A 115,343-nucleotide genomic window follows, 5' to 3' on the forward strand; every position below is an offset into this window, starting at 1 on the left:
GCCCTTGTCAAGCCTTGTAAGGGTGGTCTCGTGGTGCCCCGTCTCACGCGCACGATCGCCGCGTCCCGAGGGCTGGTTCCCCGCCTTCGCGGGGAAGACAATCCTGTATATGTGTGAATACAAGAGCCAATCCCGTCTTCCTCGCCTCGCGGGAAGACAGCGGGAGCGCAAGTGGTTTCGGTCACGTGGCATCGCCGTCCCGGCGATGCTCCATGTGCCCTCCGGCGAGGACGCCGGAGCCACACTGAGGCCTCCGGCGAGGACGCCGGAGCCACACTGAGCCCTCCGGCGAGGACGCCGGAGCCACACTGAGGCCTCCGAAGGGGAGCGGTGTCCCGTGGCGAATGGAGTGCCGTTCAGTCTCCCACGCGACGCACTGGAGGAACTCCCGAAGTGAAGTGCTGCTCGATGCTTCTACTGCTCGTTCTCATCGCACCTCTGAGCGCCCAGCCTCTACAGACCGCTGGCACCGCCGACCTCGATCTGGCCAGGTTGAAGGACTACAAGGCCCAGCGGTCATCGTCCAACGACCCCGACTTCGCCAGCAACTACGACAACCGCCCGTTGCAGCCGGGCGAGACGCGCGTGCTCTTGGACGTGGACGGCCCCGGCGCCATCACCCACGTCTGGATGACGCTGGACGGCAGCGAGTACGCCTGGCCACGATTGCTCCGACTGCGCATCTATTGGGACGGCGCCGAGCAGCCATCCGTGGACGTGCCGTTGGGAGACTTCTTCGCGGTGGGACACGGATTCGAGCGTAACGTGAAGTCGGCCATGGTCACGAACGTGTCGGAGGGTCGCGCGAAGAACTGCTATTGGCCGATGCCGTTCAAGCAGCACGCCAAGGTGACCGTTACGAACGAAGGTGCAGAGCGAATTGGGCTGTTCTACTTCCAGGTGGACTGGCGGAGCCTGAGTAACCTGCCAGATGACGTCGGCTACTTCCACGCCCGCTACACCCAGTACCAGCCCGGGCCGAAAGGGAAGAACCTAACCGTCTTGGAGACCACCGGACACGGTCATTACGTCGGCACGGTCATGTCGGTCGTCACCAATCACTTGGGATGGTTCGGCGAAGGCGACGACTACTGGTACGTAGACGGCGAGGAGAAGCCCAGTCTGGAAGGCACCGGCACCGAGGACTACTTCTCGGACGCATGGGGCTTCCGCGAGGACAACGCGCTGTATGCCGGAGTGCCCATCTACGAAGGGCACGGTATGGGCTCGCGCATCACGGCGTACCGCTGGCACATCGCCGACCCGGTGCCGTTCCAGAAATCGCTTCGTTTCGAGCTGGAGCACCGAGGGTGGGTGCACCGTGACGACTGGTCGGTGGTGGGCAGCTTCGAGGAGCGTGACGACTACTTCGCTCTGGTCGCCTTCTGGTACCAGCTACCGCCCGTGCCCGCGGGTGACATTCCGGTCGGGGCCGCCCGGCTTCCGTTCGGCAACGCGACGATCATTCAGCCCGAGGTCGCGCTGGACGCCGGCAACGTGGAGCTGAGCGGCGGCGAGGCAGTGGTGCAGACCCTCGGCTGGACGCGCAAGATCCTGTTCTTCCGCGGCAGAGAGGTGGGAGCGAAGGTGATCGTTCCGTTCGAGGTGGCTGAGGACGGCACCTACGAGATCACCCTCTCCATGGTGCACTCGTACGACTACGGGGACTATCGCGTGACGCTGGACGACGAGAAGGAGGGCTCGGGCCTGCCGCTTTACTCCGCCGACACGGTCACGGGCAAAGAACACCGCTTACCCAGAGTACAGCTTCGCAAAGGGGCGCACTGGCTCACTTTCACGGCCGCCGGCAAGAACGACCGGTCCTCGGGCTACTTTCTAGGCCTGGACGCGATCGTGCTCTCCCGTACCCCGGATCTACCCGTTTATCCGCCGAAGTAGGTCGGGACCGCGTCGGGCGCCGAGGTTGAATGGGATATAATGATCTTGTGGGTTACATAAGTCTCAACGGCGAGGCTTCCTGATGAGTTGCCCTGACGAACTGAACCCCTCAGCGCTGATGGAGATGCACGAGGCCGTGATCTCCTATCGGGAGGAGCACGGTGCCCCTCCGGACACCCCCAGCGTTCTCACGTCCGAGGACGTGTCGGATCAGGACTCCGCGGAACCTTTCTTTAGGGCTTCGCGCGCTGCGGCCATTCTCGATGCCTGTCCAGACGAATTCCACGCCCAGCTCGCACTGAGGGAGATCGGCATCCAGTTCCCTCGCTCGCTGGTTGTGTCGGTGCAGGAGTTGGAGACCGAGGCCGCGTTCCAGCAGGCGCAGGCCGCCATGCCCCCAGGGCCGGTGGTGGTCAAGCTTGCGCTGCCAAGGGTTCCTCATAAGTCCGACTTCGGCGGCGTTCGTTTCCTGGATGCGCCAGACCGCATCTCACTACTGGTTTTCGTAGACGAGGTGTCTAAGAAACTCGGCACTCCAGTCGAAGCGGTAGAGGTGAGCGAGCGTGTCAAGGTGCCCTATGCGGGCGAGGGGTTGCTGGCGGCAACGTGGGACGACGAGTTCGGCACGGTCGTCACTTTCGGTGAAGGTGGCACGCTGACGGAGCTTCGTCGAACTACGGTATCGTGGATTCCCTCGCAGGACTTCAAAGCGCGAGACATCGAGAGACTCCTGCTCAGTCTGCCGCTAGCCACTCACTGGTTCCGCGGCTTCCGTGGGAACCCACCCCTGGTGTCGCCTGGTCCGGCCAGCACGCGAATGTTCAACTTCGGGATCATGGTGTGGCTTTTCAATATGAGCGGTAAGGGCCGGGTGATCCGCGACCTGGAGATCAATCCGCTGGTGCCATCGCCTACCGGTCCCTACGCGCTGGACTTGCTACTCAACGTCGGAGAGTACCAAGAACCGGCCAAGCAACGTCCCGACCTTCTTCGCCTTAGCCGAACCATGCACGGTTCCAAGCGCATCGTGGTGGCAGGGGTCTCGACCTCCGACACCTCCAACCTCGGGCGGACGCTGTTCGAGCGGTTGACGCGCGAGTTCAAGGGCGAAGCGGTGGCAGTGAACCCGAAAGGCGGCGAGGTTGCGGGCAGGCCCGTGTACAAAACGTTCGCCGAAGCCCACGAGAAGACTGGCCCGGCGGACCTCGCGGTGTTCGCGGTGCCGGCGCGCTTCACCAGCGCTTCTTTGGAGGAGGCCTACGAGGCATACGGGCAGGATATCGGCTGCGCGCTCATCGTCACGGGCGGCTTCGATGAGACGGAAGCCGGCGCGGAGGGGGGCGCAGAGCTTCGCAGGGTAATCGCGCGCTACGGCAGCATTCCCGTCATCGGCCCGAATACCATGGCACTCTACTCCAACACGGGCTCGGACGGCGACGTGAAGGTGGACTTCCTACCACCCGATCGGATGACCATTCCCTCCTTTGCAGACCCGTCGAAAAATAACCTAGCACTGGTAGCGCAAAGCGGTGCTAGATTCGTTTCGTTCTTAGACAAGACACCCCATCTCGGTTTTCGCTGGGCGCTACTGCTGGGGAACTCGTATCAGGTGGATGCCGCAGACGGCCTCGAGTTGGCAGCGGCCGACCCGCACGTGAAGGTTGTCAGCGCCTATGTGGAGGGCTTCGGCCCCGGTGCCGGGCGCAGATTCTTCACGGCAGTAGAGCGTTGCGTACACCGTGGCAAGACCGTGATCGTACAGAAGGTGGGCAAGACGGAGAAGGGTGCTGAGGCGGCGCGCTCTCACACGGCCTCCATGGGTGGTTCCTACACCGTCTTTCGCTCTGCCATGCAGCAGGTAGGTGCGATCGTGGCTGACAGCGACGATCGCTTCATAGACTTGTCCGAGATGGCCTCGCTGTTGGCCGATCGAACACCGATGGGTAACAAGCTGTTCGTCGTGAACAGCGCAGGATACGAAGGGGTGCTGGTGGCCGATGCTGCTGCAGAGTGTGGGCTCGAGTTGCCATCGCCTACCAGAATGGCGCATCCGGAGACGATAGTCGAGAAGCTGTCCGTGTACCTGAAGGGAACGATAGACCCGCACAACAACCCGGCGGATGTTGGGCCGATGACACCGGATAAGGGGTACGTCGAGGCAGTCGAGGCAGCGCTCGCCGATCCGCTCTACGATATGGCACTCGTGGCGATCACACCTCACGGAAATGCGATGATCGGGACGCTGCCACCCTACGAGGGAGAAGGGAAGATCGGTCCTCTGCTGGTGGGCCTTTGGCAGCGAACGACCAAGCCGATCGTCGTGTCCATCAACGGAGGGTCGCTGTACGATGGACTGGATAGGTACCTGGGAGAACACGGCATACCCGTGTTTCGTGGTGCAGAAAGGGCCGTGTATGCGCTAGCAGAATGGGTGAAGCAGCGGCTGGCTTTCAGAAAGTGATAAGGGGGTAGTAATGACGCACTCCGCACGACAACCGATCGTTCCTGGCAGGCATCTCATGCTGGGTGACGAAGCCATCGCGAAGGCCGCATGGACGCGGGGTCTGAACGTCTTCGCCGCCTACGCAGGCACCCCTAGCACGGAGATCGGGGAGACTATCGGCACGCTACCAGACCTGTATGGCGAGTGGAGCACCAACGAGGCCGTGTCGGCAGGGGTTGCGCAGGGGGCGGCTTATGTCGGCGGTGCCTCGATGATCGCTTTCAAGCACGTGGGTGCGAACGTAGCCGCAGACTACATCAATAACTTCGCCAGAACACGTCTGCTAGAAGGCGGAGCGCTAGTGGTAGTGGTGGCGGACGACCCAGGGATGCACAGCTCGCAGAACGCTCAAGACACTCGCTTCTTGTTCGCATATATGGCCGACATGCCCATCCTATCACCTGCCGATAGTCAGGACTGCTGGGAGATGACTCGCGCCGCCCTAGCGATGAGCCGCGAGCTCTGTTACCCCTTCGCGCTATGGATCACTACGCGCATCGCACACTCGACTACTCTCGTGGAGGTTTCTGAAGACGAGGCAGTTCGCGAGCAGCACCCCGTTATGCAGTTCGTGCCAGAGCCTCACCACAAGTCGGTCCCGGCCAACGCCATGCCATCCAACCGACGCGTGGTTACCGAGTTCCTACCGCGTCTGGCAGCGATGTCCGACGCATCGCCGCTAAATAGGCAGAGCATGCGCAGCCGTCGGCTGGGAGTCGTCTCGACGGGCGTCGCGACTCGCTACGCACAGGAGATGTTCCCCGAAGCCTCCCATCTGCAAATCGGCTTTCTGTACCCGGTGCCGAAAGAGACGATCCTTCGCTTCGCGAGCCAGGTCGAGGAGGTCATCGTCCTGGAAGAAGGTGCGAGGTTTCTCGAAAGGGAGGTTCGATTGCTCGGCGTGAAATGCCGTGGCAAGCAGGACCCATGGTGCGGCGAGGAGCTGGAGCCCGCCGCGGTGCGGCGCTACTTTACGGGCCTGGACTTACATCCGCGAGAGCCCCTGAGCATCCCGCGACGTCCGCCCGTGATGTGCCCCGGCTGCCCACACAACGCTACTTACGAGGTACTTGCGCTGCTGGACAAGGAGCGCAAACGCAAGCGTCTACCGAAGGTGAACCGGGCGGGCGATATAGGATGTTACTCGCTCGGTGAGATGGGAACTCTGACATGCATGGGCGCCAGCATCACCCATATGCACGGCATGGTGTGTGGCTTGGAGCAGAAGTGGTATTCGGCTTCGACGGCGGATGTTAGCTCTCACATCACGGGCCCCCTCGCCGAGCAGGACCTCGTTCGCTGGGAGGACGGCGAACTGCGTTTGAAGGGCGTGGTGACCAGACCGAAGTACCGCACTGCCTGGCGCGAGTTGCTCAAGTCGTTTCCACCCGAGGTTAAGAAGCTTGCGCGCGAGCTCTACGAGAAAGCCAACGACGAGATTGGCGCCAACTGGGCGCTCATCGGTGACTCCACGCTGTTTCACTCCGGCTCGCCTGGCATTCTGAACATCACACACAACGGCGGCCGCGGCAACATCCTAGTTTTCAACAACAGCTACACCGCCATGACCGGCGGCCAGGATCACCCAGGCACCGCGAAGACGATGCGCGGAGAGAACGTGTCTGCCCTGAACATTGCTAATTACGTGGTCGGATTGGGGGTAAAGAAGGCCAACGTAAAGGTGGTGGACCCCTTCGACCTGAAAGGCACGCTCGAGACATTCAAGAAGGAGATGGCGAAGCCCGAGCTGTCTGTGCTGATCACCAACCGCGTGTGCAATCGAGAAAGAGACCTATTCCGCCCCGGCGAGGCATATACCATCGATCGCGAACGCTGCATGGCGTGTGGTATCTGTTTGGATCTGAACTGTCCAGCAATAGCTATGGCGGACGGGAAGCCCGCGATCCGCCCCGACCTCTGCACGGGGTGCTCGGTGTGTGCGCAAGTGTGTCCGGAGAAGTTCAGCGCTATCCATCATGGCAAGGACTACACGTCGCACGTGTCGGACAGTCTGGCACCGATGACGAAGTTGGTCGCACCGCTTACCCATGAACGCCGAGCTGTTACGAATATCCTTGTCGCAGGTGTTGGTGGGCAGGGAGTGCTTACCGCGAGTGCCATCATCGCTGAACTCGGGCTCAATCACCTGGGGTACGCAGCAAAGGCAGACGTACACGGCATGTCTCAGCTCGGTGGCGAGGTGAACAGCCATGTTCGTATCGGTCGCACACCCATCCTTTCGCCGGTGATCCCCGCGGGCGAAGTTGATATCATCCTGGGACTGGAGCCGATGGAGGCCGCTCGCTACGCGCACATGTTGCGGCCGGATGGAGTGGTGCTCGCTTGTACACACAAGGTGCCCTCTGCGGTGATGGCCCGCGGCAAGGCTCCCTATCCCGACGATGTGTTGGATCGCCTCGTCGAGATGGGCATCAGCGTAATTGCCCTAGATGCCTGGGCCGTGAGCCTAACGCTAGGCGATCCCCGGGTCGTCAACTCCTACATGCTGGGGGCGCTTTCCCAGTTCCTGCCGCTAGCGCCCGACATCTGGCGTCACGTGATTGCCGAACGCCTGCGAAAGGGCGCCGACACGAACCTCACGGCCTTCGATATGGGACGCAACGCCGTTCAGTTGCCGCCCGAGTTCGAGCCCTTCGGCCCGGAGCCTGCCACGGTCAGGGGATAGGCCTCTCGACTTTGCCCGGCTAGGACCGATCGGAACAGCCTATCTGCATCCCGAGTCTGGTACCCTTGATTCCGACTCCGAGAGGGGTAACCGTGGTAGAAACCGATACGCACAAGCTGCTTCATAAGCTGGATGATCACCGCTGGCTGATCCCCAAGAGCGCACGGCCCTGGATGCGCACGGACGGCATCATCTACGCCAGCGAGACGCTGCTGCAACACATCCTGGCGGACAAGGCGCCCGAGCAGGTGGCGAACGTTGCCGCGTTGCCGGGCATCGTGGGCCGCTCGATGGCCATGCCGGACATCCACTGGGGCTACGGCTTCGCGATCGGTGGAGTGGCTGCAACCGATGCAGAGACGGGAGTTATCTCACCCGGCGGTGTGGGCTTCGACATCAACTGCGGAGTGCGGTTGCTACGCACTGACCTGAGCGAGACCGAGGTGAAGCCGAAGATCAAGGAGCTGGTGGACCAAATCTTCCGCGATGTGCCGACGGGCTTCGGCGGCCACGGGCAGATCACCCTCGACGCATCGGACCTGAAGAAGGTGCTCACCGAGGGTGCCCGCTGGATGATCGAGAACGAATACGGTTGGGAAGAGGACCTCGACCGCAGCGAGCAGCAGGGTCACGTGGAAGGCGCCGACCCGGACGCAGTGACCAAGCGGGCGATGGAGCGCGGAAAGCCACAGATCGGATCGCTTGGCAGCGGCAACCACTTTTTGGAGATTCAGGTAGTGGATCACATATACGACGAGGTCGCCGCACACGCCTTCGAGATCGACCGCGTCGGTCAGATCTGCGTGATGATCCACACCGGGTCCCGGGGCTTCGGTCACCAGACGTGTCAGGACAACCTGGACGAGATGCAGAGCGCCATCAAGCGATATGACATCGAGCTTCCCGATAGGCAGCTCGCGTGTGCGCCGGTCAAGTCGCCGGAGGGGCAGCGATACCTGACAGCGATGGCGTGCGCGGCCAACTTCGCCCTCGCGAACCGTCAGGCCATTGCCCACTGGGTGCGCGAAGCGTTCAAGAAGGTGTTCAAGAGCCAGGCCAAGAAGCTCGGCATCCGGCAAGTGTACGACGTTGCACATAACATCGCCAAGTACGAGACGCACGTGGTGGATGGTAAGGAGCGACGTGTGTGGGTGCATCGGAAGGGCGCGACGCGCGCCTTCGGGCCCGGCAACCCCGCCGTCGCAGCGAGGTATCGGCACGTCGGCCAGCCGGTGTTGATCCCGGGTGACATGGGTCGCTACTCCTACCTGTTAGTGGGCACGGAGCAGGCGATGCGCGAGACCTTCGGCTCTACGTGCCACGGGGCGGGGCGGCTGATGAGTCGCAACAAGGCGAAGCAGACGATGGCCTCGTCGGACGTGAGCAAGTGGATGCAAGAGCAAGGTATCTACATGCGAGCGAAGGACAAGGGTCTGATTGCCGAGGAGGCCAGCTACGCGTACAAGGACGTGGCGGACGTGGTCGAGGTTTGCGAGGCCGTCGGTATCTCCCGCCGCGTCGCCCGCCTCCGCCCGATTGGAGTGGTGAAGGGCTAAGCGAGCTCGACCGTCACCTCGTCTGGGCTAACTCCTATGACTGTGAGCAGCCGGATCGTCCAGCGAACAAGTCTCAGCGCCTTGGCGTGGACGTTGACGTAGAACGATTCTTGACCGCCGGTGCCTGTGAGTTCCCTGCTCGCCCGGAACCGCACTCCGGTCCCGTGCAGTGGCGACCGGGCAGCAATGTACTGGCGTGAGGCATTGGTCTGAGTTATGGGCAATCGCTCAGTGATTTGCTGAAAATAGGTCTCTGCCACGGCGCACAGCAAGCCCGCATAGGACGTGACAGCAAGAGGGTCTGCGCGTGACGGCACCGCGACTGCCCGCACCTTGGGAGCGTGCAGATCAGGGGCCAGCTCGCTCAGTTGCCGCTCCAACTGCGTTAGCCCAATAGCCTGCAGCTGCTCGGGGGGCTTGCTGGAAGTCAAGGAGTCCGGCGGGGTGCGATGCCCCTGCGGCGGCGGAGGGAGCTTGCTGGAGGCTTGGGTGTCCAACTGCTCTAGGAAGAGCAGCGCACAGGTTCGATGGTCCTCGCGTCGAGACAGGTGAAGTCTCGCCTTCTGTGGCTGCGAGACGTTGTTGGGGTCCAGGAATACCCACTCGTCACCGTTGGTCATGACGCCGAGCACTGCTCCCGTCTTAGCGGCATAGACGGCGAGCTGCCAAAAGTCGTCCTTGAGCTTGGCACCTAGACTCTTTGCCTCGATCAAGATCAGGGGCTTACCATCTCGCATCAGGGCGTAGTCCGCAGACTTGCCCTCCACCTTGTACTCCACGCACACCTGCTCCGGGTCGGACACGTCCCAACCGAGGAGGCGCAGTACGGGGTCCACCAGGCAGGCTCGCGTCGCAGCCTCGTTGTTGGCCAGATAGTCCCTGTGCTTCTCTGCACGCTCGCGCAAGCGCTCGATGAGGCAGATGAACTCGGACAGATAACCCATCGCAAGCCCTTCGTATTCAAGATGTTGATTGAAGCGGTTCTCCGCCTCTCTCAGGTTTCCTGCCGCCGGACGGCGGGCCCCCGATTTGGGCCTGCGCGAGCCTTGCCCTCTCGCACGCCGTGTCCTCTTGCGATCACCCACCACGGTCGCGGCATCCGGCTGCATGCTTCGACGAGCTCAGCATGACGGTAGTGTATGGTAGGATGTCCGCAATAGGTCAATGACGGACAGCGACGACGTGGCAGACAACAGCTATCCGCGACGGGCTGAGTATGACGAAAGGAGGCCGGTCCTGTCACGGATCCCCGTGCGTGCCGAAGCCGACGAGGACGATGTTTAGGTCGCTGATACCTACCACGCCATCCTCGTCCAGATCGGCCAGCGCATCCTGCCGTCCGAAGAGATTGAGGATGCGGTTGAGATCCAGCAGATCCACGCCGTTGTCAGGGTTTGCGTCACCATTCGGCAGGACCATTTCCACGTTTTGCACGTTACCGATCGAGGTGTCGACCGGCACTGTTCTGCGAAGCCAGTGGGTGTGCTTTACAGATAAGGTGCAGGTTTGCGTCCCTGCCGGCACGGTGAGCGCGAAAGTTCCCGTAGGTCCCAGACTTATCAGTTGGTAGTAAGGGCTTCCACCGTCCAGCGCAACTCGTATCTCCACTGAGGGTGGAATCGGTGCCTGACCGGACAGGTGCATGAAGCGCACGGTGCCCGAGATCGTGATCTCCGGCGCACCATCGGCGCGCGTGATAAAGACGTCCCATTGTCCGTTCGTATCGTCCTCCACCAGGTTGGAAGCGAGGCTCTCGAAGACCACGGACCTTCCGTCACCACTCAAAGCAGGTGCTTTGCTGTCATGGTTACCAGGCAATCCATCTGGCGACGTCGTCAACATCTGAGTGGTGCCGTTCGAGCGATCGTATAGGAACACATCCTGATGCGCGTTGTCGTCCCCGGGTACCAGGTTGGATGCGGCACTGTGGAATGCCACAAAGCGCCCGTCACCACTCACCGATGCGCCCAGGCTGCCGCCGTTCCCTTGTGCGCCGAGTGACGACACGGATACCAGGTGGGTCGTTCCAGATAGCCGATCCCTAACGAACACGTCCTGCACAGCGTTAGTATCACCGTTCGTCAGCGTCCATGCATCGCTCTGGAATGCTACTGTGCTGCCGTCCGCGCTGATCGCAGCGTTCATGCTATCACCATTACCTTGCACCCCGCCGGATGAGACACTCACTCGCTCCGTGGTACCGTTCAACCTGTCCCGCACGAACACGTCTATCGCGCCGTTGGTGTCATCGGGCACCAGGTTGGTGGCGTAGCTGTGGAACGCGACGAAACGCCCGTCCGCGCTGATCGAAGCGCGCATACTGCCTCGATTGCCCTGTGAGCCGGCGGACGTCAGGCTGACCCTCTCGGTGGCTCCGGTAAGGCGGTCGTGAACGAACACGTCCAGTCTGTCATTCGTGTCGTTGGTGACGAGGTTGGTTGCAGCGCTTTCGAACGCCACATACCGCCCATCCGAGCTGATAGCAGGGAAGTCGCTGTCCCCGTTGGCCTGTGCCCCGGCGCTCGAGAGGCTGACACGCTCGGTCGTCCCCAGCAACCGGTCCCGTACGAAGATGTCGCGGATGCCGTTGGTATCGCCCGAGACGAGATTGGAGGCAGAGCTGCGGAAGGCTACGTAGCGCCCATCGGCACTGATCGCCGGGTAGTTGCAGAGGCCGTTCGCCTGGGTGCCCGTGGACGAAACGCTAATCCGTTCCGTAGTTCCTGCTACCGTGTTCCGCACGAAGACGTCGGTAGTGCCGTTGGTGTCGTCCGGCACGAGATTCCATGCACTGCTGTGGAAGGCGACGAATCGCCCGTCACCGCTCACCGATGCGTACGTACTGGCTCCGTTGCCCTCCGTGCCTGCATAGGAGATGGACACCCGCTCGGTTACCCACGCCTGTGATTGAGCCGCAGAGGCGGCCAGTGCGACGAGAAGAAACGCGCGCTTCACCGTCGCTTGTTCCTTTTCACGGAACTGTATGCCGACATGATGGCTCCCATTCTATCACGGCTCTGGTTCAGGCCAGAGGGGAACACGCCACAGGTTCACGAAGTCGCATCAGGGGTAAGATCAGTCCCTGTGACGGGGCGTAGCGCAGTTTGGTTAGCGCGTCGGCTTTGGGAGCCGAAGGTCGTGAGTTCGAGTCTCACCGCCCCGACCAGTCTTCAGGTTACTTCCCGCTTTTCCAGGCCTTCTGCAGAGTAACGGCGTCCCCCACCTTGGGAGCATCTCCAGAAGACACGATGCAGATCGAGTAGCGTGGTCGAAGCTCTTTCACCCGCAGCGTGCCGGCCTCGGCTCTCTCCATGCCCAGCACTTCGCCGGTTTCCGGATCGCGCACCACCTTCGTCGTCCGCACCACCGCCAGCGTGTCGCCCACGGCAAGCCCGTCGGACTCGCCCGCGTTCACGAAAACCTGCCCCTCGTCCACGTCAATCACTCGTGCAGACCACGGCAGGTCCGCGATCTCGCCCGTCAGGTTCTTGACGGCGCCTTCGATGGCCTTGGTGGTGGCCCGGCCCAGTGGGCTCGCGTTGAACACCTCGACATTCGACAGGATCGCGCTCACGCTCGCGTCGAAGCCGACCGAGCCGGCGGTGGCCCGGCCATCCCCATCCTTCGAAGCGACGACTTCGCTCGTGAATGGGTCAATGGCCCGAAGGTTTACGCGGCAGAAGCCTTCGGTCACGCGCCCGCGGACCTTCCCGACGCCGCTCACATCGAACCCGACCCCGGCGCCCCGCTCGCTGAACGTGAACTCGGTGATCACGGCCTTGATCAAGAGCTGAGCAGGCTGGATTGGGAGCCGGTCGCGCTCCTTGCCGGCTTCCGCAGCGATGCCGCGCTCCTGGCGGATCTCGTCCAGAATCTGCCGCTCCAACACGATGAAGCGCCCCGTCTTATTCAGCTCGTCGCTGATCTTCTCGATGAGTCCGGCACGGAACTCGGCGGGCATCTGATAGGAGCCGAAATTGTAGGTGTTGGGCCGAAACTCGATGTCTATGACGGCGACGCGTATCTTGGGCCCGGGCGACGCCTTGTCCTGTCCCTGCGCCCAGGCGCCGAGCAGCAGCGCCACTGCAGCGATGACCACGGCTACACGCATAGCGAACCTCCCGCCACCGCAGACCGGCTTGCGGCGGCTCTCCCAGTATTAGACGTCGTTTCCCGTCCGTTGTGTCAGCCCGGCGATCCTCTAAGGCACGAGTTCGACGACGATATAGTCTAGGCCCATCATGTAGCGCTTGATCGTCTTTTCGTTGGCGCCAACGATCTCGGCTTCCAGGATGTTCTCACCGCGTTTCAGGTCCACCACCCCGATCACGCGCTTTTCGTACACTATGCCGTCGTTGTAGAAGTCAACGGGTCCGCCGACCTTCTGGCCGTTGACGTAGAACTGGATGATCCCGTAGTCGGCAGCCTTGCAGAAGTTACCTACGATGGAGAACGGTGCACTTCCCGGTGCCTCGAAAGCGAGCTTCAGCCTGTCGCCGGGCTTGCCGTCGCGCCACCACAGGTGCGCGTCGTTCGATGCCACGTCCGCCATCCCTTGGCGCTCGTGAATGCCGCCGGTGCACTCCACAACGCGCAAGTTCTCGCCCTCGATGGCGCCGGGCACGCGGATGCGCTCCGGCACCGGCTGAATCACGAGGTCGTGGACAGACGCGGGCTGAAAGCCGTCCGTACTCTCCTTCGTGGCATACCAGTACACCGTCACTGCGTAGTCGACCTGCGTCTGCTGTGAGTGCCAAACCTCCATATCGAAGCGGAACGACGTGTTGAACGGGTAGTCGTCCAAGATGTGGAAACGGTTGACCAGGGTATGTCCCTTATTGCCTGGCCCGTCACACCTCGGCTGGTTGTGGTACAGGTGGAAGAAGGGAGTCGGATTGCACCAGGCATAGCCGTAGTAGTCTTCGGTCCCCGTGCCGAAGGTGCTCGGGAACGTCTCGCCGTCAATGTATATCTTCTCGTCCCCTTCGCCCCACCATGGCGACACAGGGTTGGTGACGTGCAGGGAGTTGCCCACGAAGATGCCCCTGCCGGTCGCCGTCAGGTAGTTCCAATCGCGCATAGGGCGTGTGGGCATTTTTTCGGTGCGCCACTTCGCGTGGAACAGAAGGCGGCTCGGGTCGGCCTTCCTCGGCTGCACCGCGGCACGTCCCTGGAAGCGGACGGGCTTTTCGGTGTTGTTGCTGATGCGCAGGCGGGCACCCTGCTGGAACGGCATGATCCATCTACAGATCATTTCTCCGTTCTCATTGACCTGCAAAGGAACGGCGTCAAACGGATTGATACCGGGTGCCGTCCCGAAGAAGTCTCCGACCGGCGCCCAGATGGTCTCCTTGCCGTCGAAGACCCCGGTCAGCACACACCCTCTCAGCGCCTTGGCCACATCCTCCGCCTCGCACCTCAGGACGAAGCCCGTGATGTCGGCAGGTCCTTTCGCTTCGAAGATGGTGGCCGATCTGCCCGGCTCGATGGTGACGGCGATCGGACTCGGAGATCCCAATGCCGACACTGCCTGCCTGGGTTCCATCAGCTCCTTGGCCAGGTCGTGCTTCGCCACGGCCTCTTCCGCCTGTGCCATCGTGAAGCTGCGCACCAGCGTGCCGGATGGGTAGGTCCGATAGTTGATGTGATAGTAGACATGCCTCACCGCGGGGTCTTCGGAGAGCGTGACCTTGCAGTGCCGAGAGTAGGGGATAGGGAAGTAAAGATTCCAACCCGAGGACCTTACGTGAGCAATCGGGTCGAGGAACGGCTCGGTCTTGCCGCTTAGCAGGTCCGCCAGTTTCATCTCGATGGTCGGCTTGTCCGAATTGTCCAAGTAGAACCTAACTGTGCCGGCAGGGTTCGCGGACCAGATGCGCACGATGACGCCTGGGCCGGCCGCGTCCATCATAACCCACTCCTCGCGGTCGCCCACCTTTTCGCTTCGGATGTATTGCCCGGCGTCACCGTTGGCAAACCAATTCTCGGTGGGCGACTTCGCGGCCCGGTCATAGCTGCTCGCCTGCCTGGTGATGTATGGGGGATGGGGGAAGCGTGTCAACCGGTCCAGGGACGTCATGTCCGAGATCAGCCTATCTACGGTGATCGGCACCGATGCCTGGGCAATTGCCACGAGGGATGTTGCGATGAGATGGTACACGGTGCTTGGCTCCTTCTAGACTGCACTCATGCTGGGTTCCCGCCTTCGCGGGAACGACAAATGATTTGCTGGGATGACAGGTACCAGGGTGAACACGAAGCTTACTCTGTCATTCCCGCGAAGGCGGGAACCCAGGGTGTGCAAACCTTCTTCTCCTCCCGCTTCGCGTCCCCTACCACGGGCTCCTGCCGCAGGGACGGGTCAGAGGACGTGGAACCGGGGAACATGCGTGACCTTGTCGCCCTGGAGCGCACGATCGTAGCATGCGCCCGCTGTCCGCGGCTTGTCGAACACTGCCGCCACGTTGCGGCGGTCAAGCGAGCGGCGTACCGCGACCATGTCTATTGGGGCCGTCCGGTTCCCAACTTCGGCGATCCGGAAGCGCGCATACTGCTGGTAGGCCTCGCTCCAGGCGCACACGGAGGCAATCGGACGGGTCGCATCTTCACCGGCGACCGGAGTGGCGACTTCCTGTTTCAGGCGCTGTTCGATGCGGGTTTTGCGTCTCAGTCGGCCTCGGTGAGCCGGGACGACGGCATGAGACTGTGGGACGTGTACATCACTGCCGTTACACACTGCGCCCCACCAGCCAACAAGCCGACTCCCGAGGAGGTACGCAACTGCAAACCCTTCCTCACTCGCACGCTATCGCTCCTTCCTCGCCTGTGTGTGATCGTGGCACTCGGAAGAACGGCCTACGAGGCCTGCGTGCGGGAGTTGGCTTCCCCTGGCGAGAGGGCGCTACCTTTCTCTCACGGCGCGGAGGCGGTGCTGAGCGGCAAGTCTCTCCTGGCCTCCTACCACCCGAGCCAGCAGAATACTTTTACAGGCAAGCTCACGCCCCAGATGCTGCTTGCCGTGCTACTCCGCGCTCGAGAACTGGCCGACGCTACTGGCTCTCCGCAGGTTGGCTCGGTCCTGTCCCGTTGATCAGGTGGGCACGCTCCAGTTCGAAGCGCATCAGGTTGCCCTCGCGGCTGATACGGATGGACACTTTGCTGCCCGGAGGGCCGTTCAGCAAGTCTTCGAACTGCTTGTGCGTGGCTACGCGGAGGTCCTTGCCGGCAACGTCTAGAATGACGTCGCCTTCCTTGATCCCTGCTTTGGCCGCAGGCGAGTCGGACTTGGTAGTAAAAACTACCCACCTGCCGCGATCGGAATCGAAGTAGGCCCGCAACCCTGGCTCACCGGGCGGCGGAACGAAGCCTCCGTCCGAGATGCGCTCGAACCACAGGTGCCTGCGCCGGTAATCCACCGTCACGTTGAAGTCCCGGATGAAGCGAATGCCGATCGTCCCGCCGGAAGTTACGTCCGCAGAAGGCAGATCGTGGATGCTCCACACTGCGTGTTGAACGGGAATTCCGCCGATGGTGAAGTCGTGAGCCCACCAGTCGAAGCTGTCCGTGGCGCCAGAAGCAACCATCGTCTTGTGCATGTACCGCGGGTCCTCGTGCTCCGAGAACCGCCCGGCCTTGATAAGGTCTTCCTTGTATCCCGCGACGTAAAAGGCGTTGCCCGTGTCGAAGGCCATCGCCTTCTTCAACGTGCCAAAGCCGACCTCCAAGTTGATCACGTCCCTGCCGCTCGGGAGCATCTTCACCAAAAAGGTCGAGGCACCGTCCGGCGTCCGTTTGGTGATGTCAACCTTGTCACGAGGATGGAAGACCAACTTCTTGTCTTTGAAGTTGAACTCGACGACATAGGGGCTGAGGGCCTGCAAGCCCAGAATGCCGTCACAGTGGCGGCCGTAGGCTCGTCCGATATCTGCGACGTGCCACTGCGGCACCTCGATCTCCTTGGCCACCAGATTCATCTCCCCCACGAGCAGGCTCTTCACTTCTACTGTCGGCACCTCGAAGGAGCCCACGAAGTCAATCATCCTTTGTGTGCCCGCCTTGGGGCCCACGTTGATCCGATCCGACAGCAGCAACGCGCCCGAGAACCCGGTGTCGAGAAAGAACGTCGCAGGCTTGCCATTCACGGAGCCCTTCACGAAGATGGCCTCGCCGTCGAAGTCCATCGGCACTTCGACGGCCTTGTCCAGCGCGGGCAGCAGTGACTGCGTCGCCTGCAGGAGCGTCAACGAGAGCAACTTGACCAGGATCAAAGGCCTTCCTCCGGGCAATCGGCGTCGGGAGCGACGCACGAGTCTATGACGCGAGTGTATCCGATGTGAGTGCTGGTTGTGAGACTCACGCCTCTGCTACTCCGCGCCTTGGGGCGTCAATGGCAGGTTAGAGGCGACCGAGGCGATGATGACGATGAAGAACAGGCAGCTCAACAAGATGGCCGCACCAACGACGATCCATGCCCAGACCATCCACAGCCGCTGCACCACGAAAAAGTGGTCTACGTCTCGGAACGCACGAGCCCGCCAAGCCCAGCGGTTGCCCGACGCCCCGAACCAAATGGCCGCTACCAACGCTGCCAAGCCGAGGAGTTGGGCGATGTTGGCTGGAACTGCATAGGGGGCCATTAGCCGTTCTACGTCCTCGGGAGCCATCTCCGTGCCGACAGTCACCTGGTGCTTGACGATCGGCGGGATGACTTGCACCGTGATAACGCCGTAGACCACCAACGACACGATGTGTGCGAGGAAGATGGCGATGCCGGCGACGTACAGCCGGTGGCTGATTGCCCACAGCCCGGTCAGCCAGAATGCGCCCCAGTTCCACTTCCGGATCGCCAGGGGCTCCCCGTCGGCCAACTCGGCGCTCGCAGCGGACTCCATGATCGGCGGAGGCGGTGGCTCCGCCTCGTTGCCGGCCGACGATGGTACGTCCTCTACTGCGCTCCCACGGTACGTCGCGTCTTCGGAAGGCGGTGACTCCATGCGCAAGTCCCCTAGCAGTTCCCGAAGTTGCGGCAGTTCCGGGTTCAGCGCCGACGCCTGCTCGGCGGCTTCCAACGCTTCACTCATGAGACCCATGCCGCGGAGTTGCGAAGCCAGGTTGAAGTGGTGACGGGCCTCGTTCGGCTCGAGGAGCACGGCACGCTCGAACGCAGCGCGGCTCTCCTCGGCCCTCCCCAGCCGACTCAGGGCCGCGCCTCGGATGGCATGACACGCTGCGCTCTCAGGATGTTCCTGGATGACCTGGTCAATGATCGCGAGCGCCTCTCCATGGGCGCCGCTGTCGATCAACCTCTTAGCACGAGTCTGTAGCTCTCGGAGTCGGGTCGAGTCCTCCATTCTAACAAACTCATTTCGCTTTCCGGCGGTGACTCCCTGCGTCGCAAGTGCTTGCAGGAATCTCTGCGCTCGACGCGAACCAGGAGCAGGCTCGGCCGCGACGGTCAGCCGACTACCGGAGGGTTGAAAGAATGAAGAACGCATGGGGAGTTTGGATGGTTGCCCTGGCACTTGGTGTCTTCGCTGCGGGCTGTGGGGGCCCTGAGGAAAAGTCAAGCGACGGGGATACCATCAAGGTGGGTCTGTTCACCAGCTTGACGGGCGACAGCGCCAACTGGGGGCAGGCAACCAAGGAGGCGGTGACGCTAGCGATCGACGAAGCGAACGCGGCAGGCGGCGTCTTGGGGAAGAAGCTGGAGCTGCTCATCGAGGACGACATGAGCACACCGGAGCGCTCGAAGACCGTCTCGGAGAAGCTGGTCAACGAGTTCGGTGTGGTGGCGCTCTTGGGTGAGGTCGCTTCCGGCAATACCAAGATGGGCGCCGAAGTGGCGCAGAAGGCCGGGATCCCGCTCATCAGCTCGGCGTCTACGCGCGTGGACTTGGCCGAAATCGGCCCATCTTTCAACCGTGTGTGTTACACCGACGATTTCCAAGGCGCAGCGTGCGCGCGCTTCGCTCTGGATCGCGGATGGAAAAACATCGCGCTGCTGATCGATCGCAAGAACCCCTATGCCGAAGGGCTGGCCGACAGCTTCCGCGCGTATGCCAAGCGAAAAGGCGCGAACATCGTGATCGAGCAGTACTACCAGCGGGGCGACGCCGAGTTCCAGTCGCAGCTCGTGAAGATCAAGACCGCCAATCCGCAGGTGGTGTTTCTCCCCGGATACCACACCGAGGTGGTGGCTATCATTCGCCAGGCAAGGTCCATCGGGCTGGACGTGCCCTTCCTGGGAGGGGACGGCTGGGACAATCCGGAGCTGTTCCAGAATGCGGGAAAGGCCATCGTGGGTTGCTTCTTCTCCGACCACTTCACGCCGGACGATCCGAGACCCGAGGCGCAGGCTTTCGTGAAGGCGTACCAGGCAAAATACGGTAGGCGTCCCGAGGCTATCGCGGCACTAGGATACGACTCTGCACTCGTGCTGATTGATGCCATCAAGCGCGCGGGCACGACGGAGCCAGAGGCGTTGAAGAAGGCGATCCGCGACACGGAGGGCTTCCGGGGCGCGACGGGCGTGATCTCGATTGACGACAAAGGCAACGCGCGCAAGCCCATCGTGATGATTGAAATCCAACCGGACGGCGCGTTCAAGGCGATCCAGAGCGTGGAGTGGTTCGATCCTACCGAATAGTCCGCACGGCGTGGCGCTCCTAGGCAGGTGGACGTCGGATAGGGTGTGGACGGGACATGCCTCCCCCGCTTGCGAGGGAGGCTCATCTCGGATAGCCCGGGCACCACTACCGCAAGCGGCGGAGGCATCGATTGCAAGTCGCTTGGCACGGGAAAGGTATGCTGAGCGAACGGCTTCATGGATGAACTGATCCAACAGATCATCGTCGGATTGCAGGCGGGGGCGGTCTATGCACTGATCGCCCTCGGCTACACAATGGTTTATGGAGTGCTCCGGCTCATCAACTTCGCGCACGGCGAGGTGTACATGGTCGGGGCGTTCACCGCACTCTTCATCTCTCGCTGGCTACAAGCTCCTGCCGAGCCGGCCGTATGGAAGTTGGTGGTGATGCTGCTGGGAGCGATGGCCGTGTGCATGCTGCTCGGCATGTCGATCGAGTACTTCGCCTATCGCCCGCTCCGAAAGCAGCCGCGCATCGCCTCTCTCATTACTGCCATCGGCGTCTCGCTCTTTTTGCAGAACGTCGCCATTCTCGTCTTCCCGATCAACCCACCACCTGCCATCTCACCCGACGTGATGCCCTTCCCGCCCTCCTTTTCCGTCGGCGCCGTGCGTGTGGACATCGGCAAGATGACCATCCTAGCCATGTCGGTGCTGCTCATGTTCATCCTGCGTTGGCTGGTGATGGGCACCAAGATGGGGCGTGGCATGCGCGCTGCGTCGCACGACTTCGACGCAGCGGCTCTGATGGGCGTGAATGTTAACAAGGTGGTGACGTTCACCTTCGCCGTGGGCTCTGCGCTAGCTGGTGCTGCGGCCATGCTTAACGCCACCTTCCTGGGCACGACCCTCAACAACGTGTACGGCCTGATGCCCGGCGTCAAAGCGTTCGTGGCGGCGGTGCTGGGCGGCATCGGCAACATCCCCGGCGCCGCCCTCGGAGGCATGCTCATGGGGCTCGCCGAGACCGGCGTCTCGGCGATCGGTTTCTCCAACTACCGTGACGCCGTGGCGTTTGTCATCCTCATCGTGGTGCTGCTACTGCGTCCTGGTGGACTGCTCGGCAGCGCGAAGGCGGAGAAGGTCTGATGGGGCGCTACTGGACCGCCCGCATCTTGAGCATCATCGCGGTGCTGGTGCTGGTGTGGATTATCGGTAACTACGTAGACAACTACATGCTGAAGGGGGCTGCGGCAAGTTGGCGCCGTGTCATCTACCTCTGCAGCTTCTACAGCATCCTTGCGGTCAGCCTGAACCTCATCAACGGCATCACGGGGCAGTTTTCCATCGGTCACGCCGCCTTCTACCAAGTGGGCGCTTACTCTGCTGCCTACATGTCCTCACGCGTTCTCACGGAATCGGGGTTGCCGGGACCGCTCTTGCTGCTGCTCGTCACGTGCATCGGTGCGGTGTTCGCCGGGCTCGCTGGCTGGGCGGTAGGGTTGCCATCGCTGCGGCTCAAGGGCGACTACTTGGCCATAGCCACACTCGGATTCGGCGAGATCGTGCGCATCATCGTGCTGAACCAGAAGTGGCTGGGCGGGTCCTATGGCATGACGGGCATTCCTGGGTTGACGCAGCTCTCTTATGTCCTCTTGCTCGTCGTCATCACGGTTGCGGTATCACGGAACCTGTGCAAGACCGGGCATGGTTTGGCCTTCCTAGCCATCCGCGAGGACGAGGTGGCGGCCGACGCAATGGGCGTAAACACCACCCGCTTCAAAGTGTGGGCATTCGTGATCGGAGCTGCGCTGGCGGGCGCTGCCGGATCGGTCTACGGACACTACGAGGAGTTCTTGTCGCCAGACTCGTTCAAGATGGACGTATCCTTTATTGTGCTTACCATGGTAGTCGTCGGGGGCTCCGGGAGCATCACGGGTTCGCTCATCGCAGCAGTCACGCTCATCGCCCTGCAGGAACGGCTCGCTTATATCTCGCCGATTCCTGCCGGCCAGCTGTACGGGGTGGCGGTGTTTATGCTGGTTGGGGCGCTCATCACCAGCGGGGGGTGCCGTCGACTACGGCCTGGACGAGCGGCTACATTCGCCGCGTGGGGCGGGACCGTGGTGGCAGCTGTGATCCTAGGAGTGGTAGCCGGGAAGCTCCTAAGCGACGTGTCGATCCTGGCCCCAGCGCTGACCAAAATGTATCGGCCGTCCGACCTACGAATGGTGCTCTTCGCGCTCAGCCTCATCATTATCATGCTGGCACGGCCACAGGGCTTGCTGGGGCGCTCCGAGTTCTCGCTCGCAGCTCTGGGCAGGATGCTGGGCCTGGGCAAATCCACCTCGGAGGCGCGCAGTTGACCAACGGCCCGCTGTTGAGGCTTGACCAGGCTACCATCCGCTTTGGCGGCCTGGTGGCTGTGGATAGGCTGGACTTGCACGTTCACGACGGGCAACTCTTCGGCATGATCGGGCCCAACGGCGCCGGCAAGACGACCGCCTTCAACATGATTACGGGCGTGTACGAACCGACCGCAGGCTCCATTAGCTTCCAGGGCAAGTCGCTCGTGGGACTACGACCGTTTCAGGTTGCCGCGCGTGGCATCGCCCGCACGTTCCAGAATATCCGACTCTTTGGCTCGATGACCGCCCTCGAGAATGTCGTAGTGGGCTGCTTCCTGCGACATCGCTCCTCGTTGGCCTCTGCAATCGGACTACTCCCCTCGGCGTTGCTCGAAACTCAGCGTTTCCGGAGCGAGGCCATGGAAATGTTGGACCTGATGGGACTCGCCGACTGCGCTTCGGCCCGAGCAGCAGACCTCCCGTATGGAGTGCAGCGGCGTCTCGAGATTGCCCGCGCACTGGCTACCCGATCAAAGTTGCTCCTGCTCGATGAGCCCGCCGCAGGCATGAACCCCCGCGAGAGCGAGGAGCTGATGCAGATGATCCGGCGCCTGCGCGATGAGTTCAGGCAAACCATCCTACTTATCGAGCACGACATGCGCGTGGTGATGGGAGTGTGCGAACGCATCGTGGTACTGGACCATGGCGCCAAGATCGCAGAGGGTACTCCAGAAGACATCCGGCGGGACCCCCGGGTGATCGAGGCGTACCTCGGTGAGGCCAACTGATGCTGCTCGCGCTTCTGCTGGCACTCACAGCGGGGGCAGATGACCTCCGGGTTCCCATGCACTCGTCCGAGCAACTCACCATCACTGAGGTAGTCTGCCCCGCACGGGCAGAGGCTAACCGAATGGTCGAGATTCGGGTGCTCCTGAAGGGCTCGTACACCAACCCTTTCCACCGTGCGCAGGTCGAGGTGACCGCCGAGATCTCGGGACCGAGGGAAACCAAGTGGCTGGTCCCGGCCTTCTTCTACCAGGACTTCTCTCGCTCGGTAATAGGGGGAAGGGAGACGCTGAAACGAGAGGGCGACCCCGAGTGGCGGGTGCGCTTTCGGCCTACGCGCGCGGGCCGATGGAGCGTGAAGATCGCGGCGGTGGACCTGAAATCGCGAACCGAATCCAAGTCGTACCGCGTCGAAGTCGCCTCCTCGCAACGCAAAGGGACCATTCAGCCGAGCAAGTCTTCCCCCGGCTACCTGGAATACGAAGGCGGTGAGCCGTTCTTCGCCGTCGGGCTGAACCTAGGTTGGCCCGGAGACCGGGGCCTGGACGACTACGAGGAGTGGTTCAAGAAGCTCTCGGAAAACGGGGGCAACTTGGTGCGAGTCTGGAGCTTCCCAGGATGGGCAGGCCTAGAGTGGAGCGACCAGCAAGACGGCACCTGGCGCAGAGGTACGTACTACGGACTCGGTAAGTACAGCCTGGATAACGCTTGGCTCTTGGATGGGTTGCTCGCAGCGGCCGAGAGGCACGGTATTCGTGTGCTACTCTGCTTGGGCACCTACGGCGAGCTGAAGCAGGATAAGGGCTTCTGGAACGAGCAGCTATGGCAGGTGAACCCCTACAACGCAGCTCTGGGCGGCCCATGCAAGGACCCGAAGGAGTTCTTCACTGACCTGAAAGCGCGTTCATTCTATCGCCGTCGTCTAGAGTACACCGTGGCTCGGTATGCTGCATACCCTTCGCTTTTCGGCTGGGAGCTGTGGAACGAGGTTCACGCACCCGACTACTGGGTCCACGAGATGTCGCGAGAGTTATTGGCACAGGATCCTTACAACCACCTTGTAACCACAAGCTACGGATCCGAGGCAGTGTGGAAACTCGGCGGGATCGGGCTGCTCACGAACCACCTCTACGGCGATGGCACCCGAACCGATCTGGCCGATCGGATCGAGATGCTGGGCCGAGAGAATGCGCAGTTCGGAAAACCACACTTGCTAACGGAGTTGGGCATCGACTTCAAAAAGCCGGACCGGGAGTTCGATGCTCAGGGGCTTGCTGTCAATTTGCGAACGGGCCTTTGGCAGGCGGCGGCCTCCGGCTTCGCGGGCGGTGCCCTGAATTGGTGGTGGGACAACTACGTTGCGCCCGCCAATCTCTGGGGCGTATTCAAGCCTTTCGCCGACGCAGTGCGGCAGGTGCCATGGACGAAGTCCCCCATGCGACCCATCACCTTCGAGAAGACGCCCGACGGAGTGGTGTGCACGGGGGTCGTGAGCGACCATGGAGGCTTCGTGTGGTTGCGGTCCGAGACCTATACATGGCGCGACTGGAAAGGGGAGGATGCCACGCATCCCCCGACGTCGCTGGAGCTACGTGGAGCCAAGGACGGTGAATGGAAGGTGATCTGGTGGGACACGCACAGGGGTGAGGAACTGGCATCGCAGCAGGTGGTAGCACGTAGCGGAGCGATCCGACTGCGCACCGAACCGTTCACCTCAGACTTGTCAATTTTGCTTACCAGGGTGCGCTGAGAGGGAATGGTAGAATGGCGCGGTTATGGGGGGTGCAAGCCTCTACCGAAAGCGGCGGAGGCGTTACGTTTCTAAGGAGGTTGACATGGCAGTAGGCATCGAAGCCTTGAAACCGCGAGGGGGCGAGTTCGCACTTCATGGCATCCCAATCACCGACATCTTCATCCCGGAGGAGTTCTCCGCCGACGAGCGGCTGATGGCAGAGACCGCGGAGAAGTTCTGTCGGGGCGAGGTGCTGCCCGTGCAGGACCGACTCGACGCTCAAGAGGACGGTCTGATGCTACAGCTCTTCCGCAAGGCGGCGGAGCTGGGCTTGGCGGGTCCGGATGCTCCGGAGGAGTATGGGGGACTCGGCTTGAGCAAGCGCGTGGGAGCCCGAATCCAAGAGATGGTATCTCTCAACGGCTCCTTTGCCGTCACCATCGGGGTGCAGTCCGGCATCGCGCAACTTCCCATCGCCCTCTTCGGCACGCCCGAGCAAAAGGCCAAGTACCTGCCGAAGCTCAACTCCGGAGAATGGATGGGCGCCTATGCGTTGAGCGAGCCGAACTATGGCTGCGACGCACTCAACTCGGCGAGCCGCGCGGTTCCCTCGGCTGACGGCAAGCACTACGTCCTGAATGGCACCAAGATGTGGATCACCAACGCGAAGTGGGCCGACGTGTTCATCGTATTCGCCCAGCTCGAGGGTTCCAAGCTGACGGCGTTCATCGTGGAGCGCAGCTTCCCCGGCGTGGGAGTGGAGAGGGAAGAACATAAGCTCGGGATGAAGGGCTCTTCCACCGCGCGCGTGACCCTGGATGATGCGCTGGTACCCGTAGAGAACCTGCTGTACAAGCCTGGCAAAGGGCACGTGGTCGCCCTGAACGCGCTGAACATCGGCCGGTTCAAGCTGGGTGCAATGGCGTTGGGGCCGGCACGGGAGTCACTTCGCCTCGCCACCGTCTATTCCAAGGAACGCAAGCAGTTCGGAAAGCCGATCTGCGAGTTCGGGCTGATCAGAAGAAAGCTCGCTAGGATGGTGACCGAGTACTTCGCCGGCGAGAGCATCCTATATCGCACAGGCGACCTGCTCGATCGAGCGCTGGCCACCGTGGACCCCTCTAGCCTCACTCTGGCCGATGACAATGCCCGCGCCGTCCATGAGTTCGCCGCAGAGTGCTCGCTCGTCAAGCTCGCGTGCTCCGAGGCGCAGGCTTACATCTGTGACGAGGCAATCCAGATCCACGGCGGCTACGGCTTCACCGAAGAGTACGACGTGGCGCGCCACTGGCGTGATGCTCGAGTAAGCCGGATCTATGAAGGCTCGAACGAGATGAACCGGTTGTTCGCCTACGCGCGCATGATGAAGGGGCTGGCCGAGACGGACGAGGAGAAGCGGTCCTTGCTGGTCGAGGCGCTGGACAGACAACTCGAGGAGCCTGCGCCTGCAGACCCCGCCGCACGCAGCACGGGAGCTATCCGAACGATGCTGCTCCACTGCGCTATCCACTGCCTGTCCAATCCCGAGCGCGCTTCGCACCAGTTGGTTCTGGCGGATATGACCGACCTGATGGGCAAGCTGTACGCGGCGGACACGGTGGTGGCGCGAGCGGAAAAGCTCCGAGAGGACGCCGCAATCGGTCGGGTGGCGCAAGCCGCAGCAAGCTACTACGCTCACCAGGCGTATGCAGAGGCGATACGGCTGTCGAGGGACGTGCTGCTCGCCGTGGGCAGCGACCCGGCGAAGCTAGAGGCATGCGTTTCGCAAGAGCGCATCGAAGTGGCACCGCTGGTCGAGACCATCGCACAGAAAACACTGGAATCGGACGGTTACCCGTTCGGCTAAGAGGGAAACATGGCACGAAAAGTAACGATCATTCCGGGGGACGGCACGGGGCCGGAGCTGTGCGCAGCCACTCGCCACGTGCTGGAGCACTCGGGTGCCAGCATCGAGTGGGAAGAGGCGATCGCAGGCGAGTCCGCCTTGGCGACTCACGGGACGCTGTTGCCGGAGCAGACGCTGGAGTCCATCCGGCGGAACGGGGTGGCGCTGAAGGGACCCATCACGACGCCAATCGGCACCGGCTTCCGAAGTGTCAATGTGGCGCTGCGACACGAACTCAACCTGTATGCCTGTGTACGGCCATGCAAGAGCTACAAGGGCGTCCGCAGTCGCTATGACAACGTGGACCTGGTGGTCGTACGGGAGAATACCGAGGACCTGTATGCGGGTGTCGAATGGCCCAAGGGAAGTGACGAGGCCAACCGCGTGATCGAGATGTCGGGAGGGAAGATCGCAGCCGGTTCGGCCATCTCTATCAAGCCGATCTCCGAAGAGGGGTCTCGAAGGATCGTTCGCTACGCCTTCGAGTATGCCGTGAAAAACGGGCGGCGCAAAGTTACGGCGGTGTGCAAGGCCAATATCATGAAGTACACCGACGGGCTGTTCTATGAGGTCGCACGTGAGGTGGCGAAGGCCTACGAAGGGCAAGTGGCGTACACGGAGACCCTCGTGGACGCAATGTGCATGCAGCTCGTAATGCGGCCCGAAGAGTCCGACGTGTTGGTAATGCCGAACCTGTACGGCGACATCCTGAGTGACCTATGTGCCGGTCTCGTTGGGGGCCTAGGCGTCGCGCCGGGTGCCAACGTAGGCGACAAGGGTGCGTTGTTCGAGGCGACGCACGGCTCGGCACCCAAGTACACCGGGCAAAACAAGGTCAACCCGACCGCGATGATCCTGAGCGGCGTCCTGATGCTTCGGCATATCGGCGAGACCGAGGCTGCCGACCGTGTGGAGCGTGCGGTTGCCGAGGTCATCGAAGAGGGGAAGTACGTTACCTACGACTTCAAGCCGACCCGCGATGACCCTACCGCCGTGGGGACATGGGAAATGGCGGACGCCATCGTTCGCCGCATGCAGGGCATTTAGCACGGGTCCTGGCTTCTCTTCAGATGCTCCAGTCGCTCCTCCGTTGTACCGCCAATCAGGCTCGTCCACTCGGCTCAGCCCTCCACCGGTCGAGGTGGCGGGCCTTTCGCACAGCCCGACGGCTGCCCAGGGCCAATTCGAATTGCCTGACCGCACCGGCGAATCCGCGGTAATCGGTCGAGAACACTTGACGCAAGGGCCCGAATGCGATATGATAAGGGTACTGCTTTGGCGGAAGCCACATGGCCTCCGCGGTGTGTCCAGGTTGTGCCCCTGCTATATTGGATGGTAAGTACTGAGGCAGGAATGCATCAGGCTTCGAGGCAAGACCTCTCGCTTCGTAGCACTCGCCGGCCTGGGCCGCGCAGTCTCGATCACGAAAAGGGAGGATTACATGAAGCTTCGGGCCTTCGCCCTATTTGCCTTGGTGACTCTGGCCGGGCTATGCCGGGCAGCCCCCAACACTATCATGGACCAGATCGGTCCGGATAGCTCGTACACTCCCGGTTGGATATACTCTTCCCAGGAGACCGTTGGATCGCCTCTCAACGAGGTAGTCACGGCCGACGACTTCACCACCACGGCGTCCGGCTATATTCTGACGCAAGTTCAGGCGGTGATCGGCTTCCACAATGATGCCGGTCCCGCGGCCGGTCCCGACGACGTGTACGCTTATCGGCTGGAGATCTACTCGAGCCCCGACGCAGCTGGCAACAGCCTAGCCGGCGACGTTGCCCACTACCTCTTCGGGCCCGAGCAGCTCCAGGTGACACCGTGGGCGACGGACTACGCTAACCAGCACCTGGTGACGATCACCGGACTCAACCTTGTTCTTGCGCCGAACCAGACTTACTGGGTCGGTCTCATCCCAGTGATGCCGCTGCAGGGTCTTGGTTGGTCCGGTATCGGAGCCTCGACCTATCAGGGTACGCCGTCGAACGGCTTCTCGTTCCAGGCTAACCCAAACGGCGGCTTTGGAAACGGACCGTGGTGGTCGCTCCAGGCGAACTTCGCGTATCGAGTCGAGGCGGTTCCGGAGCCGAGTACGGTAGCCCTCTTGGGACTCGGCGCGCTCGCTCTGGTTCGAAGACGGCGGAAGTAGACTCAGCCCTCCACCGGCCATCTCTCCGGCCGGGGTGTCTTGAAAGGGGCGGCTCTCGAGCCGCCCCTTTCCTCTTGACCCGCTCGAAGTCTCCAGGCCAAGTTGCGCGTCCGCGCCCCCGGACTGGGAGATCGGCACGGAACTTGCTTGTCGGCTGGATGATTGCTCTGGCGGGCGCACGGGCGCGCGCTTACATGGTCTGAGCCGCGATAGTCTGCGCCGGCTTGAGTCAGAAAGGGAGTCCAATATGACGACACGAATCCTCGCCATCTCTGCCCTGGCAGTAGGCGCTGCCGTTGCCCGGGCGGAAACGATCATGGACCAAATCGGTCCGGACAACTCGTACACCCCTGGCTGGATCTATGCTTCTCAGGAGACCGTGGGTTCGCCCCTTTACGAGGTAGTAGCGGCGGACGACTTCGTGACCACCGACACCGGTTACATCCTCAGCCGAGTCGAGGCCGTTATCGGGTTCTTCAACGAGACCGGACCAGCGGCCGGGCCCGAGGATGTCTATGCCTATCGGCTCGAGGTCTACTCCAGCCAAACGGCGGCCGGTAGCAACCTCGCTGGTGATGTCGGGCACTACCTCTTCGGTCCTGAGCAACTGCTCGTGACCCCGTGGGCTACTGATTACGCGAACCAGCACCTGGTGACAATCACCGGGCTGAACCTGGAGCTCCTCCCGAACCAGAGGTACTGGATCGGCCTCATCCCCGTGATGCCGCTGCAGGGGCTCGGATGGTCCGGCATCGGTGCCTCCACGTACCCCGGCCATCTTGCCGATGCCTCATCGCTGCAGGCGAACCCGAACGGCGGATTCGGCAACGGCCCATCGTGGGGAGCCCCGGCTAACCTGGCGTACCGCATCAACGCGGTTCCTGAGCCGGGCACGCTAGCTGTGCTCGGGATCGGCCTGGCAGTGCTCGCTCGGCGACGCCGGCGCTAGAGTCTGAGCGGAGCGCGGGGTCCGTTGTTATCGCGCTCCAGCGGCCAGATGTCGCCCGGCAAAAAGCCCGAACATCGACTTCGCCACGCGCGAATACGCTCTCTGACAAGAACATAGTTAGAGTCTGCAAGCACTGGGCAGCCTAGGTTACGCGATATACCCAGTAAATATACTGTAATGCAATTCGACGCTCTTGACGGAACGAAAGAACTGCTGTATGATAGCGGCACTGCTATTTTGAGCGCAGTCGCGCTTTTGTGTTGTGATCGGGTCGCGCTCCTCCTGTATTCTGGTGCCAATCGGAAAAGGAGTGCACTTTAATGAAGATCCGAACTCTCACTATCTTCGCCATGGTAGCTGCAGCTACGCTCGGGCGAGCTGTCGTGATCATGGACCAGATCGGTGCAAACAACACCTACCAGTCTGGAAACATCCATGCATCGCAGGACTTCGAGGCTGCGTTCGACGTCTATGACATCGTGACGATCGACGACTTCACCACGACGGCATCCGCCTTCAAAGTGACGAACGTGGACGCCGTGATCGGTTTCTGGAACGGCGCGACGGGTCCCGCACCGATCACGGGCTATCGCCTGAACTTCTACACGAGTCCTGCAGCCGCTGGTGCGAGCCTCGTCGGCGATGCGGGCAGCGTGTTCCTGCTTCCAAGCCAGGTCACGGTGACCGCGTGGAACTTGGCTAACAACTACATGCACCTGGTTCAGATCGCGAACCTCAGCATCGTCCTGAATCCCAACCAGACCTATTGGGTCGGCCTCATCCCGGTGATGAACTTCTCCGGCGCTGGGCAGGTTGGCATTGCCGAAACCACCGGCTTCGCTGGGACTTTCCCGATGAACAGCAACAACGTCCAGGCCAACCCCGCTGGCGGATTCGGCATGGGGCCCTACTGGGCGGTCAACACGAACTCGGCCTACCGCATCAACGCGGTTCCTGAGCCGGGCACGCTGGCGGTCCTCGGGCTGGGCCTGCTGGCTCTAGTTCGACGCCGACGCTAGTCACCACCTAGGTGCGGGACCCACTTGCGGGTCCGATGTAACAACGGGGCAGTCCCAACGTCTCGGGACTGCCCCGTCTGCTTTGCCATACCGAGGCCCCAGATATCCATGCTCCGGTCCGCGTCCGCCGCCCGACACCACCCTATCGGCGCGCTTGGCGCAAAGACCGCGCCTGGGCATGACTCGGCTCCACTCTCACCTGTACAGACCCCGATCGATCAGGGCAGCCCACGACACGAGCGACAGGAGACAGCTCGCCCTACGGAGAACGGATGCGCCACGACTGCTCGATTTCGCGCAAGCCGGAGGTGCGCCAATGTTGTTGCTGGCTATCACCTTATTTGCCGTCCAGACCGATGCACCGGTTGCGGTCCTGCCCTGGTTCACGGAGGCGGATATCCCGGGTGCTGTTAGGTTGGCAGTACCCGCCGAGCCGTTACCCTCGGCATCCGGCACTGCAGGCAAGGGTGTGAACCTCGTGCGAGAGATGGCCATCGAAGACCCACTCTTGTCACCTGACCAAGGATTGATCAGTTTTTGGGTGCGCCCGAACTGGAACGGCGACGACGGCAAACGCCACGTGTTGCTGCGACTAGGAGACCCGGATAGCAACGGCATTTTGGTGGAGAAGGCCGAGACCGGCATGCTGCGATACGTGATGGCTTCTCCCGCTGTCGTGACTGTCGGACGAACGGATGTTAGCCACTGGCGGAAGGGCGAGTGGCACCAAATTGCCATCGGCTGGTATCGCAATGAGGAAGGGAAGCCTCTCGGCCTGCCACTCTGGGTGGACAAGGTGGCGATGGACGGGCGTATAGCGGGCTATAACACGTTCTTCGACCTAGACACCATGACCGACCGGCGCGTCGTCATCGGCGATCGCGACTCGGACGCGGCGATGGATGAGTTGATCTTTCGCGGCAAGCTCTACGATAAGCACCCGCCGGACCAGATCGAGACCATCTATCGCGACTGGTTTCGCACCGCGCCGTTTACGGCGATCAGCGTGGACCACGAACCGTGCTGTGTACCCGCCGACAAGAGGGTGATTGCAGGCTACCAGAAGCAGTTCGGGCTGAAGGTGAGACTGCCGAGCGGATTCGAGCGCATCACCGACTTCGCGGTGCGCTATGGGCAGTGGTCCGAGTTCGATGCGAAGCCGTTCATTCGCTGGGGAGTGAATAAGCCCGAGATCGCCACGGTGGACGAGAACGGATTGGTGACAGGACACAAAGCCGGGCGGTGCCGGCTGACCGCGGAGTTCCGCTGGATGCGCGCGACCTATGACATCGAAGTGATACCCGCAGAGCAGCCCGACCTATGCGTGCTGTGGGTGGAACTGCTCCCGCGGTATCCCTGGGACGAGGCGAAGGACCGGCCCGCTCCGGGCGAGCGCGTCGAGACTGTCGTGCACATAGCCAACTTCGGTTTCGCCCGCTCGGCCCCCGAGGTGTTCGTGCGATTCGAATTGCTGCCCGACACGAACCGCAACTTCCGCCTGGACAAAGGCGAGCGCGCGACGGAGGTTGCGCTCAAGACCATAAGGTCCCTGGAACCACGCGAGCAGACGACCGTCCGCTTCTCCTGGAAGTGGCGCGAAGAGCCGACGTGGGTGCGAGTGACGGTGGACCCCACCAGCGCATCACCCGACCTCTGCCTACCTAACAACACGCGTTGCGACCTCAACGTCGCGAGACCCCTCCGGATGGCGTTCCCGCCTAAGGCGAGGGAGGACACCTATGCGGAGAAGAAGATCAACCTAGTCGGATCGTTCAGCTACTACGACTGGGTGCATGCAGAGGTGCAACGGCTGCAGGTGATGATGCGCGAGGCAGTCTATCCGACCACCAGTCCCGATGGCATTCGCGATGCGGTGCGAATCGACAACTTCTACGATCTTCAGCTCGGCGAATGGGAGAAGGAGCCGTGGGTGCTCGACGAGCGGTACTACGACGGCGGCTTCCCAATCAACGAGCCTGTGAATCTGATGGCCATCGACTCTGCTATCATCCACGAGTTCGGCCATACGTGCCTTGCGCTACCCGACCTCTACGGCTATCCGGTGAGGGTGTGGAATGTGCTGCTAAGTGACGAGAATGGCAAACAGTATGGTGGCGGACCCCTGCTGCCGGTGGTAGGTGCGGACGGAGTCACTACTTTCTCGACAGCCAACAACGTGCCCTGCGCCGTCGGGTACACCCCGCTAATGGACTTCTGCCACCTGTGGTTTCATCCCGCACATGCGGGGCAGGTGCAGTACTTCGCTGGCTTCCGTGGCAGCCGTTTTTGGGGAACGCAGGGTCGCATGATTCCGTGGAGGGAGCACTTCCTACAGATCTACGACTACGAGGACAGACCCCTGGCGGGCGCAGCGGTCTACGTGTACCACGTGACCCAGACCGATGCGCAGGACGCCACCACGAAGTTCTTTGCCGACCGGCCGAAGTTCGTGGGAAACACCGACAAGGATGGCAGGTACCTCTTCCCGGAGAGTACTGATGAATCTTGGGACGACCCGGATACCGATCTCGTGGAGGACGCATGGACGGTATGGAACCCCTTCGGACGCGCGAAGACTACCACCGGCGCACCACCCGACACCGCATTCACACCCAACGTGTGGACGGTGGAAGGGCTGCTCTTGATCAAAGTAGTGTGTGGCGAGCAGGTGGAGTTCGCTTGGTTGCCGCTGACCGAGCTGAACGAGGCGTTCTTCCGCGGTGAGCGCATCCGTGGCGTGTATCCCATTCGTACCAGCCTTCGGCCAGTGAGTGGTACCACTCCCATCGTCCGTCAGGCGATCCCCGAAGCCATTCGCGAAGTCAACAGGCGGCCGATTGCGGTGGTACCTTCCGAGATCACGGTGCGGTGCGGAGAGGCGTTCGAGATAGACGCTTCTCAGAGCAGCGACCCCGAGGGACAGTCGCTGTACTACCGTTGGGTGCGTTCGGGAGGGAACGTCGCGCCCGTGTTCGGGATAGAGGCGAAGCTGTCGGGCACGGCCCCGAATGAACCAGGCGAGGCTGAGTACAAGCTGTTAGTGATTGACGGCCTGCGCGTGAGCGAGCCTGCCGTCGTCAAGCTGAAGTTCGTGAAGGGTGACTAGTCCTCGCGCGGGCGGAAGTCGAGGCTCGCCGAGTTGATGCAGTAGCGCAATCCGGTCGGCTCTGGGCCGTCGTCGAACAGGTGCCCCAAGTGTCCGCCGCAGCGCGCACACGTTGCTTCGATGCGGTGCATGCCGAAGCTGCGGTCCTCGTGTAGTGCGATACGCTCACGGTCCACCGCGTCCCAGAAGCTGGGCCACCCTGAGCCGGAGTCGTACTTCTCTTCGGAGCGGAATAGCTCGATTCCGCAGCCGCCACACACGTAGATGCCCTTGTCTTTCTGGTTCCAGTAGGCACCCGTGAAGGCGGGCTCGGTTCCCTTGCGCCTCAGTATTTTGTATCGCTCGGGCCCCAGCTGCTCGAGCCACTCTTGCTCGGACTTGCGTTCGTACTCGAGCTCCGCCATGATGCAAACACCCCCCCAGCATCAGAACGCGCTCGGCACCCAGATTGTTGCGATCACCGCCCGACTACGGCACTCAGACCTACGTCAATGAATTGCCCACCCCCCGTCTGTCGGCAGGTTACGGCGAGCAGGTTCCGCCCCTCGCGCAGAGCTGCCGCTGCTTCGGGCGCGAGCTTTACGCGACGATAGGCGGTGAGAAAGCCCGCGCCCTCGAAGACTTTCACGCCGTTCAGGAAGACGATGCAGTCTTCGTCGTGATGAACGTGTAGGTACACGGCCTCTGGCATCGGGCCGGAGTGCTCGAACGTGCGCCTCAGCCAGATGCCGGCTCCGTCCCATACGGTGCCGATGACTGCTCCGGGCGTGCCTCGCGTACCGAAGCCGGAGCGCCCCTCGGACCATTCTGCGTCATCGAACCTGACCTCTGACCAGCCATCGGCTGGTTTGGCCGTGGTGTACCTCCACACCGCCCCTCCCTCTGGCGCAGAAGGCGAGAGAATGCGAAAACGGTCTACATAGCGGTTGGTAGCCACCGACTGATCTGAGACAGCGGGCGCGATGGGGTCTCGAAACACCAGGTGGAGAGATGGGTCCATCGGATAGCGGCCCATCTTGGCTCCGTACACTGCCACACCGCCTGCAACCGCTTCGGGTACGTGAAGCTCTATCTCGATCTTCCCGCTCTCGCGCGCCAATCGTCTGATCTCTGTCAGTTTGCGCGCATCGGCTCGCGCTGCCATGAGATAGCCGTAGGACCCGCGCTCCACCCCCGCCCTGTGCGACAACACACCCCGTGCATCGGCGGGGTCGTCCGGTAACTGCCACGTTGTGAGATGCACGCCGTTGATTCGGACTTCCACCTTGCTAGGGTACTTCGTGCCGTCGGTCTGCGGGTAGTCCTGAGGGTTGACGCGCTCGGGCCAATCCACCTTCTCGCGCCCTGCCTTGGAGGCTACCTCGCACACGAAGCGCAGGGACTCCAGCTTCTCGATTGGCAGGCCCTTCGGGACAGCGATCTCATAGCGTAGTGTGCCCGCTCCGAGACCGTAGTGCTTGTCGGCGATGGGTGGATCGGGAGAGTCGCTTCGCGAGAACTCGCTTTGCGCCCAGTCCTCGGGCCTGAAACGAAGGGTGACACTATGGCCTCCCTCGGACTGTATTCGCGGAAGTGATGCGGGATCACCCACGAGCCACTGTGTGTAGTTCCGGTGCAAGGAAACGCCGTCCGATGTCACCAGTTTGGTCGCCAGCGTCAGGATGCCGCTTCGGTACGGAGCGCCGAAACGAATGTCGTCCTGCGGCGTGAGCGATCCTTGCACTCCACCAGTTACTGCCTGAACACCCTTTGCTACCGATGACGAGGCGCCTTCGCTGTCCAGAACGGTCGCCTCCCACTCTATGGTCGCCCCCACTAGTGAGCGATGCGAGAAGTGGCTCAAAGCGACGGGCACGCTTACGTTCTCACCAGGTGCGACGTCCTTGATGGCGGGCACGTCCAGCACCACGAAGTCGTTTGCGAATAGATCGCGCACTCGCATCCCGGGGCACCACGCCTCGAATCCCGTCTCCTTCGGCGAGCGGTCATAGTTGTACACGCCGTTGTGCTCCCACTCGATGTCCGTCAACTCGGTGTAAGTTAGCCCGCACATTCGGTCGTGCCCGCGCATCGCATTCGTGACCGCCAGAGTGCCCCACGTCCAGTCCCCGTCGCCATCACCTGCAGACACGTAGCCGTACTCGTTGTTGATGAACGGCTCTCCCCGTTGCTTGCGGTCGGCGATATAGTTCCAACCGCTTCCAGCACGGATCTCCCGGTCGTTGACATTCTGATAGTGCCGACGAAAGCCGTCTACGTCACGTCCGTACCAGTGGTACGAGTTGAGGTCGGTGACCAGGTGCGACCAGCCTGTGTTGTCTTGAATCAGCCGAGTGGGGTCGAGTTCCTTTGCGAGGTGGAACATCCTTTCAACCCAATCAACCCGGTGCTCGCGAGTCTGCCGTGTTAGGTTCCAGATGCCCCACTCCTCGTTGAACACCGTCCAGCCGTAGATTGAGGGGTGATTGTAGTCGCGTTCGATCTGCTCTCTCATGCCCTGCTCGAAGCGTCGTCGCGCAGCCTCTGTTACCTCGTAGAAGCATGGTATGTCGGCCTGGATGAGAATCCCTAACTTGTCTGCCCAATAGAGCCGCCTCGGCTCTTCCGCCTTGATATGGATTCGCAGCATGTTGAAGCCGGCTGCTTTTGCCAGCTCGATGTCCCGACGCATGAATGTATCGCTGGGTGCGGTGTAGATACCCTCTGGGTTGAAGGACTGGTCCAGCGCCCCGTTAGTGAATACGGGCTTACCGTTCAGAAGAATCTGCGAGTAGTCCTTGCCGGGCGCCCGTTCCCACGCGATGGTGCGTACGCCGAAGTAGGTGTGGACGACGTCCAGATCCTTGCCGTCTGCATCGCGCAGGCGAATCCTCACTGCGTACAGGTTAGGCTGCTCGGGGGTCCAGAGGCGTGGCGAGGGCACTCGCAGCTCACCGGTCGCACTGCCATCTTTGGCCGGCATCGTTACTGGAGCAAAGGCTTTGTCTTTCGATTCGACTACCACACTCGTAACACGCGAGGCATCGCCACCGAATCGCATGTCGAGTTGCATAACGCCTGTCGGGGCGTGCTTGTCGTCCGCCAGGGGGGTCATTCTCAGCGTGCTTAGCCAGGCCGGACCCGTCGTCTCCAACCACACCGGCTGCCAGATACCGCTGGTAGACGTATACCAACTCGGAATCTGCTTACCGATCGGTGTGCTCGTGTCGGTGACGTCGTAGACCCTGACAACCAGTCTGTTGAGATGGCCCGAACGCAAATAGTCCGTGACGTCGAAGCGGAACTCCGAGTAACCACCTTCATGTGTGCCGACCAGCTTTCCATTAACCCACACCGTGGCATGCCAGTCCACCGCGCCAAAGCAGAGGTGCGCGCGTCTACCTTCCCAGCTCTTGGGCAGTGTGAACTCGCGACGGTACCACGCCACTCCGTCGTAGTCCGGCCGCTCGATGCCGCTCAGTTTGCTCTCCCAGGGAAACGGCACCAGGATGGTGCGATCGTACGGCCCACCGTTCGGTTCATACCACCGCTCGCTCAGCCCTTCGTCCTTCGGATCGAAACAAAACTGCCATGTGCCATTGAGTGTCTGCCACTGGGTCCGACCGAAGTCCGGACGTGGGTGCTCGGCTCTCGGGATGGCGAGGTCGCCACTCACTGATAGCGAGAGAATGATCGCCATTATCACACCATTCCTCCTAGGGTAGAGAAGTGGTCGGTCACTTGATGCTGACCCGTAGCTCGCCGAGGTCGGGTCGCGTAGCGACCAACTTTTCATCTAGATACACGCTGAGCCCCTTGACGGAGCCTGCGTAATGCCCATCGGGATCGAAGACGATAGACAAGTCACGTCCATGGTAGCGCACCCGATCCAGCCGAAAGTACTTCAGCCCGCATGGGATGGGCTCGATGATCAGCGTATCCCCCTCCGAGGGTATTACACCTACCACATGGCGGACGATCAGGTCGTTGTAGGTGCTATGGAAGTAGTCATAGCACCCCCACCCAGCTCCCGTCTCACCATGGTAGTACTCCTGGATCATAGGTCGCTTCAGGTCGCCATCCTCGAAATGCAGCCGGATGAACCGCTCCAGGAAGCGACGGTACACGTCCGGGTCCAGCCACTCCGACGATGGGTACTCACGGATACCGTTAGCGATCGCATTCGCGATTAGGCTGTTCGCGTGCGGCCAGGTCGGCCCGTTCCACATGCAACCGGTGTGAACGCCCCCTTTGGCAGGCCACTGTTCTTGCGCGGGGGTGTAAGCGGGGCACTTCTTCGACACCGTCGCCAAAGGAAACGGGTTCCAGAAGTACTCCGGGTCGGCCAGGAACCGATATGCCCTGGAGAACTCCAGCGCCGGCGGCGCGAGCCCGAAAGCGAACGGATAGAACCCCACGATCTCCTGGCACTTGGCCTCTGCATCGTCATGCTCGCGAATCGCATAGAACCACGCATCCGCCGAGTTCCACAGTTTGGCCAGCGCGGCCTTCTGCATGTCTTGTGCGATGCGGTCCATCTCGAGCGCTTCGTCGGGCTTCCGCAATGCGCGGTAGGCATCCGCCGTCGCGCGCGTGTTGCCGTAGTGATAGGCTACTAAGTCCGCTCGCTCCAGCTTCGCCTCGGGCTTGGAGTTGTCATAGTCGTTGAAGTGGAAGAAGGCAGGCTGCCACTCCATGCCCGTGGGCCAGTGGCTGGGTGGTGAGCACAGCTTGTCCTTGTCCGAGTCGAACTCGACGAAGTGCCCGCGAACATCGGCTGCCATCGCATCCACCGTCTCTTCCAAGAACTTCCGGTCCGGATGAACCTGATAAGCACCCCACATAGAGAAGGGTATCCAGTTCGTGTACCACCCACCCACCCAGTTCGTCCGAACCGACTGGAACACGCCGTTCGAATTGGCGTTCTGCGTGTGATTGCGCGATTGTCCGAAGGCGTAGCGCGCATCTCGCAGCCACCGCACCTCGTCAATAATGTGCGGGCTGGAATAGGCGATTTGCGTGGGGTACCAACCTCCGTGCATGCCCTCGAAGAAGCAATCGTAGCGCAATCGTCCCGTGTTTGCCCGCGAAAGGCAGTGACGTGTAACGAACCACCGGTAGGCCCACAACTTCGTCATGTACGGATCGGAGCAGTCGAACGTGGGGCAGTTGTCGTCGAACCACTTCTGGTACTGCGCAACGTGCTTGGCCAAGGGATCGGCCATGGCGAGCCACGCCGCCAGCCGTTTCTCTGCTACGTCCTGTGTCTCGGCGACTGCACAGCCTATCACGATGCGTTGGGTCTCGCCAGGTTTGAGGCGCACCGTTCGCTCGAGGCTGTCGACACCGCCCATCGCGAGCCCTGTACCTCCGCCGACCGCTTCCGACGGGACGTCGTGGAACCGGTGCGACCCGACCAGACGGTCCTTCGAACCCTGTGCTGTGGCAGCCTCCAGGGATACGGCGACCACGACCGGCGCGATGGGTGTGCCACCGTCTTGCAACACGATGGACTGCAGCAGTTTGTCCTCCGCGACGGGGAAGGAGAGATTGCGCAACGGAGACCACCACATCGCTTCTCGACCAGTGAGGAATACTGGGAACGACGTGTTGGTGCCGTCGCCATAGCGCAGCACTATGGTCATGTCCGCGTTTCCGGCCACTCCGGCCTGATCGCTGCGCACGAATCCGCCGACTCCGCCGAGCAGGTGAACGGCTCTCGCACCCCGGCCCTCCGCTACCGGAATCTCCACGCGGTCCGGACGGCGTGGCCCCCTATCACCGCGCAACACGATGATCGCGCGGCCCGAAGTGTCCCAAGGTGCCAGAGTGTCATACTCCACGCTGCCGATACGCATCTTCCCAGGGATGTACTGAATCTGCTCGCTCTGCTCTTGTGAGTATGCGGTATGAGGGACATTGGACGGATCGAACAGCCCCTCCGTCAGGTAGAAGCCGTCGAAGTTCGTGTTATTGGCCGCCCGAGTGGATTGGAAGCGAATAGCGTGCACTCCCGCGGACATGGTGGGCAGCCTCGCACGAAGCCAATAGTAGTGCTCATCGATCTCACCCCACCCACCGGTCTGCGGCGGATCGAGAGTACCGACCTCTTTGCCGTCGAGCAGCACGCGCCACGACCCCTCCCTGGCGTCCCCAGGGGAGTCGTGTCTTGCTACCCTTACTAAAATGCTAGGCCTTCGGAGTGCAGGTGTAGCGAATGTGTACTGTACCCAGTGGTCGGCCTCTCCACCGAACCCACTGCCGAGCACGAGACCGCCAGAAGCGGATTCCTTGCGATCCTCGCCTCCGAAGCCTCGGATCGCCGAGTACGCCTCCGCTTCCTGCCACAGGCGGAAGTAGGTGTCCTCTCCAGTGAACAACTCGCCATTTGGGTACGGATCGGCGTTGGCCACGCTGCGAATGCTAACTGGGCGATACACCGCACCCATGCGTGCGACTTGCCCAGCGATACCGCTGCGCAACCGAACATCGAGCGACTTCGGCTCGGCGGAGGTATTGGTCACCTCGACAACGTCCAGGAACACGTCATCGTCCGTGATCATCTTCCTCTCGCGAATCTGCATGTCCGATGCCCCCCAGCGAGTCTCCACATGACTGGGCCGCCAGGTGGTCTTCCGGTCTGAGGGATACAGAACCTCACCACCGATAGACAGATCGAGTGCCAGCGGGTCGAGGAGCCTCGAGGAATGCACGTAGCAAAAGTGGCCGCGCATACCAGGGGCGGGAGCCAAACGCTCCGTGAAGAGCCGGCGACCCGTAGAGCCCAGCGTGCCATACCGGTCACCATCTCGCTCCAGAACGGAGTCTATGTTCATCGTGTGCTGTGGGGCCAGGGTCTGCAGCAAGCAGGCTATCACCGCTATCGTCATATCTTCTCCTCCACGCTCGCTTCTCGTCGCGTTCTCCTTGCCGCGGCGTACCGCTTGACGAGCTCGTCGACGACCACTCCCACGAGTATGACTGCGCCGATGACCGCGAACTCGAGTTGTGTCGCAATACCTAACACGTTGATCGCGTTGTAGAGCACGCGCAGAATCGCTGCGCCTATCACCACGCCCAGAATCGTGCCATCACCGCCCCGAAGACTGCAGCCACCTAGGACTGCGGCGGCGATCGCATACAACTCATAGAAGTTGCCGTGTCCCGCAGGTTGCACGGCGTTCACGTCCAGCGCGAAAAGTACTCCAGCAAACCCGGCGAGCAACGCAGACACCACGTACGCCAGCAAAATGAGCCGCCCCGTGTTGATGCCGCTGAACCGAGCGGCCTGCTCGTTCCGGCCGAGAGCTAACAAGTGTCTTCCGTATACGGAGCGATGCAGGAAGACTCCCGCGATGATGGCAATCGCCAGGAGCAGAAGGAACGGCATGGGAACTGCGACTACGTCACCCCCAGGACCGGGAAATGAGATTGGGGTCCCCTTCACCAGGTATTTGAGCTCCGTATGGCCGACCCCGAAACCTTGCGTCGCGTCCTTCGTCACGTAGCGCGCTGCACCGCGATAAATCAGCAGGCCGCAAAGAGTGACGATGAACGGTTGAAGCCGCATCTTCGTAACCAATAGGCCATGTGCTACCCCGATCAGCACGGAGAGTCCTAGGACTACCAGCAGGCCAACACCCACGGACACTCCCGACGCAAGCATCATCGCGAGCAGGGAACCTACCAGTCCGACGATCGAACCGACGGACAGGTCTATGCCCCCGGTGATGATCACCATGGCTTCGCCGATGCTGAGGATGCCGAATAGCCCCGTCCATCGCGCGATGTTGCCGATGTTGTATGCGCTCAGGAAGCGTGGGTCCAGGATGGATGTCAGCACAACCACCGCGACGAGCAGAGCGAGAATGCCTCGAACCTTCTTCACGTCGCTCGACCTCCGGTAGCCAGTGACATGATCGCTTCTTCGGTGATCGACTCGCCCTGCAGTTCGCCCGCGATTGTCCCCTCGTGCATAACTACCACTCGATCACACACACCTATCAGCTCCTGCATCTCGCTCGAGATCATCAGAGTCGCCACGCCAGAAACGGCCAGTCGCTCGATGAGTCGATAGATCTCCTCCTTCGCACCGACGTCAACGCCGCGCGTGGGTTCGTCGAGCAGCAGCGCCTTCGGTTGCAGGACCAGCCACTTCGCCAGTACCACCTTCTGCTGATTGCCACCAGAGAGGTACTGCGTCTCTTGTTCGATGCTGGGGGTGCGGATGTCCAGTTCGCGTACCATGCGCTCAGCGAGCTCAGTCTCTATCGAGGTGCGAACCAGACCGGCTCGTTGCCACCTACGCAGCCCGGCGAGGGTCACGTTCTCCCTGACCGCCATCTCCAGGATCAGGCCTTGAGACTTTCGATCCTCCGGCACGAGGGCGAGCCCGGCCCTGATTGATTGGAAGGGAGAGTGGCCGTGCAGGACCATGTCATCCACGCGAACCGTCCCGGCTGCCACGGGGTCTATGCCGAAGATCGCTCGGGCCAGCTCCGTCCGACCCGCTCCGACGAGGCCCGCCACTCCGACTACCTCGCCCGCACACACGCTCAACGAAAGGGCGGGACCTGGTCTGGTCTGCAGTCGAAGGCCATCTACCTCAAGCACGGGTCGACTCGTACCGTGAGAGGTACGCCCGTAGAATTGGGATATATCACGCCCGACCATTAGGCGTACCATGTTTTCGTGGGTGATGTCGGTGCCTGTCAGTTCGCCTGCATTGCGCCCATCGCGCAGAACGACGACCCGATCGGCAACACGCGTGACTTCTCGCAGTCGGTGCGAGATGTAGATGACACTAACACCCTGACCGCGCAGGTCGGCGATCACCGCGAACAGCCGCTCGGTCTCCGTCTCTGTCAGACTGCTGGTCGGCTCATCCATGATGAGGATGCGTGCATCGGTGGACAGCGCCTTCGCAATCTCTACCATCTGCTGTTTGCCTATGGGCAGATCGGAGACGGTGGCCTCGGGTGAGCAATCGAGCCCGAGTCGATCCAGTAGCGCGCAAGTCTGCACTGCCATCCGCCTACGATCCGCAATGCCGAGGCGGCGCGGCTCGCGTCCAAGGAACACGTTGCCCGCAACGTCCAAGTTGTCGGCGAGGTTCAGCTCTTGATGGATCAGTGCGATGCCCAATGCCGTCGCTTCGCTTACACTACCGATCGCCACCGGCTGTCCGTCCAATAGGATGGCTCCCGAGTCGGCCGGTTGTTCGCCCGCCAGGATCTTCATCAATGTGCTCTTGCCCGCGCCGTTCTCACCGATTACGGCGAGTACCTCTCCGTGACCCAGCTTCAAGGACACGTCCGACAGGGCCACCACGCCGGGAAATCGTTTGGTGATCTTGCAGACCTCGAGTAGCGGAGGAGACTCGGGAGTCACAGAAGCAGTCGCTACCCTCCGAGAGCCTTCACTTCGTCGGGTATTGGGGCACCCTTAAGCTCGTCAATAATGCCTTGCCTCCGCTCCTTGGCATTCTGCGCGTCAATCCTTCCGACGAAAAGCATGATCTTTCCTCCGTTGGGCAATACCTCTTTGATCAGCTTGCCCGCCTCGCGGCCTGCCAAGTAGTTATGGGTCCCTATGTAGCACAGGCGATTGCTCTTGGGTGCGTCACTGTCGTGACAAATCACGTTCATCACTTCGCACGCGCGGTTGATCATCTCCACCTGGTTCTCCGGATCGTTCGGGCTGATGGCCATGCCACTGACACGCTTCGCGATCAGCGCCTCGACCATCCGCTGCTGGTCCGCAACACCTTCGGCGGGGGTGAGAAACTCCACGCCGATGCCAAGCTCTGCCTCCGCTTTCCGAACGCCCGCATGCGCGATCTTCCAGAAGTCCGAGGGGTTGTTGGTGACGAAGGCGAGCTTGATCTTCCCGTCGCCCGGCGGAGCAGGCCTATCCGCTTCCGCGCGCAGCTTCTTCAGGTTGTCCCGGAAGGCCTGAGCGTTGTCCTTTCGGATCACCTGCACCGGCACGATGATGTTCTTGCTCGGTGGAATGACCGACTTGTCACCCTGTGCCAGGGCCGCAAGTACCTTGACCGACCGATAACCAAACTCGAACGGCTGCTGCACCACGGTCGCGTGGATGTGCCCGTCCAGCACGCCCTGCAGCGTGTCGTCCTCTTCGTCGAAGCACACGATGGGCACCTTGCCACCGAGCCCAGCGTCTTTGACCGCCGAAAGGATCGCAGGCCCGTTGTAGCTCCATAGCCCGACCAAGCAGCCGATGTCCTTGTGGCTGGCCAGCGTGTCTTCCACGTTCTGCTTTGCCCGGGCACGGTCGGTGAGGTCCGTGCGTGTCCCCAGAATGGTGATGTTGCCGGCTTGGATCACCTGCATCGCGTCGTCTTGGTCGCCGCCCGGTTGCTGAGTCGTGCCCGTGTCGCCTGCCGGCTTTGCACACCCAGCGCCGATGGCGATAACGAGCACCAGAAGCCCAAACCACGAAATCCTTCTCATCCGTGCACACTCCTTCGCCGGCGCACTGACGTCGCTGCGCCGACCTCTCGATTCGCCGGCCCGCTATTTGGGTCCTTGCGCGTGCGGGGCAAACCGGTCCGGCAGTTAGGGGCTACAATTGTCGTCATGACAGGTCTCATCGAGCGCCGCGTGTTCCCAGTTCTGTTCCTGCTGCTCGCGTTCACACTCCAGGGCTTGGCGCAAGCCACCGCAGCCGGTTTCGTGTTCCACGATCGCAATGGCAACGGCAGGCGCGATGCAGGCGAGGAGGGCCTCGCAGGCATCGTCGTATCCAACCAGCGCGAAGTGGTGAAAACGGACAGGAGCGGGGCTTGGAAGCTCCCGGCTGCCGACGACACCACGTTTTTCGTCGTCAAGCCGAGCGGCTGGGCTACCCCTACCGACGAGAACGGAGTGCCGCGCTTCTACTACACGCACAAGCCGAACGGCTCCACGAAGTCTCGCTACCCAGGCGTGTCACCGACAGGCCCTCTCCCGCGCTCGATAGACTTCCCCCTGCGTCCTCGCAAGGAGAGCGACCAATTCAAGGTGATTCTGTTTGCTGATACACAACCACTCTCCGAGACTGAAGTAGGATACGTGGCGAACGACGTGGTAGCGGAACTGGTCGGCACGGATGCGGCGTTCGGAGTGACACTCGGAGACATCGTCTTCGATAGGCTGAATCTTCTTACGCCCGTCGTTCAGGCCATAGGGCGAGTCGGCATTCCATGGTACTACGTCATCGGCAATCACGACACGAACCAGGATGCCAACGAGGACAAGTACTCGGACGAGACGTTCGAGCGGCTATTCGGCCCTAATTACTATTCCTTCGACTATGGTCGCACGCACTTCTTGGTTCTGGATGACATTAACTGGGTGGGGTCGCAGAACGGGTACTACAAGGCCGGGCTCGGGGCTGAGCAGGTCGCCTGGATCGAGCGAGACCTTGCGATGGTGCCCAAAGACCGAGTCGTCGTGGTGCTTATGCACATCCCGATCACTTCACTGCCTGAAGCGGAGCGCATCCAACTCTTCCGAGTGCTTCAGGAGAGACCCAAGGTATGGTCATTCTCAGGACATGAGCACTATGCCGAGCACCGTTTCATCGGCGAGAGCCTAGGATGGCGAGGCAAAGAACCCCATCACCACGTCGTGTGCGCCACGGTGTCGGGTTCCTGGTGGAGCGGCGTTCCAGACATCACCGGCATCCCGCACACGACGATGCGAGACGGCGCACCCAATGGCTATTCGATCCTGCACGTCGCCAGAGATAGCGTCTCCCTCGATTTCAAGGCGGCGCGGCGCCCCGCAGCCTACCAAATGCACATCCAACTTCCAGAAAGCGTGGCGCTGGCCGATGCGGCAGGTACGAACGTGTACGTCAACGTGTTCAACGGCTCCGAGCGCTGCGTGGTGGAGATGCGATGCGGCGGTGGGGAGTGGGTCAAGCTGGAGAAGGCCCTGTTGGAGGACCCCGCTTACGTTGCCGCTGTCGAGGCCGAGGCGGCGATTCAGGGCCTGACGTTCAAGAAACTGCCGCGTCCAATGAAGTCCCCGCACCTGTGGGTAGGGAAGCTGCCTGCGGGCCTGAAGAGGGGTATGAACTTCGTGGACGTGCGGGTCACGAACGTGTACGGGCGGCGCTACGAAGCTACCCGAGCAATCCGCCTCGACTAACCGGCATCTCGGGAGAATCCTGGGCGCTACCAAGCGTATTTGCTTGACAGGAAGCGAGCAAATCGCTACAATCCCTTCTAGGATTACCGGGGCGGCGTCGCCCGCCTCGGCCGACGAGGTACGGCCTATCTTTCCGACCCGCTCAGCAAGCGGGTACCGACCTACGGCCTTAGCACGACTAAGTATTCGAACACAGATTCGACTGCGTTGCGTAAGCCGGATTGCATCACGGCCCGGCAGAAGCGACCTGCGAACTGATAATCGAATCGTGGCTCATCCGGCGCAGGGGATGGCTCCGGGCTTGTCAACTAGGTGTGGAGGAGATGATGGCCTACGAACGATGGCTGCAGGACCAGCTGGCGCACATAGACCCGCAAGGGGATCGCGCCCTATACTATTGCAGCAGCCGAGGTTATTTCGTTGCACCGATTCCTAAGAACGGAAAAGGAGCGGTCTTTGGAGACCAAGCGGTGGTGGTCCTGAAACTCGATCGCGAGGCGCGGCTTGCAATGCTGATGGACGAGGTTGCTAGCTACGCCGCGCGAGGCCGCGATTGGCTCGGCAAGGAGGAGTGCGAGCCGGATCGTTGGGCCAGCCAGTACTCGCATTTCCAAGCTCGCATCGCGCGTGCCATCGGGCGTGCGATGGAGAACCATCGGCGGCAGTCCGAGTTGCCCAAGGAGGCGATTGCTTCCGTGGTTGCCCGGCCCAAACCCTCTTCGGCTGCATCGAAGAGCGCCGCCTGAGGAGATCTGTCTGAAGTTTGGGGCGGCACCATGCCGCCCTTCGTTGTTTGTGAGCCCCGGCTCCCCGTGCGTCTGCGCAGACTGGAGACCTCGCGGCAGGCGTGTTGGGACACATCGTCCACACCTCTAGTCGGGCGCTGCAGCGCGGGAATCTCTCTGCGGATCTCTGCGGGCTCCGCGTGAGACTGACGGGGGGCTTGCTGCGACTGCCACCGGGCTTGGCCTCACCGTGTTACATGCCCTGGCCGGCGACGGCCCGCTGCAGCACCACCTCACCGTATGCTGCAGCTCCAAGAGCCCGGCCCATCGCCCGGCGGGACGAACGTTGGTTTGCAGCCCCGGCAGTTGTTCTCGGCCGTCGAGGGCGCCGGAACTACGAGGTCGCGACAAAACGTGGACGGTCCGGCGGGACGCCGGGATCACGGGGCTCGACATCTCCGGCGGCGCAGGGCCACCATGAGCACGCCGAACGCAGCTGCGGCGAGGCCACCCGGCTCCGGGAGGGGTATCCCAGGCACGACATGGTCCGACCAAACAAGCACCGCCAGGTAGCAGATCATAGGCACCGGAAGGGATCGCAGGCGGTCGAGGGGAACTTCGGAGCAGGTGCTGACGAACCTACTTCGAGGAGGTGGAGAGCATGTTTGCACTGATCGGAACCTTGGCTATTCTCGGTACCGTCGCTTCTTCAGGGGGGCCGACCGCAAAGATCAAGGTGCTGTTCCTCAGCGGCTGGACCATCCACGAACACGAGACCTTGCCGCCCGTGCTGCTCAGGGCGCTGAACGCAACGGGTGACTTCGAGGTGACGCTCTCTTCCGACAAGAGCCTCCTCGCGAAACTCTCGCCCTACGACGTCGTCCTCTTGTACACGACGGGCGGCGACCTTACCAAAGAGGAGGAGACGGGTCTCTGGAACTTCGTGGACAACGGCAAGGGCCTTGCGGGCATCCACAGCGCATCCGACTCCTTCAAGAACAGCGACAAGTTCTGGCAACTGCTTGGGGGGCGCTTCGTCAGCCACGGTGCCGGGACGTACAAGGTGAACATCAAGCGTGGCGGTCCTGTGCCCGAGATCGTCGCAGGCCTCGGGGACTTCACCATTACCGACGAGACGTACGTCAACGACATTCACAAGAAGTCCTTCATCCAGCCCCTGGCATACCGCGCCGAGGACAACGAGCCCGCGGCGTGGATCCAGCAGCAAGGGAAGGGCCGCGTGTTCTACACGAACCTGGGTCACGGGATGCCGGCATGGACCAACGAGTCTTTTCAAAAACTGGTCGTGAACGGGCTGTACTGGGTGGCAGGTCGCACGCCTTCACCGGGTGCCCTGGACAAGGTCGAGTGGGGATTCCGAGACCTGTTCAACGGGAAGGACCTCTCGAACTGGATCGTCCCGGGTGACCAGTGGCAGGCGAAGGACGGGGTGATCGACTGTAAAGGCGGCAGCGGCGGCTGGCTGATGAGCAAGGAGGAGTTCGAGGACTTCGAGTTTCGTTTCGAGTACCGAATCAGCAAAGGCGGCAACAGCGGCGCATCGTTTCGTGCAACTCTCGAGGGCAATCCGGCCTTCACCGGCCACGAAATCCAGATTCTGGATGACCACGGCCAACCACCGAGCAAGCACGGCACCGCTTCCCTCTACGATGCCATAGCCCCCACCATGAACCCGAGCAAGCCCGCGTGGGAATGGAACGAGGTGTTCATCAGGTGCGTGGGCCGTCAGCTCACCGTCACTCAGAACGGCCTGCGGGTGATGAACGTGAATCTGGATGACGCTGCGGTGAACCACCCGCTGGAAGAGAGCGTCAAGATGTGGAACCGGGCGAAGAAGGGCCACTTCGCGTTCCAGGACCACGGCTACCCGGTCCAGTTCCGCAACGTCCGCGTGCGGGTCCTCCCGTAGCACCGGCGTCCAGCCGGAGATTGCCTGGCCGTGACGGCTATATCACGTTCTGTCTGCCGCGCGAGCGAGGATTTCCGCCACTAACTCCTCGGTGTTCATGAACGGGTACTGCAAACGCCAGCGGCGGCCTGCGGGCAGGGTGATGCGGTCGCGTCCGTCCGAGAGCACGATGTTATCCTCGTTCCGCGTCACATCGAGCTGACCGCCCAGAGAGATCGCATGTGTGCCGAGCAATGAGCTCTCCACTACCTCCGTAGCCCCGACCCGAATCGTCAGCGACTGCTCGTGCAGCCTCGTCTGGACCGTCGGCGTCAGAAGAAGCGGGCACACACTGAGGGCCCACGCTGCGATCGCCACACCAAGCTGTCGAGCCTGTATCGCACGCCGCGCCAGCGGCAGCAGGCGCCAGATTGCAAAGGGCCACGCAGCACCGAGTGCGCAGACGGCTACCCAAAAGTATGTCGCCAGGTCCAGCGGAGCAAGTCGGAATACGTACTCATGCATTCCCAGAGCACTCTACGTTAGCAACGCCCGTGACGTCGGTAATCCTATGGCGGAGAGGGTGGGATTCGAACCCACGGAGGCCGAAAGACCTCACCGCATTTCGAGTGCGGCGCACTAGACCACTATGCGACCTCTCCGCGACTGTCCAACGTCGCAAGTCCCAAAGGGAAAGCGCCGCCGAGGAGCGACGCACTGGCGCCCCCGGAGGGAATCGAACCCCCGACGCCTTCCTTAGGACGGAAGCGCTCTATCCACTGAGCTACGGAGGCGCAACCGAGATGATACCCAATTCGCCTCGATCGCCCCGTCTGAGCAGCCGCCGAGCAGAGCTCCCACCGCACAAATGCGAGGATTACCCCTTAGTCCCGGTCCCGAGACCGATTCCTGTATCCGAGGCTTTCCTACCCGATACCGCAGGGGTATACTTGGCCTGGACGCGAACTACGGTTCGCCTCCGGGCTCACGTCGAGTTCCCGCATGGCGGGAAGCGGGGGACCCATTGATGGGGTGTATCCCGGCATAGCCGGGAAGGGTACTTCTGGCCCGAACCCGACAGCTAACCTCGCAGACGAAGCAGGAGAGCCTCGAGCCGACTACGGTCCCGAAGCTCCGTTAGATCGTCTCAGCTTCGTTCTCTCGACTCGACAAAGGGTCGGCGCAAAGGACGGTTGGTCGTGAGCGGTATCGTCTGCACAATCTCGGTCGGGGATGCGAAGTCAGTATCCAAGATGCTGTCGCGAATCCGGCATCGAGGGCCGGACGGTTCCAGCGTGCTCCAACAGGCTCGCATGATTATCGGCCAGCGCATCAGCTCGGTCCTGGACCGTCGTCGAACCGCGGCTCCTATCGTCAGTGCTGATGGCAAGCGAATGGTTGCTTTCACCGGGAGATTGTTCAACGGCGAGCAACTCCGGCGAAAACTAGGCAGCCCGTGGGAGACGGACAGTGACACCGAGACCCTCATCCGCCTCTTCGAGGTAAAGGGTGTGGACTGCGTGAACGAGCTGGACGGGCAGTTCGCCTTCGTCATGGCCGACGGCGAGCACTTCTTTGTCGCAAGGGACCCCATCGGCGTGAAGCCTTTATACTACGCTACTCGCGATGAGGGGCGCATCTTCGCGTCAGAACTCAAAGCGTTCGGCAAGATGTGCACCGACTTCCGAGAGTTCCCGCCCGGCTGTTACTTCCACTCGAAGCTCGGCACCGGCAGGTTCTATCAATTGCCCGTCCCACAGGGGCGCGACATGTCTATCGGCCAGGCCGCGCTTCGCATACGGTTGGAGGTCGAGACGGCTGTCGGCAAACGTGACTTCTCGGACCAGCCTGTCGGTGTGTTCCTCTCGGGCGGTCTCGATAGCTGCATCTTGGCGTGGGTAATGCGACAAGCCCACGGCAAGGTGGACACCTTCTCGGTCGGCATGAGAGGCAGCCACGTCTCGCGGGCCGCCACCGAAGCCGCCGAGGAACTGGATACCGATCACCGGCATCGGACGATTCGTTCTGACGAGGTGATCGAGGTACTGCCTAGGGTCATCTACCTGCTCGAGTCATTCGACGCGCAGACCGTTCGGTCGGCCGTCTGCAACCACTTCCTGGCCGAAGAGGCCTGTAAGCATGTCTCCTCCGTTCTGAGTGGTGACGGCGCTGACGAGATCTTCGGGGGCTATGAGCGCCTGAGGGAGTTGCCTCCCTCGGAGCGCAGCGTGGTGATGTGGCGCCTTACTTCCGGGCTCCACAATACCGTGCTCCAGAGGATGGACAGGATGACTGCGGCGCATGGGCTGGAGACGCGAGTGCCTTTCCTGGACCGACGGGTGGTCGCACTCGCGTTCTCCATCCCGGACTGGATGAAGGCAGGGGCGAACGGCGAGACCAAATGGATCCTGCGACATGCTTACGGTGACGTACTACCCAACCGCATTCTGCGCCAGCCGAGAGCGCCGATGGACGCTGCGGCTGGAGTGGCAGCAGTGCTGAAGGGCTATGCCGAGAAGGAGATCAGCGACCGAGAGTTCGACGAAGAACGGATGATCCCGTGGGCGGACCCGCTCCGAAACAAAGAAGAGGTGTTGTACTACAGGATTTGGCGTCGCAGCTTCGTGCCCGAGATGGCGAAGCTGGTGGGACGCACGATCGAGACTTGATCCTTCCCGTATAACCTCACGCATCGCGCCGCCGTGCCGGCACTCACGGCGGCGCGCTCTCATCCCCCCCATTGATGCTTCTGCCGCTTGCGGTGAAGGCTATTGGTGCCAGCACGACGGCGGTATCGGATGTCTACACCGCTCGCGGTGGAGACATGGCGGGATCAGAGCCGCGTCCGGCCGGTCGCGCGCAACAGACCAGACCACCGACGGATGATAGGCCCCTCGTTACTTGCTGCCCGCGGGAACACTGTCCGGACGGTCGCTTCCAGATGGACCGTGGGTATCCTGTCCACGAGTGCCGGGCCCCGGATCCGCCCATCAACACGATATGTGCCGCTGTGCGATTCGCTGTCGTAGTGTGGTCCTGCGCCGAACGCACCGGTACCAGTGGCCAGCGACCCGAACAGCGAACTCGGTTTTCCGGAAGGGGCAAGCCGAATCTGCAATCGAAGGCCATGTCCTGCCGGCACTAGCAAGACCGTGTCATGGCCACCAGACCATTCGAACTCGCCCTCGTAGGAGTACTCGCGAAAGGCGGTCAACGAGAAGTCCGCCCTCGCTAGGCCCGCAGCCGTCATCTCCGGCAGATCTCGAGTACCCACCGATTGCACGAACCAAAGCATGGAGATCGTGACTAGCACGGCGACCAAAACTGAAGCGATCAGGAAGGGAACGAGCAACCTAATGACCAAACCCCTCGGCGAAGAGCACTCCGGACCACCTTCTCGGCTGACTGTCTCGTGCACCCGGACGGGGCTTGCTCTCCGCCTCGATCCACACTGCTGGCACCCCATCAACAATGGCGGGTCCCTTCACCACTCCCGATAGCTTCTCGAACAGCGGAAAGCCAACGCTAGTAGCTGCCATTCCGGCCTGAAACCTGCCCGTTCCGCCATCCACCAGCCCGAGCAGGTTGACGGCTCCCTCACCTCGGCTCAGTAGGACGGTGATAGCAACGCGAGGTGTGCCGGCTTCGGGGAAGCTCACAGACATCCAGTCGGATGGGCCGCTTACTCCGCCAAGTGTCCCGCTGTAAACCCACCGCGGCGCAGCGGATGCCAAGAAGTGCAAGGCCGAAACTCCCTCTGCAGACGCCGAAGGAATGTCTCCCAGCATCCGGTGCATGATCAGCGATCGCAGCCCGAGGCCGACGGCTACAGCTACTACAGCAGTTGCCGCACTAAACACCAAGAACCCTTGTATCTTGCGGTTCACAGCGACTCCTGGACCACGAGGTGTCCCACCCAGCGGTTCGTCTCGTCATCGGCGGCTTCTGATATCGAAATGGGACTCGCTTCGAGGTACAAAGTGGGAACTCCGTTAACCAAAGCGGGGCCGGCGACTCGACCTTCGACTCTGCGGAACTTCGAGAACTGCGACGACGCCTGCTCGATGTACAGATGCAGATATCCCGTCCTCGGGTCCACCCATCCGGCGAAGGTTGGTGAGCCGGACCCGTCCGCCAGAGTCACCTCCAAGCGAACCGGCTGCGGAGACGTTAGTGTCTCGTCGGCAGTACGCACGCTGCGCTCCCCCGTAGCACAGCTTACTCGCACCCAGTGTTCCAGCTTGCCGGATTGGAGGAAGCCTACAAAGGAGTGTTCCGCCAACGCGCGAGTGTCGGCTGGGATCGACTTGAGCAGTCTGGTGCTGGTCTTCGGGAGGGCAGCCCAAGGGTGCCGGGAGAAGACGGCTATCCAGGCGAAAACCACCAGCATCGCAGTCAGTATGGTAGTGACGCCGAAAACCGCGTACCTCAACGCCTTTCCCTCCCACGATCGGCGTCGCCTCCCAGCGTCAGAGTGCAAGCGGCAACCATTGTGCTCAATACCGGTTCCTCGACAGCACAATGATCGCGTAGATGCCGGAACCCGCACCGATGATCTGGACCCAAGGGTTGTTGGTGATGCCGTGCACCCACGCCGGGTCGTACGGCTTTAAGAAGTAGCCCAGAACGTAGAGCCCCAGGCACGCGCCGGGCACCAAGGCGAGCAGCACCGGCCTGAGCCACCGTCGCAAGTTCCATCCAAAACCGACGTGGGTGCTGACCTCCGCCTCGTAGACCGAGTACGCGGCGGTAGCACGAACGAACGTGGCGCGGCACTCGGGGCAATCGGCCAGGTGCGCCTCGCGTCGCCCGCGTTCGACCGCTGTGCCCTCGCCTGCGATGTACTCTGCCATCTCATTGCTGCTCATGTGCTCGGTGGCGGCAACCTCCTGTCCCGCCGCGCGAATCAGATCCACGTCGACCTTCAGCCGCGCAACCGCGGCTTGGGCTTCCTCGGAACGCGTTAGGAGCAACGCCATTCGAGCGGCTTCCTCACGCGACATCTCGCCCGCAACGAGACGCTCCAGGTCGTCGAGCACGTCCTTCTTGCGGCGAAACAGACGCATGATCAGCCGGTCCTCTCTGCGTATTCGGTGATCAACTGCTCACACCGTATGTGGCCAGAAGATGCGGATAGGAATCGCCCAGGAGGCGCTCGAGTCTACGCAGGCCGTCGAACACCCGTTTCCTGCTGGTACCCACCGAGATACCCAACAGTCCCGCGATGTCGCTGTGGCTCAAAGCGTCGAAGAAGCGGAGGCTGATCGCAAGGCGTTGGCACTCCGGCAGCTTGCGCATGCACAGTCGCACTGCCGCGCGGTCCTCCGAAGACAACCCCGTGGGAACCGCGACATTCTCGGCCGCATCCAGAGGCTCCGCCCTCTCTATGTGCTTTCGTTCTTGCTCTCTGATGAGACGGAGCACACGGGTGGTGACGACGGAGAGGTATGCGGATAACGGACAACGTCCCTCCCAAGCGCACACCGCCTCCCAGCCATTGGCCGTGAGGCGTACCCATGCCTCCTGCTCCAGGTCGTCCGAGTCCATTATGCCCGCGGACCGCCCCGAGCACAGGTAGCGGACCAGGAACCCGAATCTCCGTACCATCTCGCCGCCTGCATCCGAATCTCCCAATCGAAGGCGGGCTACCAACTCGCTATCTGTCCAGTCGCGCGGGCGGTTGAAGACACGGTGCGGAGGATTAGGGTTAGTCCGGGTGACCACGGGGAAAGAACTCTCCGACCCTCTTCCTGCCGCCGAACTTCCAGTGGTGGGCGATAAGTTGCTGCGTAGTGCCCCGGCGGGGCCTATCGCTATGAATTTGAGCAAGACGCCAAACGGCGCGAGCGCGAGTTGCAGGCTATTCATTGCGGACTAGATGACTCACCGGAAGGCCGTTCACGTATTCCATTGTAACCTGATTTCGGCCGAATAATGCCGCTGCACTTGCTCGGTCTCGCAGGAGGCAGACCCGATTGCTGGAATTCACGAAACGGCACCGTGCCGATCGTACCATGGAGACTCGCCAAACCTCACGCTCCGTCTACACCCCGGATTCCGACGTCATGTACGTGAAGGGCGTCGGGCCGACCGTTGCCGAGAAACTGAACAAGCTGGGTATCCGCACCCTGCGCGACCTGCTGTACAACCTCCCGAAGCGTCACGAGGACCGTTCGCATTTCACGCGCATCATTGACGTTCAGCCGGGTACACCGGTCACTGTCAAGGGCCGCGTGGAGGGGGCCGAGAACCAGCGCGTGCGGTCTGGGATGACGCTGACGAAGGCTTATTTGGACGACGGAAGCGGTTACATCGGTCTCACCTTCTTCAACCAGCCGTACCTTCGCGACCGACTCGCAAGAATCAAGGGCGAGATCATCGTCTATGGCATACCGCAAGAGGGGAGATGGGGCCTCGAGTTCAACTCACCGGAGTGGGAGGAGGTGGACGCCGAAGGAGACCAACTAGGGGCGGGGCGGCTCGTGCCGATCTACGGCCTGACCGAAGGGCTTGCTCAGAAACGCCTGCGCACCATCATGCACAACGCCGTTACCCATCACGCGGGCGTACTGCCCGAGGTCCTGCCCGCGTCGGTGAGAAAGCGGCGCTCGCTCGCTCCGATAGCGTGGGCCATCCGGCAAGCCCACTTTCCTGATAGCGAGGAGCACTTCCAGCGGGCCAGGCGGCGTCTCGCTTTCGAGGAGTTCTTCTTCCTGCAGCTCGTCCTCGCACTACGCCGTGCCGAAGCCGCCCAGAGGACAGGCATCGCCTTCGACATACCGCCCGACTTCGTGAACCAGGTGAGGGGCTACATGCCCTTCGAACTCACTGCCGCACAAAAGCGGGTTATCGAGGAGATCTGCGCAGACATGCGGCGGCCCCGTCCGATGAATCGCCTCCTGCAGGGCGACGTCGGCTCCGGCAAGACAGCGGTCGCAGCGTGTGCCATCATCGCGGCAGCCCGGTGTGGCTACCAGTGCGCTCTTATGGCGCCGACAGAGATCCTGGCCGAGCAGCACGGAAGGCTCCTGCGGGACCTGTTGGCGCCAGCGGGAGTGAATGTCGAGCTCCTGGTGGGAAGACTGACTCCCAAGAAGAAGGAGGCGGCGCGCCAGCGGCTTGTCAAAGGTGAAGCGCACCTCGGGGTGGGTACTCATGCTCTGATCCAGGAAAGCGTCGAGTTCCGCAAACTCGGCCTAGTGATCATAGACGAGCAACACCGTTTCGGCGTGATGCAGCGCGCCGCACTAATACAAAAGGGCATCGCCGCCGACGTGCTCGTCATGACTGCGACCCCCATTCCACGGACGCTGACCATGACGCTGTATGGCGACCTTGCCGTGTCGGTGATCGACCAGCTGCCTCCCGGCCGTCGCCCTGTGAAGACGCACTGGAAACGGGTGGCAGAGCGGAGCGCTGTGTATGAAGGCGTGCGTCAACTCGTAGAGCAGGGGCGGCAGGCGTTCATCGTGTGCCCTCTGATCACCGAGTCCGAGCGCTTGCAAGTGCGTGCCGCGAAGGAGTTGTACGAGCGGCTGTCCACTACTGTCTTCCCGGATCTGCGCGTCGGCCTTCTGCACGGGCAGATGCGAGGCGAGGAGAAGGACAAGGTGATGACCAGCTTCCGCGACAAGGAGTTGGACATCCTCGTCGCGACCTCGGTCATCGAGGTGGGAGTGGATGTACCGAATGCAGGCGTGATGGTCATCGAAGATGCGCAGCGGTTCGGGCTCGCGCAGCTTCATCAGCTAAGAGGACGGGTTGGCCGCTCGTCGCAGCAGGCATACTGTGTTCTAATCGCGGATGCCACCGACAACACCACCGAAGAGCGCATGAGCATCATGACGCAGACCAACGACGGCTTCAGGATCGCCGAGGAGGACCTTCGTATCCGCGGCCCGGGCGAGATCTATGGAACCAAGCAAGCGGGATTACCCGACTTCCAGGTTGCCGACCTGGTGGCGGACAGAGCGATCCTAGAGGAAGCCCGGGACGAAGCCATCCGCCTGGTGGCGGATGGTGACTCGCCGGAGCTGCGCGAGGCCTCGGTGCACCTGACCGCAGCGCGCATGCGCTGGGGATTGGTGGAGGTGTCCTGATCATGGTGATGCGGTTACTCGTGGTGGGGCTCTTCACGATGAGCTGCCTGCTAGCCGCAACGGGCACGGATGCCCGCGTGCCGCTCGATCTGGGTGGCGGGGCCAGGCTGTCCATCGAGCGCGTGGAGACGATAGCTGGGACGTTGCTTTCCCCCGCCTCTGCCGCCCCAATGCCAGGCAAGCGAGAGTTCCGCTCCCTCGACGGCCGGCTCCATCTCACGCTCGAGGCCAAGCGAATCACCCCGGAGCAGTATGAACTCCGATATCAGGGCTCATACTTCATTCGCGTCTTCGTGTCGCTCAGTGCGCCCTCTTCGATCACGGGGCGCTGGGCTCCGTTCGCCTGCCGACTGCGACCCGGGCGCAACCCCGATGTGGTCATAACGGCATTGGGCCCGGCTACCACGCCGTTGACGAACGCCCTCTTCTGCCCGAGGTCGGACGTAGCAATCGAGTTGACTGGCAGCGCAACGGTGGGTGGTGGGCGACACGCCGATACCGATGCGCTCGTAGCAACGATGGACCCGTCACGCACCCGTCTCGTTGTAGACGTGCACCGCGACTGGATGCGCCGCACGCAGGGGGTGGAGCACTACGCTGCAATGGATTGGTCCCACTTCCAGGAGCCGCAGACGGGGTGGTGCAGTTGGTATCGCTACTACCTAGACATCTCCGAAGAGGAGATGCTTCGCAACGCGCGCTGGGCCGCCGAGCATCTGAAACCCTACGGACTGAAATGGATTCAGCTCGACGACGGCTTTCAGGATTACCCCAACGGTGGGGGCCGCGACTGGGCCACGCTCGACCCCAAGAAGTGGCCCCGCTCCATGTCCGAAATGTGTCGGGAGATACGAGCCCTGGGCCTTCTTCCTGGCCTCTGGCTAATCCCTCACACGCACTCGTCGGAAGCCTTCGTAGCGCAGCATCCAGACTGGTTCGTTCGCAACGAGCGCGGAGAGTACGTTGACCCTGGCTGGGCAGGAAAGTACCTGGTGGATGTCTCGCAACCGGCCGTTCTGAACTACTTCGCGGACTTGTTCCGTGGCTTCAACGATGCAGGCTTTCTCTACTACAAGATAGATGGCCAGCCCGTGGTGGCTGACCTGTATCGCGAGCACGCCGCGCGATTGGCCAGACCGGGTAGCCACCCCGACGAGCCGTATCGGATGTCGCTGGAAGTCATTCGCAAGGCCATAGGCAAGGAGCGGTTCCTACTCGGATGCTACGGCACCCCGCTGCAAGGGATCGGCTACATGGACGGCTGCCGCACCGGAGCCGACGTGGCGCCCGCGTGGCAAGGGTTCAGCCCGGCGTTGGATGCCACCATGCGCTGGTACTTCCTGCACGGGACGGCGTGGTGGTGTGACCCGGACTGTCTGCTGGTGGACGAACCGCTGACGCTACACCAAGCCCGTCTGTGGGCCACCCTGTATGCGATCACCGGCCAGCATCTCATGCTGAGTGAGAGGCTGTATGCCCTGACGCGTGAGCGCGTGGAGGTGGTGAAAGCGGTGCTGCCGGCGCATCGGGTCCGCCCCCTGGACCTTTTCCCCTATTCGAATAGGCCGCATATCTGGGACCTGAAAGTGGCCCATAACGGCTCACAGTACGACGTGGTCGCCGCATTCAACTGGGAAGCCGAGCCTTCCAAAGTAGTGGTTGACTTCGCCGATTTGGGGCTCGAAGCCGAGGCCTATCTCGCATACTCCTTTTGGGAGGATCGCCCGCTGGGGCCTGTGCGGCACGGGATCGTGTTCGACCTCCCACCAGGATCTTGCCGCGTTCTCGTGCTTCGCCCGCTGCGACAACAACCGGACGTGGTAGGCATCGGTCGCCACGTCGTGGGGGACATCTCTGCGCTCAGCGGTGTGCGATGGGACGCGGCTACCAATACGTTGTCCGGGACCGTACAAGTCGCTAAAGAGGGGGATCCCATCTCGATAGTCCTGTGGACCGACGGGCGACCCGTTCTGGCCAAGGAAGTTGCAGGCCGGCCCGCCGAAGACCTTCCCGCAACGCTAGGAATGGCCCGCCTCATCGTGCGCGGCAAGACGGGCGAACGAATACCGTGGCTCGTGCGCTTCGGTCCCCGGGAGGCCCCGCCTCCGCTGCAGCCCATCGAAAGACTCTCCGCCACTCCGGACGCCTTTGCCGTGACTCTTGCGTGGGCGGAGGGCACCGGCAAGGCATACTTGGTGCGCAACGGCGTGCTGCTGGGCATCGTCGAGGGGCGGGAGTTCGTGGATCGTGACGTGGAGCCGGACAGGCCGTATGAGTATCGGCTCTTCGTGCCCGACCCGCTGGACGGCCGGCTCACCGTGCTCGCCAGTGCCGTTACGACACGCACCAGACGCCCCAGTGATGCATGGGCCGACACGCTTCCATTCCGCGCGCTCCATCAGGGATGGGGAACGCCGCAACGAGGACGCTCGGTCACGGGTAAGCAGATATCCATCGCCGGGCAGACCTTCGCACGCGGTATCGGCACGCACGCCGAGTCCGAGCTGCGCTTCCGCCTATATCGTCTTTACTCTAAGTTCACGGCGCAAGTCGGGGTGGACGACGCGGCAGAAGGGAAGGGGACGGTGCAGTTCCTCGTGATCGCTGACGGCAAGACGCTGTTCGATTCGGGTGTGATGCGTGGCGGTGAAGCTGCCAAGCCTGTAGACCTGGATGTGTACGGCGTGGACGACCTTCGGCTCATCGTGCGGAACGGCGGCGATGGCATCGGCTTCGACCACGCGAACTGGGCGGACGCAAAGCTATGGGCGCAGTGACGGTTCGGCGAGCATCGCCTGGAGGATATCCAGCAGACACAGGGTGCCCACCATGCGCCCCTCGCTGACCACGGGCACGGTCTCCGTCGCTGCACCGAGCATGCGTAGCCCCGCGGCGGATGCCGGCTCACCAGGCTCCGCGCATACGGTCACCGGCGACATCCAGCCCGCGACGGGGTCCTCCGCGCGCGACGCAGCTCCTTCCGCAAGCGACGCCGGCGCACCCTCCAACGCGTGAAGCAGCACCTCCGATCGGCTCACGATCCCGACCACCCTCCGGTCGTCGTCCACCACGGGCAAAGCGGTCACCTGGTAGAGGTGGATCTTGTCGAGAGCGTCGCGCAGCACCGAGCCCGGGTGCAGTGTGGGCACGTGTACCCGCATCACCTGCTGCACGGTAAGAGGGGGATGCTCAGTCATCTTCGGCCTCGTTATACCTGCCATGGCGAAGGTACGATGGGCATATCATGAGCGAGTGGAAAGCGGCTATCATCGTCGGCACGGGCGCATCGGCTCTCGGCCTGGGTCACGCCGAGGACATCGCCGTTCCCACGCGATTCGGTGATGCGAAGCTCGCGCACGCCGATCTCGATGGCTCGCCGGTCCTGCTGCTGGCTCGCCACGGGGCCGGGCACCGAGTCCCTCCGCACCGAATCAACTATCGCGCCAACGCCGAAGCACTGCGCGTGCTCGGATGCGAGAGGTGCTTCGCCACTGCTGCTGTGGGCAGTCTCCGTGACGACTGGCCAGCACAAACAATCGCCGTTCCCCACGACCTGCTGGACCTCTCCGGTCGCAACCTCACCGTGCACGAGGACGAGGTGGTGCACACCGACTTCACTCACCCCTTCGACGAGGACCTACGCACGCGGTTGTTGGATGCCTGCCCGTCGGAGGCGAAGCGCGAAGCCGTGTACGTGAACGCGAACGGTCCGCGCTTCGAGAGCCCCGCCGAGGTTCGGATGATGCGCCTTCTGGGAGGCGACGTAGTCGGCATGACCGCAGGCACCGAGGCCATCGTCATGCGGGAGACCGGTATCCGCTACGCCCTGATCTGCGCTGTGACCAACCTCGCGTCTGGAGTCGGAACAGCTCCGGTGGACCATTCGCAGGTGTATCAGCAAATGAAGCAGTCCATGGGAGTGATTGCAGCAACCCTACGAGCCGCCATTTCGACCCTGTAGAGCTTTGCATTCCGGCGTCGGCGTCGGCTATCATAGGCGCAACCCATGAGCGACACCCGCCCTGCAGGCATTGCGGTCCTGGATTTCGGCGGTCAGTACACCCAACTCATCGCCCGGCGCGTTCGCGAGTGTCGCGTGTTCTCCGAGATCGTTCCCTTCTCCACGGCTCCATCAGGCATCCGAGAGCGAGGCGCACGGGGGGTGATTCTCTCCGGTGGCCCCGAGAGCGTGTACGCCCAGAATGCGCCGCGGCCCGACATGGGGATCTTCAGTGTCGGCGTCCCGGTCCTCGGTATCTGCTACGGCCACCAACTCATGGCGCACACGCTGGGCGGGGAAGTAAGTCCTTCAGAGCGTGAGTTCGGCGCCGCTGAACTGAGCGCAGCCCAATCGCGCCTTCTGCCAGAGGGCAAGCGCCGCGTGTGGATGAGCCACGGCGACCAGGTGCTGGCTGCCCCACAGGGGTTCGCCGTGACCGCTCAGACGCCCACCTGCCCGGTGGCGGCGATGGAGAACGTGGAGTCGAAGCTGTACGGAGTGCAGTTCCATCCAGAGGTCTCGCACACCGAGGGCGGGCAGGAGGTCATCCACCGCTTCGTGCTCGACGTGTGCGGCTGTGAGCCGAACTGGACGCCTGCGCGCTTGATTGACGAAGCCGTAGCAGAAATCAGAGAGAAGGTCGGCGCCGGACGAGCCGTCTGTGCAGTGAGTGGCGGAGTGGATTCGTGCGTGGTTGCCGCACTGGCCTCTCGCGCTCTGGACGACCGCCTCACCTGCATCTTCGTGGACCACGGTCTGATGCGCCTGAACGAGGCGGATGAGGTGGAAGCGGTCTTCCGCGAGCACTACGACTGCCGATTCCTTCGAGTGAACGCAGGCGAGCAGTTTCTGGGTGCGCTCGCCGGCGTGACCGAGCCCGAGCAGAAGCGCAAGATTATCGGCGCGGAGTTCATCCGCGTGTTCGAGCGGTTGGCACGCGAGGTGGGCGAGTGCGACTGGCTCATCCAGGGCACGCTGTATCCAGACGTCATCGAGAGCGGAAACCCTATGGCGGCCAAGATCAAGTCTCACCACAACGTGGGTGGTCTGCCCGAGTGGATGCGCATCGGCGTGATCGAGCCGGTGCGCTTGCTCTTCAAGGACGAGGTTAGGGAAGTGGGTCGCGAACTGGGCCTGCCAGATACGATTGTCGAGCGGCAGCCATTCCCAGGCCCTGGGCTTGCAGTGCGCATTCTGGGTGAGGTGACACCAGAGCGTGTGAGAACCTTGCAGCAGGCCGATGCCATCGTACGCGAGGAGCTGCGTGTGAGCGGTGTGTGGGACCAAGTGTGGCAGTCGTATGCGGCACTGCTCGACGTGCGCAGCGTGGGTGTGATGGGTGACACCCGAACCTACGAGAATCCAGTGGTAGTGCGTGCGGTCGCCAGCGAGGATGCGATGACCGCTGCCGCCGTCCGCGTGCCATGGGACGCGCTGGAGCGGATCGCCACCCGCATCGTGAACGAGGTGAAAGGGGTCAACCGGGTGTTGTATGACCTGACATCCAAGCCACCCGCGACCATCGAATGGGAATGAGCGTATTGGAGACCAAGCCGGGACTCGAAGTGCTGATATCGCAGGAACAGGTGCGCGCACGTGTGCGCGAGCTGGGAGCGGAGATATCGCGCGACTATGAAGGCAAAGAGTTGTTATTACTGGCAGTGCTGAAGGGTGCAGCCGTGTTTCTGGCCGACCTGCTTCGCGAGATAAGTGGTAGTGTCACCTATGACTTCATGGCGACATCGAGTTACGGCACGGATACTAAGTCCTCGGGTGTGGTGCGTCTTCTAAAGGACGTGGACAAAGGGCTTGCGGGGCGACACGTGCTAATCGTGGAGGATATCGTGGACACCGGACTGACGCTGTCCTACCTGCTGGAGGTGCTGTCGCAGCGCGAGCCGGCGTCCCTGCGAGTGTGCACGCTGCTCGACAAGCCCACCCGTCGGGTCCAGCCGGTCCAAATTGACTATTGTGGCTTCACCATCCCCGACCGCTTCGTGGTAGGCTACGGCCTCGACCACGACGAACAATACCGCAATCTCCCATTCGTCGGCGCACTGTCAGAGTAATCTTCCCCTTCTCCCTGGACTGTCACCCGATCAGTGGGCAACGTCCTCGACCGAAAGAACGAGAAGTTACACGCGTGAGCCCAAACTGCCGCATTGCCGAAAGGTGGAACTCGGCTAGTGTGTTCGGTATGTGTTACACTTTCATCGGCGGGGTGGGATGTAGATGATACGGTTAGTGGCGGGATCTACTAGCAGCGTGCCTTCCTCGATGATGCCACCCTGAGAACCGGACGCACCCATGCCTCGACCACCACCAGGACCGCCCGATGCATTCCCGGCCCCGGGTCTACCGCCCGGCCCCATGAGGCCCCCTGGGCCCCTACCCGACATGCCTCCAGGACCCATCCCGGGTACACCGCCGGGTCCGAATCCCGGACCCCACTGACTCTGCCTTAGACCTCCGGGACCGCCGTACTGCTGCCCACCGAAGCCCGGACCGTAGCCTCCTATGCCGGGTCCGAATCCGCCGAAGCTCGGCATGCCACCACCCATTAGGTTGTGAAGCGTCCACCACTCCGGGCTCATCGGTTGCTCGCCCCGCAGGAGCATCATGATCACGTATGGGTCGGCGTGCCGCACCGTGAACACCTCGACACGTGGCTGCTGCTCCAACAGCTGCTCCGCAGGCTGTTCGGCACTTAGCACAGGAGGCGGTTCCTCGCTTCGCGGCCGAATGACATATACGCCGCCCTCGACGACGTACTCAGCCTTCACCTGTTGAAGCACCAGTCGTAAGGCAGTATCGAAGGGAACGTCCTTTACTGAAATGGTGACAGAGCCCTGTACGGCCGGGTCCACTGTGTAGTTCATCCCAGTTTGCGTGAACAGTGCCCGCAGCGCAGCACGCACATCGAGTTCCTGTGCCTGCAATGTGACGCTGCCGGACCCGCCCTGCGCCATAGCAAACACCGCGGGAAGGACTAAGCCAAGCACCAACAGGAATCGAAACGGCATCTCACACCTCCACATGCCAATGAGACGTGGGGATCGGTGAGGGGTTTCAGGCGATTACGCCGGAGAGAACGCGCTCCGCCAGCTTCTCGGCATCCGCAGGTTCGATGTCCTCGATGCCTGGCCCGTCCGACACGTATTGGATGGGCAGGCCCCACCGCGCGCCCACCGCGAGCAGGGCAGAGCAATCGGCGGTGACATCGAGGTGGGTGTAGACGAGGCGATTGGGATTGGCGCCCACCGTCATATCTACGAAGCGCAAGGCATCCTTCGGTTTCATCGCGGCGCTTAGCACCAGCACCGACTCCGCTCCCAACTGGGAAAGTGCGAGACGAGTCTCCTCGAACACGAGACCGTGACCGGGCTGCACGGCGGAGGTGTCTACTATCGCCAAGTCGCATGGTTGCAGCGCGGCCAAAGCCGATGCCGCCTGCTCGGGCGAGTTGGCCGCCTCGAACGGCATACCCAAAGCTGCGGTAATGGCTCGGATCTGATCCATCCCGCCTGGCTTCTTGTAGTCCATACCCAGCAGTCCGACGCGCCCTTGCCCGGAGAAGCGTAGGGCCAGCCTGGCGGCTGTCATTGTCTTGCCGGCCCCGCTCGGGCCGATCAGTGCGACCACCCGCGGGGCTCCGCTCACCACGACTTCCTCCGGCGCTACAGCAAGCAACCCGGCCAACACATCACGAGTGGGAACGCGATCCGCGTAGGCGCCGAGATCAGCTGGGTCTGCGCCGAGCGCCCTCCAAGCCTTGTGTGCTTGTGGCGGGGCCGCGGGTGCCATCAGCACCGCGCCCTTCTCGAAGAGAGTGTTGACCGTCTCGCGGAGGTCCTCCAACTCTCTGCGAACCTGATCCACATCTATGCCTGGCTGCGAGGGCTCTTCGGGTGGCCCGGCGTCGCCGCCCGCCCGCGCGACCACTTCGTACACCTTCTTGCCCAAGAGCCCGGGCAGGCCTGGGGCGGGCGCCTTGCGCTCGCTGACGATGACGGCGTTCGGCCCCAGCTTGCTCTTCAGGCGCAACACGGCTTCGAGACGACTATCGGCGATTACCTTGAGTTCGTTCATGCGGCCACGCGCCCCACCGGGTTCACTTCGGTTCTGGGCACGATCTCATTATAGGCAACCACGGCCAGGCTCGGGATGGACCTCTCCACCAACTTGCGCAGCGGCAGCCGGATTGAGCTGGAGCACAGGAGAACGGGTGTGTTGCCCGACACCGCCGCATTCTCCGCTTGCTTCTCCAGGTGCGAGAGCAGGCTCTCCGCAACCTGCGGGTCTAGCGCGAGCATCTGTCCGAAAGTGGTCTGCTGCACACTTTCCTTCAACATCTGCTCCACTTGGGGGTCGAGCGTGATCACGTGAATGGTGTTATGCTCGTCCTGGTACAGCCTCGTGATAACCCGTGATAGCGCCGCGCGAACGAGTTCTCCCAATTGCTCGGGATCTTTGATGCGAGCTCCGTAGTCGGCGAGTGTCTCCAGGATGGTGACCGTGTCACGGATGGGCACCCTCTCGCGCAGCAAGTGAGCGAGCACCTTCTGCACGTCACCTAGAGAGAGCACGTCGGGTATCAACTCCTCCACCACCGCAGGCGTCTGCCGACGCACGTGATCGATGAGCATTTGCACGTCCTGTCGGCTGAGCAGTTCGCCCGCATGCGTCTTCACCACTTCCGTTAGGTGAGTGGCGATCATGCCACCGGGGTCTACCACTGTGTAGCCGCTTCGCTCTGCCTGCTCGCGCAGGCCTGCCTCGATCCAACGTGCGGGCAGGCCGAACACCGGCTCGGTGGCCGGGCTCCCAGGGACCTGGCCCGTCACGTCACCCGACTCGATGGCAAGCACTTGGTTTGCGAATGCAGTTCCCCCCGCAACCCGCTCGCCTCGGATGCGAATCACATAGTCGTTAGGGGGTAGTTGGATGTTGTCGCGAATGCGAACCGAGGGCATCACGAAGCCTAGCTCGGCTGCGATCTGGCGCCGAATGACACTGACTCGGTCGGCCAAGTCCCCGTGCTCGCGAGGGTCTGCCAATCGCGTGATGGCATACCCCAGCTCGAGCTCGATGGGGTCGACACTAACAAGCGACAGCATCGCTTCTGGGCCTGTAGAGGTCTTCTCTGGTGTCTGTTGAGGTGCCGGTGCCACCTTCTGTTTCTGCGGTCTCACCCAATAGGCGAGTATGCCGGTGACCAGAGCAACTGCCAGGAAGGGCACTTTGGGGAACCCGGGTACCAGCGCGAGCAGAATCAGCGCTCCCGTGGCCGCCATCAACGATCGTGGTTGGGCTAGGATCTGGGAGAAGAGTGCGGTGCCTAGCGAATCGGTTGCGCCGCTCCGTGTAACCATCAATCCCGCCGCAGTGGACACGAGCAATGCCGGTATCTGTGCCACTAATCCCTCGCCCACCGTCAGCAGCGTGTAGGTCCGCAGAATCGTCATCGCATCGTTCTCGCCGCGAAGAAAGCCTACGCCAAACCCGCCAACGATGTTTACAATCAGGATCAGGATGGCAGCAATCGCATCGCCCTTCACGAACTTGCTCGCGCCGTCCATCGCGCCGTAGAAGTCAGCTTCCTGCTTCACCTGCTTGCGACGCTCTCGTGCCTCGTTCTCGTCAATCAGGCCGGCGTTCAGATCGGCGTCTATGCTCATCTGTTTTCCGGGCATCGCGTCCAGGGTGAACCTCGCGACTACCTCTGCCACGCGGCCCGCACCGTTCGTGATGACCACGAACTGAACGATGACCAGGATGACGAAGGCGACGAGGCCCACGACCATGTCTCCGCCGACGAGAAAGTTACCAAACGCCTCGATGATACGACCTGCGCTGGCGGAGCCCAGGATCAGCTTCGTCGCCGCGATGCTCAGGGCAAGGCGCAGCAGCGTGGACATCAGCAGTAGGGAGGGGAACGAGGCGAACTGCAGTGGGTCTGTGACCGATGCGGACATGATGGCAATCATCACTGCGCTGCCCAGGCTGATCACGAACCCCGTGTCCAACAGCCACTCGGGCAGCGGTAGCACCAACATGCCCACCACCACCATGATGCCGAGTGCGACGATTACATCGGTGTTACGCAACAACCGATTGAGGCCGACACCCGTCACCACGGCGGTTGCCATTGGCTAGTTTCCTCCCCCGAGCCGTCGTCGTAGGTCGCGCGTGGCATCCCCGATGCGCGTCAGCCCCGCTTGCGCATCCTTACCTATCAGCCTGTTAGGGAAGCTCCCACGGATCCGCGCCGGTGTTATGCGCAGCGATGTCAGAGTTCCATCCCGATAGCGCATCTCGAAGACCAAAGTTTCGCCGAGAGGGCCAGCGTGATTCGAGGCGGTGAAGTTGCCTAGCGAGTATAGGATCGGCTTGCCACGATAGATGGCATAAGGCTGCAGGACATGTGGATGATGGCCTATCACTCCATCCGCACCGGCATCTATCGTGGCCTTCGCCAGCGCCACCTGATAGCTAGTGGGTGTTCGGTGCCTTTCCAGCCCCCAGTGGTATGACACCAGAACGATGTTCGCCATCCGCCTGGCCCTGGAGATCGCGGCACGAAGCTTCGACCGGACCTCGTCCGTGATTCCGTTACCCCCGCCGTGTAGTGCATTGACGCCTGCTTTCGTGGCACTTGCAGGACCACATGCGGCCAGTGCACCCTCGCCGCGAAAGGCCAGAAACGCCAAAAACACTACCTTTACACCGTTCGCATCTAACACCACAGGGCGCGAGGCCTCTTCTAGGTTGCCACCGGCTCCTACCACTCTCATGCCTGCTCGTGATACCCCCGCAATCGTGTCGAGCAGTCCCTCTGCGCCATAGTCCATCGCATGGTTGTTCGCTAGCGAGAGGACGTCGAAAGAGGCGCCGTCCAGCAGCGGGATCCACGCCGGGTCGGCGCGAAGAACATACTGTCTCTTCGCAGCCACGTCGCGAGAGCTCTTGGCGGTGGTGGGCTTGCCTGCTTTCGTTGGAGGTGTCTCCAAGTTGCCGAAGGTTACGTCCGGCATAGCGAGGTACAGCCGCAACGACTGAAACGCGTTCGGTGTGGGCGCGAGTCCGTTCAGCATCAGATCACCCACGGTAGCTACACTGACGGGCGCCCCCTGCGCGGCGGCGATTGCCTGCCCCGCAACATAAGTCAGCCACATGAGTGGTCACTCCTCTCCTAGCACCCGAGCCACGTAGGCAACGGTCTCGGGATAGGGTGGCACAGATCCGTAGCGTTGGACCGCGCCGGGACCCGCGTTGTACGCCGCAACTGCCAGTCTCGGGTCGCCGAATCGGTCCATCATGCTCCGGAGATACCTCGCACCTCCGTCCAAGTTTTGCACAGGGTCGAAGGGATCTTCCACGCCGAGTACCTGCGCCGTCGCCGGCATGAGCTGTGCCAGCCCCATGGCTCCCGCCGGCGAGACCGCCCGCGGATTGCCGCCACTCTCCGCGCTCACCAACCGTTCAAAGAGGTCAGGGTCTACACCGTGACGGTTCGCAGCCTCACGCGCTAGCGAGGCAATGTCTCCCGCAAGCGGTGCAAGCCCTCCGCCTCCTCCGGCCCGCTTTGTGCGTGGCTGCTCCGGGCTGCCTAGCACCTCGCTCATGCGCCGCTCGATCTGAGCGATCCGGCTCTCAATCCTGGCTACCAACCCCTCGACTCTCACGCTACATCACCTTGTCTTCCTTTCCCTTCCCAACCGCGATGGTTGCGGTGAGGGCTTCCGAGTCAAGATCGCCCACTCGTCCAAGTCGCGTTGTTCCTCCCGTAGCACTTCGGCCTCGTGACGGCGAAGAGCCCTCGCTCTAAGCTCTTCCAGCGCCTTCACCTCGCGTCGGGCAGCCAGCCACTCCTTGCGCGCAGCATCTTCGTCTCGCATCAGGATTTCGACCAGTTGATGCTGCGCCGCAATCAGGTCGTCCAGGCGGATAAGATAGATCTCGCGTCGTCGTCGCGTTTCCAGGTCCACACCTAGCTCCATGGTGGCCACGGTCTGTCTCGTGCGTTCCAAATCAGCTGCCTGAGCCTCGGCAATCAGACGGTTGCGATGTGCACGTGCGAATGCCGACTCCTTCATCTCCTCGATGCGTCGGCGGTACCGCAGCACGGACTCTAACCGGAAGCGGAACTTACGCACCGATGGCCTCCTGCATCCGCGCCAGGGCCTCGGGAAGGCTGCCTCGCTCGTCGCGTTTTTGCCGCAGAAACGCGTTCATCGCATCACGCCGCTGAATGGCCTTGTCCACGAGCGGATTGGAGCCTTCTTGATACGCTCCAATCTGGATGAGGTCCTCGGCACTCGCATACGCCGCCAGCAGCTCCCGAAACCTGCGGGCAGTCTCGAGGTGTTCCTCGGACACCACCATGGGCATCACGCGCGAGATGCTCTGGCTGATGTCAATCGCCGGGTAGTGCCCCTGATGAGCAAGCGCCCGCGACAGCACGATGTGGCCGTCCAAGATGGCTCGTGCGTGGTCGGCAATGGGCTCATTCGTGTCGTCACCTTCCACGAGTACTGTGTAGATGCCCGTGATGCTCCCTACCGCAGCAGTACCGGCTCGCTCGAGTAGGCGTGGCATCATCGCAAACACCGAAGGCGTGTAGCCGCGTGTGCTGGGAGGTTCGCCGACCGACAGCCCCACCTCTCGTTGCGCCATGGCAAGCCGAGTCAGGGAGTCCATCATCAGCACGACGTCCTTGCCCTCGTCCCGGAAGTGCTCTGCGATGGCGGTCGCTACCAGCGGCGCCTTGACCCGCACCAGCGCCGGCTGATCGGACGTTGCGACCACCAAGATCGACCTGCTCATCCCCTCGGCGCCTAGATCGTTCTCGATGAACTCGCGCACCTCGCGCCCGCGCTCGCCGACCAAAGCGATGACGTTCACCTCGGCCGAGGTGTTGCGGGCGATCATCCCGAGCAGAGTACTCTTCCCGACGCCACTGCCGGAGAAGATGCCCACCCTCTGCCCGCTCGCACACGTCAGCAGCGCGTCAATCGCTCGCACACCGAGGCACAACGGTGCGTCCAGGATTCGCCGCTCGAGTGGGTTCGGTGGCATTGCCTCGAGAGGGCGGGGACGAGCGTCGGGCAGCGGGGGGCCGCCATCCATGGGGCGACCAAGCCCATCCAGCACCCGCCCGAGCATCGCGTCGGATGCCGGCACGGATGGTCTTTGGCCCCCCGCTTCGACCACCGCTCCCTCACAAATCCCCTCCAGCGGGCCGAGCGGCATAAGCAACACTCGCGACTCCCTGAAGCCCACGACCTCCGCGTGAACGTGTCGTCCGGATGCGTGGTCAGTGACGATGCACACCTCGCCAAGGGCCGCCTGCGGGCCGTTCGATTCCAGCACCAGGCCCACTACCTGCGCGACCCGACCGTGGACGCGCACCGGATCGCATGCGCGAACCGCTGCGACATCAGCAGCGAGGTTGGGCTCAGGGGCAATCACTTTCATGCCGCCTCGCCTCGCAGCACTTCCTGAATCTGCTCGATCTGGCTATTCACGCTCGCGTCCACGATGCCGATCGTACTTTCGACCACGCACCCACCTGGCTGAATGTCGGCGGCCGTGATCTCCACCCGCTCCACACCCTGAAGCGCGGTCACAAGCTCCTGCTGGCTCGCCTTCAGCGTGGGGAGATCGGAGAGACTCACGCGCACCCGGACGTCTCGGGAGTTGGCAACCCGCATGATCGCATCACGGACCACGCTGAGGATCGACTCTGGGTTTTGCCGCAGCTCTTGCTTCAGCAGCACCTCGGCGATTGCTACGGCCAGTTCTCTCAGTTCGCTCTCGGATCGCATCCAGAATCGCTTCGCCGCCTCCTCCAGCCGCTCGGAGGCCGTGTGCAACTCCTCCGCAAGGGCGTTCAGCATGCCCTGATGAGCGGCTTTCACCTCAGCGAGAGCTTGCTCCCGACCCTGCTGCACGCCCTCCGCGTGACCAGCTTCGTAGCCCTTCTCGTAGCCCCGTCGTCTTTCCTCGGTGTACGCAGCGTTCGCGCGTGCATTGGACTTCAGGCGGAGCTCCTCTTTGGGGATCGAGACCGAGACCGCATTTCGCCAGTCCCCCTCGGCCTGATCGCCTCGGTAGATGCGCTTAGACAACGACCTCGTCCTCGCCACCACGGTAGATTTCCAACTCTCCTGCCTCTTCGAGCCTTCGGATGATGGCCACAATGCGCTGCTGAGCCTCCTCGATGACCCTGAGGCGAGTCGGGCCCATGAACTCCATGTCCTCCTTGAGCTGCCCGGTCGCACGCTCGGACATGTTCTTGAATATCTTCTGCTGTACCTCGTCGCTCGTACCCTTGAGCGCTGTCGCGAGCTCCTTCATGTCCACTTCCTTCAGGATCTGCTGCACCGCCCGGTCGTCGAGGGACACGATGTCCTCGAACACGAACATCATGTTCTTTACTTCCTCGGCGAGCTCTGGATTAGTCTCCGTCAAGCCATCCAGAATAGTTCGCTCCGTTGCTCGGTCCACCCAACTGAGAATCTCCACGAGCGTCTTCGGCCCGCCCGCGCTCGTCAAGTCCTGGTTGATCACACTGGAGAGCTTCCGCTGAAGCACACTCTCCACGCGATGCACCACGTCGGGAGGAGTACGGTCCATCATCACGAGGCGCTCGGCGACGTCGGCACGAATCTCCGGGGACAGCTTCCCGAGGATCGCTGCGGCATGCGCCGGCTTCACGTAGGCCAGTACCAAAGCGATCGTCTGGGGGTGCTCGTCCTGGATGAAGCTGAGTAACTGTGCCGGGTCCGTGTTCTTTAGGAAGTCGAACGGGACAACCTGAAGGGCGCGCTTCACACGCTCGACGATCTCGTTGGCCTTCTCAGGTCCGAAGGCCGCGAAGAGATTTTGCTCCGCATAATGGATCCCGCCCTCCTGGATGAAGTCCTGCACTTGGCAAAGGTGATGAAACTCCTCGATAACTTCGCCCCGCACATCCGGCTCGATCTTCTCAAGGCGCGCTATCTCGATCGCCAGGGTCTCGGCATCTTCCTCGGACAACTGCTGAAGCACCGGGGCCGCGAGCTCCGGCCCTAGGGCCGTCAGCAGAATGGCGGCCTTCTTCCGGAAGGTTAGCTGGCCGTGCGCCGCCCTCATGTTATCGCTTGTCCTCCATCAGCCAGCTCTTAACCAGCATCGCCACCGTGCGCGGATTGTCGTTTACCATGCGAGCGATCTGCTCGAATGGCACATTGAATCGGGTCGGGATGGGCGTAACCTCGATCTTGGTCTCCACTTGCTGAGGCGGCGTGTCTTCCTGCAACCTCGGCATCGTGCCTGGGGTGGGCTCGCCGAGGCTCGGGGGGGCGCTTCCCGCCCCTGCGGCTGCCGGGCTCAACTGCGGAACCTCGAGACGGATGGACTGCTTCCCGAGCGCCTTCATCACCAGTATCGCTGCAAGGATGAGTGCGATGGAGGGAAGCAGCGACAGGTAGCGCTCTATCCGCGCCGCGGAGGCGTTCGCTTGCCCCGCCTTCATCGCCGCTTCCTTCGCGGTCTTGTCGAAGGCGATGGGGTTGACGCTCACCGAATAACCCGGAGGTGGTGTCGCCGCGTCCGAGATGCCGAGCAAGCCGTTCAGGTACTGTGTCACCGCAGTCACCTGCTCCGGTTTCACGCTCTCATCCACCATGACGGATACGCTAAGCTTCTCGATGCGCCCAGGAGCTCTCGTAGTACTTCTGTGCTCCTGGTCGAACGCGTACTCGCTTTGCCTGCGCTCCGACGAGTAGCCGCGCCCTGCCGCACCCGACGTGGCGGCTGCACCCCCTGTCGCCCCGGCCACATTGGACGCCGTGCCAACGGCTCCCCTCGCACCTGTTCCGCCGCTCGAATACGTTTCCGTCGTAGTCGTCTCAGAAATGACGTTCGGAGAGGACTTCGGTAGAGTCGGCGTGCCGGCCGGAGCCACCGAGCCGGCAGAAGGCGTGTTGATGGTGCGCTCCGACTGCTCCGTGTCGAAGTTCATCACACACTGCACGCCTGCGATCGCCTTCCCGGGTCCCAGAACGTGCTCTAAGTGGCGCTCGATCTCGCTCCGCAAGGCCGCGGCGTACGCAGTTTCCTGCTGTCGCTTAACGTCGTAGATGCCCGTGCCGCCCGGTCCCTGCGTCGCTCCGTCGTGCAGCACTCGGCCCTCGCCATCCACAACCGAGACGTTGCGCGGGGTCATGCCGCTAACGCTTCCGGTGACCACGTGAACAATCCCTGCTACCTGCTCGGGAGCCAACTTCTCCCCTGCGCCAAGGTGCACCACCACGTTTGCAGTGGGCGCTGTCTGTTGGTCAGCAAAGGGTCCGGATTGGCCCTCCGTTAGGTGCACTTTTGCCGCCTGAACGGGTTTCAGCGACTCGATGGTCTTCTGAAGCTCCTCCTCCAGCATCACGCGCATCACGACGCGCTCATGCTCTTGGGTCTGACCGATGCTAGACTTGTCCAGCCAGCCCTTGCCGAGCCCGGCAGCCTGTACCGGAAGACCGTCCGCCGCCAACTTCATGCGGACTTCATCACGCTGGCGCTTCGGCACCTCGATGGTCGCCCCGTCGGCCCCGATACGGAACGGCACCTTCAGGTCCTTCAACTTGTTGATCACCTTCCCGCTGTCGGCGGGTGTGAGATCGGCGTATAGCACCACAAAGTCCGGCTTGGAGGCCAAGTAGAAGGTGACGGCCATCGTGACCAACAGAAACGCGACACCGACAATCGTGACGGTCCGGGCCGTCTTGTCGGCGATATTCCACCACGCTCTGATCTTCAGGATCAGTCCTTGCATATCCAAACTGCCCTCGTCTCACCCGGTCTCCTACCTCTCTCCCTTTCCAAGGGAGAGGGTTTTCGTACTAGACCGGTATGCGACTGATTTCCTGGTAAGCTTCGAGCAGCTTGTTGCGGACTTCCACCGCGAGCTGAATCGCGACGCCGGCCTTCTCCAGGGCGATCATCACGTCATGCAGCTCCACCGGCTCGCCGTCCGCGAACTTGGTTCTCAGCTCACCCGCCTCGAGTTGGGTCTCATTGACCTCTTTCAAGGCGTCCATGAGCAGCTTGCCGAAGTCCGTCCCCGCCGGCTCATTTCCGGTGCGAAGGGGCGCCGGCTGAAGGCTCGATCGGGTCAGGTCTTCGATTCTCATGCGTTAGGTCGCACCTATGGTCAGGGCGTTCAGCATCATGCCCTTGGCGGCGTTAAACGCCGTGATGTTGGCTTCGTAGGCACGCGTGGCGGATAGCAGGTCTACCATCTCCATCACCGGGTTGACATTGGCGCCTTCCACCATGCCCTCAGCGTCGGCGCCCGGAGCCCCTGGGTCAAACACCCGAGGCCCCTCGGACGGATCCTCCTCCACGCGGTCCACCTGCACGCCTCGCAGGTTCTCGTCCATCACCTCTGCGAAGCGGACGATGCGCCGCTTGAACGGCAACCCGTCCTCGGTGCGCGTTGTGCTGCTGTTCGCGAGGTTGTGAGCGATTACGTCCATACGGAATCGCTCAGCGTGCAGGCCGGAAGCACTGATTGCCATACTGCTCGATAGCAGGCTCATGATGATCACCTCCCACTGCCGCCGATGACGCGGCGAAGACCCTGGAAATAGCGAGAAGCCATCTGAGTGAGCGCACGGTAGCGCAGCTCGGCATCGGCGAGCTCGACCATCTGGGATTCCAGGTTGACGTTGTTGCCGTCAGGCCGAATCGACGGCTCCTCGGAGGTCACGATCTCGTAGGGGATGCCACGCTCGTCCTCGGGCGCTGTGACGTTTGGTGAAGGCACGTTTGGCAAATGCGTGTCATTTTGCCGTGACTGGGCTTGGGACAGCGCCAATCGGAAGATACTCTTGGCCTTGTAGCCAGGAGTGTTGACGTTGGCGATGTTGTGAGCGATTACGCGTTGCCGCGTGGACTCGTAGCCTAGCGCACGTTCGAGCTCGCCCAACGTAGGGGCGAACAGGGACTCCAGCATATCAGGTCGCTCCCAGTAATCCCCATGGGGCGTCCTAGCCGATTTCCCGACACACAGTCCGTTGCGCCGGTGCGGGAATCCACCCGCCAAACGCCATATCGGCGAGATAGGCTCGTATGTTAACCCGGTCCCATTCCGGTATTTGCGCCGATGCGGCGAGCCATGGACTTCCTCGGCTCTTAGAGGCAAGTAGACTTGCAATGCGCCGAAAACTCTGATAGAGTAATCGGGAGAAGGTTTCGACCACCGACCTCGGGTGTACAAACATATGACACCGGATGCAACCAGTGTTACACTACATGAGGCCGCCCGCCTGGCTCTGAAGGAGCACAGATACGCGGATGCCGCTCGGACCCTGGAGCGGGCCGTCGCCCATGACCCCAACGACGCATGGGCGCATGACAAACTCGGTATCGCTTATCAGAGACTAGGAAGAGAGGACGATGCTCTGAACCAGTTCGAACTAGCCGTCTCTCTCGCCCCCGACAACCCAGTGTATCGCTATAACCTGGGTGCAATGCTGGTCAGTGCGGGTCAGAGTGAGGAAGGCTGCGACCATCTCCAGCGATGCCTGGAGTTGGACCCCAACCACCTGACCGCGAAGGACCTACTGAATCGGCTCTGCTCGGATTCCCATCCGACAGGCTAAGACGGCTTCACGCTGAGACGTAAGTTCAGACCGTCTCGGTGTGTGGGCAGGCGCCCCGCTCGTCGGGGCGCCTTTCTAATGCTCCGAGCGGCTCGCCTCTCACACCTAAGGCTCCTCCGAGACGCAAAAAGAGGCGGGCTGCAGCCCGCCAATTGCATGCAACTGCGCTCTTCCAGGGGATCGGTCACCAAATCGTGGGATCCAACCTCTCGAACCGGAGGTGAAAACCGTGAGCCGCACCACGTTGCCGGTGTCCAATGGCACCTCGGGGGCGGCAAGCCATCACGTTTCCGGTATCTTTACTTGCACACATTGTATCGCAAAGTGCGCCGATTGCGTGCCAGGACTCGTTCGCTGCAGAAGAAGAAGTCAGATCTCCGCCCGCAGGTGGCGAGCGGCCACCGACTGGTGGTGGCACACGGCGAGAGCCAGCGCGTCCGCAGCATCAAAGGGACTCGGCGGAGTCTGAAGCCCGAGAATCTGCGTGACCATATAACGCACCTGCTGCTTCCCGGCTTGGCCCACTCCGGTAACGGCCAATTTCACCTCGGGCGGCGAGTACTCGGCGCAGCGCAGCCCAGCCTCGCCGATAGCCAGCAGTATCACTCCCGATGCCCGAGCAACATCCATCACCGTCTTTCGATTCGTCGAGAACAGTAGGCGCTCCAGTGCTACCGCATCCGGCTCGTGCTCCCGAAGCAGCTCCTGGACCTCTACCCTAAGCCGAACTAGACGAGCAGGCGTGTCCTCCGTTGTAGGGGTCCTGATGGCACCGTACGCAAGTGCGTGCATCCTCCCGGCCTCGCGTGTCACCACGCCGTAGCCCGTCGTCGTCAAGCCCGGGTCGAGCCCCAATACGGTCATATCCGTTTGAACTTGCGCAGCAGCTCGTCATGACCGATGGTGACCACGATGGGTCGTCCATGCGGGCATAGGTACGGGTTCTCGGTGTCGGCCAGGTCGTGGATCAACTTCAGCATTTCGGCATGGGAAAGGGGGTCCCCAGCCTTGACCGCCATGCGACAGGCGGTCGCGATCCACACGCGTTCGCGGGGAGCGTACCCGCCTCGTCCTCCCGAGTCGTCTGCAATCTCGTCCAGGATGTCCTGCAACACCCCGCGATAGTCCTTACCCGAGAGCACCGCCGGTACCGCCCTGAGTAAGAAGGACTGGCCGCCAAAGGGTTCGATGTCGTACCCGACAGAACGAAGGTCGTCGATCGCTTCCTCCAACCGCACGGCCAGTCGTCGGTCGAGCATTACGGTCTCCGGGCTGAGAAGCGATTGCCTCTCGACCGGCTGGTTTCCCTTGATGCCGCACAACCGCTCGAAGATAATCCTCTCGTGTGCTACGTGCTGGTCTATGATGGCTAGGCCGGTCGCCGTCTCCGCGATGATAAAGGTGCTCATGGCCTGGCCAATCACCCGCAGCGATTCCAGCAGATAGGAGAAAGGAAATCGTGGTCTCTGCTCCGGCTGCTCAATGAGTGCGGGCTGTTCTCCGGCAGAAGCCGTCGCCGGCTCGAAGGCATGGACAGCAGCTGCAACCATGGTCCGAGATGGGCGATACGCACCCGGTCTCGTAGGGACGGGGTGCGAGCTGAGTGCTTCCGGCATCATCCCTTCGTGCAGCAGCGCGGATCGAATGGAACCCCGCACCGCCTCGAACACGTCTCCCTCGCGCTGGAACTTCACCTCGCTCTTACTCGGATGAACGTTGCAATCCACCCTGGCTGGGTCCATCTCGAGCCCCAGGACGGCCATCGGGAACCTGCGCTCAGGCGTGAGTGAGCGGAACGCCTCGGCGAGCGCAGCAGACATCGTCTTCGATCGAACGGGCCGGTGGTTGACGAAGAAGTGCTGGTACGCCCGCGAGTGGCGAGTAAGGTGTGGTGGCGACACGTAGCCCGATACTCGGATGTCATGGCGCTCGTAGTCCACAGGCACGAGCTTTTCTGCTGTTTCCCTCCCCCACACCGCAGCGATGCCTTTCAGCAACCCCGTCCCGCCGGGGCTGCGCAGTAGATCCTGCCCGTCGTGACGAAGGAAGAAGCCGACCGCGGGATAGATGATCGCGTATCGAGCTATCAGATCTACGATCTGCGCGAGTTCGGTGGCGTCGGACTTCAGGAACTTCAGGCGGGCGGGTGTGTTGAAAAAGAGGTCCTCGACCAAGACCATGGTACCCACCGGCGTTGCTACATGCTTGATCGGGCTGCGCCGCCCGCCTTCGATGTGGACCTGTACCCCGCCTTCCGCTGTCCGAGTGCGGGTGGTGAGTGTCATACGCGAGACCGATGCGATGCTCGGCAACGCCTCCCCTCGGAATCCCAGGGTCGAGATGGAAAGCAGGTCCTCGGCATCCTCGATCTTGCTGGTCGCGTGGCGCTCCAAAGCCATCAGCGCATCCTGCTCGTCCATGCCGCAACCATCATCGGTCACCCGGATCAGGCGTTTGCCGCAGTCCTCGACATCCACCTGCACCAGCGTCGCTCCTGCATCGAGGCTGTTCTCGATCAGCTCCTTGACGACGGAAGCCGGACGCTCCACCACTTCGCCGGCGGCGATGCGGTTGACGACGTTGGGATCGAGCAGTCGGACTCTCCTGGACACGACCCGGAGTGTACCGCCCGGCACGTCCTCGTAGAGTAGACTTGATTGGCTTGTGAAGAGTCGCGCATTACCGGGGAAGTTACTGGGTTTCGAAGTTGAGAGGCGTGATTCTCGCCCCAAACCCTAAAGCGGATTCTGAGGGCCGCCGACCATAGAAGTACAGGTCGCTCATCGGCTCACCCTGATGTACAGGCCGGCTTGAGACTTGAAGCAGATCCAGTGCGCGTGGGTGGGCCAAAGGAAGCCGGATGGGTATCCCCGCTCATCCGGTTCCTCTTTGGGGACCTGCGACCCATGTCCGAGATCAGTGCTGACGCTTGGACCTTGCGGCCTCCACGATCTCATCCAGCACGCGCTGCTGGTCCGGCCTGCGTACCAGCTCCTCGCCGATGGACTTGTGCGCGTAGATCGCCGATGAGTGATCCTTCCTGAATAGGGTGCCAATCTGCTTCCAGGGCAGGCTCCAGACCTCACGGCATAGGTACATGGCCACCTGCCGCGCCCTCGTGATGGCCTGCCTCCGACCTTTGCCCATCACCTCTTCCATAGTGACACCGTGGTAGTCGGCGGAAGCCTCGATGAGCGCCTCGGGCGAAGGCTTGCCGGCATTGGTGTCCTCGAAGAAGCTGCGGAGCACTTCCTCAGCCATCTCGACCGTTGGAGGACGACCGGCCAGCGACGCCTCTGCTAAAAGCCTGCACAGGCTGCCCTCTAGCTTCCGGATGTTGGATTGGATACGGTCGGCCATTAGGTCCACCACGTCCATGGGCAGCTCCACGCCTTCTTCCTCCGCCTTCTTTATGAGAATGGCGGCGCGGGTCTCGAAGTCAGGAGGGCTGATGTCGGCAACAAGCCCAGACTCGAAGCGCGACCGCAAGCGCTCCTCCATCAGATACAGCTCGCGCGGCGGCCGATCGCTGCAGATCACGATCTGTCTCCCGCCTTCATACAGAAAGTTGAACGTGTGGAACAGCTCCTCTTGCGTGCGGTCCTTGCCGGCGATGAGCTGTACGTCGTCCACCAGCCAAATGTCTACACTACGCTGCATGCTTCGGAACTCGCCGACCCGGCCGGTCTTGACCGAGTGAATGAACTCCTCCGCGAACACCTGACCGGTGAGATACACGATTCGGGAACGGGCGTCGCGTGCAAGCACCTGTTGCCCGATGGCGTGCAACAGGTGGGTCTTGCCAAGCCCAGGACCTCCATAGATGAAGAGCGGGTTGAACTTTTTCCCCGGTTGGGCTGCGACAGCTTGTGCCCCTGCCAGTGCCAGCCGGTTGCTGTTGCCTTCGACAAACCGATCGAAAGTGTACTTGCTGATGAACCCCGGTCTTCGAATAGCCGGCTCGGAGCCGCTGGGCTTCTTCTTGGCAACCGATGGTGGCGGAGCCTGCTCCGTCTTGGCGTTTTCATCGAGAACGATCTGCACCGTCACGGGCTCGCCGAGCGCTGAAGATAGACTTGCTGCGAGCATCTCCGTGAACTTGCGGGTGATCCACTGCCTGGCGAACTCCCCGTTCGTTGCCAGGCTGATCACGGAACCGGTTCGACCGACGGGCGTCAGCGTGCTTATCCAACGGTCATAGGTCGCAGGATTAACCAACTCCTTCAGTTCGACGAGAGTGGCTTCCCATGCGCCCTTCAGAATCACGACTTGCTCGGGCTCTCCTAGCGTGAGCTGCGTGCTTGCGATAGTATGCCTCCCTGCTAGTAATTCAAACAAGTTATATTACGTAATGCGCCTTGTGGGACGCAGTGACTCCATGCCCTTGCCACGGGAATCGCCGCCGGGGGTTTGAGCTTTCGGGCTTGGATTCGCCCGTCGCCCATAATTCTATCACCTCCCCGAGTTGTCGTCAAATCGCACAAACCCGGTGCCGACCACTGAGCGGAATCTGGAGGCGATCAGGCCGGTAAATGTGCCGGAAGCTTTCGTTTTCGCGAAGTTCCTTCTGCCGCGAAGCAAAGGCCCGGAATCGTCGTAAAAAAAGCCCAAGAAGCCGATGTCCGTCATCACTCGGAGAGAGCGGCTAGCAGGTGATCTGCTACCACCCTCTGAGGCGCGGGCATCGGGGTGTTACCTAACAGATCGAGACGCGTCCACGATCTCGGACCGAGTGCCACTCGGAACAGAACAGGATGCAGGCTGATTCGATGGTGTGTGACGGTGTGTGTCACTGTTGGCAGCGGCACGCCATCATCTGCCGACACCCCAGAACCCAACGCCGCCCGACGAGCAGCAGCCGAAGTGCTCTCACCGCGCGACACGTCGGTTCTCGGGAACTCCCAAAGCCCGCTCCACCATCGGTCCGGCCCAATCTGCACCAGCTTGGCTCGCCTGCCGTCGGTTAGTACTGCGCACGCATGAGACAATCGCACCGGCGCACGCGATTCCGGCCTCGCGGGGATCCGGTCGGTGAGGCCTTCTGCGTGTGCACGGCAGTACACGCTGACCGGGCACTCGGCACATCTCGGCTCGCCGGCGACACACACACGTGCCCCCAACTCCATCATCGCTTGATTCCAGTCTCCCGACCTCTCTCGATCCAGCAATTCCCGTGCACCCTCACGGATGGCGGCCCTACCCGGTGCGGCGTCTAGCTTCCCTTCGATGCCAAATAGCCGTGCGACGACACGCTCGACATTCCCGTCCACTGCGGCGACCGGTACCCCGTACACCCGACTTGCCAAGGCTGCAGCGCTGTACTCGCCGATCCCTGGCATGTCCCGAAACCCCGCCACGTCGTGCGGCACAGGTCCTGCCACCAGACGCTGTGCCGCTAGCCGAAGGTTGACCGCTCGACGGTAGTAGCCGAGGCCTTGCCATACAGCCAGGACCTCTTGTTCCGACGCCGCAGCGAGCGAACGCAGGTCGGGGAAGCGTTCCATGAAACGCTCGAAGTAGGGGCCCACCGTGCCTACACGAGTCTGCTGCAGCATCACTTCGGAGACCAAGACGGGGTACAGGTCGTCGGATTTCCTCCACGCGAGATCACGCTTTTCACGCTCGTACCAGCCTAGCAGCCGTCTGCGCAGAGCGGCAAGGTCCCGGTCGTTCACCGGTTGGCGGCAGCCGGCCATGCGAGTTTCACGACGATGGGGAAGTGATCGGTGACCTTCGTCGGGTCATGGTCGTGGAAGATGCGAACGTCTCGGATACGATGGTAGAGCGGCCGGGACAGCAGAATATGATCGATCGCGTCGAACTCCGTGTCGGCGTCAATCTCGCCGTCCTTGTTGCGGTCGAAGAAGCAGGTGTAGCGCAGTTCCTGGGGTAGATGGGCTGACGCATTCAGAAGGTCGTCCGTCGAGTCGTCGGGGTCGAGGTCCCGGATTGTCTTCAACACATTCGTGATCGGCCTGCTACCACGCTTGTCCAGGCTATCCTCGGCGCCGTCGAAATCGTTCAGATCGCCCATGACGATAACCTGATACCCATCTTTCCACAGGTCGCGCGCAATCCCCCGAACTGCGTCCGCTTGCGCCTCTCGTTCCGCTTTGCGTTCCCTGTTCATCGGCTCGGCCAAGAAGTGGACGCCGATCACTGCGATTTTCGACCCCTGCGATTCGAATCGCGCGATCAGATTCTTGCTCACCCCCTTGCTCGTGGCTCCGCTTCTGCCTTTCCGGTCGTCGCGCGAGATGCGGTCGCCAATCGGGTCGAGTCTCGTTAGCAGCCCCACGTCCTGCCCCGTATGCGTGTCCTTGCCGTCAACCAGGAACGCCCGGTAGCCCTTTCCTTGCAGGTAGCGGTCGTTCAGCATCTCGAGCGCCTTTAGGTTTTCCACTTCGCAGAGCAGCACGATGTCCGCGTCGGCCTTGGCGATGATGGCTGCAATCGCCTTCATATGTTCCGCCGATTTATGCGGTGAGCCGCGGCGGTCGCCGAACTCGACTCGGCCCTCTTCAGGCGGCAATCCGTCCCACAGCCACTCGGCGTTCAGTGCCATCAGCACCAACGATGCCTTGTCGGCTCGCCGGTCCGGCTCGACCGGAAGCGTCTTCGAGACGCAGCTCAGATACGAACTGAGCAGGAGGAGGAAGGGTAGAAGAACGCGGGGTCGCATGCTCATGATGCTGAGCAGAATACCGCAATGCCTGCCGTCGCACGACTGAGAGGCTGGTGCTACAATCGGCGCGAGGTTCATCATCGAATGTCTCTAGGCCGCGTGACTTCTAGTGCGCTCGTCGGGATCGACGCATACGGCGTCACCGTCGAGGTGGACGTGCACCCTGGCCTCGCGAACTTCATCATCGTCGGGCTGCCCGACACTGCAGTCAACGAGAGCAAGGAGCGCGTTCGCACGGCCATCAAGAACTCCGGGCTTTCCTTCCCTAACACGCGCATCACCGTCAACCTCGCGCCCGCCGACGTGCGCAAAGAAGGACCGAACTTCGATCTTCCCATCGCGCTCGGCATCCTCGCAGCAACGGGGCAGCTCTCGCCAGAGTGTCTCTCGAAGACACTGATCCTGGGAGAACTCGGCCTCGATGGTGCAACGCGACCGATTGCAGGGGCACTCTCCGCGGCGATCTTCGCGCAGGCCGATCCCGAGATGGAAGCCCTGCTCTTACCTGTAGACAACGCCCGTGAGGCGGCGGTGTTCGGGGACCTTCCGGTCTACGGTGCGGGGTCGCTGCTCGAAGCCATAGACATCTTGGTGGACCCCGTCTCCGCAAAGCCGCAACCAGTGCAGCCGACGGAGTTCGGCTCGGCACTGAACGAGTGCGAAGAGGACATGCGCGACGTGAAGGGCCAGGAGACTGCGCGTCGCGCCATGGAGGTTGCGGCAGCGGGCGGCCATAACATGATCATGATAGGGCCGCCCGGCTCGGGCAAGACGATGCTGGCTCGGCGCCTGCCTACTATTCTGCCGCCGCTCACCCTCTCCGAGTCCATCGAGACCACTCGCATTCATAGCGCAAAGGGCCTTATGGGGCCACACCAAGGTCTGCTCGCGCTGCGTCCCTTTCGCGCGCCGCACCACACTTCGTCCTATGCCGCCATTGTGGGAGGAGGGAAGTTCCCTCGCCCCGGCGAGATCAGCCTCGCACACAACGGCGTCTTGTTTCTGGACGAGATGCCGGAGTACGACAGGGATGTGCTTGAGGCGTTGCGCCAGCCGCTGGAGGACGGGCTCGTGTCGGTATCTCGCGTTGCCGGGCACATAGACTTCCCGGCAAAGTTCCAGCTCGTGGCCGCGGGCAACCCGTGCCCGTGTGGGTACTTCGGCGATGCCATGAAGCAATGCACCTGTAGTCCATCCGCCATTCGGAGGTATCTCCAGCGGATCTCCGGGCCGCTGATGGACCGGATCGACATCCACATCGAGGTGCCGCGCGTTCGACAAGAAGACCTGCTGAGCCTGAACCTGGGAGAACCCTCTGCACCGATTCGGGACCGGGTGACCGCAGCGAGAGAGCGCCAGTACGAGAGGCTGAAGGGAACCGGCATTTACGTCAACGCGCATCTTTCGCCGCGCCAGCTCAGAGAGACCTGCCCTCTCAGCGAACCGGTGAAGGAGTTTCTGCAGATGAGTTGCCGCAAGCTAGGCCTGTCGGCGCGAGCTTTCGACAGGTTGGTGAAGCTGGCGCGAACCATAGCCGACCTAGACGGTGCTTCAGACATCGCCGTTCCGCACGTAGCCGAGGCGGTGCAGTACCGCACGATGGACCGACGCGCTTGGGCTTAGGAGGAGACATGTCGGATCCGTCAAACGAGTCCGACCTCTTCCACTTGCCCTACCACTCCCCCTTGCTCAGTTCCAGCACCCGCTGCACGTGCTGCCGCACGCCATCGAGACCACGGTTCAATCGGGCCCCGAGCGCTCGGGCCTTGTCCGATAGCACTCGAAAACGTGGTTCCGCTGCGCCGATACGATCTTCGATTACCGCGTTGCTGCCACTCAACTCCTTGGCAAATTGGGCCACTTGCTGCTTATAGTAGTAGCAGTCCACCACGTTGTACTGCTGACCGGCCACTGCCGGGTTACCGACTGCGAGAACGATTGCGTGTGCAGTGTCCTCCATCGAGTTGACCGAACCGCCCTCGTCGCTGGAGAACGGCTCGCCACGCGCCACCGAGAGAATTAGGTTCCGCCACGTAGCCCGCTTCGGGTCCAACATGTCCACGCCGTACACCAGGGCAGGGCGCCAGGACGAGGTATTCATTCCATACACGTGGTGGTAGCCGGTGCACGCGTCGTCCACCATCGCTTTGCAGGTGCCGTAGATCGTGTCGGGCCAGATGGGGTGGATCTCGCTTAGCGGGATGTCGGGTGCCACGGCACCGAGGGCCGCTATGGAACTGACGAAGATGAACTGCTGCCGGCCGTGTTTGCGGGCGAACTCCAGCAAGTCGAGGCTCCTGCCCACGTTGGTCTCGAACGCCTCACGTGGGCTGTCGGTGAAGTTCACCCACTCGAGCGCGTTGTGCAGGACGACTTCGGTCCCGTCCACGAGTGCTTCGAGCGAAGCAACGTCGTGCAGGTCCCCGGGGACCATCTCGACTCCCCATTTGCTCAGCAGCTCGCGCCGGCTGGACTCGCGCACGAGAGCTCGAACCTCGTGCCCACGGTCCAGTAACTCCTTAGTCAGATAGTGTCCCAGAAAGCCGGAAGCTCCGGTAAGTGCAACCTTCAAAGCGAATCGCTCCTCCCCATGACCCTACGCTGCGACTCTCCGTGGCCTGCCAAGCGGCAGACGAGGGTCCTACCTGGACCCACGCTTCGATCCTCAACCGGGCGTGAATACAGGCACGCGGTCGGCGTCGGTGACGGGCACCTCGGGCGCGGTGCCTGTGCGCTCGGCCACACGTCTGGCAATCCCATTGACGAAATCCTTGCTCCAGGCTCCCATATACTCCAGAACCACACCGGACTCGTCCGTCAGATACATGGCCGGGACCGACTGGAGGTCGAAACGGTCGGTTACCTCCAAACCCTTGTCCAGTAGCATTGGGAAGGACGTGCCGTAATCACGCTCGAACGCCCGGGTCTCCATCGCATCGTTCTGACTCACTCCCCAGACGGTGAGCGTCGGGCATGCGTCGGCTAGCTTTTGAAGGTACGGAAATGTCAACTGGCACGTGGGGCAGTTGACCTTGAAAAACGCCACGAGCAGCAGGCCCTTGCTCCGGGCATCGGCTGTCGACCGGCTTGCGCCGTTTAGGTCAGACAGCGTGAAATCTGGAAAGGTATGACCGGTCTGCACCAGCCCAGCACCCATGATAACCCCTCCTCGGCAACGCGATACTCGTCCTGTTGCCGAAGGCTAGATTACCGCAGGCGCTGTTCGAGAGAGTCCTCAGTGCCACCTGTGCCGCTCAACTTGTTCTCCAGGTGGGCGACGCGCGAGGCCAGCGTCTTCAGGTTCTCGTCCACGCTCACGGCATGCGCGGTGAGCCCTTCGCGAAGCGTCTGAAACTCCTCACGTAGCTTACGCACGTCAGCGGAGCCCGTGCCGACACGATCGCGCTCTAACTGTATTCGCATCTCGACCATCTTGCGCTGATGGCCGGCCAGAATCGCGACGATCGGAATGCATAGCGCCGTGATCGGTATCAGCATAGCCAGGATCTCGACGTTCATTCTCCCGCCTACCCGAGCCCCGTCCAAGGCAGTATTCGGATCATCTGTTTCACACGTCTCCCCCTATCCCCCTAGTCGCTGCTGCAGTTGCTCGGCGCCACCCATCTGCTCCAGGCGCTTGAGTCTGTCGCTCAGCATGCTGAGATTACGGTCTACGCTAAGGGCGTGTTCGCCAGCAGTCTCTCGCAGTTCGGTCAGCTCCCGGCGCATCGAAGCCATCTGATCGAGCAACTCAGCCAGTTCCTTGTCGGATATGCCGCGCGCCTTTGCAGAGGACCTTTTCGTGAGAGCCTCTCCGAGTTGGATGAGGAAAACCATCACTCCAATAGCTAGAATGATCGCTACGACTGTCGGCACAGAACACCTCGGGGCACTGCACTTCTCAGGATGCTCATATTATCTACCTTCCACTCGGACACGGCGTTGCACCGTTCGGTTGTTGGCCTATGCCTACGGTGCGGCCAAGACCGTCGAAGCGCGCTCGATGCGCGAGAGGACCCGATCTCTCCCCATTGCTTCCATCAGCTCGAATAAACCCGGCCCCGCGGTTCGTCCCGTCAGCGCGATGCGCAAAACATGGATGACAGGCGCGCGTTTCTCCAGGTCGAGGTCCGCTGTAGCCCTCTCAACGGCGGCCTCCATGTCGTCGTGCGTCCACGTGTCGAGCGCCCGTAACCTGCTTTCTGCCGCAGCCAATACAGCCAGGCCGTCGTGCTTGCGAAACCACTTTTCCACGCCCTTCTCGTCAAACGGGTAGTCGTCGCGGAAGAAGAACGAGACTGCGTCGGTGATCTCGGGAAGCGTGCGGATGCGCTCTTGTTCGAGCGCCAACACGCTCCGCACGTATTCCACGTTCGCGTCATCGGCGGCCTCGGGCACGAGCTTCGCCTCGACGAGGTACGGCCTGCACAGCTCGACGAAGCGCTCCGGAGCGAGCTGGCGGATGTACACCCCGTTCATCCACCGGAGTTTCTCGTGGTCGAAGATGGCGGGGCTGGTCTGGACGCCGTCCAGCGAGAAGGCCTCAATCAACTCGTCACGCGTCATCACCTCCCGGTCATCGCCTGGGGCCCATCCACACAGCGCGAGAAAGTTGACCAGCGCGTCGGGCAGGTAGCCTTCCGATCGGAAATCCAGAACTCCGGTGGCACCGTGCCGCTTGCTGAGACGCTTCTTGTCCGGCCCGAGAATGATCGAGGGATGAACCCAGATCGGCTGCTCCCAACCGAACGCCATATAGAGCTGGGCGTGCTTGGGTGAGCTGCTGATCCATTCCTCCGCGCGAATCACGTGCGTGATCTCCATCAGGTGGTCGTCCACCATCGCGGCGAAGTGGTATGTCGGCATGCCGTCCGACTTGATCAGGACGGGATCGTCCAACAGGGCGTTTTCGAATTCGATGGGGCCTCGCAGATAGTCTTGCACCACCGTCTTGCCCTCCGACGGCAATGCCTGTCGGATGACGTATGGTTCGCCTGCGCTCTCGCGCCGTCTCACCTCTTCGTCCGAGAGCTTACGGCAGGCTCGGTCGTACATGGTGGGCTGCTTGTTCTTCTCCTGCGCCTCGCGAAGGGCGGCAAGGCGCTCGGGCGTGCAGAAGCACTTGTAGGCAGCCCCCTTCGCCAGAAGCACGGCGATCTGCTCTCGATAGATATCCAGGCGCTCGCTCTGTAGGTAGGGCCCGAACGGACCGCCCACCCCCGGGCCTTCATCCCAATCGAGCCCGAGCCATCGGAGGCTCTCCATGATCTCTTCGCGTGCCCCCGGCGCCTCGCGGGCGCGGTCCGTGTCCTCGATGCGCAAGATGAACTTTCCGCCAGGGGTGTGACGGGCAAGGAGCCAGTCGAAGAGGGCAGTGCGGATGTTGCCTACGTGGGGAGAGCCAGTCGGGCTGGGAGCATAGCGAACGCGAACGGACATGCGGGGATTGTGCCACAGCGCCGAGCGACCGTGCCAAGTTCAGGGGCTCCGATGCTAAGCCGTCCGACACCGCAGGGCATCGGGCGGCCCAGCATCCTACTATCGGTCCCTGCCGGTTACGAGCGCTTGCGTCGAATCACGAGCGCGCCGAGGCCGAACACCAGCGCGGCGAGCGTGCCGGGCTCGGGAACGAGCGACAGGTTATCGTAATAGACCGGAGACCCTTCGCTGTATAGGTCCACGGCGGCGAGATTCAAAACGCCGTCGTTCTTCCAGCCGCTGGCCCCGAGCAAGTTGCCGCCGTAGTAGATGGACTTGGTGTCGGCGGTCAGGTCGAAGTCAACCTTGATCTCCGCCCAAGCACCCACGATGTACGGCAGACTCAGGCCCGAGCCGATGTCGTCAGTGACCTTACCGGTCGCGGAGTCGAACGTGAGCTGGACGCTCCAGCTGTAAGGTCCGCCGTTGTTGTAAGTGTTCAGCAAGATGAAGTAGGTCTTGCCGGCGAAGTTGTCGGGGATGAACATCCAAGCGGTGTACGTCCACGCGCCGGAGTTTACGCCGGTGTAGGTGTGGACCGTATCGTCACCGTTGTCGATCATCGCCGAGTTCGGGCTGCTGAGTGCGACCGAGCTGACGACGTCGCCACAAGTGGCCACGCCGTCCCAGCCGAACCAGCCGCCCTGGCCATTCAGGTTCGAACCGGAAGCATATGAATCGAAGTTATCCGACCACGCTGCGAAGGCCGTGCCCGAGAGCACGAAGGTCGCCGCGGCGACAAAGCAAAGAGAGGCAAGTTTCACTTTCATAATTGACCCCTCCTTTACGTTTGAACTTCGTGTACATAGTAACACATTTCATGCCAAATGGCCAGTGAGTTACCGGGCAAAAACCCGGTATAGAGGCAAGGTCTCGGGGCACATTTTTGCCTACGCGGCGATCTGAGGGCCTACAACCCGGGTGTGAAACTCTGGCCCTTGCGCAGGCAAGCATTTCATCGTATACTGCTTTCTGGCATCAGATTAGAGCGTCGTATCCTAGCGGTGCCCTTCGGGGAGCCTCTGATCACGGTGCCGATCTCGTTTCGTGAGCATCGCGGAAGGAGTTACTCTCGGTGTGATAGGAGTTTGGAGAAAATGAACTTAGGAAGATGTTTGGCGACTGCTGGCGTTCTCACTCTTCTATCGGTTCGGGCCCTCACGCAGGCCCCGGCGTACGAAGTGGCTGTTGCTCCGGACGGCAGTCCCTATGTGAAGGGACATGTCCTGGTCGGATTCCACGGTGGTGTGCTCCCCGCCATCCAACTTGGCGAGCGGCTATTCGGGGGCACCGTAGCCCGGCTGCTACCGGAGATCGGTGTCGCTCTCATCGCGTACCCGGTCGAGCATGACGTGTTTCCAATCATCCGAACGGTAAGCGCGGACCCGAGGGTTCGCTTTGCTGAACCCGACTATATCCTGCACACGGCGTTCACGCCGAACGACACGTATTGGGCCAATCAGTGGGGGCCGAAGAAGATTCGTTGCGAAGTGGCCTGGGACTATGGCCAAGGGGATGCCGGGACCGTCATCGCCATCGTGGATACCGGCATCAACTACAACCACCCGGACCTGAACGACAAATACGTCGGTGGATACGACTTCCACAATGGCGACAACGATCCAATGGACGACAACGGCCACGGCACCCACTGCGCCGGGATTGCGGCCGCCGAGACGAATAACGCTACGGGCGTCGCAGGAGTAGGCTTCAACTGCAAGCTCATGGCTGTGAAGGTCCTCGGTTCCAACGGTTCCGGTACCCTCACGAACGTCGCCTCCGGCATCAACTACGCGACGAGCAACGGTGCGAAGGTGATAAACCTGAGTTTGGGAAGCACCAGCAGCTCGAGCACACTCCAATCCGCCGTGGACAACGCTTGGAACAGCGGCGCGGTCGTGTGTTGTGCTGCGGGCAACAACGGCAGCACCTCGCTGTTCTACCCGGCTGCCTACCCGAACGCCATCGCAGTTGCCTCCACGGATAGCAACGACGCGCGTTCATCCTTCTCGAACTATGGAGCATCTTGGGTAGACGTTGCCGCACCCGGCCGCGACATCTATTCGACCTATGGCTCGGGATACGCGTATCTCTCAGGCACCTCCATGGCGTCGCCGCACGTTGCCGGCGCAGCTGCACTGCTCTACAGCAAGATTGGTGGCGCCCGAAGCAACGCCACTGCGACACAAGTCCGAAATCTGCTGGAGAGCACGGCGGTGTACGTCGGCACTTGGGTTGCTAGCGGACGCATAGACCTAGGTGCCGCCATGGCGCAGTTGGGTGGCGGAGGGGGCCAGACTCTCACCTTCGACGCCACGAGTGTGGTAAGGCTCATCGGCAACATGCGGTCGGCTAACCCCGCTCTGCTGCACGACGACGACAATCAGTTCCTGCAAGTGTCCGCAGTCAAGTCCGGCTCGTCTCGCGTTACCTCGTACTATGCCGAGTACGTCGTGTCTTCTGCCGCCTGGGTTAGCGGGGTCATCGAACTGAGTGCCCGGGCATCGAGAACGGCCGGTTTAACCGTCCAAGCTTACAATTGGCCGTTGGCTCGCTGGGAAACGGTTCTTAGCGGAGTCAACCTTACGACTACGGAAGCATTCAGGACGATCAACTTCCCGAGCCCCATGTCCGACTACATTTCATCCTCCAACCGAGTGCGCGTTCTGGTCAGGACGTCCTCTGGTCAGTCGCATACGGCCTACACGGACCTCCTGCAGATCAAGCTGACGAGTCAGTAGAGGCCTAACTCGCAGGCCTTCGCGGGGCGCCCGATAGGGCGCCCCGTCGATTCTTTGACACGTTCACCAGCCGACAGGTAGGATTCGCGCCCGGAGCCGGTAGCTCAGTCGGTAGAGCAACGGCCTTTTAAGCCGTGGGTCCTGGGTTCAAGTCCCAGCCGGCTCACCAGGGAATCACGAGCGACGCAGCTCGAGAACACGCAATACGAAGAGGTAATGCGATGGCAACCGTCACTTATCGGCTGGCGGAATGGGCCGCCGGACTGCGCTACGAAGACCTCACTCCCGAAGCCGTGGACGCTTCTAAGCGGTTTCTGTACGACTCGATCGGGTGCGCGCTTGGCGGCTACCGTCAAGAGGATTGCGAGCTGCTCCTACACCACCTTCGGGAAATGGGCGGCAACCCGCAGTGCACGTGCATAGGTACTGGGTACCGCACTTCTGCTGTGGATGCTTCGTTGTTCAACGCGCTCGCCATCCGGGCGATGGACTACAACGATATCTACTGGAAGGCCGACCCATGCCACCCGTCGGACATCCTCTCCGGACCTCTCGCCATCTGCGAATGGAAGCGTCTGTCTGGCAAAGACCTCATCGTAGCGACCGTCATCGCTTACGAGATCGAGATGCGCCTGTGTGAGTTCGGAGACCCCGGAATCCGTGAGCGAGGATGGCACCACGCGACGCTGACTGCATTCGCCGCTCCCATCGCGGCGGGCAGGGCGCTCGGACTCACTGCGGAGCAGATCCAGCACGCTGTGGGCATCTCCGCGTCACATTCGGCAACTCTGGGCGCAGTCACCGCAGGCAAGCTGACGATGATGAAGAACACCGTAGACCCGATGGCGACGCAGGCCGGAGTGGTCGCGGCACTGTTGGCGCAAAAGGGCTACACAGGGCCGGAGCACGTGCTGGACGGCAAAGAAGGCCTGATGCACTGTCTGGGACCGGCTTGGAAGACGGACATCCTCACCGAGGGACTTGGCCGCGACTACCGAATCGCACGGTGCGGCATGAAGGCGTTCCCCATCGAAGCGCTGTCCCACTCTCCTGTCACCGCACTACTACGGCTGGTCGAAACACACGACATTCATCCCGAGCAGGTTCAGGAGATTCGCGTCGAGACGATCGCCCGGGCGGCGGACATCCTCTCCGATCCCGCAAAGTACCGCCCTGCTTCCAAAGAGACTGCCGACCACAGCCTGCCTTACTGCCTCGCCGTCGCGGTTGCCGACCGCCAAGTGACACCGCTGCAGTTCACCGCAGAGCGCATCGCGGACCCGGCCCTACATCCGTTGATGGACACGGTCAAAGCCGTTGCCAATGAGGAGTTCGAGAAGTTGTTCCCGGACATCCAGCCTTCGCGCGTGGCCGTGACGCTGAAGGACGGGCGGTCCTTCTCGGAGCGAGTGGACGTCCCGAAGGGCGACTACCGCGACCCGATGACGGTCGAGGAAATCAGCGTGAAGTTCGAAGCGCTCGCCGAAGGCGCCTTCGACAAAGCGCGGTGCGATGCGATCCGAGAGGCCTTGATGAATCTGGAGCAGTGCGCAGACATCTCGGAGATTGTGCCGCTCCTGGTTGCGGGCTAGGCTCTGCTCTCAGCGAGCGCAGCCTCTAAGGGTGCTAGAATCGGCTGCGTGTGGGCTCGTAGCTCAGGGGTAGAGCGGGCGGCTCATAACCGCTTGGTCGCAGGTTCGAATCCTGCCGGGCCCACCAGCACGGTTCGCTCCGCTTCGGGTGACTGCACACCAGTTAGCATTAGATCCCAGCCGAGTGAATCACGGTAGGTAGGTTCAGCTCGCGGCCCCCGTGCGCACGGGGCGGCCATCATAGAGCCAAGTGAACCTATTCGGTGTCGGACTTCGTAGTGATAGCCAGTGCAACGAGAGGAGCTGATGATCTGCCCATGAAGACGATTATCCCTCACCTGTGGTTTGCCGACAACGCAGAAGAGGCCGTTGACTTCTACACGTCGCTGTTCCCCAACTCGAGAGTGACTGGGAGAATGCTCTGCGGAGAGTCGGCGGCGAACGTCACGGGGTTGCCGGAAGGGTCGGTCTTGGCCATCTACTTCGACCTGAACGGACAGCCTTTCGTCGCGTTCAACGCCGGCACGGCTGTAACTTTCAACGATGCAGTCTCGTTCATGGTGCTTTGCGAGTCGCAGGACGAGATGGACGGCTACTATGAGAAGCTGTCGGCTGATCGCGAAGCCGAGATGTGCGGCTGGGTCAAGGACAAGTACGGACTTTCGTGGCAGCTCGGTTCGGACGAGATAGAAACCCTCGTGCGGACTGGGGAGCCCCAAAAGGTCGAACGCATGTTCGCGGCGATGATCACGATGAAGCGCCTCGACATCGCCGCACTCAAGCGCGCCTACGCTGGTATCTAGCTCCCGGTTCCGGCTTATCGTGCCAGTGGGCTGCTGCTACCGTGCACGGGGCCGACCGACGATAACGCACGAGCGCTAGAAGGTAAGCCCTGGGCTGAGGCGAACTGTCTTCGCAGCGTCGTCGGTACCCCCGGCCTCGGAATCCGCTCAAAGGAGTGCTGCCATGCGTAGAACAGCGTCACTTGCCGTCGTTGCCTTCGGCCTGCTGTTGTTCGGCTGCAACCCCGACACCAAGAACGGCACCAACCAGAACCCCTCGAACCCAGGCGGCGGCCCTAAGGACGTGAAGATCGGCTTCATCGTCAAGTCCATGGCCGACAGCTGGTTCCAGAGCGAAACCAGCTTCGCCAAGGAGAAGGCGAAGGAACTCGGCGCCGAGCTCATCGTCCAGGAGGCGCTCAACGGGAACGCCGTGCTCACCACCATCGACTCGATGGCGACGAACGGCTGCCAGGGCATTATCATCTGCTCTCCTGAGGTGCAGTTAGGAAGCGCGATCAAGGCGGCGGCCGCGAGGCACGACATGAAGCTGATGAGCGTGGACGATCGGCTCGTCGGTGGAGATGGCAAGCCACTTACCGATATCCCGCATCTCGGCATTGATGCCTACAACATCGGCAAGCAAGTGGGTCAGGCCATCGTGGATGAGATGGGTCGTCGTGGCTGGAAGCCGGATGAGGTCGCTGGTCTGGCGATCACCGCTCCCGCGCTAGAGACGGCTAGGCAACGCGTCAACGGCGCCAAGGAAGTGCTGCTGGCGAACGGGTTCCGGGAGTCGAACATCTTCGAAGCGCCGTGGACCGGCTCGGTGGACATCGCAGCCGCGAGCGACGCGGCGAACGGCGTGCTGACAGCCCGCAGCCACTTCCGCAAGTGGGTCGTTTTCAGCTCCAACGACGATGGCGTGCTCGGGGGTATCCGGGCCATCTCGAATCGGGGCATTCCCGCCACCGGCATCATCGGGGTGGGCATCAACGGCGCACTCGCTGCAGCTGAATGGGCCAAGGGCACGCCTACCGGCATGGTAGCCTCTGTGCTGCTTCAGCCGAGAGTTCACGGAGCAGACACGGTAGAGATGATGTACCGCTGGATCACGGAAGGCAAGGAACCCCCTAAGGAGACCTACACCACTGGCACCATCATAGACAAGAACAACTACAAGGAGGCTCTGAAGAAACAGGGCCTGTCTTTGCCGTAGCCCACCAGCAGCGATCGTGGTCGGCTTCCACTCCATCTCTAAGGCGTTTGCGGGCGTGCAGGCTCTGCATAACGTCTCGTTCGCCGTCGCGGATGGGAGCATCCATGCACTTTGCGGAGAAAACGGGGCAGGCAAGAGCACGCTCCTGAAGGTCCTTAGCGGGGTGCACCGGCCGGAGACCGGCCACGTCGAGATTGACGGCACGGCTTATCGCTTCCGCACCACGTGGGAGGCTTTGGATGCCGGGGTGGCGGTCATCTACCAGGAACTCAACCTGGTGCCCGAGATGAGCGTCGCCGAGAACGTGTGGCTCGGGCACTTCGCTCGGAAAGGCCCATTCGTAGACCGACGGGAGCTGGCCAGGAGGACCACCGAGTCGCTTCGGCGAGTTGGGTTGGATGTGAGCCCTTGGACGCGAGTGGGGTCCCTCAGCCTCGCTCAGAGGCAGATGGTCGAGACCGCAAAGGCTCTCTCTCGCAATGCACGGGTCATCGCCTTCGATGAGCCTACGAGCAGTCTGAGCGCGCGAGAGGTAGACACGCTGTTCGCGCTGATCCGGGAACTGCGGGATCGCGGGCTATCCGTGCTTTACGTGTCGCATCGCATGGACGAGGTGGTGCAGCTATGCGATGCGTGTACGGTGCTGCGGGATGGCCAGCATATCGAGACCTTTGAGAGCATGGAGGGCGTGGACGCAGGGCTGATCACCAACCGCATGGTAGGCAGAGAACTGATCCACGTCAAGTCGGAGATCCCGTCGAAGTACGGACCGCCGGTCCTCGAGGTGCACGGCGTACGTGGGCCGGGCCTCGCCGAGCCGGTCAGCCTGGTTGCCAGGGAAGGGGAGATCGTGGGCATCTTCGGGCTGGTCGGTGCGGGCAGGACGGAGCTGCTCAAAGCTATCTACATGGGTACGGAAGGCCAGGTGCTAGTGCGGGGCGTACCCGCCCCACGCCGTGGGCCCGATTCGTCCATTCGTGCAGGCATCGTCTTCTGTCCAGAGGATCGAAAGAAGGAGGGCATCGTCCCAATGCTCTCCGTCTCCGAGAACATCAACCTCAGCATCCGGCGAGCGCTGGCGCGCCTGCGGGTATGGCTTGCCGCTCAGCGGGAGCGGGAGAACGCGCAGCGCTTCATCGAAAGGCTCCGCATCCGCACAAGCTCGCTGCAGACACCGGTGGCCAACCTGAGTGGAGGGAACCAGCAGAAGGTGATCCTCGCGCGTTGGCTCAGCGAGGACGTCAAGGCAATTCTCTTCGACGAGCCTACGAGGGGCATAGACGTCGGTGCCAAAGCCGAGATCTTCGCAATCGTTCGCGGGCTCGCCGCGCAGGGCATCGGCGTGGTGTTCGTCAGCAGCGAGCTGCCCGAGATACTGGCGCTCAGCCACCGTGTCATCGTCATGTGCGAGGGTCGTGTCACGGGTGAGATGCCCACCTCGGAGGCCACCGAGCAGGCCTTACTCGAGCTTGCTCTGCCCAAATCCGCCTCCACCGGAGTTTCTGCATGAACGTAAAGCAGTTCGTCGTCCAGTCGGGCATGATCATCGTGTTCGGTTTCGTCGTATTGGCCGCATTCCTGATCGCGCCGCAATTCCTCAGCCTGAACAACATGATCAGCTTAGGGCTGCAGGTGACGTCGGTCGGGATCGTGGCGTGCGCGATGCTGTTCTGCCTGGCGGGTGGAGACTTCGATCTGTCGGTCGGCTCGACGTTGGCGCTGGGCGGGATGGTCGCAGTGCTGGTTGCGAATGCGAGCGGCAGCCTGTGGCTCGGGACGGTAGCCGCAGTGGGTGCGGGTGCGGCAGTCGGGTCCGTGAACGGCGTCGTGATCTCGCGCTTCGGCATCAACGCGCTAATCACCACGCTGGCCACCATGCAGATCGTGCGCGGTCTGACGAATATCCTGGGGCACGGGACCCCGGTGACCGCTTCACGCCCGGGCTTCGAGTACTTGGGCAATCAAACGTTCTTCTCGATTCCGCTGCCAATCTGGATCATGATCGGGTTCTTCGTGTTGTTCGGCATCTTGCTTAACAAGACGGTGTTCGGGCGAAACACGCTGGCCATCGGCGGCAACCGCGAAGCGGCGCATTTGGCCGGCATCCCAGTGGCGAGGACCAAGATGGCCGTGTTCATCATCTCGGGGATGGCAGCAGCCTTCGCGGGGGTCATCACGGCATCGCGCCTGGTCGTGGCGAGCAACAATGCCGGTGAGAAGTTGGAGCTTCAGGCAATCTCGGCTTGCGTGTTGGGTGGTGTGTCGCTGTCTGGGGGCGTGGGTACGATGAGCGGTACCGTGGTAGGGGTGCTGATCATGGGGATCGTCGAGAACGTGATGCGTCTGAAAAACGTGGATGCGTTCTATCAGATGGTGGTGACGGGCATTATCCTGCTGCTCGCCGTGCTGCTCGACCGTGCCAAGTACCGGCTGCTAGCGAAGCAGTAGTTATCTCGATACGTGGCGGCGCGGAGCAGGGGGACCCCAGACGAACTCCGGGGAGAGGGCTAGCCCTCTCCCCGGCTCAAAAAGTCGGTTTCGACGAACCGCTTAGAAGTTGACGACGAGGTCGTTGTCCGCCGCGAGCTGGCGGGCCTTGGAGATCGGGATGTACGGATCGTCGGACAGCTTCGCCACGGCTACGGGGATGTTGCTGAAGAACGTCACCCGCGGGCTCCTGCCCTCTGCGACGCCGTCGTACGGCACGCGGCAAAGCGTGCCCCACTCGATGAACAGGTAGGTGCCCGGCTCGTTGATGTCGTTCCAGTTGTAGACGGGAGCGGTCCCAGGGGTGTAGTTGGTGGTGGTCTGAGAGTTCTTGCTCTTCATGCTCTTCCCTTAACTCCGTAATCGGGTATTTGGCGCAAGCCAAGCCGTCGTCTTCGCCCCAGCGCGAAGCCCGCCGGTAGCGCCTGCTGCCTACCCTAGATTTCGGTTTCTGGCGGGGTCCTCTTTAGGGTCTCGGGGCGCTTACGAAGCACGCGGTAGAATCCCCGCATGAGTGGCGATCGGCCGATGCCGCAGGTCCGAGTGCTGGAGCCCGGCGATCTGCAGATCGAGATGGACGAGCACAAGCTGACCCCCAAGATGACCGTGGGCGGTGAGACGACCTACTACGACGTTCACTTCGCACGCGCCTACCCATTCTCCGACCCTGAGCGCTACATCGGAGCATATGACGCCGAAGGCAACGAGATCGGACTGATCGCCGACATCTCGGCCCTGCCCGAGCCACAAGCGGCAATCGTCCGACAGGATCTTTCCCGCCGCTACTTCACCCCCGCAATCCTCGCCATCAAGGGCTTGAAGCAGGACGCCACCCTCTGGCTGTTCGACGTCGAGACCACCCGTGGGCGCTGCGAGTTCTACGTGCGGCATTGGCGCGACAACGCGTACGAGCTATCGCCCGGCAGGTGGATGATTACCAGCGTGGACGGCGTGCGCTTCGAGATTCCGGACTGGTCTGCCCTGGACGAGCGAAGCAAGGTGTTGCTGGAGCAACTGAACTAGATGCTGCTGGTCGAGGGTTTGCTCGACCTACTGTTTCCTCCGCGTTGCGGAGTCTGCGACGGCCTTCGACGCCCGATCTTCTGCGACGACTGCCGACAGCTGCTCGCACCCATCGTCGGTCCTGTGTGCCCGCGCTGTGGGCGGCCCGGCCGCCCCTGCGACCGCTGCCAGAATACACCCGCTCCTTGCCGCTCGGCCTTCCATTACGACGGGGCGGCAGGCGCTGCCGTACGAAGGCTGAAATACGACCGCGTCTATGCGCTCGGCTCCGCTATCGGCGAGTTGCTCGCCGAATCCGTCCGGGCTTGGCCCGAGGTTGCCGATGTGGACGAGGTGCTACCGGTCCCAATCCACGTCTCTCGGCAGCGGGAGAGGACCTTCAACCAGGCCGAGCTGATTGCCAGACCAGTTGCAAGGGCCTTGAGACTGAGCTGCGCTACGGACGTGCTCATCCGTCACCGGCGAACTCCTCCGCAAGTGGGTCGCTCACGACAGGAGCGGCGGAGGAACATCGAGGGGGCTTTCCGAGTAGTCAACCGGGGTCGGGTGACCGGGCGGAGCTTCATGCTGGTGGACGACGTGTACACGTCCGGCTACACTTTGCGGGAGTGTGCGGCGGAGCTGATGTCGGCAGGCGCGAGCCACGTCACGGCTATAACGGTGTGTAGGGAAGACTGAGAACGGGAATGACTGGGTGAGTGCTTACCCGAGCGCTCACAAAGAAGCACTCACACCAGCCAGATGGGTCCAAACACTACAAAGCAGTGATGGGTCTTATGAGACCCTTACCTATCCAGATCGAGGAATCACAAACACAATTGTCAGCGTACTTCAGAGACGGGATGCTTATTGCATCCTCTTCCTATCCAAGTCAAGGCAATAGTCAAAACAAACGAGCAGTTTCCTGCTCGGAACCGGGACGGTGATCCGCCCTCTCACGGACTCCAGTCTAACCCATGAATCGCGGTCTGTCAAGTCCGCAGCCAAGAAATCCCGTTTCGTTTTGCCGAAGCCCCGCGCAATGCTAGACTCTTGGTCGAATCCACCCCGACCAAACCGCTGGAGGAACGCGCACGACATGTCCGACAACGAAGTCCAGACCATCATCGCAACGGATTGCGGCAGCACCACCACCAAGGCCATCCTCATCGAGAAAAAGGGAGACGAGTACCGGCTTATTGTCCGTGGCGAGGCTCCGACCACCGTAGAAGCGCCGTTCGAGGACGTCACCGTGGGGGTACAGAACGCTGTGAGCGAAGTGGAGGAGCTCTCTGGCAAGAAGTTCCTCGACGAGACCGGCAAGGTCGTCGCGTACATTCACCGGGGCCAAAGGACCGGGACTCGCAAGGACGAGAACTTCGCCGACCTCTATCTATCCACGTCGAGTGCCGGGGGCGGCCTTCAGATGACCGTTGCGGGCCTCGTGCGTACGATGAGCGCCGAGAGCGCAGAGCGTGCCGCGCTCGGTGCCGGAGCCATCATCATGGACGTGGTAGCGGTGGACGATGGCCGAAAGGAGCACGAGCGCGTCGAGCGACTGCGAATGCTTCGGCCCGACATGGTACTCCTGTCAGGGGGTACCGATGGCGGGAACGTAGATCAGCTCAACAATATCGCCGAGACTATCTTCGCTGCGGATGCGAAGCCGCGGTTCGGCGGCATGAAGCTGCCCGTCATATTCGCGGGCAACAAGGATGCACGCGAGACCATCAAGGAGACTCTCGGCAGCAAGATCGACACCCGGATCGTGGAGAATCTTCGACCGAGCCTCGACAGAGAGCAGCTCGGACCAGCCCGCGATGCCATCCACGAGCTGTTCCTGGAGCACGTGATGCAACAGGCACCGGGCTACTCCAAGCTGTCCGAGTGGGTCAGCGAGGACATCATGGCGACCCCCAACGCAGTGTTCGAGATCATGCGTACCATCGCACGTCAGAGGGGCATGGACATACTCGGCGTGGACATCGGCGGGGCCACCACCGACACCTTCTCCGTCTTCGGTGGCACGGCCAACCGCACGGTGTCTGCCAACCTCGGAATGAGCTACTCGATCTGCAACGTGCTAGCGGAAACTGGCGTAGCCAACATCCAGCGCTGGGTGCCTTTCGAGATCGATCCGTTCGAAGTGCGCAATCGGATGCGCAACAAGATGATCCGACCTACCACGATCCCGCAGTCCTACCATGACCTGTTGCTGGAGCAGGCGGTGGCGCGCGAGGCGCTTCGACTGGCATTCGAGCACCACAAGCTGCTGGCACGCGGACTAAAGGGTGTTCAGCAACAGAGAGGCATCGGCGAGGCGTTCGAACAGACAGAGACGGGCATGACGCTCGTAGACATGTTCGCGCTGGGCATGATCATCGGTTCTGGCGGCGTACTGAGCCATGCGCCGAGGCGCGCTCAAAGCGCACTGATGATGATGGATGCCTATCAGCCGCAAGGGATCACGATGTTGGCAGTCGACTCCATCTTCATGATGCCGCAGCTAGGCGTGTTGTCGAAGATTCTGCCGGATGCCGCTGATCAAGTGTTCGATCGGGACTGCCTGGTCAGGCTCGGTGATTGTATCGCGCCGGTCGGAACTGCGAAGAGGGGTGAGCCGTGCGTAACGGTCGCGATTGGTGGAACCGAGCACAAGGTGGCCTTCGGCGACATTCTCGTCATCCCCTTGGCGGAGCGCGAGACGGTGGAGGCAGAGATCCGGCCAGCCCGGGGGTTCGACCTGGGTGAAGGGAAGGGCAAGTCGGTCCGGCGGGTGCTGAACGGTGGCGTGGTCGGCATCATGATCGACGCTCGAGGGCGTCCGCTGAAACTACCGGAAAACAACGCGGAGCGGGTCACACGCCTGAAGGAGTGGCTGGCGGCGTTCGGTCTTCCAGAACCTTAGCGATCAGGCCAGACGTAGTAGGCACAGATCCGAGGCACGGCGTGTTCTTGCATTTCGTGAGAGAATGTGCTAACATAGGATCCGAGTGAGGACGCGAGGTGATCGCGAAGCCACCATCCTCTTCTAAGGCCGCTGCCGGGGCTCTCTCCATGCGGTGCCGGGTCCTGATCGCTCTGCTACCCGTCCTCGTTGCAGCAGCGGGTCTTCCGACAATAATAGCTTACTCACTCTCGGCTTCAGCGCAGACTGATGCGCTCGCTGCGCAGTACGACGCTTACTTCGTGACCGCCCCAAGCTGCCCCCAGTGCCGCGTGATGCTTGCCGACATCGTACGGACACCGGGGATCGAGGTGTGGGACTGGTCGAAGCCGGGATCGCGGGCCGCGTACAACCGCCTTCGAGAGTTGCACGGGCTACCCCGCCTGACGAAGCCGATTGTACTGCCCCTCTTGGTGACCACCACGCCGGGAGGGCGCTACTGGGAGTGGACGGGGCCCGGGACATTGCCACGGCGCTATCAGTCATTGGCCGCTGGGACAGACCGCCGTTCCCCCACATGCAGTTGGCTGTGGTGCTCCTTGGCTTCGCGCTGGGAATGGCCTTCAGCACCCGCATCGGGGCGCAGCGGGCCCCCTCGTGCTGGGCATCGCGGCGGTCGCCGCAGCGGTCAAGATGAGCCTCACGTGCCCATCGTGTGATGCTGCTGGAACCGCCGCTGCAACGGGGATGGCGATCGCGGCTTGCGGCATCGGTGCCGCTGCGGCGGGTGCAAGGGCGACAAGCCCGGTACGTCAACTAGTGGTGCCGTGCGTGCTCGCCGCGCTCTTGGCCGGCCAGTTCTTCCTGCTGATTAGCGACACGCGCGTCTGCTGGCCCTGCACGGCTTTCCTGTTCTTGGTGAGCCTTCTTGGGGGGGCCATGCCCGCAGCGGTGCGCGAGCTGAGTATGCCCCTGCCGAAACTTGCCGGGCCGCTCCCTGTCGGCGTGTTAGTGGGCGCGTCGCTCGCGGTCTGGGCGCCCTAGGCAGTAGCCACCGCGAGCGTTGCCATGCAGACGGATCAGGGGCTTGTGCCAGTGGGCGCGCGCCCCCAGCAGCCGTCACTCCTCAGGGTCCCGACGAAGAGGTTCGTGCAATCAGTTGAGGCCGGCCCAACGGCAATCGCCAATCGAGTGTTTGTAATGGGGAAGCCAGCGTGCCCGCCGTGTGAGTCGGCGTACCGGATTCTCCGGGCCGCCTTCGGGCAGCGTGTGGCATTCGTGCGACCCAAAGAGGACTTGGGGATGTACTCACGGATCTTCCCGCGTCCGGTGGAGACCGCGAGTACCCCGCTTCGGTACACCATCACCGTCAGTATGTCGCCTCTTCTCGTCGTCACGGATGCGGAGGGCAGGGTCGTCTGGCAACATTCATCCTGGCCCATCGAGGACGCCGACGCTGAGGCCATATTGCGGCAGGTGGAAGGAGTGTTGGAAACCGGAGGAGAGAGATGAGAAGGACATCGCTTTGGAGAGGAGCCGCGCTGGTGGCGGCCCTGGGGGCCGTGGGTTGGATCGCCGTAACGGGGGCGGTGCCATGCGGGCCGGGAGAGTCCTGGATAAGGTATTGGCGGCCGATCACGGCCTGCTACGACTGGCCCGGGCACTACTGCAATCCTATCAGTTGGAACTACGGATACGCGTGGGGCTGCTGGCTTTACTGCTGCTACGATCCATACACAGGCGCATTGCTCGGCAAGCATATGGCAGACTGCTACCCCGATCCGTGCGTGCTGAACGGCGGCTGCTGCAACTTCACCATCTCGTGTGAGGAGGCCCGAGCCAACGACCTGCAGAACTTCGTCTGCCCGGTCTGGGTGCCATGACGGTTAGGCGAAAGCAACGGGATCTCCACCGCCAAGGAGGCAGTGGCGCAGCCGCAGCGACTGGCCCTCACGGTGCCCACGCCGGTGTACGTGCGCCGCCGCTGCGGGCACAGCGCCGGTGGCGTCGCGGCTTCACTCTTATCGAACTGCTGATGGTGGTCGCGGTGGTAGGGGTCGTGTTGGGGCTGGTCTACCCCGTCGTGCTGCAGGCGCGACGGCAGTCACTGCGCGCGTCCTGTACGACGAACCTGCGCAATCTCTACGTCGCGCTTCAAGCCTACTGCGATGATCACGGCGGCTGGCGCAATGCGCCGCGGTATCTGTCGGCCATCGAGCCGTACGCAAAGGACATGAGGGTAATGCATTGCGGTGCAGACCCGAGACCGACCACCGGGACTCGGTTCCCACTCATCATCGGCTGCCCGTGGGATGTGCCGCCCTACGTGCGCTATCCCGTGAGCTACCACTACATTCGCCACTTCGAGCCCTGGGACGGCGCCTACCACTGGCGCTGGATCCTGGCGCGAGCCCCGCGCCTCGGGATCCTCGCCTGCCCATGGCACGGGTACAAGTGCAGGAATCAGACGACGCTCGTGCCGTTTGGCAGGTATTGCGGCTCCAGATAGATGGATCGGTGGCAAGCATGCGCGGGCTGGACGAAGGGGACCCATGGGCCTTCACGTTCTGCGATAACTACACGTATTTCATCGAGGGAGCGAGTGGGAGGTAGGACGATGGGGAAGTGGCTGGCTTGGTTCGGCATGGTTGCGGGCATCTGGTTCGCTTCGGGCTTCCTCTCCGGGCTTGTATGGGTATCGATCGGCGTGGGCACGCGCGTGTACAGCCAGGGGGTGGCAGTGAGCGCGCTGGTTTCTGGCGGGCTTGGGCTGCTTGTTCTCGGGCCACTTTGGCATCTGAGTCGTCGCCAGCCTGGCATCAGCATCACCCTTTGTGCGGTAACCGCAGCAGCGCTCATGAATGGCTTCCGAATGCTGCTTGGGTATCAATCCCACGGGATCCTGACGTACAATACGCTGTTCGACGCCGCCGTTCCACTTCTCATCGGGGGTAGCAGTGCAGCCCTGTGCTGGGTGGGATACTGGTATCTGGACCTCGGCGTGGGTGAGCGCAAGGGGCAGGTCTCCACGTCCCACCCAGGAGAGCGCCTGGGGTGAGAGGGGAGGGGCGCCTCGATGCGCACCGCGCGGGTGCATGCACCCGTGGCTCGGAGTCAGGCGACCGAGGGCAGGCTGCGGAACCAGCGGCGCTGGAACCATAGCGAGACGTTGACGAGCGAGATCAGCACCGGGACCTCCACCAAGGGACCGATTACTGCTGCGAACGCCGCTCCGCTCTTGATACCGAATACTGCCACTGCAACTGCGATGGCGAGCTCGAAGTTGTTGCTAGCAGCGGTGAACGAGATTGTCGCGGTTCTGGAGTAGTCGGCACCCAAGCTCTTTCCGATCCAAAAAGAGACCAGAAACATCAGAACGAAGTAGAAGAGCAGAGGCACCGCGATCCGTAGCACGTCGAGTGGAAGCTGCACGATCACTTCACCCTTTAGCGAGAACATGACGACGATGGTGAACAGCAACGCGATGAGGGTGATGGGCGAGATCACCGGGATGAACCTCTTCTCATACCACTCACGCCCTTTCGCCCGCACCAGGGTGAAGCGTGTTAGCATACCAGCGATGAACGGGATGCCGAGGTAGATGAACACACTCTCTGCGATCTGGCCTATGCTTATCTGGACGATGCTACCCCTCATGCCGAACACCGGCGGTAGCAGCGTGATGAATACGTAGGCGTACACCGAGAAGAAGAACACCTGAAAGATCGAGTTGAATGCCACGAGCCCCGCAGCGTACTCGGTGTCACCCTTTGCGAGGTCGTTCCACACGATTACCATCGCGATGCAGCGTGCCAAACCTATCATGATCAAACCGACCATGTATTCCGGGTAGCCCGCGAGGAATAGCAGTGCCAACGCGAACATGAGCACCGGCCCGATCACCCAGTTGAGGAGCAGCGAGATGCCAAGGATGCGAAAGTCGCGGAACACACTCGGCAACTCCTCGTACCGCACCTTGGCGAGCGGCGGGTACATCATCAGGATCAGCCCTACCGCAATCGGGATGGACGTGGTCCCCACCTGAAAGCGGGTACTCAGTTGCGCCACGGCGGGCCAGAAGTGACCGAGCCCTACCCCGAACGCCATGCCCAGGAATATCCACAACGTGAGGTAGCGGTCTAGCAGGCTCAGCCGTCGCATCGTCTCAACTCCTCCACCAACTGCTCGACTCGGGCACGTACTTCGTCCCGTATTCTTCGCACCTCTTCAATCGGCCGTCCCTTGGGGTCGTCCAACCCCCAGTCCTCGCACTCCATGCGAAGTGCCGGGCAGGACTCCGCGTCCACCCCGCATCCCATTGTGATCACCCTATCGGCCGCCTGTGCCATCTCGGGTGTCAGCAGCTTGGGTGTATGCCCCGACATGTCGTATCCGACCTCTGCCATCGCCTCCACCACCATCGGATTGAGCGTTGCTCCACCCTCGGTGCCAGCCGACTCCGCGATCGCGACATCCGCACCCAACCGCCTGAGAAATGCCTCGGCCATCTGGCTGCGCCCGGCGTTGTGTACGCATACGAATAGCACCCGCTTCATGCGTGCGGCTTCCTCGCGCGGATGAACGCTGCCATGATACCTCCGTCCAGTCGCAGTCTCTCCTCGGTATCCAACAGACCAAGGGCCCCCGGTTTCAGACCCACTGACTCCGCGTCGGCAAACGTGTAGCGGCGCGTCGGCTCCACACTCACTTCGATAAAGCCTGCCGCCTCCAGCCTCCGCACGTAGTCGGTCCGTTCCAGTGCCCCCGCGATGCACCCGACGAACAACTCCATGTCCTTTCGCACCGCCTCTGGCAGTTCGCCCTCCACTACCACGTCCGACACGGCGAAGCGTCCGCCCGGGCGCAGCACGCGAAAGGCTTCTGCGAACACTCGGTCCTTGTCCGCCGATAGGTTGATCACGCAGTTCGAGATGATCACGTCTACGCTATCGTCTGGGAGCGGGATGGCCTCGATGTGTCCCTTCAAGAACCGAACATTCTCGAGGCCGGCAGCTTCCCGATTGCGCTCGGCCAGATCCAGCATCTCGTCCGTCATGTCTAGGCCGTAAGCAAACCCGGACGGTCCCACGCGCTTGGCGGACAGCAGTACGTCAATTCCGCCGCCACTCCCTAGGTCCAGGACCGTTTCTCCTTCTCTGAGTTCTGCCAATGCGGTCGGGTTACCACAGCCCAACGACGCCAGCACGGCCTGCTCCGGCAGCGTTTCAGTCTCCATACGGCTGTAAAGATCCGCCGTTATTGGATCGCAGCCTCCCGAGCCGCAGCAACTGCCCTTCTCGCCCGAGATCACGTGCAAGGCTGCCCCCGCGTATCTCTCTCGTACGGCCTGCTCTATCTGCTCGGACCGGTCGTTCTCATCTGCCATCACTCGTCGCTCCTTCCTCGACGCAACACTCCTCGGCGGCCTCCACGAAGTTTGCTAGTGCTCGAACTGCCTCCGGGTTGACAGAACAGATCAGGTGTCGGCCCTGCCTGGTGACGTCAATCAGGCCCGACGTGCGTAGCTCCTTCAGGTGAAAGGAGACGGCCGAAGACACCCGCTCCTCGCCGGTGACGTGGCAGCACACCTCGCCCACAGTCTGGCCGTGCACGCGGCGGACATCGCCGGAATCGTCCATGGCCACGGGACGGCAGACGTCCCGCAGGAAGCAGAAGATCCGAAGCCGCGTCGGTTCGCCCAGCGCCTTGAAGTATCTTGCGAGCTTGATTTGGTCCGGTGTCATCGCGTCTTTGCGATAATTATAGAACTATTGAAGTGTTGAGCCCGCGGAGGAGCCCCAAGCCGGGACTATCGCCCCCTCATCTACCGAATGAGGTCCTCTGCCGGACGCCGCTACCTGGTCCGCCCCGAGCGCTGCTGAAGCGCCGAGCGCACCATCACGAACTCGCCGATGTTCTCGGCGGTAATCATCCCCACCAGTTGCCCGCGGCTCAGCACCGGCAAAGAATGGCAGTCGGAGGCCTGGATGCGCTGAAACCCGACGTCCAGCATCTGCTCGGCGTCGAGCGCGTCGCAGGTACGCCGCATCGCGTTCGAGACTGGCTGGCTAGGGCCTCCGGTTGTCAGCGCGTTCACTAGGTCCTGCCGAGTCAGGACCCCGATCACTACACCGTTCTCCAAGACCGGGAAGTCCTGTTGGTAGCCCGCAAGGAGGGCATCTACGGCGGTCTGAAGAGGTGCGTTGGAGTCTAGCGTCTGGAACTGCGTCACCATCGCCTCCCGTACCGGCACGTTCTCGAAGGATGCGCGCATTACCGCCGCGGACGCCTCGCCCGCCGCTCCCAGGTACACGAACAGTGCGATGAAGATCAAAAACGGGTGGCCGATCCACAGCCCGATGAAGCCGAAAATGAATGCCATGCCTTGGCCGAGGCCCGCAGCAACCTGGGTCGCCTGAGCGTATGGCATGCGCATGGCGAGTAGAGCACGCAAGACCCTTCCGCCGTCCATCGGGAAGGCCGGCAGCATGTTGAACACCACCAGCCAGATGTTCACCACCATCAGCTTCGGGAGCAACCCGCCGCCAACGATCTGCACTCGCGAAAGATCCTTCAGCCCGTCGCTGATGGAAAGGGCGATGTACAGCGCGATCGCGATTACTACGTTTACGGCGGGACCCGCCAGCGCCACCCACAGTTCTTGCCGTGGGTCGTCCGGCATTCGCTCGAGCCGGGCCACGCCGCCGATGGGCAGGAGCGTTATGTCCCGTGTCTTGATGCCGTAGCGCTTAGCGGTCAGAGCGTGTCCGAACTCGTGCAGAACCACGCAGAGAAACAGCAGCAAGGTGAAGAGTACGCCGCCGAGCGCGGTAGCGAGGTTGTGCCCCTGCTCGAAGTGAACCCACAACACGAACCCGATGATGAGAAGGAACGTGGCGTGGATGTACACGGGGATACCCGAGATAGTCGCGATCCTCCAAGACCATTTCATGCTGCATTTCCTTTCAGCGTTGCGCGAGCCATGCTACCGATTCGTTACGTGATGAACCGTGCCTGCGACACGAAAGGCCCTGAGAAGCGATGCAATGGAGCGGGAGAAGGGAGTCGAACCCTCGACATTCAGCTTGGGAAGCTGACGTTCTACCGCTGAACTACTCCCGCTCAACGGCTGAAGTATAGCCCCGTCTGCACAGCGTGTCAAGGAACGGGTGTGCAGGAGGCTGATATCGGCGACTCCTATGTCTCCATCCGCCCTCGAGGCTGAGCCGGTATGAGCCTGAGGTGTCCGAAACCGCCATGGTGAGACCGTCATGCTGAGCCTGTCGAAGCATCGGATCATGTACCGCACCCTCTCGGTCTCCCTGGGCACGTTCGCCTCTCTTAGATGCATGCTTCGACAGGCTCAGCATGACGACAGCGATTGGGCTCGGAGGGTTACGACGGGCTCAGCATGACGGTTGCAACCGGCTCAGCCTCGAGGGCGGATGGAGATATGGGGATTTTTTCCGCCCGCCCATGGCACCCGGCCTCACGACAGGGCTTCCCTTGACCTGTGACCGTGTGGCGTGTCAGGCTATTCCTTAATATGAAGGACGAAGTTCTGCTGACCAAGGCGGGCCGCGACAGGCTGCTGCAAGAGCTGCAGGAACTGAAGGGCCCGAAGCGGACACAGGTGGGCGAGGCGCTGCGAGAGGCCCGCGCCCACGGAGACATCCGCGAGAACGCCGCGTACGAAGAGGTCAAATCGGTTCAGGCTCGGCTGGAAGGGCGGATCCGGGACCTCGAGTGGATCCTGGACCACGCCAAGATTGTCGAGCGCCCGGACGGCATGGGCGAGATGCTCCACATCGGCTCCCAGGCGACGCTGTACGACGTGGAACGAGGCGGCGAGTTCACCGTCACCCTGGTGGGCGCCTTCGAGGCCGACCCCGAGCACGGATTGGTCTCCATCGTGTCCCCGATGGGCAAAGCGCTCATCGGAAGGGTGGTCGGAGAGACGGTGGCGGTTCAGAGCCCACGTGGGGAAGCGCATTACCGCATCGTGTCTGTCGCTGAACCTGCGTAATATGCCTGCTTTTGGAACAAGATCGGTCCTGTTAAGATACAATAAATAGCCCATTGGGCATTCCGAAGGCGTATCGCGCCTCAAAGGCCCGGGCAATCAAGGAGGTTTCACCTATATGAGGCGAGGCTTTACACTCATCGAGCTGCTCGTCGTGATTGCAATCATCGCTATCCTCGCAGCCATTCTCTTCCCGGTTTTCGCCCAGGCGCGAAGCCAGGCCAAGAAGATCCAGTGCTCGAACAACTTCAACCAGGTCGGCAAAGGCGTCGAGATGTATAAGGGAGACAACGGCACGAAGTTCCCACCGACGAACCTCTACCCAGCCATCAACTATTACCCTGACAAGCCTTGGACGTGGACGATTCAGCCGTATTTGAAGAGCTGGAACATCTTGAGCTGCCCGGCTGACCCGAACCAGAGAGCGGACATTCTCGAACGCAACATCGTAACGGGCGCTCCTTGCGCGCCCAATGATACGAATTGCAAGTACTACGGCCGCGGTACGTTAGCAAATGTCGGCCTCAACATGCAGTACCTATCTCCGCTGTGGCGCGTAAACGGCGTTGACATGGCCGTGCCCATCAAGGATGGGCGTATCGAAGCGCGCGCCGCCATGATCATGGCTGTTGATAGCATCTGGGACCGAGATCCGAACAACGGCGCTCCAAAGGGGGGCGGTAACTGGGCGCTCGATCCACCCGCCAGGCTCACGACGGACGGCAAAGATACGATGGAGATCCCCACCGACGGCTCCGTACAGACGTTCTGGTGGTTCGAGGGCTGGAAGCCTAGTGATCCACTGGCATGGAATGTGTACGGCGGCTCCTGGCCGTGGCACGGTGACCTTGTCAACGTGATCTTCACCGACACCCACGTGAAGACGATGAAGATCCCGCAGATCGCCGCGGGGTGCGAGGTCAAGGACAAGTGGACCGGCCGTATCTTCGACCGAGATGCCTACCTGTGGGATAGGAAATAGGGATGAAGAAGAACGTCAGCCCTTGGTGGATCGTCGTCATCGCGGTGATCGTTCTCGGTGGCGTCTGGCTGATCGCCCAGAAGGTCGGGGCCGGTTCTGACCAACACTCGACCCAATCCGCGCTGGATGAGATGGCCAAGCAGAAGGCGCCGGGAGAGCACGAGCCGCTCCAAGAAGGCGGTGTCCTGCCGGGCTCTGGCATGGTCGCCCCGTCAGTCAAGGGTAGCCGGTAGCGACTGGACACAGTGTCTGTAGGCGGAGGATTCCGCGATGTGCAGCCCCTGCCCAAGCTCGGACCGAGCTTGGACAGGGTTGCCCATGATCAGGGCTGTCCGCCTACCAGCGTGACGGGCCCTGAGCTGAGAGGTTGATCAGAACTAGGCTCAGATCTGCGAGATCGATAGATCCGTCGCAGTTCACGTCACAGGCTAGGTGGTAGGATTCCCAGCTCGGGGGGCAAGAGCCCCGTACAGTAGAGCCGAGGTGCAGGAGCACAAGTGACACATCGCTGAGCGCCACTGAGGCGTCGAGGTCAACGTCTCCGCTCGCCACTGAGGAGGGGCCAAGTACGGTCTGCTGGTTCTCAGTCAACAAGACGCCCTGTCCTAGACAGGTGGGCACGAAGGGGTGCCCGAGGCCGCGAAGGTAAGTCTGCCCGTAGTCGTCCTGCCCGTCGGAGCAGGTCCACTTCGCCACGTGGTAATGCCGGGGGAAGATGTAGACGTCATAGGTTCCCGGTTGCAGGTGTCTCACATCGTATGAGAGGCGCGGTGCTGAGTCGTCGGGTGTAAGCGCCACGGTCTCAACAATGATGGGCCTAAGCTCGCCGGGTGCCGTGAGAACGATGTCCGCACTTAGCGACCAATATGTCCACCATAGCGACTCAGGCGTGATCTCCGGTACAAAGCCCGAGTCCTCACGGAAGTAATTGTCACGATTGTCTCCCGCCCAGCCGCTGATGCAGATGGAGCCGGTCAGGCGCCCCCCACCTAGTCCAGACTGCTGCGGAAGCTCGTACAGCGCAAACGAGGGCCGGTAGATGCTTGACCCAGGCAACTCGTTCCCGAACCACCCGCTGGAGAACCACCTGACTATGTTTGTCGAGTAGCTAGCCGCCGCGTACGCCCAGGTCTCGAAGTCTTCCCAATCCGAATCGTCGGTGAACCGGATGCCGAGGCTGCGGTTGCTCCCGCCAGGCGCACCAGTGCAAATGTTCAGTGGATCGTCCGTCCCGTGCACGGTCATCCAGTACGCTCCAGCGTCAAGGCTTATGCCTGAGCTCTGCTGCGTAAAGTCAACAACGAGGTAGAGCACAGATTGGTCCACGAACCACACTGCGTTTGGGCTGTAGTAGGTGGCCGTCCACACGGCGTCGCCGGATTCGTCGCGGGACGCAGACTCGATCAGCTGTCCAGGCACGCCGTCGTTGTCCGCGTAGATCCGTACGCTGACTGCATCAGGTGCCCCCGCTCGAACGGCAAGCTGCAATAGGTCAACGCGGGCGGACGAGCGCAGGACGAATCGCATGGCGTAACGTGAGTCCGCGGACGAAACAACGTACGGGACGATTGGGGTTAGGTCGGGGTCTGACGCGTCGGGTGGCGCATAGGGCCTCTGCACGGCGTTGGAGTCCCACGGAAGTGCGACTTCGGGGGCTCCCGATGAGAAGAGCAGGTGGTGCTTGGACGGATCATCAGATCTGCTTAGAACCACCATGCTAAGCATTGCGATCAGCATGTGAAGTTTCATCACGATCTCCTATCGAGATTCCTAACAACCCTGGCCCAATAGTTTGGGTACACGACGTGGCTAGAGGCCTCAGTCCCATTGAGTATACCTAAGCTGAGACTGGTATGCAAAGTTGGAAGGTCGCATTCCGAGCCGACGTGTAGGAGGGCTCCAACCCTTGGTGGATCGTCGTCATCGCGGTCATCGTTCTCGGCGGAGCCTGGCTCATAGCCCAGAAGGTGGGTATTGGAGGCGGACAGCACAAGACCGAGTCCACTCTCGATGAGCTGGCTAAGCAGAAGTCTCCGGTCGACGCTCCTCCTCTCGAGGAGGGGGGCGTCGTGCCGGGGTCTGGGATGCTGGCTCCTTCTTCGAAGGGTAGCCGGTAAGGGCTTCGAGGTACTTTCATCTCTGGCCGGGCGCCCCTCCCAGGGCGCCCGGTCTTCTATGTTTTCAATGCTTCGGTATCAGAGCGCAGCGGCGATGCCGAAGCACGGAAGCGGATGCTTTGGTGAAGATCAGGTACATCCTCGAGAATCCCGTCAGGCGTGGGCTGGTGGAACAGGAAACGGAGTATGGGTTCTCTAGCGCGAAGCTCCTCGTCGGGAGACTATGGGACGAGGAGGACGGCCTGACGCTGGATGCAGTGGCGAGGCTGGGCGATGGGTAACGGGACCAATTGGGCCTCGACGTTCGGCTGCCGGGTGGTCTGAGGGCGGTAGCCTTGAGGTAGTCGGCAGCCGCAACGTCTAGGCATGCGAAAAGCATGGAAAGCATAGAAGCATGGAAGGAGGAGTCTCCACTGCTCTTGCAGGGGAGACTTGTCGTTGCGCAGCCCCAGCCCATCGCCCGGCGCGTGCAATTCGCCTGCGCATACATCGTGCGGAATGGTAGCGGGGCCGTCAGGGTGTCGACGTCTACCAGCGGTGCGGGCCGGTTTGGGCGAAGTTGTTCAGGACAACGTTCAGGTCCGCAATGTCGATGACCCCGCTGTAATCGGCATCAATGCTGGAGTAGTAGCTGTTCCACCCTGAAGGCGGACAGCCCGAGTCCATCAGTACCGTGGCTCCGAAACGTAGCAGGGCGAAGCTGAGATCGGCCATGCCGACTTCGCAGTCCAGGTCGCCGTCGCCGTTAGCCATTGTGATCTGGCCCAGGTCGGTGTCCTGGCACGCTGCGATCTGGACGTTGGGGAGTGCCAGAGGAACGTGGCCGTGGCCCATCCCCCGGTAGGGTGTCTGCGTAAGGTTGTCGCACTTCCAGCGGCCGACCAAGTGGTGACGGGAGTAGATCCGAACCTCGTACTCGCCGACCGCCACCCGACCTGAGGACACGGGCATCTCGACTCCTGCTTTCCCGAGAGGTAGGCCCAACGCCAACGTGTCCACGATGAACGGACGGCCCGTCTCCGGTTCGCAGTACAGCACGTCAACGACCAGGTGCCAGTCTCGGTTGTAACGCAGCCCTTCCGGGGTGAGCGCTGGCGGGTCTTGGATCCCTGCCGAATCTTCGCGGAAATACCTGTTACGGTAGGGGTCAGCGGGCACCGCCCAACCGTCCACCACCAGCGACGCCTTGAGCAGGCCCCCCTGCATGAGGTCTTCGAGTGCGTAGGCAATGCGGTACTTGGATGTGTCAGGGAGTTCATTGGGCCTGACGCCCCCGGGTGTTAGTGCCGTCGAGTACCCAGGCATCTGCCACTGCGTGCCCGGCTCGGGCTGGTCCACCAGGGTCCACTGCTGTCCATTCCACATCCACGTGCCAGCTGTGGCCTTCGGTTGCCCGCCCGCAGACCCTGCATACAGCGCCAGCGGTGCATCGGCCCCCGCGACCGTCATCCAGTAAGTGCCGGGATCCAGAACGAGATCCGGGCTGAAGCTCAAGTCAACACCTACCATCGACTGAAGACGCAACTGGGCCCAGTAGTCGACGTTGTTTGCAGTGCGAGCCAGCCCGATCGCTGGGGAGGCCGCTCTTGACGAGCCTGGCACCTGCTGCGGTGACGGCGCGCCAGCCTGATCGTAGAAGACGCGTAGTTCGACCTGTGCCGGGAATCCATTGCCGTAGGCCAGGTCGGCATACACTCGGAGCTTGGTCAGGTGGTAGGCCGTGCCTGCTGGCGGCAGCGTGAACTGAAACGCAGCAGCCGGCAACTCCGCACCAGAGACGATGCGCGGCACGCCCACTTCGGGGTCTGACGGGTCCGGCGAGGGTCCTACCAGGGCAATGTCCGGTGGGCCGGACGACGCTACGACTCTCCCCCATGGGCAATCGTCGGCGTAAGCCGTGCAGACGACGCACAAGAGAGCTATGGGAAAGCAATTCCGCATGTAGTCCTACTTCCGTTCGATTATTGTACACGACACTAACATAAACTCATCAGTGCCGCCGTATCGTACCGTGCTCCTAGTGTATCATCTGTGGGTGAGAATTGGTCAAGATAGATAGTACGTTTACTTACTTAGTATGGCCAGACGAGTCGCTGGTGCCAGCAGCAGGACGTGCTGCGATAGAGGCGAAGCTCTCGTCTCGTGCTCAACCGCAGGTTGACTACGGAGCGGTTCTCCGTTGGAGGGCGTCAGAGGCCCGCCGCAGTGGGTGCTGCGTTCACCCTCGTCGAGCTCCTAGTGGTCGTAGCCGTGCTCGCCATCCTCGCCTCCATGCTGTTCCCTGTGTTCGGCCAGGCGAGGGAACAGGCCAAGCGTGCGCAGGACATCAGCAACCTCCGTCAGTGCGCCCACGCGATCTTCATGTACCGCGACGACAACGGCAACCGTTGCGTGCCCGTCAACTCGTGGGGATTCGGCTCTCCCTTCTTCGGCGCATGGCATGGGCCAGGAAGGAGCGAGCACGACATGCCCTGGCCGGAGAACGTCCAGCCGTACGCGAAGTCCTGGGGCGTCTTTCGCTGTCCTGCGGACCCTAACACCAACGACGAGATGCTGTCCCGGCACCCAACCACCGACGCCTACATTCCGCCGACAGAGACGGCGCTGCGCCACTGGGCGTGGGCCTGGCGCTCCAGCTACGGGCTCAACTACAACTGGCTCTCATACCCCGTGACCTTTGACCAAGCGGCAACCATGAAGAACGTGGCTTGGTCGTCTATAGGTTCTCCCGCAAGGACGATTCTGCTCGTGGACTCGATCGGAGGGCGCGAGGTCTCGGGACGACCGCGCGGTGGCGGTAGCTGGGCGGTGGATGCTCCTGCTGCTCTCCCCGACCTGCGGGCTTGGCTCGGTGGCTGGAGATGCTACTACCCGCCCAACAACGGCGACCCGAATAGCCCAGGCTGCAAGGCACTGTGGAACGCGTGGGGCGGCTGCTTCCCGTTCTTCAGCGGCGGCCAGGTGTTCAACCTGTCGTTCGCGGACGGACATGCGAGCGGTCAGAGGCTGGGGCAGCTCATCCGCGGCGTCAACCCATTCCAGAGGCATATCCTGGACCTAGACGAGTATCAGTGGGACACTATAAGGTAGAGGCGCAAGGATGAAGCAGAGTCTTGACCCGAAGGTTGTCGCGCTCATCATCATCGTAGTGGTTGTCGTAGCCGGCGTGATCGTGTGGAAGTACGCATCGCCTGCCGGCCCCGGCAGCGGGACGTACGAAGTGATCAAGGAGTCCGACATGCCGGCTCCTGGCGAGGGCGCCCTGCCGCCCTCGCCGATTCCCGGTACCGCCGGCGCACCCGGCGGCGGCCAAGCCAAAGGCGGTCAGTGAAAGAGTTAGCCCTCCCTCTCCTCCGGGAAGGGAGGGCTGATGGCTCTCGACAGCCGAAGCGGTATGCTACCGCGGCTGCAGCGAATCGAGCCGTTTTGCCATCTCTAGCACGGCGGATCGCTGCGTCTCGACGTTGGTGCTCACATCTATCCGGGTCTCTTCCACCTGCTTTTGCACTGCACGAATCCCGTCACCACCCACGCCACCGCCGGGAGCGAGTGTGCTCAGGATAGTCGCAGCTTCCGAAAGTCTCTCCTGTGCTTTGCCGAAGTTGCGCTCTTCGAGATCGGCCGCCGTTCGATACAGGAGCGATCGAGCCAGTGCCACGTCCCGCTGCTCAGTGACCTTAGCCAGGTTCTCCTGGGCCGCGTCCAACTGGGTGCGGAGGTCGCCCACTTGGCTACGGCCGTTCACAAAGCCGATCACGTATAGCACTATAGCGATTGCGATGCCCACCAACACCAAAATCAGCGTGCGACGCGACTTCGGCGCAATGTCCGGGCTCTGTTCCGCGCTCTTCTGCTCCATGCTTCACCTCCTCTACCAGTGAGAATACCCCTGACGGGCCTAACGAGGTAGAGTCTCCGCGCCGACGCGAGCAATCCACTCGCGGGTCCACTCCACGGCATCCAGGCCTAGATCACAGATGCAGGTGGCGAGAAACACTATGCCTTCGATGCGACCGGTCCGGAGCCATCGCATTCCCATCTCACACTGATGCTGCATGTGCTCGACCGGCATGGGTGTGTTGGTGCCGTAGTCCCACATGTAGCACCCTAACACCTTGCGCACTTTCGGCGCGAACGCTTCGAACCGCGCGAACGAGTCTGCCAGGGTTGTTAGGTCCTCCGCACGCCACGTCCAGAAGGTCGCAATATCGGCGTTTGCAAGGTGTGATAGTATAGGCTGATCGAGGTTCTGACGATACACTACCACCCACAGGTCCAGCGGTCTGCGTGTGCTTTGCAGACTGGAGCGAAAGCGAGATAGGTCATCGGCGCTGAAGCGTGCGAAGCTGCCATCCGGCTTCGGATCGAAGAACAGGTCGTCCATGATAGCGCCGACCACGTTGGGGTGCCTTTCACATAGGCTTACGACCTCGTCCAGATCGGTGTTAGTATCGTTGCGGGTGCTGCCCGCGTCGCCCACGATGGACCACACGACCCTGTCTAGGTGGTCGTACCTCTTCGCGACTGGTTCGAACGGCGGGGCAGGGTCTCCACCATATACTACCATTATGAGGTTAGGGACACCCATGTACTCGCATGCCTGCGCCGGGGTGATGGTGGACTCGCCGGGGAG

General features: G+C 62.0%; 99 protein-coding genes, 6 tRNA genes and 1 pseudogene (1 of these 106 running past the window's edge). 50 read left to right on the forward strand and 56 right to left on the reverse strand.

Going from position 1 to position 115,343, the window contains the following annotated elements:
* Positions 1-408: 408 nt before the first annotated feature.
* The 4 genes from HRF45_06625 (at position 409) to HRF45_06640 (ending at position 8,644) form a co-directional block, all read left to right on the forward strand.
* Positions 409-1,899 (forward strand): DUF2961 domain-containing protein, encoded by a 1,491-nt coding sequence (locus tag HRF45_06625; protein MEP0766201.1) that lies wholly within the window; start codon positions 409-411, stop codon positions 1,897-1,899.
* Positions 1,900-1,981: 82 nt separating this feature from the next.
* Positions 1,982-4,360, forward strand: coding sequence for an acetate--CoA ligase family protein (locus HRF45_06630; protein MEP0766202.1), 2,379 nt, complete (start codon positions 1,982-1,984; stop codon positions 4,358-4,360).
* Positions 4,361-4,373: 13 nt separating this feature from the next.
* Entirely contained in the window at positions 4,374-7,088 is a 2,715-nt protein-coding gene (locus HRF45_06635; protein MEP0766203.1) for a 2-oxoacid:acceptor oxidoreductase family protein, read from the forward strand.
* Positions 7,089-7,261: 173 nt separating this feature from the next.
* The gene (locus HRF45_06640; GenBank protein ID MEP0766204.1) at positions 7,262-8,644 is read left to right on the forward strand and encodes an RtcB family protein; all 1,383 of its coding nucleotides are present in this window, start codon (positions 7,262-7,264) and stop codon (positions 8,642-8,644) included.
* Here the strand turns inward: HRF45_06640 and HRF45_06645 are convergent.
* Together HRF45_06645 and HRF45_06650 are read right to left on the reverse strand one after the other, a co-directional pair.
* Positions 8,641-9,588 carry a type I restriction enzyme HsdR N-terminal domain-containing protein gene (locus HRF45_06645; protein ID MEP0766205.1) on the reverse strand — a complete coding sequence of 316 codons (948 nt, stop codon included), beginning with the start codon at positions 9,586-9,588 and terminating at the stop codon, positions 8,641-8,643. The two genes, HRF45_06640 and HRF45_06645, sit on opposite strands and share 4 nt — an antisense overlap.
* Before the next feature lie 295 nt (positions 9,589-9,883).
* Positions 9,884-11,599 (reverse strand): PD40 domain-containing protein, encoded by a 1,716-nt coding sequence (locus HRF45_06650; protein MEP0766206.1) that lies wholly within the window; start codon positions 11,597-11,599, stop codon positions 9,884-9,886.
* Between the two features lie 133 nt (positions 11,600-11,732).
* Here HRF45_06650 and HRF45_06655 point away from each other — a divergent pair.
* Positions 11,733-11,810, forward strand: a tRNA-Pro gene (locus HRF45_06655).
* 9 nt (positions 11,811-11,819) lie between these two features.
* On the opposite strand, the gene HRF45_06660 is transcribed toward HRF45_06655, so the two are convergent.
* Both HRF45_06660 and HRF45_06665 read right to left on the reverse strand, forming a co-directional pair.
* Positions 11,820-12,755: a hypothetical protein gene (locus tag HRF45_06660; GenBank protein ID MEP0766207.1), complete on the reverse strand. Its 936-nt coding sequence runs from the start codon at positions 12,753-12,755 to the stop codon at positions 11,820-11,822.
* A 90-nt stretch (positions 12,756-12,845) separates the two neighbouring features.
* Positions 12,846-14,804, reverse strand: coding sequence for a DUF2961 domain-containing protein (locus HRF45_06665; GenBank protein MEP0766208.1), 1,959 nt, complete (start codon positions 14,802-14,804; stop codon positions 12,846-12,848).
* 225 nt (positions 14,805-15,029) lie between these two features.
* On the opposite strand from HRF45_06665, the gene HRF45_06670 reads away from it, so the two are divergent.
* Positions 15,030-15,734, forward strand: a complete 705-nt coding sequence (locus HRF45_06670) for a uracil-DNA glycosylase (GenBank protein ID MEP0766209.1) — start codon at positions 15,030-15,032, stop codon at positions 15,732-15,734.
* Here HRF45_06670 and HRF45_06675 read toward each other — a convergent pair.
* On the reverse strand, positions 15,694-16,911 hold the full coding sequence (locus HRF45_06675) for a PDZ domain-containing protein (GenBank protein MEP0766210.1): 1,218 nt from the start codon (positions 16,909-16,911) through the stop codon (positions 15,694-15,696). The genes HRF45_06670 and HRF45_06675 overlap by 41 nt on opposite strands.
* Before the next feature lie 96 nt (positions 16,912-17,007).
* Complete coding sequence (locus HRF45_06680; protein MEP0766211.1) at positions 17,008-17,994, reverse strand: tetratricopeptide repeat protein; 987 nt, start codon at positions 17,992-17,994, stop codon at positions 17,008-17,010.
* Between the two features lie 131 nt (positions 17,995-18,125).
* Here HRF45_06680 and HRF45_06685 point away from each other — a divergent pair, with 131 nt between their 5' ends.
* From HRF45_06685 to HRF45_06735, 11 genes and pseudogenes are all read left to right on the forward strand, one after another.
* Positions 18,126-19,289 (forward strand): ABC transporter substrate-binding protein, encoded by a 1,164-nt coding sequence (locus HRF45_06685; protein ID MEP0766212.1) that lies wholly within the window; start codon positions 18,126-18,128, stop codon positions 19,287-19,289.
* Positions 19,290-19,466: 177 nt separating this feature from the next.
* Positions 19,467-20,378, forward strand: a complete 912-nt coding sequence (locus HRF45_06690) for a branched-chain amino acid ABC transporter permease (GenBank protein MEP0766213.1) — start codon at positions 19,467-19,469, stop codon at positions 20,376-20,378.
* Positions 20,378-21,595 (forward strand): branched-chain amino acid ABC transporter permease, encoded by a 1,218-nt coding sequence (locus HRF45_06695; GenBank protein MEP0766214.1) that lies wholly within the window; start codon positions 20,378-20,380, stop codon positions 21,593-21,595. Before HRF45_06690 ends, HRF45_06695 begins: the two co-directional genes overlap by 1 nt.
* Complete coding sequence (locus tag HRF45_06700) at positions 21,592-22,365, forward strand: ABC transporter ATP-binding protein (GenBank protein MEP0766215.1); 774 nt, start codon at positions 21,592-21,594, stop codon at positions 22,363-22,365. The genes HRF45_06695 and HRF45_06700 overlap by 4 nt, the downstream gene beginning before the upstream one ends.
* Positions 22,365-24,113, forward strand: coding sequence for a DUF5060 domain-containing protein (locus tag HRF45_06705; GenBank protein MEP0766216.1), 1,749 nt, complete (start codon positions 22,365-22,367; stop codon positions 24,111-24,113). Before HRF45_06700 ends, HRF45_06705 begins: the two co-directional genes overlap by 1 nt.
* An 85-nt stretch (positions 24,114-24,198) precedes the next feature.
* Positions 24,199-25,941, forward strand: coding sequence for an acyl-CoA dehydrogenase family protein (locus HRF45_06710; protein MEP0766217.1), 1,743 nt, complete (start codon positions 24,199-24,201; stop codon positions 25,939-25,941).
* 9 nt (positions 25,942-25,950) lie between these two features.
* Positions 25,951-27,027 carry an isocitrate/isopropylmalate dehydrogenase family protein gene (locus HRF45_06715; protein MEP0766218.1) on the forward strand — a complete coding sequence of 359 codons (1,077 nt, stop codon included), beginning with the start codon at positions 25,951-25,953 and terminating at the stop codon, positions 27,025-27,027.
* Positions 27,028-27,901: 874 nt separating this feature from the next.
* Entirely contained in the window at positions 27,902-28,129 is a 228-nt protein-coding gene (locus HRF45_06720; GenBank protein MEP0766219.1) for a PEP-CTERM sorting domain-containing protein, read from the forward strand.
* Positions 28,130-29,000: 871 nt separating this feature from the next.
* Positions 29,001-29,078: pseudogene (locus HRF45_06725) on the forward strand (PEP-CTERM sorting domain-containing protein).
* A gap of 320 nt (positions 29,079-29,398) precedes the next feature.
* Complete coding sequence (locus HRF45_06730) at positions 29,399-30,097, forward strand: PEP-CTERM sorting domain-containing protein (GenBank protein MEP0766220.1); 699 nt, start codon at positions 29,399-29,401, stop codon at positions 30,095-30,097.
* A 316-nt stretch (positions 30,098-30,413) separates the two neighbouring features.
* Complete coding sequence (locus HRF45_06735) at positions 30,414-33,203, forward strand: hypothetical protein (protein MEP0766221.1); 2,790 nt, start codon at positions 30,414-30,416, stop codon at positions 33,201-33,203.
* Here HRF45_06735 and msrB read toward each other — a convergent pair.
* The 6 genes from msrB to HRF45_06765 are packed head-to-tail and all read right to left on the reverse strand — an operon-like array spanning position 33,200 to position 43,657.
* Positions 33,200-33,607 carry a peptide-methionine (R)-S-oxide reductase MsrB gene (gene msrB / locus HRF45_06740; protein MEP0766222.1) on the reverse strand — a complete coding sequence of 136 codons (408 nt, stop codon included), beginning with the start codon at positions 33,605-33,607 and terminating at the stop codon, positions 33,200-33,202. The genes HRF45_06735 and msrB overlap by 4 nt on opposite strands.
* Positions 33,608-33,660: 53 nt before the next feature.
* Complete coding sequence (locus HRF45_06745; GenBank protein MEP0766223.1) at positions 33,661-36,888, reverse strand: hypothetical protein; 3,228 nt, start codon at positions 36,886-36,888, stop codon at positions 33,661-33,663.
* A gap of 31 nt (positions 36,889-36,919) precedes the next feature.
* Entirely contained in the window at positions 36,920-40,072 is a 3,153-nt protein-coding gene (locus tag HRF45_06750) for a hypothetical protein (protein ID MEP0766224.1), read from the reverse strand.
* Positions 40,069-41,070 (reverse strand): ABC transporter permease, encoded by a 1,002-nt coding sequence (locus HRF45_06755; protein MEP0766225.1) that lies wholly within the window; start codon positions 41,068-41,070, stop codon positions 40,069-40,071. Before HRF45_06755 ends, HRF45_06750 begins: the two co-directional genes overlap by 4 nt.
* Entirely contained in the window at positions 41,067-42,572 is a 1,506-nt protein-coding gene (locus HRF45_06760; protein MEP0766226.1) for a sugar ABC transporter ATP-binding protein, read from the reverse strand. Before HRF45_06760 ends, HRF45_06755 begins: the two co-directional genes overlap by 4 nt.
* 11 nt (positions 42,573-42,583) lie before the next feature.
* Complete coding sequence (locus HRF45_06765; protein ID MEP0766227.1) at positions 42,584-43,657, reverse strand: substrate-binding domain-containing protein; 1,074 nt, start codon at positions 43,655-43,657, stop codon at positions 42,584-42,586.
* Positions 43,658-43,783: 126 nt separating this feature from the next.
* Between HRF45_06765 and HRF45_06770 the strand changes: the two genes are divergently transcribed.
* From HRF45_06770 to HRF45_06780, 3 genes are all read left to right on the forward strand, one after another.
* The gene (locus HRF45_06770) at positions 43,784-45,340 is read left to right on the forward strand and encodes a calcineurin-like phosphoesterase C-terminal domain-containing protein (GenBank protein MEP0766228.1); all 1,557 of its coding nucleotides are present in this window, start codon (positions 43,784-43,786) and stop codon (positions 45,338-45,340) included.
* A gap of 323 nt (positions 45,341-45,663) precedes the next feature.
* Entirely contained in the window at positions 45,664-46,086 is a 423-nt protein-coding gene (locus tag HRF45_06775) for a hypothetical protein (protein MEP0766229.1), read from the forward strand.
* Between the two features lie 640 nt (positions 46,087-46,726).
* The gene (locus HRF45_06780; GenBank protein MEP0766230.1) at positions 46,727-47,995 is read left to right on the forward strand and encodes a DUF1080 domain-containing protein; all 1,269 of its coding nucleotides are present in this window, start codon (positions 46,727-46,729) and stop codon (positions 47,993-47,995) included.
* A gap of 42 nt (positions 47,996-48,037) precedes the next feature.
* On the opposite strand, the gene HRF45_06785 is transcribed toward HRF45_06780, so the two are convergent.
* From HRF45_06785 to HRF45_06795, 3 genes are all read right to left on the reverse strand, one after another.
* Positions 48,038-48,499, reverse strand: a complete 462-nt coding sequence (locus HRF45_06785) for a hypothetical protein (GenBank protein ID MEP0766231.1) — start codon at positions 48,497-48,499, stop codon at positions 48,038-48,040.
* Positions 48,500-48,546: 47 nt separating this feature from the next.
* Positions 48,547-48,636: transfer RNA gene (locus HRF45_06790), tRNA-Ser, on the reverse strand.
* A gap of 56 nt (positions 48,637-48,692) precedes the next feature.
* A tRNA-Arg gene (locus HRF45_06795) sits at positions 48,693-48,768 on the reverse strand.
* 405 nt (positions 48,769-49,173) lie between these two features.
* On the opposite strand from HRF45_06795, the gene HRF45_06800 reads away from it, so the two are divergent.
* On the forward strand, positions 49,174-50,643 hold the full coding sequence (locus HRF45_06800; GenBank protein ID MEP0766232.1) for an asparagine synthetase B: 1,470 nt from the start codon (positions 49,174-49,176) through the stop codon (positions 50,641-50,643).
* A gap of 164 nt (positions 50,644-50,807) precedes the next feature.
* On the opposite strand, the gene HRF45_06805 is transcribed toward HRF45_06800, so the two are convergent.
* From HRF45_06805 to HRF45_06825, 5 genes are all read right to left on the reverse strand, one after another.
* Positions 50,808-51,338, reverse strand: a complete 531-nt coding sequence (locus HRF45_06805; GenBank protein ID MEP0766233.1) for a hypothetical protein — start codon at positions 51,336-51,338, stop codon at positions 50,808-50,810.
* On the reverse strand, positions 51,328-51,861 hold the full coding sequence (locus HRF45_06810) for a hypothetical protein (GenBank protein ID MEP0766234.1): 534 nt from the start codon (positions 51,859-51,861) through the stop codon (positions 51,328-51,330). The genes HRF45_06805 and HRF45_06810 overlap by 11 nt, the downstream gene beginning before the upstream one ends.
* Entirely contained in the window at positions 51,858-52,406 is a 549-nt protein-coding gene (locus tag HRF45_06815) for a hypothetical protein (GenBank protein MEP0766235.1), read from the reverse strand. Before HRF45_06815 ends, HRF45_06810 begins: the two co-directional genes overlap by 4 nt.
* A 64-nt stretch (positions 52,407-52,470) precedes the next feature.
* Positions 52,471-53,040, reverse strand: a complete 570-nt coding sequence (locus HRF45_06820; protein MEP0766236.1) for a hypothetical protein — start codon at positions 53,038-53,040, stop codon at positions 52,471-52,473.
* A gap of 31 nt (positions 53,041-53,071) precedes the next feature.
* Complete coding sequence (locus tag HRF45_06825) at positions 53,072-53,698, reverse strand: sigma-70 family RNA polymerase sigma factor (protein ID MEP0766237.1); 627 nt, start codon at positions 53,696-53,698, stop codon at positions 53,072-53,074.
* A 251-nt stretch (positions 53,699-53,949) separates the two neighbouring features.
* On the opposite strand from HRF45_06825, the gene recG reads away from it, so the two are divergent.
* Positions 53,950-56,073: an ATP-dependent DNA helicase RecG gene (recG, locus tag HRF45_06830; protein ID MEP0766238.1), complete on the forward strand. Its 2,124-nt coding sequence runs from the start codon at positions 53,950-53,952 to the stop codon at positions 56,071-56,073.
* Positions 56,074-56,075: 2 nt separating this feature from the next.
* Complete coding sequence (locus tag HRF45_06835; protein MEP0766239.1) at positions 56,076-58,850, forward strand: NPCBM/NEW2 domain-containing protein; 2,775 nt, start codon at positions 56,076-56,078, stop codon at positions 58,848-58,850.
* Here the strand turns inward: HRF45_06835 and HRF45_06840 are convergent.
* The gene (locus tag HRF45_06840; GenBank protein ID MEP0766240.1) at positions 58,836-59,270 is read right to left on the reverse strand and encodes a CBS domain-containing protein; all 435 of its coding nucleotides are present in this window, start codon (positions 59,268-59,270) and stop codon (positions 58,836-58,838) included. The two genes, HRF45_06835 and HRF45_06840, sit on opposite strands and share 15 nt — an antisense overlap.
* Before the next feature lie 47 nt (positions 59,271-59,317).
* Between HRF45_06840 and HRF45_06845 the strand changes: the two genes are divergently transcribed.
* Genes HRF45_06845 through hpt form a run of 3 tightly spaced genes read left to right on the forward strand, consistent with a single transcriptional unit; the run spans position 59,318 to position 62,142 of the window.
* Positions 59,318-60,034, forward strand: coding sequence for an MTAP family purine nucleoside phosphorylase (locus tag HRF45_06845; protein ID MEP0766241.1), 717 nt, complete (start codon positions 59,318-59,320; stop codon positions 60,032-60,034).
* 45 nt (positions 60,035-60,079) lie between these two features.
* On the forward strand, positions 60,080-61,609 hold the full coding sequence (gene guaA / locus HRF45_06850; GenBank protein ID MEP0766242.1) for a glutamine-hydrolyzing GMP synthase: 1,530 nt from the start codon (positions 60,080-60,082) through the stop codon (positions 61,607-61,609).
* Entirely contained in the window at positions 61,606-62,142 is a 537-nt protein-coding gene (hpt, locus tag HRF45_06855) for a hypoxanthine phosphoribosyltransferase (GenBank protein ID MEP0766243.1), read from the forward strand. Before guaA ends, hpt begins: the two co-directional genes overlap by 4 nt.
* Before the next feature lie 141 nt (positions 62,143-62,283).
* On the opposite strand, the gene HRF45_06860 is transcribed toward hpt, so the two are convergent.
* The 13 genes from HRF45_06860 to flgB all read right to left on the reverse strand — a co-directional run bounded on the left by HRF45_06860 (position 62,284) and on the right by flgB (position 74,066).
* Positions 62,284-63,096, reverse strand: coding sequence for a secretin and TonB N-terminal domain-containing protein (locus HRF45_06860; protein MEP0766244.1), 813 nt, complete (start codon positions 63,094-63,096; stop codon positions 62,284-62,286).
* Positions 63,097-63,142: 46 nt separating this feature from the next.
* Positions 63,143-64,162 (reverse strand): hypothetical protein, encoded by a 1,020-nt coding sequence (locus HRF45_06865; protein MEP0766245.1) that lies wholly within the window; start codon positions 64,160-64,162, stop codon positions 63,143-63,145.
* Entirely contained in the window at positions 64,159-66,222 is a 2,064-nt protein-coding gene (gene flhA / locus HRF45_06870) for a flagellar biosynthesis protein FlhA (protein MEP0766246.1), read from the reverse strand. Before flhA ends, HRF45_06865 begins: the two co-directional genes overlap by 4 nt.
* A 3-nt stretch (positions 66,223-66,225) precedes the next feature.
* Positions 66,226-67,248 carry a CapA family protein gene (locus tag HRF45_06875; GenBank protein MEP0766247.1) on the reverse strand — a complete coding sequence of 341 codons (1,023 nt, stop codon included), beginning with the start codon at positions 67,246-67,248 and terminating at the stop codon, positions 66,226-66,228.
* 6 nt (positions 67,249-67,254) lie between these two features.
* Positions 67,255-67,698 carry a lytic transglycosylase domain-containing protein gene (locus HRF45_06880; GenBank protein ID MEP0766248.1) on the reverse strand — a complete coding sequence of 148 codons (444 nt, stop codon included), beginning with the start codon at positions 67,696-67,698 and terminating at the stop codon, positions 67,255-67,257.
* 66 nt (positions 67,699-67,764) lie between these two features.
* Positions 67,765-68,229 carry a flagellar export protein FliJ gene (gene fliJ / locus HRF45_06885; GenBank protein MEP0766249.1) on the reverse strand — a complete coding sequence of 155 codons (465 nt, stop codon included), beginning with the start codon at positions 68,227-68,229 and terminating at the stop codon, positions 67,765-67,767.
* Positions 68,222-69,550 carry a FliI/YscN family ATPase gene (locus HRF45_06890; protein ID MEP0766250.1) on the reverse strand — a complete coding sequence of 443 codons (1,329 nt, stop codon included), beginning with the start codon at positions 69,548-69,550 and terminating at the stop codon, positions 68,222-68,224. The genes fliJ and HRF45_06890 overlap by 8 nt, the downstream gene beginning before the upstream one ends.
* Positions 69,547-70,203 (reverse strand): hypothetical protein, encoded by a 657-nt coding sequence (locus HRF45_06895; protein MEP0766251.1) that lies wholly within the window; start codon positions 70,201-70,203, stop codon positions 69,547-69,549. Before HRF45_06895 ends, HRF45_06890 begins: the two co-directional genes overlap by 4 nt.
* On the reverse strand, positions 70,196-71,209 hold the full coding sequence (gene fliG, locus HRF45_06900) for a flagellar motor switch protein FliG (GenBank protein ID MEP0766252.1): 1,014 nt from the start codon (positions 71,207-71,209) through the stop codon (positions 70,196-70,198). The genes HRF45_06895 and fliG overlap by 8 nt, the downstream gene beginning before the upstream one ends.
* 1 nt (position 71,210) lies before the next feature.
* On the reverse strand, positions 71,211-72,884 hold the full coding sequence (gene fliF / locus HRF45_06905; protein ID MEP0766253.1) for a flagellar M-ring protein FliF: 1,674 nt from the start codon (positions 72,882-72,884) through the stop codon (positions 71,211-71,213).
* A 67-nt stretch (positions 72,885-72,951) separates the two neighbouring features.
* Positions 72,952-73,242, reverse strand: coding sequence for a flagellar hook-basal body complex protein FliE (gene fliE / locus HRF45_06910; GenBank protein ID MEP0766254.1), 291 nt, complete (start codon positions 73,240-73,242; stop codon positions 72,952-72,954).
* 3 nt (positions 73,243-73,245) lie between these two features.
* Positions 73,246-73,650, reverse strand: coding sequence for a flagellar basal body rod protein FlgC (flgC, locus tag HRF45_06915; protein ID MEP0766255.1), 405 nt, complete (start codon positions 73,648-73,650; stop codon positions 73,246-73,248).
* Positions 73,651-73,655: 5 nt separating this feature from the next.
* Positions 73,656-74,066, reverse strand: coding sequence for a flagellar basal body rod protein FlgB (gene flgB / locus HRF45_06920; GenBank protein ID MEP0766256.1), 411 nt, complete (start codon positions 74,064-74,066; stop codon positions 73,656-73,658).
* Positions 74,067-74,334: 268 nt separating this feature from the next.
* Between flgB and HRF45_06925 the strand changes: the two genes are divergently transcribed.
* On the forward strand, positions 74,335-74,715 hold the full coding sequence (locus tag HRF45_06925) for a tetratricopeptide repeat protein (GenBank protein MEP0766257.1): 381 nt from the start codon (positions 74,335-74,337) through the stop codon (positions 74,713-74,715).
* Between the two features lie 369 nt (positions 74,716-75,084).
* On the opposite strand, the gene ruvC is transcribed toward HRF45_06925, so the two are convergent.
* The 5 genes from ruvC to HRF45_06950 form a co-directional block, all read right to left on the reverse strand.
* Positions 75,085-75,579 (reverse strand): crossover junction endodeoxyribonuclease RuvC, encoded by a 495-nt coding sequence (gene ruvC, locus HRF45_06930; GenBank protein ID MEP0766258.1) that lies wholly within the window; start codon positions 75,577-75,579, stop codon positions 75,085-75,087.
* On the reverse strand, positions 75,576-77,327 hold the full coding sequence (gene mutL / locus HRF45_06935; GenBank protein MEP0766259.1) for a DNA mismatch repair endonuclease MutL: 1,752 nt from the start codon (positions 77,325-77,327) through the stop codon (positions 75,576-75,578). Before mutL ends, ruvC begins: the two co-directional genes overlap by 4 nt.
* Before the next feature lie 304 nt (positions 77,328-77,631).
* The gene (gene dnaA, locus HRF45_06940; GenBank protein ID MEP0766260.1) at positions 77,632-78,981 is read right to left on the reverse strand and encodes a chromosomal replication initiator protein DnaA; all 1,350 of its coding nucleotides are present in this window, start codon (positions 78,979-78,981) and stop codon (positions 77,632-77,634) included.
* 362 nt (positions 78,982-79,343) lie between these two features.
* On the reverse strand, positions 79,344-80,390 hold the full coding sequence (locus tag HRF45_06945) for an A/G-specific adenine glycosylase (protein MEP0766261.1): 1,047 nt from the start codon (positions 80,388-80,390) through the stop codon (positions 79,344-79,346).
* Complete coding sequence (locus HRF45_06950) at positions 80,387-81,403, reverse strand: hypothetical protein (protein MEP0766262.1); 1,017 nt, start codon at positions 81,401-81,403, stop codon at positions 80,387-80,389. Before HRF45_06950 ends, HRF45_06945 begins: the two co-directional genes overlap by 4 nt.
* Before the next feature lie 81 nt (positions 81,404-81,484).
* On the opposite strand from HRF45_06950, the gene HRF45_06955 reads away from it, so the two are divergent.
* Complete coding sequence (locus HRF45_06955) at positions 81,485-83,023, forward strand: YifB family Mg chelatase-like AAA ATPase (protein ID MEP0766263.1); 1,539 nt, start codon at positions 81,485-81,487, stop codon at positions 83,021-83,023.
* A 49-nt stretch (positions 83,024-83,072) separates the two neighbouring features.
* Here HRF45_06955 and HRF45_06960 read toward each other — a convergent pair whose 3' ends face one another.
* The 6 genes from HRF45_06960 to HRF45_06985 form a co-directional block, all read right to left on the reverse strand.
* On the reverse strand, positions 83,073-83,972 hold the full coding sequence (locus tag HRF45_06960; GenBank protein ID MEP0766264.1) for an NAD(P)-dependent oxidoreductase: 900 nt from the start codon (positions 83,970-83,972) through the stop codon (positions 83,073-83,075).
* A 93-nt stretch (positions 83,973-84,065) separates the two neighbouring features.
* Positions 84,066-84,557, reverse strand: coding sequence for a TlpA family protein disulfide reductase (locus HRF45_06965; GenBank protein ID MEP0766265.1), 492 nt, complete (start codon positions 84,555-84,557; stop codon positions 84,066-84,068).
* Positions 84,558-84,607: 50 nt separating this feature from the next.
* Positions 84,608-84,919, reverse strand: a complete 312-nt coding sequence (locus HRF45_06970) for a hypothetical protein (protein MEP0766266.1) — start codon at positions 84,917-84,919, stop codon at positions 84,608-84,610.
* Between the two features lie 63 nt (positions 84,920-84,982).
* Entirely contained in the window at positions 84,983-85,276 is a 294-nt protein-coding gene (locus HRF45_06975; protein ID MEP0766267.1) for a hypothetical protein, read from the reverse strand.
* A 93-nt stretch (positions 85,277-85,369) separates the two neighbouring features.
* Positions 85,370-86,839 carry a glutamate--tRNA ligase gene (locus tag HRF45_06980; GenBank protein MEP0766268.1) on the reverse strand — a complete coding sequence of 490 codons (1,470 nt, stop codon included), beginning with the start codon at positions 86,837-86,839 and terminating at the stop codon, positions 85,370-85,372.
* Between the two features lie 116 nt (positions 86,840-86,955).
* Complete coding sequence (locus tag HRF45_06985; GenBank protein ID MEP0766269.1) at positions 86,956-87,648, reverse strand: PEP-CTERM sorting domain-containing protein; 693 nt, start codon at positions 87,646-87,648, stop codon at positions 86,956-86,958.
* Between the two features lie 327 nt (positions 87,649-87,975).
* Here HRF45_06985 and HRF45_06990 point away from each other — a divergent pair, with 327 nt between their 5' ends.
* The 8 genes from HRF45_06990 to araH all read left to right on the forward strand — a co-directional run bounded on the left by HRF45_06990 (position 87,976) and on the right by araH (position 95,660).
* Entirely contained in the window at positions 87,976-89,619 is a 1,644-nt protein-coding gene (locus tag HRF45_06990; GenBank protein MEP0766270.1) for a peptidase S8, read from the forward strand.
* Positions 89,620-89,712: 93 nt separating this feature from the next.
* Positions 89,713-89,788 (forward strand) — tRNA-Lys (locus HRF45_06995).
* Positions 89,789-89,840: 52 nt separating this feature from the next.
* Positions 89,841-91,211 (forward strand): MmgE/PrpD family protein, encoded by a 1,371-nt coding sequence (locus tag HRF45_07000; protein MEP0766271.1) that lies wholly within the window; start codon positions 89,841-89,843, stop codon positions 91,209-91,211.
* A gap of 52 nt (positions 91,212-91,263) precedes the next feature.
* Positions 91,264-91,338 (forward strand) — tRNA-Ile (locus tag HRF45_07005).
* 190 nt (positions 91,339-91,528) lie between these two features.
* Entirely contained in the window at positions 91,529-92,014 is a 486-nt protein-coding gene (locus HRF45_07010) for a VOC family protein (protein ID MEP0766272.1), read from the forward strand.
* Positions 92,015-92,177: 163 nt separating this feature from the next.
* A complete protein-coding gene (locus HRF45_07015) occupies positions 92,178-93,212 on the forward strand; it encodes a substrate-binding domain-containing protein (GenBank protein ID MEP0766273.1) in 1,035 nt (344 codons plus the stop codon).
* A 13-nt stretch (positions 93,213-93,225) separates the two neighbouring features.
* Positions 93,226-94,722: an ATP-binding cassette domain-containing protein gene (locus HRF45_07020; GenBank protein ID MEP0766274.1), complete on the forward strand. Its 1,497-nt coding sequence runs from the start codon at positions 93,226-93,228 to the stop codon at positions 94,720-94,722.
* Positions 94,719-95,660 carry an L-arabinose ABC transporter permease AraH gene (araH, locus tag HRF45_07025; protein MEP0766275.1) on the forward strand — a complete coding sequence of 314 codons (942 nt, stop codon included), beginning with the start codon at positions 94,719-94,721 and terminating at the stop codon, positions 95,658-95,660. The genes HRF45_07020 and araH overlap by 4 nt, the downstream gene beginning before the upstream one ends.
* Positions 95,661-95,762: 102 nt before the next feature.
* Here the strand turns inward: araH and HRF45_07030 are convergent, their stop codons facing one another.
* Positions 95,763-96,041, reverse strand: coding sequence for a hypothetical protein (locus HRF45_07030; protein ID MEP0766276.1), 279 nt, complete (start codon positions 96,039-96,041; stop codon positions 95,763-95,765).
* Between the two features lie 168 nt (positions 96,042-96,209).
* On the opposite strand from HRF45_07030, the gene HRF45_07035 reads away from it, so the two are divergent.
* The 8 genes from HRF45_07035 to HRF45_07070 all read left to right on the forward strand — a co-directional run bounded on the left by HRF45_07035 (position 96,210) and on the right by HRF45_07070 (position 102,646).
* Positions 96,210-96,722 carry a DUF1854 domain-containing protein gene (locus tag HRF45_07035; GenBank protein ID MEP0766277.1) on the forward strand — a complete coding sequence of 171 codons (513 nt, stop codon included), beginning with the start codon at positions 96,210-96,212 and terminating at the stop codon, positions 96,720-96,722.
* Positions 96,723-97,400 (forward strand): ComF family protein, encoded by a 678-nt coding sequence (locus HRF45_07040; protein ID MEP0766278.1) that lies wholly within the window; start codon positions 96,723-96,725, stop codon positions 97,398-97,400.
* A 400-nt stretch (positions 97,401-97,800) separates the two neighbouring features.
* Entirely contained in the window at positions 97,801-99,609 is a 1,809-nt protein-coding gene (locus tag HRF45_07045) for a glutamate mutase L (GenBank protein ID MEP0766279.1), read from the forward strand.
* A gap of 636 nt (positions 99,610-100,245) precedes the next feature.
* Positions 100,246-100,632, forward strand: a complete 387-nt coding sequence (locus HRF45_07050) for a hypothetical protein (GenBank protein ID MEP0766280.1) — start codon at positions 100,246-100,248, stop codon at positions 100,630-100,632.
* A 105-nt stretch (positions 100,633-100,737) separates the two neighbouring features.
* On the forward strand, positions 100,738-101,100 hold the full coding sequence (locus HRF45_07055) for a hypothetical protein (GenBank protein ID MEP0766281.1): 363 nt from the start codon (positions 100,738-100,740) through the stop codon (positions 101,098-101,100).
* On the forward strand, positions 101,097-101,471 hold the full coding sequence (locus HRF45_07060) for a hypothetical protein (GenBank protein ID MEP0766282.1): 375 nt from the start codon (positions 101,097-101,099) through the stop codon (positions 101,469-101,471). Before HRF45_07055 ends, HRF45_07060 begins: the two co-directional genes overlap by 4 nt.
* Entirely contained in the window at positions 101,468-102,097 is a 630-nt protein-coding gene (locus HRF45_07065) for a prepilin-type N-terminal cleavage/methylation domain-containing protein (GenBank protein ID MEP0766283.1), read from the forward strand. Before HRF45_07060 ends, HRF45_07065 begins: the two co-directional genes overlap by 4 nt.
* Positions 102,098-102,205: 108 nt before the next feature.
* Entirely contained in the window at positions 102,206-102,646 is a 441-nt protein-coding gene (locus HRF45_07070) for a hypothetical protein (GenBank protein MEP0766284.1), read from the forward strand.
* Positions 102,647-102,702: 56 nt separating this feature from the next.
* Here HRF45_07070 and arsB read toward each other — a convergent pair whose 3' ends face one another.
* The 6 genes from arsB to HRF45_07100 all read right to left on the reverse strand — a co-directional run bounded on the left by arsB (position 102,703) and on the right by HRF45_07100 (position 106,710).
* Complete coding sequence (gene arsB, locus HRF45_07075; protein MEP0766285.1) at positions 102,703-103,749, reverse strand: ACR3 family arsenite efflux transporter; 1,047 nt, start codon at positions 103,747-103,749, stop codon at positions 102,703-102,705.
* A complete protein-coding gene (locus HRF45_07080; protein ID MEP0766286.1) occupies positions 103,737-104,144 on the reverse strand; it encodes an arsenate reductase ArsC in 408 nt (135 codons plus the stop codon). The genes arsB and HRF45_07080 overlap by 13 nt, the downstream gene beginning before the upstream one ends.
* Complete coding sequence (locus HRF45_07085; protein MEP0766287.1) at positions 104,141-104,974, reverse strand: arsenite methyltransferase; 834 nt, start codon at positions 104,972-104,974, stop codon at positions 104,141-104,143. The genes HRF45_07080 and HRF45_07085 overlap by 4 nt, the downstream gene beginning before the upstream one ends.
* Positions 104,964-105,332 (reverse strand): helix-turn-helix transcriptional regulator, encoded by a 369-nt coding sequence (locus HRF45_07090; protein MEP0766288.1) that lies wholly within the window; start codon positions 105,330-105,332, stop codon positions 104,964-104,966. Before HRF45_07090 ends, HRF45_07085 begins: the two co-directional genes overlap by 11 nt.
* Positions 105,333-105,442: 110 nt before the next feature.
* On the reverse strand, positions 105,443-106,540 hold the full coding sequence (locus HRF45_07095; protein ID MEP0766289.1) for a site-2 protease family protein: 1,098 nt from the start codon (positions 106,538-106,540) through the stop codon (positions 105,443-105,445).
* Positions 106,541-106,635: 95 nt separating this feature from the next.
* Positions 106,636-106,710 (reverse strand) — tRNA-Gly (locus HRF45_07100).
* Positions 106,711-107,134: 424 nt separating this feature from the next.
* Between HRF45_07100 and HRF45_07105 the strand changes: the two genes are divergently transcribed.
* The 3 genes from HRF45_07105 (at position 107,135) to HRF45_07115 (ending at position 108,826) form a co-directional block, all read left to right on the forward strand.
* Positions 107,135-107,614, forward strand: a complete 480-nt coding sequence (locus HRF45_07105) for a transcription elongation factor GreA (GenBank protein ID MEP0766290.1) — start codon at positions 107,135-107,137, stop codon at positions 107,612-107,614.
* Between the two features lie 115 nt (positions 107,615-107,729).
* The gene (locus HRF45_07110; GenBank protein MEP0766291.1) at positions 107,730-108,593 is read left to right on the forward strand and encodes a prepilin-type N-terminal cleavage/methylation domain-containing protein; all 864 of its coding nucleotides are present in this window, start codon (positions 107,730-107,732) and stop codon (positions 108,591-108,593) included.
* A gap of 2 nt (positions 108,594-108,595) precedes the next feature.
* The gene (locus HRF45_07115; protein MEP0766292.1) at positions 108,596-108,826 is read left to right on the forward strand and encodes a hypothetical protein; all 231 of its coding nucleotides are present in this window, start codon (positions 108,596-108,598) and stop codon (positions 108,824-108,826) included.
* A 103-nt stretch (positions 108,827-108,929) separates the two neighbouring features.
* On the opposite strand, the gene HRF45_07120 is transcribed toward HRF45_07115, so the two are convergent.
* Positions 108,930-110,342, reverse strand: a complete 1,413-nt coding sequence (locus HRF45_07120) for a hypothetical protein (protein MEP0766293.1) — start codon at positions 110,340-110,342, stop codon at positions 108,930-108,932.
* 490 nt (positions 110,343-110,832) lie between these two features.
* On the opposite strand from HRF45_07120, the gene HRF45_07125 reads away from it, so the two are divergent.
* Positions 110,833-110,991, forward strand: a complete 159-nt coding sequence (locus tag HRF45_07125) for a hypothetical protein (protein MEP0766294.1) — start codon at positions 110,833-110,835, stop codon at positions 110,989-110,991.
* A gap of 247 nt (positions 110,992-111,238) precedes the next feature.
* Here HRF45_07125 and HRF45_07130 read toward each other — a convergent pair whose 3' ends face one another.
* The gene (locus HRF45_07130; GenBank protein ID MEP0766295.1) at positions 111,239-112,651 is read right to left on the reverse strand and encodes a hypothetical protein; all 1,413 of its coding nucleotides are present in this window, start codon (positions 112,649-112,651) and stop codon (positions 111,239-111,241) included.
* A gap of 264 nt (positions 112,652-112,915) precedes the next feature.
* On the opposite strand from HRF45_07130, the gene HRF45_07135 reads away from it, so the two are divergent.
* Together HRF45_07135 and HRF45_07140 are read left to right on the forward strand one after the other, a co-directional pair.
* On the forward strand, positions 112,916-113,800 hold the full coding sequence (locus HRF45_07135) for a prepilin-type N-terminal cleavage/methylation domain-containing protein (GenBank protein ID MEP0766296.1): 885 nt from the start codon (positions 112,916-112,918) through the stop codon (positions 113,798-113,800).
* Positions 113,801-113,810: 10 nt separating this feature from the next.
* A complete protein-coding gene (locus HRF45_07140; protein ID MEP0766297.1) occupies positions 113,811-114,041 on the forward strand; it encodes a hypothetical protein in 231 nt (76 codons plus the stop codon).
* Positions 114,042-114,107: 66 nt separating this feature from the next.
* Here HRF45_07140 and HRF45_07145 read toward each other — a convergent pair whose 3' ends face one another.
* Both HRF45_07145 and HRF45_07150 read right to left on the reverse strand, forming a co-directional pair.
* Positions 114,108-114,569: a hypothetical protein gene (locus HRF45_07145; GenBank protein MEP0766298.1), complete on the reverse strand. Its 462-nt coding sequence runs from the start codon at positions 114,567-114,569 to the stop codon at positions 114,108-114,110.
* 39 nt (positions 114,570-114,608) lie between these two features.
* Positions 114,609-115,343, reverse strand: partial view of a hypothetical protein gene (locus HRF45_07150; protein ID MEP0766299.1) — the 3' portion only. The gene runs 78 nt beyond the window's last position; 735 of the gene's 813 nt are visible here — the last part of the coding sequence; its start codon lies off the right edge, out of view; it ends in the stop codon at positions 114,609-114,611.

The organism is Fimbriimonadia bacterium (assembly GCA_039961735.1).
Classification (GTDB): domain Bacteria; phylum Armatimonadota; class Fimbriimonadia; order Fimbriimonadales; family JABRVX01; genus JABRVX01.

Bases quoted from the DNA above. Each gene is read 5' to 3' on its own strand.
- HRF45_06625 (MEP0766201.1), top strand. From the start codon at position 409: ATGCTTCTACTGCTCGTTCTCATCGCACCTCTGAGCGCCCAGCCTCTA.
- HRF45_06630 (MEP0766202.1), top strand. From the start codon at position 1,982: ATGAGTTGCCCTGACGAACTGAACCCCTCAGCGCTGATGGAGATGCAC.
- HRF45_06635 (MEP0766203.1), top strand. From the start codon at position 4,374: ATGACGCACTCCGCACGACAACCGATCGTTCCTGGCAGGCATCTCATG.
- HRF45_06640 (MEP0766204.1), top strand. From the start codon at position 7,262: ATGCGCACGGACGGCATCATCTACGCCAGCGAGACGCTGCTGCAACAC.
- HRF45_06645 (MEP0766205.1), bottom strand. From the start codon at position 9,588: ATGGGTTATCTGTCCGAGTTCATCTGCCTCATCGAGCGCTTGCGCGAG.
- HRF45_06660 (MEP0766207.1), bottom strand. From the start codon at position 12,755: ATGCGTGTAGCCGTGGTCATCGCTGCAGTGGCGCTGCTGCTCGGCGCC.
- HRF45_06670 (MEP0766209.1), top strand. From the start codon at position 15,030: ATGCGTGACCTTGTCGCCCTGGAGCGCACGATCGTAGCATGCGCCCGC.
- HRF45_06680 (MEP0766211.1), bottom strand. From the start codon at position 17,994: ATGGAGGACTCGACCCGACTCCGAGAGCTACAGACTCGTGCTAAGAGG.
- HRF45_06685 (MEP0766212.1), top strand. From the start codon at position 18,126: ATGAAGAACGCATGGGGAGTTTGGATGGTTGCCCTGGCACTTGGTGTC.
- HRF45_06690 (MEP0766213.1), top strand. From the start codon at position 19,467: ATGGATGAACTGATCCAACAGATCATCGTCGGATTGCAGGCGGGGGCG.
- HRF45_06695 (MEP0766214.1), top strand. From the start codon at position 20,378: ATGGGGCGCTACTGGACCGCCCGCATCTTGAGCATCATCGCGGTGCTG.
- HRF45_06705 (MEP0766216.1), top strand. From the start codon at position 22,365: ATGCTGCTCGCGCTTCTGCTGGCACTCACAGCGGGGGCAGATGACCTC.
- HRF45_06710 (MEP0766217.1), top strand. From the start codon at position 24,199: ATGGCAGTAGGCATCGAAGCCTTGAAACCGCGAGGGGGCGAGTTCGCA.
- HRF45_06715 (MEP0766218.1), top strand. From the start codon at position 25,951: ATGGCACGAAAAGTAACGATCATTCCGGGGGACGGCACGGGGCCGGAG.
- HRF45_06720 (MEP0766219.1), top strand. From the start codon at position 27,902: ATGCCGCTGCAGGGTCTTGGTTGGTCCGGTATCGGAGCCTCGACCTAT.
- HRF45_06730 (MEP0766220.1), top strand. From the start codon at position 29,399: ATGAAGATCCGAACTCTCACTATCTTCGCCATGGTAGCTGCAGCTACG.
- HRF45_06735 (MEP0766221.1), top strand. From the start codon at position 30,414: ATGTTGTTGCTGGCTATCACCTTATTTGCCGTCCAGACCGATGCACCG.
- msrB (MEP0766222.1), bottom strand. From the start codon at position 33,607: ATGGCGGAGCTCGAGTACGAACGCAAGTCCGAGCAAGAGTGGCTCGAG.
- HRF45_06750 (MEP0766224.1), bottom strand. From the start codon at position 40,072: ATGACGATAGCGGTGATAGCCTGCTTGCTGCAGACCCTGGCCCCACAG.
- HRF45_06765 (MEP0766227.1), bottom strand. From the start codon at position 43,657: ATGAGAAGGATTTCGTGGTTTGGGCTTCTGGTGCTCGTTATCGCCATC.
- HRF45_06770 (MEP0766228.1), top strand. From the start codon at position 43,784: ATGACAGGTCTCATCGAGCGCCGCGTGTTCCCAGTTCTGTTCCTGCTG.
- HRF45_06775 (MEP0766229.1), top strand. From the start codon at position 45,664: ATGATGGCCTACGAACGATGGCTGCAGGACCAGCTGGCGCACATAGAC.
- HRF45_06780 (MEP0766230.1), top strand. From the start codon at position 46,727: ATGTTTGCACTGATCGGAACCTTGGCTATTCTCGGTACCGTCGCTTCT.
- HRF45_06785 (MEP0766231.1), bottom strand. From the start codon at position 48,499: ATGCATGAGTACGTATTCCGACTTGCTCCGCTGGACCTGGCGACATAC.
- HRF45_06820 (MEP0766236.1), bottom strand. From the start codon at position 53,040: ATGCGTCTGTTTCGCCGCAAGAAGGACGTGCTCGACGACCTGGAGCGT.
- HRF45_06835 (MEP0766239.1), top strand. From the start codon at position 56,076: ATGGTGATGCGGTTACTCGTGGTGGGGCTCTTCACGATGAGCTGCCTG.
- HRF45_06840 (MEP0766240.1), bottom strand. From the start codon at position 59,270: ATGACTGAGCATCCCCCTCTTACCGTGCAGCAGGTGATGCGGGTACAC.
- HRF45_06845 (MEP0766241.1), top strand. From the start codon at position 59,318: ATGAGCGAGTGGAAAGCGGCTATCATCGTCGGCACGGGCGCATCGGCT.
- guaA (MEP0766242.1), top strand. From the start codon at position 60,080: ATGAGCGACACCCGCCCTGCAGGCATTGCGGTCCTGGATTTCGGCGGT.
- hpt (MEP0766243.1), top strand. From the start codon at position 61,606: ATGAGCGTATTGGAGACCAAGCCGGGACTCGAAGTGCTGATATCGCAG.
- HRF45_06860 (MEP0766244.1), bottom strand. From the start codon at position 63,096: ATGCCGTTTCGATTCCTGTTGGTGCTTGGCTTAGTCCTTCCCGCGGTG.
- HRF45_06865 (MEP0766245.1), bottom strand. From the start codon at position 64,162: ATGAACGAACTCAAGGTAATCGCCGATAGTCGTCTCGAAGCCGTGTTG.
- flhA (MEP0766246.1), bottom strand. From the start codon at position 66,222: ATGGCAACCGCCGTGGTGACGGGTGTCGGCCTCAATCGGTTGTTGCGT.
- HRF45_06875 (MEP0766247.1), bottom strand. From the start codon at position 67,248: ATGTGGCTGACTTATGTTGCGGGGCAGGCAATCGCCGCCGCGCAGGGG.
- HRF45_06880 (MEP0766248.1), bottom strand. From the start codon at position 67,698: ATGAGCGAGGTGCTAGGCAGCCCGGAGCAGCCACGCACAAAGCGGGCC.
- HRF45_06890 (MEP0766250.1), bottom strand. From the start codon at position 69,550: ATGAAAGTGATTGCCCCTGAGCCCAACCTCGCTGCTGATGTCGCAGCG.
- fliG (MEP0766252.1), bottom strand. From the start codon at position 71,209: ATGAGGGCGGCGCACGGCCAGCTAACCTTCCGGAAGAAGGCCGCCATT.
- fliF (MEP0766253.1), bottom strand. From the start codon at position 72,884: ATGCAAGGACTGATCCTGAAGATCAGAGCGTGGTGGAATATCGCCGAC.
- fliE (MEP0766254.1), bottom strand. From the start codon at position 73,242: ATGAGAATCGAAGACCTGACCCGATCGAGCCTTCAGCCGGCGCCCCTT.
- flgC (MEP0766255.1), bottom strand. From the start codon at position 73,650: ATGAGCCTGCTATCGAGCAGTATGGCAATCAGTGCTTCCGGCCTGCAC.
- flgB (MEP0766256.1), bottom strand. From the start codon at position 74,066: ATGCTGGAGTCCCTGTTCGCCCCTACGTTGGGCGAGCTCGAACGTGCG.
- HRF45_06925 (MEP0766257.1), top strand. From the start codon at position 74,335: ATGACACCGGATGCAACCAGTGTTACACTACATGAGGCCGCCCGCCTG.
- ruvC (MEP0766258.1), bottom strand. From the start codon at position 75,579: ATGACCGTATTGGGGCTCGACCCGGGCTTGACGACGACGGGCTACGGC.
- HRF45_06950 (MEP0766262.1), bottom strand. From the start codon at position 81,403: ATGAGCATGCGACCCCGCGTTCTTCTACCCTTCCTCCTCCTGCTCAGT.
- HRF45_06955 (MEP0766263.1), top strand. From the start codon at position 81,485: ATGTCTCTAGGCCGCGTGACTTCTAGTGCGCTCGTCGGGATCGACGCA.
- HRF45_06965 (MEP0766265.1), bottom strand. From the start codon at position 84,557: ATGGGTGCTGGGCTGGTGCAGACCGGTCATACCTTTCCAGATTTCACG.
- HRF45_06970 (MEP0766266.1), bottom strand. From the start codon at position 84,919: ATGAACGTCGAGATCCTGGCTATGCTGATACCGATCACGGCGCTATGC.
- HRF45_06980 (MEP0766268.1), bottom strand. From the start codon at position 86,839: ATGTCCGTTCGCGTTCGCTATGCTCCCAGCCCGACTGGCTCTCCCCAC.
- HRF45_06985 (MEP0766269.1), bottom strand. From the start codon at position 87,648: ATGAAAGTGAAACTTGCCTCTCTTTGCTTTGTCGCCGCGGCGACCTTC.
- HRF45_06990 (MEP0766270.1), top strand. From the start codon at position 87,976: ATGAACTTAGGAAGATGTTTGGCGACTGCTGGCGTTCTCACTCTTCTA.
- HRF45_07000 (MEP0766271.1), top strand. From the start codon at position 89,841: ATGGCAACCGTCACTTATCGGCTGGCGGAATGGGCCGCCGGACTGCGC.
- HRF45_07010 (MEP0766272.1), top strand. From the start codon at position 91,529: ATGAAGACGATTATCCCTCACCTGTGGTTTGCCGACAACGCAGAAGAG.
- HRF45_07015 (MEP0766273.1), top strand. From the start codon at position 92,178: ATGCGTAGAACAGCGTCACTTGCCGTCGTTGCCTTCGGCCTGCTGTTG.
- araH (MEP0766275.1), top strand. From the start codon at position 94,719: ATGAACGTAAAGCAGTTCGTCGTCCAGTCGGGCATGATCATCGTGTTC.
- HRF45_07030 (MEP0766276.1), bottom strand. From the start codon at position 96,041: ATGAAGAGCAAGAACTCTCAGACCACCACCAACTACACCCCTGGGACC.
- HRF45_07035 (MEP0766277.1), top strand. From the start codon at position 96,210: ATGAGTGGCGATCGGCCGATGCCGCAGGTCCGAGTGCTGGAGCCCGGC.
- HRF45_07040 (MEP0766278.1), top strand. From the start codon at position 96,723: ATGCTGCTGGTCGAGGGTTTGCTCGACCTACTGTTTCCTCCGCGTTGC.
- HRF45_07045 (MEP0766279.1), top strand. From the start codon at position 97,801: ATGTCCGACAACGAAGTCCAGACCATCATCGCAACGGATTGCGGCAGC.
- HRF45_07060 (MEP0766282.1), top strand. From the start codon at position 101,097: ATGAGAAGGACATCGCTTTGGAGAGGAGCCGCGCTGGTGGCGGCCCTG.
- HRF45_07065 (MEP0766283.1), top strand. From the start codon at position 101,468: ATGACGGTTAGGCGAAAGCAACGGGATCTCCACCGCCAAGGAGGCAGT.
- HRF45_07070 (MEP0766284.1), top strand. From the start codon at position 102,206: ATGGGGAAGTGGCTGGCTTGGTTCGGCATGGTTGCGGGCATCTGGTTC.
- arsB (MEP0766285.1), bottom strand. From the start codon at position 103,749: ATGCGACGGCTGAGCCTGCTAGACCGCTACCTCACGTTGTGGATATTC.
- HRF45_07080 (MEP0766286.1), bottom strand. From the start codon at position 104,144: ATGAAGCGGGTGCTATTCGTATGCGTACACAACGCCGGGCGCAGCCAG.
- HRF45_07085 (MEP0766287.1), bottom strand. From the start codon at position 104,974: ATGGCAGATGAGAACGACCGGTCCGAGCAGATAGAGCAGGCCGTACGA.
- HRF45_07090 (MEP0766288.1), bottom strand. From the start codon at position 105,332: ATGACACCGGACCAAATCAAGCTCGCAAGATACTTCAAGGCGCTGGGC.
- HRF45_07095 (MEP0766289.1), bottom strand. From the start codon at position 106,540: ATGAAATGGTCTTGGAGGATCGCGACTATCTCGGGTATCCCCGTGTAC.
- HRF45_07105 (MEP0766290.1), top strand. From the start codon at position 107,135: ATGAAGGACGAAGTTCTGCTGACCAAGGCGGGCCGCGACAGGCTGCTG.
- HRF45_07110 (MEP0766291.1), top strand. From the start codon at position 107,730: ATGAGGCGAGGCTTTACACTCATCGAGCTGCTCGTCGTGATTGCAATC.
- HRF45_07115 (MEP0766292.1), top strand. From the start codon at position 108,596: ATGAAGAAGAACGTCAGCCCTTGGTGGATCGTCGTCATCGCGGTGATC.
- HRF45_07120 (MEP0766293.1), bottom strand. From the start codon at position 110,342: ATGAAACTTCACATGCTGATCGCAATGCTTAGCATGGTGGTTCTAAGC.
- HRF45_07130 (MEP0766295.1), bottom strand. From the start codon at position 112,651: ATGCGGAATTGCTTTCCCATAGCTCTCTTGTGCGTCGTCTGCACGGCT.
- HRF45_07140 (MEP0766297.1), top strand. From the start codon at position 113,811: ATGAAGCAGAGTCTTGACCCGAAGGTTGTCGCGCTCATCATCATCGTA.
- HRF45_07145 (MEP0766298.1), bottom strand. From the start codon at position 114,569: ATGGAGCAGAAGAGCGCGGAACAGAGCCCGGACATTGCGCCGAAGTCG.